The 114696-nt window shown below is 44.0% G+C and carries 120 protein-coding genes, 4 pseudogenes and 3 riboswitches (2 of these 127 cut by a window edge); of the genes and pseudogenes, 85 read left to right on the top strand and 39 right to left on the bottom strand.

The features are described from left to right. From AXI57_RS03690 to AXI57_RS03700, 3 genes are all read left to right on the top strand, one after another. Positions 1 to 1367: the 3' portion of an assimilatory sulfite reductase (NADPH) flavoprotein subunit gene (locus tag AXI57_RS03690; protein ID WP_061669267.1), read on the top strand. It extends 451 nt beyond the left edge of the window; the window shows 1367 of its 1818 coding nt (coding positions 452-1818); the start codon falls outside the window, past its left edge; the stop codon is at positions 1365 to 1367. 27 nt (positions 1368 to 1394) lie between these two features. Beyond that, positions 1395 to 3116 (top strand): assimilatory sulfite reductase (NADPH) hemoprotein subunit, encoded by a 1722-nt coding sequence (gene cysI, locus AXI57_RS03695; protein WP_061669268.1) that lies wholly within the window; start codon positions 1395 to 1397, stop codon positions 3114 to 3116. A 329-nt stretch (positions 3117 to 3445) separates the two neighbouring features. Next, positions 3446 to 5461, top strand: coding sequence for a Na+/H+ antiporter (locus AXI57_RS03700; protein WP_003326933.1), 2016 nt, complete (start codon positions 3446 to 3448; stop codon positions 5459 to 5461). A gap of 66 nt (positions 5462 to 5527) precedes the next feature. Here the strand turns inward: AXI57_RS03700 and yvgO are convergent, their stop codons facing one another. Next, the gene (gene yvgO / locus AXI57_RS03705; RefSeq protein WP_003326934.1) at positions 5528 to 6013 is read right to left on the bottom strand and encodes a stress response protein YvgO; all 486 of its coding nucleotides are present in this window, start codon (positions 6011 to 6013) and stop codon (positions 5528 to 5530) included. A gap of 370 nt (positions 6014 to 6383) precedes the next feature. Here yvgO and AXI57_RS03710 point away from each other — a divergent pair, with 370 nt between their 5' ends. After that, positions 6384 to 7214: an aldo/keto reductase gene (locus tag AXI57_RS03710; protein ID WP_141292158.1), complete on the top strand. Its 831-nt coding sequence runs from the start codon at positions 6384 to 6386 to the stop codon at positions 7212 to 7214. 58 nt (positions 7215 to 7272) lie between these two features. Here AXI57_RS03710 and AXI57_RS03715 read toward each other — a convergent pair whose 3' ends face one another. From AXI57_RS03715 to modA, 3 genes are all read right to left on the bottom strand, one after another. Beyond that, complete coding sequence (locus AXI57_RS03715; RefSeq protein ID WP_061669269.1) at positions 7273 to 7698, bottom strand: VOC family protein; 426 nt, start codon at positions 7696 to 7698, stop codon at positions 7273 to 7275. A 113-nt stretch (positions 7699 to 7811) separates the two neighbouring features. Then, positions 7812 to 8504 (bottom strand): molybdate ABC transporter permease subunit, encoded by a 693-nt coding sequence (gene modB / locus AXI57_RS03720; protein WP_141292159.1) that lies wholly within the window; start codon positions 8502 to 8504, stop codon positions 7812 to 7814. After that, complete coding sequence (gene modA / locus AXI57_RS03725; protein ID WP_061669271.1) at positions 8476 to 9267, bottom strand: molybdate ABC transporter substrate-binding protein; 792 nt, start codon at positions 9265 to 9267, stop codon at positions 8476 to 8478. The genes modB and modA overlap by 29 nt, the downstream gene beginning before the upstream one ends. Before the next feature lie 119 nt (positions 9268 to 9386). On the opposite strand from modA, the gene AXI57_RS03730 reads away from it, so the two are divergent. Beyond that, the gene (locus AXI57_RS03730; protein ID WP_061669272.1) at positions 9387 to 10313 is read left to right on the top strand and encodes a substrate-binding domain-containing protein; all 927 of its coding nucleotides are present in this window, start codon (positions 9387 to 9389) and stop codon (positions 10311 to 10313) included. Positions 10314 to 10345: 32 nt separating this feature from the next. Here the strand turns inward: AXI57_RS03730 and AXI57_RS03735 are convergent, their stop codons facing one another. Both AXI57_RS03735 and AXI57_RS03740 read right to left on the bottom strand, forming a co-directional pair. After that, a complete protein-coding gene (locus AXI57_RS03735; protein WP_061669273.1) occupies positions 10346 to 12202 on the bottom strand; it encodes an LTA synthase family protein in 1857 nt (618 codons plus the stop codon). A 46-nt stretch (positions 12203 to 12248) separates the two neighbouring features. Further along, positions 12249 to 12776, bottom strand: coding sequence for a metal-dependent hydrolase (locus AXI57_RS03740; protein WP_003326943.1), 528 nt, complete (start codon positions 12774 to 12776; stop codon positions 12249 to 12251). 177 nt (positions 12777 to 12953) lie between these two features. On the opposite strand from AXI57_RS03740, the gene AXI57_RS03745 reads away from it, so the two are divergent. The 3 genes from AXI57_RS03745 to AXI57_RS03755 all read left to right on the top strand — a co-directional run bounded on the left by AXI57_RS03745 (position 12954) and on the right by AXI57_RS03755 (position 15412). Further along, positions 12954 to 13385: a MarR family winged helix-turn-helix transcriptional regulator gene (locus tag AXI57_RS03745; protein ID WP_003326944.1), complete on the top strand. Its 432-nt coding sequence runs from the start codon at positions 12954 to 12956 to the stop codon at positions 13383 to 13385. 78 nt (positions 13386 to 13463) lie between these two features. After that, the gene (gene sspJ / locus AXI57_RS03750) at positions 13464 to 13604 is read left to right on the top strand and encodes a small acid-soluble spore protein SspJ (RefSeq protein WP_003326945.1); all 141 of its coding nucleotides are present in this window, start codon (positions 13464 to 13466) and stop codon (positions 13602 to 13604) included. Between the two features lie 116 nt (positions 13605 to 13720). Then, a riboswitch (Lysine riboswitch) is annotated at positions 13721 to 13901 on the top strand. 107 nt (positions 13902 to 14008) lie between these two features. Continuing rightward, positions 14009 to 15412: an amino acid permease gene (locus tag AXI57_RS03755; RefSeq protein ID WP_003326946.1), complete on the top strand. Its 1404-nt coding sequence runs from the start codon at positions 14009 to 14011 to the stop codon at positions 15410 to 15412. A gap of 47 nt (positions 15413 to 15459) precedes the next feature. On the opposite strand, the gene AXI57_RS03760 is transcribed toward AXI57_RS03755, so the two are convergent. Both AXI57_RS03760 and AXI57_RS03765 read right to left on the bottom strand, forming a co-directional pair. Then, on the bottom strand, positions 15460 to 15741 hold the full coding sequence (locus AXI57_RS03760; RefSeq protein WP_061669274.1) for a hypothetical protein: 282 nt from the start codon (positions 15739 to 15741) through the stop codon (positions 15460 to 15462). A gap of 55 nt (positions 15742 to 15796) precedes the next feature. Then, entirely contained in the window at positions 15797 to 16747 is a 951-nt protein-coding gene (locus tag AXI57_RS03765; RefSeq protein WP_061669275.1) for an iron-hydroxamate ABC transporter substrate-binding protein, read from the bottom strand. A gap of 211 nt (positions 16748 to 16958) precedes the next feature. Here AXI57_RS03765 and AXI57_RS03770 point away from each other — a divergent pair, with 211 nt between their 5' ends. The 6 genes from AXI57_RS03770 to AXI57_RS03795 all read left to right on the top strand — a co-directional run bounded on the left by AXI57_RS03770 (position 16959) and on the right by AXI57_RS03795 (position 23096). After that, positions 16959 to 18020, top strand: a complete 1062-nt coding sequence (locus AXI57_RS03770; RefSeq protein WP_061669276.1) for a FecCD family ABC transporter permease — start codon at positions 16959 to 16961, stop codon at positions 18018 to 18020. After that, the gene (locus AXI57_RS03775; protein ID WP_061669277.1) at positions 18020 to 19030 is read left to right on the top strand and encodes a FecCD family ABC transporter permease; all 1011 of its coding nucleotides are present in this window, start codon (positions 18020 to 18022) and stop codon (positions 19028 to 19030) included. Before AXI57_RS03770 ends, AXI57_RS03775 begins: the two co-directional genes overlap by 1 nt. Positions 19031 to 19049: 19 nt before the next feature. Continuing rightward, on the top strand, positions 19050 to 19859 hold the full coding sequence (locus AXI57_RS03780) for an ABC transporter ATP-binding protein (protein WP_061669278.1): 810 nt from the start codon (positions 19050 to 19052) through the stop codon (positions 19857 to 19859). Positions 19860 to 20010: 151 nt separating this feature from the next. Further along, positions 20011 to 21204 (top strand): efflux RND transporter periplasmic adaptor subunit, encoded by a 1194-nt coding sequence (locus tag AXI57_RS03785; RefSeq protein WP_061669279.1) that lies wholly within the window; start codon positions 20011 to 20013, stop codon positions 21202 to 21204. Next, positions 21188 to 21877, top strand: a complete 690-nt coding sequence (locus tag AXI57_RS03790; RefSeq protein ID WP_003326952.1) for an ABC transporter ATP-binding protein — start codon at positions 21188 to 21190, stop codon at positions 21875 to 21877. Before AXI57_RS03785 ends, AXI57_RS03790 begins: the two co-directional genes overlap by 17 nt. Next, positions 21870 to 23096 carry an ABC transporter permease gene (locus AXI57_RS03795; protein WP_061669280.1) on the top strand — a complete coding sequence of 409 codons (1227 nt, stop codon included), beginning with the start codon at positions 21870 to 21872 and terminating at the stop codon, positions 23094 to 23096. Before AXI57_RS03790 ends, AXI57_RS03795 begins: the two co-directional genes overlap by 8 nt. Before the next feature lie 86 nt (positions 23097 to 23182). Here the strand turns inward: AXI57_RS03795 and AXI57_RS03800 are convergent, their stop codons facing one another. The 3 genes from AXI57_RS03800 to AXI57_RS20630 all read right to left on the bottom strand — a co-directional run bounded on the left by AXI57_RS03800 (position 23183) and on the right by AXI57_RS20630 (position 25095). Then, positions 23183 to 23575: a YrvL family regulatory protein gene (locus AXI57_RS03800; RefSeq protein ID WP_061669428.1), complete on the bottom strand. Its 393-nt coding sequence runs from the start codon at positions 23573 to 23575 to the stop codon at positions 23183 to 23185. Positions 23576 to 23658: 83 nt separating this feature from the next. Further along, on the bottom strand, positions 23659 to 24816 hold the full coding sequence (locus tag AXI57_RS03805) for an oxalate decarboxylase family bicupin (protein ID WP_061669281.1): 1158 nt from the start codon (positions 24814 to 24816) through the stop codon (positions 23659 to 23661). 123 nt (positions 24817 to 24939) lie between these two features. Continuing rightward, the gene (locus AXI57_RS20630) at positions 24940 to 25095 is read right to left on the bottom strand and encodes a YvrJ family protein (protein WP_003326957.1); all 156 of its coding nucleotides are present in this window, start codon (positions 25093 to 25095) and stop codon (positions 24940 to 24942) included. A gap of 207 nt (positions 25096 to 25302) precedes the next feature. Here AXI57_RS20630 and AXI57_RS03810 point away from each other — a divergent pair, with 207 nt between their 5' ends. The 5 genes from AXI57_RS03810 to AXI57_RS03830 all read left to right on the top strand — a co-directional run bounded on the left by AXI57_RS03810 (position 25303) and on the right by AXI57_RS03830 (position 29608). Continuing rightward, complete coding sequence (locus AXI57_RS03810; protein WP_106034019.1) at positions 25303 to 25833, top strand: sigma-70 family RNA polymerase sigma factor; 531 nt, start codon at positions 25303 to 25305, stop codon at positions 25831 to 25833. A gap of 3 nt (positions 25834 to 25836) precedes the next feature. Next, entirely contained in the window at positions 25837 to 26070 is a 234-nt protein-coding gene (gene rsoA / locus AXI57_RS03815; RefSeq protein WP_003326959.1) for a sigma-O factor regulator RsoA, read from the top strand. Positions 26071 to 26193: 123 nt separating this feature from the next. Continuing rightward, positions 26194 to 26913: a response regulator transcription factor gene (locus AXI57_RS03820; protein ID WP_061669283.1), complete on the top strand. Its 720-nt coding sequence runs from the start codon at positions 26194 to 26196 to the stop codon at positions 26911 to 26913. Then, positions 26910 to 28652 carry a HAMP domain-containing sensor histidine kinase gene (locus AXI57_RS03825; RefSeq protein WP_061669284.1) on the top strand — a complete coding sequence of 581 codons (1743 nt, stop codon included), beginning with the start codon at positions 26910 to 26912 and terminating at the stop codon, positions 28650 to 28652. The genes AXI57_RS03820 and AXI57_RS03825 overlap by 4 nt, the downstream gene beginning before the upstream one ends. A gap of 77 nt (positions 28653 to 28729) precedes the next feature. After that, a complete protein-coding gene (locus AXI57_RS03830) occupies positions 28730 to 29608 on the top strand; it encodes an SMP-30/gluconolactonase/LRE family protein (RefSeq protein ID WP_003326962.1) in 879 nt (292 codons plus the stop codon). Between the two features lie 39 nt (positions 29609 to 29647). Here AXI57_RS03830 and AXI57_RS03835 read toward each other — a convergent pair whose 3' ends face one another. Continuing rightward, positions 29648 to 30439, bottom strand: a complete 792-nt coding sequence (locus tag AXI57_RS03835; RefSeq protein WP_061669285.1) for an SDR family NAD(P)-dependent oxidoreductase — start codon at positions 30437 to 30439, stop codon at positions 29648 to 29650. Between the two features lie 155 nt (positions 30440 to 30594). Further along, positions 30595 to 30733, top strand: a riboswitch (cobalamin riboswitch). Positions 30734 to 30835: 102 nt separating this feature from the next. Here AXI57_RS03835 and AXI57_RS03840 point away from each other — a divergent pair. The 11 genes and pseudogenes from AXI57_RS03840 to liaR all read left to right on the top strand — a co-directional run bounded on the left by AXI57_RS03840 (position 30836) and on the right by liaR (position 40892). Continuing rightward, entirely contained in the window at positions 30836 to 31789 is a 954-nt protein-coding gene (locus tag AXI57_RS03840; RefSeq protein WP_003326966.1) for an ABC transporter substrate-binding protein, read from the top strand. Continuing rightward, positions 31752 to 32816: a FecCD family ABC transporter permease gene (locus tag AXI57_RS03845; protein ID WP_061669286.1), complete on the top strand. Its 1065-nt coding sequence runs from the start codon at positions 31752 to 31754 to the stop codon at positions 32814 to 32816. The genes AXI57_RS03840 and AXI57_RS03845 overlap by 38 nt, the downstream gene beginning before the upstream one ends. Then, positions 32809 to 34152, top strand: a complete 1344-nt coding sequence (locus AXI57_RS03850; protein WP_061669287.1) for an ABC transporter ATP-binding protein — start codon at positions 32809 to 32811, stop codon at positions 34150 to 34152. The genes AXI57_RS03845 and AXI57_RS03850 overlap by 8 nt, the downstream gene beginning before the upstream one ends. A 27-nt stretch (positions 34153 to 34179) precedes the next feature. Beyond that, the gene (locus tag AXI57_RS03855) at positions 34180 to 34761 is read left to right on the top strand and encodes a cob(I)yrinic acid a,c-diamide adenosyltransferase (protein ID WP_061669288.1); all 582 of its coding nucleotides are present in this window, start codon (positions 34180 to 34182) and stop codon (positions 34759 to 34761) included. Between the two features lie 184 nt (positions 34762 to 34945). Then, positions 34946 to 36217 carry an MFS transporter gene (locus tag AXI57_RS03860; RefSeq protein ID WP_061669289.1) on the top strand — a complete coding sequence of 424 codons (1272 nt, stop codon included), beginning with the start codon at positions 34946 to 34948 and terminating at the stop codon, positions 36215 to 36217. Positions 36218 to 36373: 156 nt separating this feature from the next. Next, entirely contained in the window at positions 36374 to 36754 is a 381-nt protein-coding gene (locus tag AXI57_RS03865; RefSeq protein WP_003326971.1) for a hypothetical protein, read from the top strand. 19 nt (positions 36755 to 36773) lie between these two features. Beyond that, positions 36774 to 37451: a stress responsive protein LiaH gene (gene liaH, locus AXI57_RS03870; protein ID WP_061669290.1), complete on the top strand. Its 678-nt coding sequence runs from the start codon at positions 36774 to 36776 to the stop codon at positions 37449 to 37451. A gap of 110 nt (positions 37452 to 37561) precedes the next feature. Next, positions 37562 to 38431, top strand: coding sequence for a LiaG family protein (gene liaG, locus AXI57_RS03875; protein WP_003326973.1), 870 nt, complete (start codon positions 37562 to 37564; stop codon positions 38429 to 38431). Between the two features lie 36 nt (positions 38432 to 38467). Continuing rightward, positions 38468 to 39199, top strand: a complete 732-nt coding sequence (gene liaF, locus AXI57_RS03880; protein WP_061669291.1) for a cell wall-active antibiotics response protein LiaF — start codon at positions 38468 to 38470, stop codon at positions 39197 to 39199. Next, positions 39196 to 40279 (top strand): annotated as a pseudogene (gene liaS, locus AXI57_RS03885) (two-component system sensor histidine kinase LiaS). Before liaF ends, liaS begins: the two are co-directional and overlap by 4 nt. Further along, positions 40257 to 40892, top strand: a complete 636-nt coding sequence (gene liaR, locus AXI57_RS03890) for a two-component system response regulator LiaR (RefSeq protein ID WP_003326976.1) — start codon at positions 40257 to 40259, stop codon at positions 40890 to 40892. Before liaS ends, liaR begins: the two are co-directional and overlap by 23 nt. Before the next feature lie 34 nt (positions 40893 to 40926). On the opposite strand, the gene AXI57_RS03895 is transcribed toward liaR, so the two are convergent. From AXI57_RS03895 to AXI57_RS03905, 3 genes are read right to left on the bottom strand one after another with little or no spacing between them, the layout of a single operon-like run. Next, positions 40927 to 42045 (bottom strand): Ger(x)C family spore germination protein, encoded by a 1119-nt coding sequence (locus AXI57_RS03895; protein ID WP_061669292.1) that lies wholly within the window; start codon positions 42043 to 42045, stop codon positions 40927 to 40929. After that, positions 42042 to 43139, bottom strand: coding sequence for a spore germination protein (locus tag AXI57_RS03900; RefSeq protein WP_061669429.1), 1098 nt, complete (start codon positions 43137 to 43139; stop codon positions 42042 to 42044). Before AXI57_RS03900 ends, AXI57_RS03895 begins: the two co-directional genes overlap by 4 nt. Then, positions 43114 to 44556 (bottom strand): spore germination receptor protein GerAA, encoded by a 1443-nt coding sequence (locus tag AXI57_RS03905; RefSeq protein ID WP_061669293.1) that lies wholly within the window; start codon positions 44554 to 44556, stop codon positions 43114 to 43116. The genes AXI57_RS03900 and AXI57_RS03905 overlap by 26 nt, the downstream gene beginning before the upstream one ends. 118 nt (positions 44557 to 44674) lie before the next feature. On the opposite strand from AXI57_RS03905, the gene AXI57_RS03910 reads away from it, so the two are divergent. Both AXI57_RS03910 and fumC read left to right on the top strand, forming a co-directional pair. Continuing rightward, positions 44675 to 44860 carry a YvzF family protein gene (locus AXI57_RS03910; protein ID WP_003326981.1) on the top strand — a complete coding sequence of 62 codons (186 nt, stop codon included), beginning with the start codon at positions 44675 to 44677 and terminating at the stop codon, positions 44858 to 44860. 68 nt (positions 44861 to 44928) lie between these two features. Beyond that, positions 44929 to 46317 (top strand): class II fumarate hydratase, encoded by a 1389-nt coding sequence (fumC, locus tag AXI57_RS03915; RefSeq protein ID WP_003326982.1) that lies wholly within the window; start codon positions 44929 to 44931, stop codon positions 46315 to 46317. A gap of 39 nt (positions 46318 to 46356) precedes the next feature. Here fumC and AXI57_RS03920 read toward each other — a convergent pair whose 3' ends face one another. Further along, positions 46357 to 47232 carry a TetR/AcrR family transcriptional regulator gene (locus AXI57_RS03920; protein WP_061669294.1) on the bottom strand — a complete coding sequence of 292 codons (876 nt, stop codon included), beginning with the start codon at positions 47230 to 47232 and terminating at the stop codon, positions 46357 to 46359. Positions 47233 to 47420: 188 nt separating this feature from the next. Here AXI57_RS03920 and spxO point away from each other — a divergent pair, with 188 nt between their 5' ends. Then, complete coding sequence (gene spxO, locus AXI57_RS21240) at positions 47421 to 47585, top strand: anti-adapter protein SpxO (RefSeq protein WP_003326984.1); 165 nt, start codon at positions 47421 to 47423, stop codon at positions 47583 to 47585. 24 nt (positions 47586 to 47609) lie between these two features. Here the strand turns inward: spxO and cssS are convergent, their stop codons facing one another. After that, positions 47610 to 48968: a two-component system sensor histidine kinase CssS gene (gene cssS, locus AXI57_RS03925; RefSeq protein ID WP_061669295.1), complete on the bottom strand. Its 1359-nt coding sequence runs from the start codon at positions 48966 to 48968 to the stop codon at positions 47610 to 47612. After that, positions 48965 to 49642 carry a two-component system response regulator CssR gene (gene cssR / locus AXI57_RS03930; RefSeq protein WP_003326986.1) on the bottom strand — a complete coding sequence of 226 codons (678 nt, stop codon included), beginning with the start codon at positions 49640 to 49642 and terminating at the stop codon, positions 48965 to 48967. The genes cssS and cssR overlap by 4 nt, the downstream gene beginning before the upstream one ends. Positions 49643 to 49917: 275 nt before the next feature. On the opposite strand from cssR, the gene AXI57_RS03935 reads away from it, so the two are divergent. Continuing rightward, on the top strand, positions 49918 to 51285 hold the full coding sequence (locus tag AXI57_RS03935; protein ID WP_061669296.1) for a S1C family serine protease: 1368 nt from the start codon (positions 49918 to 49920) through the stop codon (positions 51283 to 51285). Positions 51286 to 51556: 271 nt separating this feature from the next. Here AXI57_RS03935 and AXI57_RS22355 read toward each other — a convergent pair whose 3' ends face one another. After that, a complete protein-coding gene (locus AXI57_RS22355; protein WP_326962637.1) occupies positions 51557 to 51913 on the bottom strand; it encodes a DUF4362 domain-containing protein in 357 nt (118 codons plus the stop codon). Positions 51914 to 52015: 102 nt separating this feature from the next. Here AXI57_RS22355 and AXI57_RS21685 point away from each other — a divergent pair, with 102 nt between their 5' ends. The 3 genes from AXI57_RS21685 (at position 52016) to AXI57_RS03950 (ending at position 55354) form a co-directional block, all read left to right on the top strand. Continuing rightward, a complete protein-coding gene (locus AXI57_RS21685; protein ID WP_169800259.1) occupies positions 52016 to 52177 on the top strand; it encodes a hypothetical protein in 162 nt (53 codons plus the stop codon). Between the two features lie 154 nt (positions 52178 to 52331). After that, positions 52332 to 53387: a Cfr family 23S rRNA (adenine(2503)-C(8))-methyltransferase gene (locus tag AXI57_RS03945; RefSeq protein ID WP_061669298.1), complete on the top strand. Its 1056-nt coding sequence runs from the start codon at positions 52332 to 52334 to the stop codon at positions 53385 to 53387. Positions 53388 to 53875: 488 nt separating this feature from the next. Then, positions 53876 to 55354, top strand: a complete 1479-nt coding sequence (locus tag AXI57_RS03950) for an Lsa family ABC-F type ribosomal protection protein (RefSeq protein ID WP_061669299.1) — start codon at positions 53876 to 53878, stop codon at positions 55352 to 55354. 532 nt (positions 55355 to 55886) lie between these two features. Here AXI57_RS03950 and AXI57_RS03955 read toward each other — a convergent pair. Further along, positions 55887 to 56348: a Dps family protein gene (locus AXI57_RS03955; protein WP_061669300.1), complete on the bottom strand. Its 462-nt coding sequence runs from the start codon at positions 56346 to 56348 to the stop codon at positions 55887 to 55889. A 90-nt stretch (positions 56349 to 56438) separates the two neighbouring features. After that, positions 56439 to 57281, bottom strand: a complete 843-nt coding sequence (locus AXI57_RS03960) for an oxidoreductase (RefSeq protein ID WP_061669301.1) — start codon at positions 57279 to 57281, stop codon at positions 56439 to 56441. Between the two features lie 160 nt (positions 57282 to 57441). Between AXI57_RS03960 and AXI57_RS03965 the strand changes: the two genes are divergently transcribed. The 4 genes from AXI57_RS03965 to AXI57_RS03980 all read left to right on the top strand — a co-directional run bounded on the left by AXI57_RS03965 (position 57442) and on the right by AXI57_RS03980 (position 61162). Beyond that, positions 57442 to 59226 (top strand): M3 family oligoendopeptidase, encoded by a 1785-nt coding sequence (locus AXI57_RS03965; protein WP_061669302.1) that lies wholly within the window; start codon positions 57442 to 57444, stop codon positions 59224 to 59226. Positions 59227 to 59365: 139 nt separating this feature from the next. Beyond that, positions 59366 to 59809 (top strand): YusW family protein, encoded by a 444-nt coding sequence (locus tag AXI57_RS03970; protein WP_061669303.1) that lies wholly within the window; start codon positions 59366 to 59368, stop codon positions 59807 to 59809. Positions 59810 to 60022: 213 nt separating this feature from the next. Further along, entirely contained in the window at positions 60023 to 60844 is an 822-nt protein-coding gene (locus AXI57_RS03975; RefSeq protein ID WP_010789882.1) for an ABC transporter ATP-binding protein, read from the top strand. A 75-nt stretch (positions 60845 to 60919) separates the two neighbouring features. Continuing rightward, complete coding sequence (locus AXI57_RS03980; RefSeq protein WP_003326994.1) at positions 60920 to 61162, top strand: YusU family protein; 243 nt, start codon at positions 60920 to 60922, stop codon at positions 61160 to 61162. A 134-nt stretch (positions 61163 to 61296) separates the two neighbouring features. Here AXI57_RS03980 and AXI57_RS03985 read toward each other — a convergent pair whose 3' ends face one another. The 4 genes from AXI57_RS03985 to AXI57_RS04000 all read right to left on the bottom strand — a co-directional run bounded on the left by AXI57_RS03985 (position 61297) and on the right by AXI57_RS04000 (position 64183). Continuing rightward, entirely contained in the window at positions 61297 to 62925 is a 1629-nt protein-coding gene (locus AXI57_RS03985) for an MDR family MFS transporter (protein ID WP_010789880.1), read from the bottom strand. Between the two features lie 22 nt (positions 62926 to 62947). Beyond that, the gene (locus AXI57_RS03990; RefSeq protein ID WP_034717770.1) at positions 62948 to 63394 is read right to left on the bottom strand and encodes a MarR family winged helix-turn-helix transcriptional regulator; all 447 of its coding nucleotides are present in this window, start codon (positions 63392 to 63394) and stop codon (positions 62948 to 62950) included. Between the two features lie 186 nt (positions 63395 to 63580). Further along, positions 63581 to 63913, bottom strand: a complete 333-nt coding sequence (locus AXI57_RS03995; RefSeq protein WP_003327001.1) for a spore coat protein — start codon at positions 63911 to 63913, stop codon at positions 63581 to 63583. Between the two features lie 12 nt (positions 63914 to 63925). Then, complete coding sequence (locus AXI57_RS04000; protein ID WP_010789878.1) at positions 63926 to 64183, bottom strand: hypothetical protein; 258 nt, start codon at positions 64181 to 64183, stop codon at positions 63926 to 63928. 97 nt (positions 64184 to 64280) lie between these two features. On the opposite strand from AXI57_RS04000, the gene AXI57_RS04005 reads away from it, so the two are divergent. Next, positions 64281 to 65189, top strand: coding sequence for a proline dehydrogenase family protein (locus AXI57_RS04005; protein ID WP_061669304.1), 909 nt, complete (start codon positions 64281 to 64283; stop codon positions 65187 to 65189). Positions 65190 to 65218: 29 nt separating this feature from the next. Here the strand turns inward: AXI57_RS04005 and AXI57_RS20635 are convergent, their stop codons facing one another. After that, on the bottom strand, positions 65219 to 65359 hold the full coding sequence (locus tag AXI57_RS20635) for a YuzL family protein (protein ID WP_003327004.1): 141 nt from the start codon (positions 65357 to 65359) through the stop codon (positions 65219 to 65221). Between the two features lie 197 nt (positions 65360 to 65556). Here AXI57_RS20635 and AXI57_RS04010 point away from each other — a divergent pair, with 197 nt between their 5' ends. The 26 genes from AXI57_RS04010 (at position 65557) to AXI57_RS04130 (ending at position 89524) form a co-directional block, all read left to right on the top strand. Beyond that, on the top strand, positions 65557 to 67935 hold the full coding sequence (locus tag AXI57_RS04010) for a 3-hydroxyacyl-CoA dehydrogenase/enoyl-CoA hydratase family protein (RefSeq protein WP_061669305.1): 2379 nt from the start codon (positions 65557 to 65559) through the stop codon (positions 67933 to 67935). A 10-nt stretch (positions 67936 to 67945) separates the two neighbouring features. Then, a complete protein-coding gene (locus AXI57_RS04015) occupies positions 67946 to 69121 on the top strand; it encodes an acetyl-CoA C-acetyltransferase (RefSeq protein WP_003327007.1) in 1176 nt (391 codons plus the stop codon). Between the two features lie 14 nt (positions 69122 to 69135). After that, entirely contained in the window at positions 69136 to 70920 is a 1785-nt protein-coding gene (locus AXI57_RS04020; protein ID WP_061669306.1) for an acyl-CoA dehydrogenase family protein, read from the top strand. A 112-nt stretch (positions 70921 to 71032) separates the two neighbouring features. Further along, positions 71033 to 71389 (top strand): arsenate reductase family protein, encoded by a 357-nt coding sequence (locus tag AXI57_RS04025; protein WP_003327009.1) that lies wholly within the window; start codon positions 71033 to 71035, stop codon positions 71387 to 71389. A 64-nt stretch (positions 71390 to 71453) separates the two neighbouring features. Further along, complete coding sequence (gcvH, locus tag AXI57_RS04030) at positions 71454 to 71837, top strand: glycine cleavage system protein GcvH (RefSeq protein WP_003327010.1); 384 nt, start codon at positions 71454 to 71456, stop codon at positions 71835 to 71837. A 61-nt stretch (positions 71838 to 71898) separates the two neighbouring features. Continuing rightward, positions 71899 to 72135, top strand: coding sequence for a YusG family protein (locus AXI57_RS04035; RefSeq protein WP_003327012.1), 237 nt, complete (start codon positions 71899 to 71901; stop codon positions 72133 to 72135). A 74-nt stretch (positions 72136 to 72209) separates the two neighbouring features. Then, on the top strand, positions 72210 to 72563 hold the full coding sequence (locus AXI57_RS04040; protein WP_003327013.1) for a toprim domain-containing protein: 354 nt from the start codon (positions 72210 to 72212) through the stop codon (positions 72561 to 72563). 20 nt (positions 72564 to 72583) lie between these two features. Then, a complete protein-coding gene (locus tag AXI57_RS04045) occupies positions 72584 to 72904 on the top strand; it encodes a thioredoxin family protein (RefSeq protein WP_003327014.1) in 321 nt (106 codons plus the stop codon). 107 nt (positions 72905 to 73011) lie between these two features. Beyond that, positions 73012 to 73356, top strand: a complete 345-nt coding sequence (locus AXI57_RS04050) for an SCP2 sterol-binding domain-containing protein (RefSeq protein WP_061669307.1) — start codon at positions 73012 to 73014, stop codon at positions 73354 to 73356. Between the two features lie 118 nt (positions 73357 to 73474). Continuing rightward, positions 73475 to 73581: riboswitch (SAM riboswitch) on the top strand. Between the two features lie 107 nt (positions 73582 to 73688). Further along, positions 73689 to 74714 (top strand): methionine ABC transporter ATP-binding protein MetN, encoded by a 1026-nt coding sequence (metN, locus tag AXI57_RS04055; protein ID WP_003327016.1) that lies wholly within the window; start codon positions 73689 to 73691, stop codon positions 74712 to 74714. After that, positions 74707 to 75375: a methionine ABC transporter permease MetP gene (gene metP / locus AXI57_RS04060; RefSeq protein WP_010789871.1), complete on the top strand. Its 669-nt coding sequence runs from the start codon at positions 74707 to 74709 to the stop codon at positions 75373 to 75375. The genes metN and metP overlap by 8 nt, the downstream gene beginning before the upstream one ends. Before the next feature lie 13 nt (positions 75376 to 75388). Beyond that, complete coding sequence (gene metQ / locus AXI57_RS04065; RefSeq protein ID WP_003327018.1) at positions 75389 to 76207, top strand: methionine ABC transporter substrate-binding lipoprotein MetQ; 819 nt, start codon at positions 75389 to 75391, stop codon at positions 76205 to 76207. 128 nt (positions 76208 to 76335) lie between these two features. Further along, positions 76336 to 76677: a carboxymuconolactone decarboxylase family protein gene (locus tag AXI57_RS04070; protein ID WP_370499861.1), complete on the top strand. Its 342-nt coding sequence runs from the start codon at positions 76336 to 76338 to the stop codon at positions 76675 to 76677. A gap of 191 nt (positions 76678 to 76868) precedes the next feature. Then, a complete protein-coding gene (locus AXI57_RS21245) occupies positions 76869 to 77021 on the top strand; it encodes a YuzK family famiily protein (protein ID WP_106034020.1) in 153 nt (50 codons plus the stop codon). Positions 77022 to 77201: 180 nt separating this feature from the next. Continuing rightward, a complete protein-coding gene (gene sufC, locus AXI57_RS04075; protein ID WP_003327022.1) occupies positions 77202 to 77987 on the top strand; it encodes a Fe-S cluster assembly ATPase SufC in 786 nt (261 codons plus the stop codon). Positions 77988 to 78004: 17 nt separating this feature from the next. Continuing rightward, positions 78005 to 79318, top strand: a complete 1314-nt coding sequence (sufD, locus tag AXI57_RS04080) for a Fe-S cluster assembly protein SufD (protein WP_003327023.1) — start codon at positions 78005 to 78007, stop codon at positions 79316 to 79318. Further along, on the top strand, positions 79318 to 80538 hold the full coding sequence (gene sufS, locus AXI57_RS04085) for a cysteine desulfurase SufS (protein WP_003327024.1): 1221 nt from the start codon (positions 79318 to 79320) through the stop codon (positions 80536 to 80538). The genes sufD and sufS overlap by 1 nt, the downstream gene beginning before the upstream one ends. Continuing rightward, positions 80528 to 80971, top strand: coding sequence for a Fe-S cluster assembly sulfur transfer protein SufU (gene sufU / locus AXI57_RS04090; RefSeq protein WP_003327025.1), 444 nt, complete (start codon positions 80528 to 80530; stop codon positions 80969 to 80971). The genes sufS and sufU overlap by 11 nt, the downstream gene beginning before the upstream one ends. A gap of 20 nt (positions 80972 to 80991) precedes the next feature. Next, positions 80992 to 82389 (top strand): Fe-S cluster assembly protein SufB, encoded by a 1398-nt coding sequence (gene sufB / locus AXI57_RS04095; RefSeq protein WP_003327026.1) that lies wholly within the window; start codon positions 80992 to 80994, stop codon positions 82387 to 82389. Between the two features lie 284 nt (positions 82390 to 82673). After that, positions 82674 to 83798: an NAD(P)/FAD-dependent oxidoreductase gene (locus tag AXI57_RS04100; protein ID WP_061669308.1), complete on the top strand. Its 1125-nt coding sequence runs from the start codon at positions 82674 to 82676 to the stop codon at positions 83796 to 83798. Positions 83799 to 83895: 97 nt separating this feature from the next. Continuing rightward, positions 83896 to 84270 carry a nucleotide excision repair endonuclease gene (locus AXI57_RS04105; protein WP_061669309.1) on the top strand — a complete coding sequence of 125 codons (375 nt, stop codon included), beginning with the start codon at positions 83896 to 83898 and terminating at the stop codon, positions 84268 to 84270. A 213-nt stretch (positions 84271 to 84483) separates the two neighbouring features. After that, positions 84484 to 85470, top strand: coding sequence for an SIS domain-containing protein (locus AXI57_RS04110; RefSeq protein WP_061669310.1), 987 nt, complete (start codon positions 84484 to 84486; stop codon positions 85468 to 85470). Between the two features lie 79 nt (positions 85471 to 85549). Continuing rightward, positions 85550 to 86818: an ABC transporter substrate-binding protein gene (locus AXI57_RS04115; RefSeq protein ID WP_061669311.1), complete on the top strand. Its 1269-nt coding sequence runs from the start codon at positions 85550 to 85552 to the stop codon at positions 86816 to 86818. Between the two features lie 59 nt (positions 86819 to 86877). Beyond that, on the top strand, positions 86878 to 87756 hold the full coding sequence (locus AXI57_RS04120) for a carbohydrate ABC transporter permease (protein WP_003327032.1): 879 nt from the start codon (positions 86878 to 86880) through the stop codon (positions 87754 to 87756). A 1-nt stretch (position 87757) separates the two neighbouring features. Continuing rightward, positions 87758 to 88657: a carbohydrate ABC transporter permease gene (locus AXI57_RS04125; protein WP_010789866.1), complete on the top strand. Its 900-nt coding sequence runs from the start codon at positions 87758 to 87760 to the stop codon at positions 88655 to 88657. 12 nt (positions 88658 to 88669) lie between these two features. After that, positions 88670 to 89524, top strand: a complete 855-nt coding sequence (locus AXI57_RS04130) for a fructoselysine 6-kinase (protein WP_061669312.1) — start codon at positions 88670 to 88672, stop codon at positions 89522 to 89524. Positions 89525 to 89552: 28 nt separating this feature from the next. Here AXI57_RS04130 and AXI57_RS04135 read toward each other — a convergent pair whose 3' ends face one another. After that, positions 89553 to 90281 (bottom strand): transcriptional regulator FrlR, encoded by a 729-nt coding sequence (locus tag AXI57_RS04135; RefSeq protein ID WP_061669313.1) that lies wholly within the window; start codon positions 90279 to 90281, stop codon positions 89553 to 89555. Positions 90282 to 90461: 180 nt separating this feature from the next. Between AXI57_RS04135 and AXI57_RS04140 the strand changes: the two genes are divergently transcribed. Continuing rightward, the gene (locus AXI57_RS04140) at positions 90462 to 91571 is read left to right on the top strand and encodes an ABC transporter ATP-binding protein (protein WP_061669314.1); all 1110 of its coding nucleotides are present in this window, start codon (positions 90462 to 90464) and stop codon (positions 91569 to 91571) included. 96 nt (positions 91572 to 91667) lie between these two features. On the opposite strand, the gene AXI57_RS04145 is transcribed toward AXI57_RS04140, so the two are convergent. The 3 genes from AXI57_RS04145 to AXI57_RS04155 all read right to left on the bottom strand — a co-directional run bounded on the left by AXI57_RS04145 (position 91668) and on the right by AXI57_RS04155 (position 94430). Then, positions 91668 to 92336, bottom strand: coding sequence for a Type 1 glutamine amidotransferase-like domain-containing protein (locus tag AXI57_RS04145; RefSeq protein ID WP_061669315.1), 669 nt, complete (start codon positions 92334 to 92336; stop codon positions 91668 to 91670). Between the two features lie 88 nt (positions 92337 to 92424). Beyond that, a complete protein-coding gene (locus tag AXI57_RS04150) occupies positions 92425 to 93297 on the bottom strand; it encodes an endonuclease I family protein (RefSeq protein ID WP_061669316.1) in 873 nt (290 codons plus the stop codon). 92 nt (positions 93298 to 93389) lie between these two features. Continuing rightward, positions 93390 to 94430 carry an anthranilate phosphoribosyltransferase gene (locus tag AXI57_RS04155; protein ID WP_061669317.1) on the bottom strand — a complete coding sequence of 347 codons (1041 nt, stop codon included), beginning with the start codon at positions 94428 to 94430 and terminating at the stop codon, positions 93390 to 93392. A 209-nt stretch (positions 94431 to 94639) separates the two neighbouring features. Between AXI57_RS04155 and allC the strand changes: the two genes are divergently transcribed. Together allC and AXI57_RS04165 are read left to right on the top strand one after the other, a co-directional pair. After that, complete coding sequence (allC, locus tag AXI57_RS04160; protein ID WP_061669318.1) at positions 94640 to 95881, top strand: allantoate deiminase; 1242 nt, start codon at positions 94640 to 94642, stop codon at positions 95879 to 95881. Positions 95882 to 95899: 18 nt separating this feature from the next. Further along, on the top strand, positions 95900 to 97150 hold the full coding sequence (locus AXI57_RS04165; protein WP_141292160.1) for a pyridoxal-phosphate-dependent aminotransferase family protein: 1251 nt from the start codon (positions 95900 to 95902) through the stop codon (positions 97148 to 97150). 231 nt (positions 97151 to 97381) lie between these two features. Here AXI57_RS04165 and AXI57_RS20640 read toward each other — a convergent pair. Next, positions 97382 to 97591 (bottom strand): annotated as a pseudogene (locus tag AXI57_RS20640) (LysR family transcriptional regulator); the annotation flags it as partial. Positions 97592 to 97831: 240 nt separating this feature from the next. On the opposite strand from AXI57_RS20640, the gene AXI57_RS04175 reads away from it, so the two are divergent. Further along, entirely contained in the window at positions 97832 to 99028 is a 1197-nt protein-coding gene (locus tag AXI57_RS04175; RefSeq protein WP_013390651.1) for an MFS transporter, read from the top strand. A 78-nt stretch (positions 99029 to 99106) separates the two neighbouring features. Then, positions 99107 to 99461 (top strand): annotated as a pseudogene (locus tag AXI57_RS04180) (2Fe-2S iron-sulfur cluster-binding protein); the annotation flags it as partial. A gap of 37 nt (positions 99462 to 99498) precedes the next feature. Here AXI57_RS04180 and AXI57_RS04185 read toward each other — a convergent pair. From AXI57_RS04185 to AXI57_RS04195, 3 genes are read right to left on the bottom strand one after another with little or no spacing between them, the layout of a single operon-like run. Continuing rightward, positions 99499 to 100251 (bottom strand): ABC transporter permease, encoded by a 753-nt coding sequence (locus AXI57_RS04185; RefSeq protein WP_061669322.1) that lies wholly within the window; start codon positions 100249 to 100251, stop codon positions 99499 to 99501. Continuing rightward, positions 100248 to 101189 (bottom strand): ABC transporter ATP-binding protein, encoded by a 942-nt coding sequence (locus AXI57_RS04190; RefSeq protein WP_061669323.1) that lies wholly within the window; start codon positions 101187 to 101189, stop codon positions 100248 to 100250. Before AXI57_RS04190 ends, AXI57_RS04185 begins: the two co-directional genes overlap by 4 nt. Before the next feature lie 19 nt (positions 101190 to 101208). Beyond that, positions 101209 to 101511, bottom strand: a complete 303-nt coding sequence (locus tag AXI57_RS04195; RefSeq protein ID WP_003327054.1) for a winged helix-turn-helix domain-containing protein — start codon at positions 101509 to 101511, stop codon at positions 101209 to 101211. A gap of 252 nt (positions 101512 to 101763) precedes the next feature. On the opposite strand from AXI57_RS04195, the gene AXI57_RS04200 reads away from it, so the two are divergent. From AXI57_RS04200 to AXI57_RS04230, 12 genes are all read left to right on the top strand, one after another. Further along, positions 101764 to 103074: a YcaO-like family protein gene (locus AXI57_RS04200; protein ID WP_061669324.1), complete on the top strand. Its 1311-nt coding sequence runs from the start codon at positions 101764 to 101766 to the stop codon at positions 103072 to 103074. A gap of 19 nt (positions 103075 to 103093) precedes the next feature. Next, complete coding sequence (locus tag AXI57_RS04205; protein WP_061669325.1) at positions 103094 to 103759, top strand: TOMM precursor leader peptide-binding protein; 666 nt, start codon at positions 103094 to 103096, stop codon at positions 103757 to 103759. Further along, the gene (locus AXI57_RS04210; protein WP_061669326.1) at positions 103756 to 105480 is read left to right on the top strand and encodes a SagB family peptide dehydrogenase; all 1725 of its coding nucleotides are present in this window, start codon (positions 103756 to 103758) and stop codon (positions 105478 to 105480) included. Before AXI57_RS04205 ends, AXI57_RS04210 begins: the two co-directional genes overlap by 4 nt. Then, on the top strand, positions 105480 to 106208 hold the full coding sequence (locus AXI57_RS04215) for a nitroreductase family protein (RefSeq protein WP_003327059.1): 729 nt from the start codon (positions 105480 to 105482) through the stop codon (positions 106206 to 106208). The genes AXI57_RS04210 and AXI57_RS04215 overlap by 1 nt, the downstream gene beginning before the upstream one ends. A gap of 43 nt (positions 106209 to 106251) precedes the next feature. Then, on the top strand, positions 106252 to 106422 hold the full coding sequence (locus tag AXI57_RS21250; RefSeq protein WP_003327060.1) for a thiocillin family RiPP: 171 nt from the start codon (positions 106252 to 106254) through the stop codon (positions 106420 to 106422). A gap of 42 nt (positions 106423 to 106464) precedes the next feature. Further along, on the top strand, positions 106465 to 106623 hold the full coding sequence (locus tag AXI57_RS21255; protein WP_003327061.1) for a thiocillin family RiPP: 159 nt from the start codon (positions 106465 to 106467) through the stop codon (positions 106621 to 106623). Between the two features lie 16 nt (positions 106624 to 106639). Then, positions 106640 to 106807: a thiocillin family RiPP gene (locus tag AXI57_RS21260; protein ID WP_003327063.1), complete on the top strand. Its 168-nt coding sequence runs from the start codon at positions 106640 to 106642 to the stop codon at positions 106805 to 106807. A 17-nt stretch (positions 106808 to 106824) separates the two neighbouring features. After that, a complete protein-coding gene (locus AXI57_RS21265) occupies positions 106825 to 106995 on the top strand; it encodes a thiocillin family RiPP (RefSeq protein ID WP_003327065.1) in 171 nt (56 codons plus the stop codon). Between the two features lie 41 nt (positions 106996 to 107036). Then, entirely contained in the window at positions 107037 to 107210 is a 174-nt protein-coding gene (locus AXI57_RS21270; protein WP_003327066.1) for a thiocillin family RiPP, read from the top strand. Between the two features lie 98 nt (positions 107211 to 107308). Continuing rightward, positions 107309 to 108439: a PqqD family peptide modification chaperone gene (locus AXI57_RS04220; RefSeq protein ID WP_010789848.1), complete on the top strand. Its 1131-nt coding sequence runs from the start codon at positions 107309 to 107311 to the stop codon at positions 108437 to 108439. 6 nt (positions 108440 to 108445) lie between these two features. Beyond that, the gene (locus AXI57_RS04225; RefSeq protein WP_061669327.1) at positions 108446 to 110983 is read left to right on the top strand and encodes a lantibiotic dehydratase; all 2538 of its coding nucleotides are present in this window, start codon (positions 108446 to 108448) and stop codon (positions 110981 to 110983) included. Further along, positions 110980 to 111867, top strand: a complete 888-nt coding sequence (locus tag AXI57_RS04230; RefSeq protein WP_003327070.1) for a thiopeptide-type bacteriocin biosynthesis protein — start codon at positions 110980 to 110982, stop codon at positions 111865 to 111867. The genes AXI57_RS04225 and AXI57_RS04230 overlap by 4 nt, the downstream gene beginning before the upstream one ends. 36 nt (positions 111868 to 111903) lie before the next feature. On the opposite strand, the gene AXI57_RS04235 is transcribed toward AXI57_RS04230, so the two are convergent. From AXI57_RS04235 to AXI57_RS04255, 5 genes and pseudogenes are all read right to left on the bottom strand, one after another. Further along, positions 111904 to 112539, bottom strand: coding sequence for a hypothetical protein (locus AXI57_RS04235; protein WP_061669328.1), 636 nt, complete (start codon positions 112537 to 112539; stop codon positions 111904 to 111906). Between the two features lie 4 nt (positions 112540 to 112543). Further along, complete coding sequence (locus tag AXI57_RS04240) at positions 112544 to 112834, bottom strand: hypothetical protein (RefSeq protein WP_013390649.1); 291 nt, start codon at positions 112832 to 112834, stop codon at positions 112544 to 112546. Beyond that, positions 112831 to 113379, bottom strand: a complete 549-nt coding sequence (locus AXI57_RS04245; protein WP_003327072.1) for an RNA polymerase sigma factor — start codon at positions 113377 to 113379, stop codon at positions 112831 to 112833. The genes AXI57_RS04240 and AXI57_RS04245 overlap by 4 nt, the downstream gene beginning before the upstream one ends. Positions 113380 to 113736: 357 nt before the next feature. Beyond that, positions 113737 to 113880, bottom strand: a pseudogene (locus AXI57_RS21910) (solute carrier family 23 protein); the annotation flags it as partial. Between the two features lie 143 nt (positions 113881 to 114023). Continuing rightward, positions 114024 to 114696: the end of a PucR family transcriptional regulator gene (locus AXI57_RS04255; RefSeq protein ID WP_061669329.1), read on the bottom strand. It continues 923 nt past the right edge of the window; only the last 673 of its 1596 coding nucleotides appear in the window; the start codon falls outside the window, past its right edge — the gene reads right to left on this strand; its stop codon occupies positions 114024 to 114026.

Below are 114696 nucleotides of genomic sequence, written 5' to 3' on the forward strand. Positions count from 1 at the left end.
GTTTTTCTGTATTGGCGCTTGGAGACAGCTCCTATGAGTTTTTCTGCCAAACGGGAAAAGAGTTTGATGCCCGTTTGGAAGAGCTCGGCGGCACACGGCTTTCTCCGCGTGTTGACTGTGATCTTGATTATGATGAGCCTGCGGCAGAATGGGTTGAAGAGGTCCTTGGCGGCTTGAGCGAAGCGCAAAGCGGTATTGCTGAGCCAACTCCGGCAGCGGCGCCTCAATCAGGTGAGTCGGCATATACCCGAACAAATCCGTTCAGAGCAGAAGTGCTCGAGAATATTAATTTGAACGGACGCGGTTCAAACAAAGAAACACGCCATCTTGAGCTGTCGCTTGAAGGATCAGGCCTCACATATGAACCGGGGGACAGCCTCGGCGTTTATCCGGAAAATGATCCGGCTCTTGTCGATATGCTTTTGGAGGAAATGAACTGGGATCCGGAAGAAGTGGTGACGGTCAATAAACAAGGAGACGTTCGTCCGCTCAAAGAAGCGCTTATTTCTCACTTTGAAATTACCGTTTTAACCAAACCGCTTCTCCAGCAGGCAGCGCAGCTTTCTGCTGACGAGGATTTGCGTGAACTGTTATCGCCGGGCAATGAAGAAAAAGCAAAGGCGTATCTTGAAGGGCGCGATGTGCTTGACCTGGTCCGCGATTTCGGTCCGTGGGGCGTATCGGCGCAAGAATTTATCGCAATCCTCCGGAAAATGCCGGCCCGCCTTTATTCAATTGCGAGCAGCTTATCGGCGAATCCGGATGAAGTGCATCTGACAATCGGCGCTGTCCGGTATGATGCACACGGCCGTGAAAGAAAAGGCGTTTGCTCGATTTTGTGTGCGGAACGTCTTCAGCCGGGAGATACATTGCCGATCTACATTCAGCATAACCAGAATTTTAAACTGCCGGATAACCCTGAAACACCGATCATTATGGTTGGCCCGGGGACAGGCATTGCGCCGTTCCGTTCTTTTATGCAGGAGCGTGAAGAAGCGGGAGCGGAAGGGAAATCATGGATGTTTTTCGGCGATCAGCATTTCGTAACGGATTTCCTTTACCAGACGGAATGGCAAAAGTGGCTGAAGGACGGCGTGCTGACGAAAATGGATGTTGCATTCTCGCGTGATACGGACGAAAAAGTATATGTGCAGCACCGCATGCTTGAACACAGCAAAGAAATGTTCGCGTGGATTCAAGAAGGAGCGGCTGTTTACATTTGCGGAGATGAGAAGCACATGGCGCATGACGTGCATCAGGCTCTGATTGATATTATCGAAAAAGAAGGCGGCATGAGCCGCGAAAAAGCGGAAGAATACTTAGCGGATATGCAGCAGCAAAAACGTTACCAGCGTGACGTATACTGATTTTGGTTTGAAAGGAGTTTTTTCAACATGGTGAACAACATTTTAAAAGCACCGGAAGGCTCTCCGAGTGATGTTGAGGACATTAAAGAAAAAAGCGACTATTTGCGCGGCACACTCAAAGAAGTGATGCTCGACCGGATCAGCGCCGGAATCCCAGATGACGACAACCGCTTGATGAAGCACCACGGAAGCTATTTGCAGGATGACCGGGATCTCCGCAATGAACGGCAAAAGCAAAAGCTTGAACCGGCGTATCAGTTCATGCTGCGCGTCCGTATGCCGGGCGGTGTTTCGACGCCGGCTCAATGGCTTGTCATGGACGACTTGTCCCAGAAATACGGCAATAATACCTTAAAGCTTACAACCCGTGAGACATTTCAAATGCACGGCATTTTAAAATGGAACATGAAAAAAACAATTCAAGAGATTAATGCGGCTTTGTTAGATACGATTGCGGCTTGCGGTGACGTGAACCGTAACGTCATGTGCGCTTCAAATCCATATCAGTCTGAGATCCATACAGAAGTGTATGAATGGTCCAAAAAGCTGAGTGATGATCTTCTGCCGCGCACTAGGGCATATCATGAGATTTGGCTGGATGAGGAAAGAGTGGCCGGGACTCCGGAAACCGAAGAAGTCGAGCCGATGTACGGTCCTCTTTACTTGCCGCGGAAATTTAAAATCGGTATCGCTGTTCCTCCATCCAATGATGTTGATGTTTTCTCACAAGACCTCGGCTTCATTGCGATTGTGGAGGAAGGCAAGCTTATCGGTTTTAACGTGGCAATCGGCGGGGGCATGGGTATGACGCATGGTGACCAAGCGACATACCCGCAGCTGGCGAAGGTCATCGGATTCTGCAAACCTGAGCAAATGTATGATGTAGCAGAGAAAGTGATTACGATTCAGCGTGATTACGGAAACCGTTCCGTCCGAAAAAACGCGAGATTTAAGTATACAGTTGACCGTCTTGGAGTGGAAACGGTCAAAGCGGAGCTGGAAAACCGGCTCGGCTGGAGCTTGGCGGAAGCAAAGGCTTTTCATTTTGACCATAACGGCGACCGCTACGGCTGGGTAAAAGGTGTAGAAGGCAAGTGGCATTTTACGCTCTTTGTTGAAGGCGGCCGTATTACCGATTATGATGATTACAAACTCATGACGGGATTACGTGAAATTGCAAAAGTCCATACCGGCGAATTCCGGCTGACATCAAATCAAAACTTGATTATTTCAAATGTCACAAGCCAGAATAAGGATGCCATCAGCAGCCTGATTGAAAAGTACGGGCTGACAGACGGAAGACAGCATTCAGCATTACGCCGCAGCTCTATGGCGTGTGTCGCACTGCCGACATGCGGACTGGCGATGGCGGAAGCGGAAAGATATTTGCCGGTTCTTATTGATAAAATAGAAGACATTGTGAATGAAAACGGCCTTCGTGATGAAGAAATCACGATTCGTATGACAGGGTGCCCGAACGGCTGTGCGCGCCATGCACTCGGCGAAATCGGGTTTATCGGGAAAGCGCCTGGCAAATACAACATGTATCTGGGCGCGGCCTTTGACGGCAGCCGCCTAAGCAAAATGTACCGCGAAAATATCGGTGAAGAAGAGATTTTAAGCGAACTGAGTGTGCTTCTTTCCCGCTACGCGAAAGAACGGAATGAAGGGGAGCACTTTGGTGACTTTGTCATCCGCGCCGGTGTCATCAAAGCAACGACAGACGGAACGAATTTCCATCATGAATAAAGTGTATCAGAGACAGGATGGCATGCCTGTCTCTTTTTTTATCATTTAAAAGGCAGAATCAGGCCATTCTAATAAGGAACGGGTAAAGGCAGACGAAAAAAGGATTTTTTTACTAAAGGCAAAAAATTTCCCAGTAAGCATAATATGAGAAATTTTCTGCAAAAAAGGGTAACATATATATAGAGACTAGTGTGGACGAAACTCATATCGTATGGATTTATGATGAAAAACAAAGCCTTCATCTTCTCCTGCAAAGCACATCAAGACACAGGAAAACCATCATTTGTAATGAATGATTTAAACATGCAGAGATTGAGGAGGTCGTGCATTTGGAAATATTTTTAGTTGTCCTTGTTCTACTAACCATTATTGCGATCTCAAATATCGTGAATCGGTTTATCCCTTTTATTCCGGTGCCGTTAATTCAGGTGGCGCTTGGAATCTTAGCAGCTGCATATCCGCGGGGGCTCCATTTTGATTTAAATCCGGAATTATTTTTTGTCCTGTTTATCGCACCGCTGTTATTCAACGACGGAAAGAGAACGCCGCGGGCGGAGCTTTGGAATTTAAGAGCGCCGATCTTACTTCTGGCTCTCGGCCTCGTGTTCGCTACCGTAATTGTCGGAGGGTATACGATTAATTGGATGATTCCGAGCATTCCGCTTCCTGCCGCATTTGGGCTTGCGGCCATTCTGTCGCCTACAGATGTGGTGGCGGTAAGTGCTTTATCAAGCAGAGTGAAGATGCCAAAAGGAATTCTCCGCCTGCTTGAAGGAGAAGGGCTGATGAATGATGCATCGGGACTTGTCGCCTTTAAATTTGCGATTGCGGCAGCCGTTACGGGAACTTTTTCATTAGCGGAAGCTGCCTTCAGCTTTGTGCTCATCGCTGCCGGTGGTTTATTGAGCGGTGTGATCATCTCCTTTTTGATCATACGCTTTCGGCTTTTCCTTCGCCGTCTCGGGATGCAGGACGTCACCATGCATATGCTGATTCAGATCTTGACTCCCTTTGTCATTTATCTGGCAGCTGAAGAAATCGGTGTTTCCGGCATTTTAGCAGTCGTGGCAGGCGGAATTACCCATGCGGTGGAACAAGACCGTCTGGAATCTTCAATGGTGAAACTGCAAATTGTATCATCAAGTACATGGAGTATTATTCTATTTATTTTAAACGGGCTGGTCTTTGTTATCCTTGGAACGCAGATTCCTGATGTTATATCTGTTATTTTTAACGATACGGCATTTAATAATATGATGGTGATCGGTTATATTCTTGTCATCACCTTTACATTGATGCTTCTCAGGTTTCTTTGGGTGCTGTTCTTCTGGAACGGCAAGTGGTTCTTTAATAAAGACCAAAATATTTATAAACCGGGCCTTCGTTCAACGTTATTAATCTCTATTTCAGGCGTACGGGGAGCGGTTACGCTTGCGGGTTCGTTTTCGATTCCTTACTTTCTGGCGGACGGTACGTCGTTTCCTGAGCGAAACTTAATTATCTTTTTAGCGGCCGGCGTCATTTTGTGCACACTTGTCATTGCCAGTATCGTGCTGCCTATGCTGTCTGATAAAGAAGAGGAGAACGTGAAAGAGGAGAATGAAAAGCTGATGACAGCGAGACGCAAGCTGATTAAAACAGCCATTCATACGATAAAAGAAGACTTGAACGATACAAACAAAACAGCGTCCTTAGCGGTCATTGCCGAATACAATGAGAAAATGAAAAATCTTCGTTTTCAGCAATACACGACCAAAAGCCGTGTGAAAAAATATGAACGCAAACTCCGCGCTTACGGAGTGAAGGCTGAACAAGCAGAACTGATGCGGCTGCTTGACCGCGGAGAGATCCCTGAAGAAACGGCGAACAGCCTTCAGGAGAGATTCAATGAATTAGAAATGCTTTATGCCAATCCGTTTAAGGTAGGTTTATCAAAAACAAAGCTGAAACGCCTTCTGTATTGGATCTTTTTCGGACAGCTTAAAAAACCGGAAATGTCGATTCTGAATGAAGAGGGCTTGATCCGGTCAACCAGAGTGAAAACAGCTAAAGCAGCAATAGAAAACCTGAAAAAACATACGACAGATGAAAATAAAGAAGTGACGTACTCTGTGATCGCGTTTTACAATCACTTGATTTTCAGATTGGAACAGGGCCATCATGAGCAGAAATCGAATTCCCATTTCGAAAATCAAAAGCTTGAAGTGAAATTGAAGGCTGTGCAGGCCATACGAAATGAAATCCAAACACTCTTTGAGGAACGGGAAATTTCCCGCGATATCACCCATCAGCTCCGTCAGTATATTAATGATGTGGAAGCTGCGATGCTGGAGGGCGGAGATTAATTTTTACACACAAAAAAGCTGGCGGATAAGACCGATGAGTCTTAACCGCCAGCTTTTTTGTGTATGTTAAGGGCGATGGAATTCGACAGTATTGTCATTCCGGTCAAACCAGCCTCGGAAGGCCCAGTTAATCCAGCCGCCGTCCCCTTTGTTAGTAAAGCTTCCGTCTTCAAATACCCAGATTCCGTAAGTAATGCCGTCATAAACAGCTGATCCGTAAAATTTGACGCCATTAAAGTGATCCTCATATTCTTGGCTTAGATTAAACACCATGACATTATACTTTTGGCCTGACGCATAGAAAGAGGATTCCATTAAGTTTTTCACAAATCCGTCCCGGTTCTGAGCTGATTTAATGGAGTCAGCAATTTGGTTGGCGATTCCTAATACATCAACATTCACATTTAAACCGACTTCGGCAGCCGTTGTACCGGCCGTCGATTGTTGTGAAGCCTTAGGCGCGGGGTTTTCCTCAGCAGAAGCAAAAGACATAGGAGCGAGTGACAAAGCGGCACCAAGCATAAGGGTCATAGGGATACGAGAACGTTTCATGTGTTTCCTCCTTTAAAATTTTTGGGTACAGTTTGCATTTACCCCTTATGCTGTTTTATATTCATATTTCTATAAAAATAAGAAAATATTAGTAGATTTATTGCTGGCTTAATAACCTTTTACTAGAAAATGTACGTTTATATTATGAAAAAAGGAGGGGATACGCCATTTTTTTGCATGAAAGCAAAAGTGGCTGTTTCCTCCGTAGTGCTATTGCATCAGAAGAAGGTTAACCGTTTTGCTTCATTCAAGGGAAAATCTATTTTTTAGGCAGACCAAAGCAGCAAAGCTTATTATTGGTTTCCGTTGGTAAGAATATGAGATAATACAGGGGATAATTAGAATTCGAGAGAAAAGGTGGTTGTTCAAAGTGGTTGCAAGTTTAAAGGATACTGTAAAGTTGCATAATGGAGTGGAAATGCCGCGATTTGGTCTTGGTGTTTTCAAAGTGGAAAACGGAAGTGAAGCGACGGAGTCCGTAAAAGCGGCAATCAAAAACGGATACCGCAGTATTGATACGGCTGCTATTTACAAAAACGAAGAAGGTGTCGGAGCGGGCATTAAAGAATCCGGCGTTGCCAGAGACGAGCTGTTCATCACATCTAAAGTGTGGAACGAAGATCAAGGGTATGAAACGACACTTGCTGCTTTTGAAAAAAGCCTTGAAAGGTTAGAACTTGATTACTTGGATTTATATTTGATCCATTGGCCTGGCAAGGATAAATATAAAGATACTTGGCGCGCACTGGAAAAGCTGTACAAAGACGGCAAGGTCCGCGCGATCGGCGTAAGCAACTTCCAAGTTCATCATTTGGAAGAACTGCTTAAAGATGCGGAAATCAAACCGATGGTGAACCAGGTTGAATTCCACCCGTGTCTTACACAGGTTGAACTAAGAGAGTATTGCAAAAAGCAAGGCATTCAGGTTGAAGCGTGGTCTCCGCTTATGCAGGGCCAGCTGTTAGATAATGAAGTGCTGAAACAAATTGCTGAGAAACATAATAAGTCCGTTGCCCAAGTTATTTTACGCTGGGATTTACAACAAGACGTTATTACAATTCCAAAATCAATTAAGGAACACCGCATTATAGAAAATGCAGATATCTTTGATTTTGTATTATCTCAAGAAGATATTGAAAAGATCAATGCGCTGAATAAAGATGAACGTGTCGGACCGAATCCGGACGAGCTTCTTTTCTAAGCAACAAAAATCCCCGCCGGCAGGCAGGGGATTTTTTAGTTCAATACAAACTTGATAGCTAATTGTTGATTTGTTCTGTTATTTCTTCCATCGTTTTGTTCTTATCGATTTGCATGGAAAGTGTGATGAGATATCCGTCAGGGTCTTGTAACACAAGCTCGCGTGCGTTCCATGGGCGGTCAATAGGGCCTTCTATCATTTTTGCTTCTGCGCTTTTTGCTTTCTCAAAAAACGAATCGACATCTTCTGTCGTCACGTTTAACTTAACTCCTTTTCCATTGATGTCTGTATTCATTTGTGCAGATTCCAATAAGATGTCTTGATACTTTTTGCCGCGAATATGTGCCATCACTTTTTTCCCGTCATTACCCGTCAATTCAAAAACCGATTCAAAGTGAAGCACAGCTTTATACCAGCTAAGCGAACGTTCTATATCACTTACTGACAATTTGACAAACAAAGGCATTGGATAAAATTCTGTCATGATTACACCCCTTTTTTGAAGTTACATATAAGATAAATGATCACGTAACGGGAGGGTCAAGCAAAAACAGAAAAAGACCGGAGCAATGTTACGGCCCTGGTCTTTATGACAATTTAAGCTGATTTTTTTAATTGAATCAAAAATAACATAATGAAAGAAATGACGATAATGCAGATGACCCAAGCCCAGGCGAGAGAGTTGCTGCCTGAGTCCATGGCTACGTAAATCGCAGTCGGCAGAGTTTGGGTGACACCGGGAATGTTTCCGGCAAACATCAGCGTGGCGCCGAATTCACCAAGTGCCCGGGCCAGACTGAGAATGCTCCCGGACAGCAGTGATTTAAATGCGAGCGGAACAGAAATGTACATGAAGACCTGCCACCTGCCGGCTCCGTCTATTTTTGCGGCGCCTTGAATGTCAGGGTCGATGTCAGCAAAGCCGGTCTTCGCTGATTGGTACATAAGCGGAAAGGCGACAATTGCCGAAGCGATGACTGCGGCCCACCATGTGAAAATAACGGGACGGTCAAACACCCATTCTATCGCTTGTCCTGCTATGCTGTGTTTTCCGAAGATCACAATCAAAATAAAACCGACGACTGTTGGCGGAAGAACAAGCGGCAGCATAAAGATTGTTTCGACGACGGTTTTGCCAAAAAAACGCGCCCTTGCCATCCATGCGCCTGCCAGTGTGCCAAGAATGATAACGGCGATCCCTGCCGCCGCGGCGACCTGAAACGACAGAAGAACAGGCGTGAAAAACTCGGAAGCCGTGATGTTATTCGGCAGTAAATCCATATTTCTCAAACACTTTCATCGCTTCATCCGTTTGCAGATATTCGTAAAATTCCTTTGCTTCTTTCCGATGCTTTGTATCTTTTACAATGCCCAGCGGATAGACAATCGGGCTGTGAGTGTCGGCATCTGCTTCATCGGCAATCTCCGCTTTTTTGGAGACGAGCGCATCTGTTTTATAGACAATGCCTGCGTCGACATTTCCGGTCTCCACATAGGAGAGCACTTGCCGCACATCTTTTCCGTATACGATTTTGTCTTTTACTTTATCCCATAATGACAGCTTTGTCAGTGACTCCTTCGCGTAGGCTCCAGCGGGAACAGACTCAGGTGTTCCGAGAGCGATTTTTTCTGTGTCTGACTTTGTGAGATCTTCGAAATGCTTCACAGAAGAATCGCCGTTTTTGGGCACAACAAGAACAATTTCGTTCCCGACTAGGTCCGTGCTGTCCTTTTTGGCGATATCACCGTCGTCTACAAGCTTTTGAAATTTATCCTCAGCCGCCGAGAAGAATAAGTCGGCTTCTGCGCCTTGGGAAATTTGTTTTTGCAAGGCCCCTGAAGAGCCGTAATTGTCTTGAATGGTAATGTTTGAGTGTGTCTTTTCATAATTGTTTTGGATTTCCTCTAACGCATCCTGAGCACTGGCAGCCGCTGAAATAGTCAAGGTGACGTCTTTGTCGGCATCCTTTGACGTTTGATTGGATGAACACCCTGCGGCAAGTAAACAGACGGTCATGGCTGTTGCTGTTAAGATCAAGTTCTTTCTTCTCATAACTGCACTCCTTATCATTATATATATCTAATTATCATTAATTATAACGTATTGAGGTCTTCTTATGTGGTTTTTTTCAAACATGTAAAAAGGTATAATAACAGTGGAGTGTGATAACGATGAGCGAAGTCTCTTCCTATACAATCGAAGAAGTCGCGGGCCTGCTGAAGGTTTCAAAGCTTACCGTATATGATCTGATAAAAAAAGGCATGATCCCCGCTTATCGGGTCGGAAGGCAAATGCGGGTTGATGAAGAAGATTTGAAGCTGTATAAATCAAAAATGAGGATGCCGCAACAGGCGCCCCGTCATGAAAAACCAAAAACGTCAGATACACTGCAATCGGGCGAGAAAGAAACAGTCATTATCAGCGGGCAGGATGTGTCCATGGATTTGCTCAGCAAACATTTGGAGAAGGCTATTAAAGAGACGCCGCTTCGCAAATACAGCGGGAGCTTAAACAGCCTCATCGAAATGTATCGGGGACAATGTGATATTGTCAGCTTGCATTTATACGATGCGGAAACCGGGCAATACAATATTCCTTATGTGAAACGCATTCTGTCAGGCGAACCATTCTGCTTGATCAATGCCGTCATTCGCCAGGCAGGGATATATGTTCAAAAGGGAAATCCGCAAAACATTCAAGGCTGGGAAGACCTGAAAAGAACCGATATCCGGATCGTCAACAGAGAAAAGGGCTCAGGCGCAAGAGTGCTGCTTGATGAACAGCTTGGCGTGCTTGGTATAAAGCCGTCTGGCGTAAAGGGATACAACGATATTGTGACTGATCATTTTTCGGTTGCCTCTCAAGTCTCAAGGGGGCAGGCGGATGCGGGCGTAGGCGCACAGCATGCCGCCCATATAGGGAACGCCGACTTTATACCGCTTATCGAGGAACAGTACGACATCGTCATCCTGAAAAAAAATCAAAAGCTGCTCGACACTGTAACAGACATCCTGAGTTCAAAAGAATATAAATCGCATCTTTCACAACTAAACGGATATGATACGAAAATGAGCGGCAGAATAGTATATGAAACCTAAAAAATCCCCCTTTATCAAAAGAGGGATTTTTCTTATTGCTCATAAAACCGCAGCAGGTCGCCGTTTAAAATTTTATCTGAAAGCGACAGCTCTTGATTTGCTTTTTCGCCAAAGGGCTTACATTCGTTTTGGTCTTCAGCAGGTTCTCCGGTTTTCTGGCGATAGCACGTGTTTTTTGTATAAATATAATCATTTGTGATAAAGCTGCCGTTTCTCAACACGGCGAATGGAGTTCTGTCATTTGAGAATAGATCGTTTCCGAACTGAATGTCTCCTTTGGTTTCAATGCCAAGGAGGTGCAGAAGCGTCGGTCTGACATCAATCTGTCCCCCTACATCAGAGACGGTTTCAGGCTGTTGATCCGTCACGCCGGGAATGTGAATAATGAAAGGAACACGCTGCAGCTGGACCGTGTCGTACGGTGTGATCTCATCTTTCCCTAAAAACTCGCCAAGCGCCTTGTTATGTGCTTCAGAAATTCCGTAGTGGTCACCCATAAACACGATCATTGAATTTTCATACTGACCTTCTTTTTTCAGCTTGCTGATAAAATGCTTTAACGCCTCATCCTCATAACGGACTGTCGTCACATAACGGTTTAACAAGTCGCTGCTTGAATCATACTCGTCAATCAGTTTGTCCTTGTCATCAATTTCAAACGGAAAATGATTGGTCAATGTAATGAAATTGCTGTAATAGGGCTGCGGCAGGTTTTTTAATTTACTTGCGGATTGCTCTAAAAATTCCTTGTCCTTCAATCCCCAATTGGTTGATGTTTCAGGTGCGACTGTAAATTCATCCACATCAAAAAAACGGTCAATTCCAAATGATTTGTACATCACATCTCTGTTCCAAAATCTCTTATGGTTAGCGTGAAAGACGGAAGTATAATAATGGTGCTGTTTTAATGATTTGTACATGGTTTGGAACGTATTATCGCTTTTCGTGAAAAAAACAGCTCCGCTTAAAGAAGGGTACAATGAGTTGCCGACAATAAATTCTGAATCGGACGTCTTGCCCTGCTCGGTTTGCTGGTAAAAATGATCAAAGTTGTAACTTTTCTTGACCAGGTTATTGAGGAAAGGGGTAATCTCTTTTCCATTTACTTTTTCATGTAAAACAAAGCTTTGTGTTGATTCGAGTGTCACAAAAATGACATTGCGGCCTTTCGCCAGCCCGAATTTGTTTTTGTCAGGTTTGCTGTAATCTGCTTTCGTGTAATTTTCAATCGTTGACAGGCTGTCTTCATCAGCAAATGCTTTCGCGCTGACATTTACCGTCTGTGATATCGTGTCATACACATGAAATTGAAACAGCCCGATGCTTTTCACAAGCACTTCCCTGTCAAAGGAATGCGTCAATAGCTTCGGCTGTTCGGCTTCAGCAATAGCCAGATTGAACAGAATCATTCCGGCCGAAACCGCGTAATACTTTTTGATCGTCCCGGAGGCGGTTTTTTCGGCTGGTCCTTTATGGGTTCTTGCAAGCCACGCCAGCACCGCCAAATCCAAGAGCAGGGCGATAAACAATGGATTGAACAGCTCTTTCACACTGCTGCCCATATCTCCCATATTGCTGGCTTGGAAAAGAACCGGTATGGTGATGAAATCAATATAAAACCCATAAAAGATGGTATTTGATATTAAAATAATTGTTAGGACCAAATTGGCAATGAGCAAAAAGAGCCGCTGTTTGTTCCCTTTCAGCAACAAGCCGATCCCAAACAATGGGAGTATAAAGCTGAGCGGGTTCATCAGCAAAATGATCTCCTGCAAAAAGGAGTCAATCTGCAAATCAAAGCCAAGCTTATAAATCAAATAGGTTTTTATCCACATAAACAAGACGGATAAACATAAAAACCACTGATTTTTAAAAAAGGTTCCTTTCATATGTATGGCTCCTCACGTTCAAGCATTGGCACGAAAATAAGTGTCCTTATGTAAAGCTACTAAAAAAAGTTGCGCCGGGCAATGAAAAAGCGGCTCCCATGTGCCCGTGGAACAGCTCATAGAAGTAATAGCACGAAATAATCGTCAAGCCCGCTAATACAAGCTGCTCTGAAAAGCTGCCTGTTCTCATATAAAAGGGAAGCCGAATGCGGATGGTTGACGGAAACAACAGCTTAATGCCGTTAACCGTCCACGCATCAAGCAGCAGGTGGCTCGCCATTCCGACCATTAACCCGGCCTGAATACTTTGGTTCGGAATATATGTAGTGATGATAAAAAACATAATCAGCATAAACAGCAGGCTGTGTGTAAACGTGCGGTGCCCGAATACTGAGCTGATGATCTTTGATAATAAAGGAAATTTTCTCCCGATTTTGCTTCTTGTATGGCATATGTCCGGCACCAATGCCCCAAATGCTCCGGAGGCTGCCATAAGAACAGGATCATAACCGTAATAATAAGCAATAGCCGTACAAGAAGCGATGCCTCCCATGATGTGTGTTTTCCCTGTCATTTCTCGCTTCTCCTTTTTATCTTTTGCCAAAAATCTCTGAATTACAAATATATCAAGAGAATGCCTGTTTGAGCAACAGAACTTTGTCACGATAAAAGCATATCATTTGCTTCAATGGAAAAAATCACCCTATAATTGCTTTATGGTAAAGATACGACACAACAAAGGTGCTAAGACATGGATAAAGGTAAACAAGGCATTATGAAAGACATCATTCATACACAATTTGAAGTGAATCGGGCAGTAAGAAAAAAACTGTTTCAGACAGAGCGGACGATTACGCCCACTCAAATGTATATGTTAAGTCTGCTCGATAAAGGGGAAGCATCGACCGTTTCTGAACTGCGAAAGCGGCTTGATTTAACTTCAGGAGCGGCAACGATAGCGATAAACCGTTTAATCGAAGGGCAATATATCAAACGGGAACGGGATCAAGGGGACCGCCGTGTTGTCCGTTTATCTATGACTGATAAAGGGATGGAGATTTATCAAAAATTAAATGACCAATTTCAAGTGACATACAGTCAATTGTTTAAGGACTTTTCAGCTGAAGAATTGGAACAGTTCCTTGTTTTTTTCAACAGAATGAAGGAACAGACGATGCTGTAAATGCAAGACAATTTGTATATTATTTAAGAAAAAAGCCACATTAAAAGTGTACCCATTTTTCTTAAAGAGGTGATACTTTTGGCTTTCTTTAATAAAGATAAAGGCAAACGTGACGACAAAGAAAAAAACGTCATCCAAGGCGCGCTTGACGATGCCGGTTCTGCCCTTAAAGATGATCCGCTTCAAGAAGCGGTACAAAAAAAGAAAAACAACCGATAATCAAAAAGCGGATAGGGCTTGGCTCTATCCGTTTTTTCCATCTGTTCCCTTTGACAGATCTTCCTTTCTCTGATAACCTTCTTGAGTAAATGAATATATAAATCCTCACTCTTTCTCAGTGAGGTAGAGGTTGCGCGGATGATAAGTCACACATGCCAGGCTGACAGGGAGCTGTTAAACATGTGTAAAAGGCATCAGCGCCGAAGTGTGAAGAAAGCCGATCCTTCTTCATGCTGGGACTGTATCTGAATAAGTGCAGGACTGCCGCGTGCTTTTTCGCGGAGGGCTATCCGGAGATCAAGGGTGTGTGTTTCTTTAAGCATGGACTTTTGTTCAGGCTTTTTTTGTATTTTAAAATGATCTCGGGTTCTGTCCGTATTTACAAGAATGTTGGAGGTACTGGAATGGAACAGACAAAAAAATGGGGTTTTTGGTTATTAACGGCGTTTGTCGTTGGAAATATGGTCGGATCAGGCATCTTTTCTTTGCCAAGCACGCTCGCGGAAATTGCGAGTCCGCTCGGTGCGATATCAGCGTGGCTGTTAACGGGAGCCGGCGTTCTTATGATCGCTCTCGTCTTCGGCCACTTATCGATTCGCAAGCCTGAGCTGAAAGCAGGACCGCAAAGCTATGCGAGAGCGCTGTTTCAGGACCGAAAGAAAGGCAATGCCGCCGGATTCACAATGGTGTGGGGTTACTGGGTGGCAAGCTGGATCAGCAATGTGGCGATCATTACGAGCCTTGCCGGTTATTTAACATCGTTTTTCCCGATATTAGTGGATAAACGCGTGCTGTTTGCGCTGGGCAGCCAGGAGGTTACCCTCGGGCAGATTTTGACGTTTGGCGTGTGCACGGTACTTCTTTGGGGAACACATGCGATTCTTGTATCAAGCATAAACGGAGCAAGCAAACTGAATTTTATCACGACGTTTTCAAAAGTTTTAGGATTTGTCTTTTTTATTGTTGCAGGATTATTCGTGTTTCAAACGGCGTTGTTTGGTCACTTTTATTTTCCGATTCAAGGCGAGAACGGCACAAGCATCGGGCTTGGCGGCCAGGTTCATAACGCGGCCATATCTACTTTATGGGCCTTTGTCGGCATTGAATCTGCCGTCATTCTGTCAGGCCGCGCATCCTCGCAGCGGGATGTAAAGCGGGCGACAATTACCGGATTGCTTATTGCACTGGGCATTTATATTATTGTGACGATGATTACGATGGGTGTGCTTCCGCATGAGAAGCTCGTCGGGTCAGAAAAACCGTTTGTCGATGTGCTTTACGCGATCGTCGGAAACGCGGGAAGCGTCATTATGGCGCTGCTTGCGATACTTTGCTTGTTCGGTACGATGCTCGGTTGGATTTTGCTCGGCTCAGAGGTGCCGTACCAAGCGGCAAAAGCAGGAGACTTCCCGGCGTTTTTTGCTAAAACAAATAAAAAGGGAAGCCCGGTAAATGCTTTGATTATCACAAATGTCATGTCACAGGTCTTTATTTTTTCCGTCATATCACGGACGATCAGCGACGCATTTACCTTTTTAACAACGGCGGCCACTTTGGCGTACTTAATTCCGTACCTCGTTTCGGCGATCTACAGCTTTAAGCTCGTATGGAAAGGCGAAACGTATAATGAGCTGAAGGGCTCCAGAGTGAGAGACGGAGTTATTGCGCTTCTTGCTTGCGTGTATTCCCTGTTTGTTATTGTGACCGGAACAGCGGATTTAACCACATTTATTCTCGGAATCGGACTATTCTTTGTCGGTCTCGTGATTTATCCGTTTGTTTCTAAGAAATTCAAGAAGGAAAAATAAGTATAATAAAAGACGCCTGACATTCGTGTCAGGCGTCTTTTTGATGATTAAAAAATGACCTCTCTTGTTAATAATCCTATCAAAAGGGAAGCCGCCATAATGGCCGCTAACGTAATAAAAATCTTATTCACGAAACGAATCGGCCTGCAACGCTTATTTAACCGATTCATCAGGCTGAACATAAGCACCATGATAAAAGCAGCCAGTATAATTGCTTTTATTTGAACGTTAGTAAACGGTCCCCTCAAATATGGACCGCCGAAATAACTGACAGCAATGAGTGTGCTGATGAACATAAATTGGGATATAAAAGAGGTTATGTAATTCAAAAATGTTTCGCTCCATTCAATAGAAAAGGGCCGCGGTTCACGCGGCCCTGCTGTGTTATTTCGTTAAGCTTTCTGTAATAAATGCCAGCTGTCCTTCTAATGAAATCGGATCAGAAAAATAAAAACCGATCGGATCAATTTTGTAGACATGATCTTTTTTGACGGCATCAAGGTTCTTCCAAAGTGCGCTGTCAAACACGCCGCCGTCATCCCCGCCTGATTGCCATGGGCCCATAAAAATATAATCTCCTGCAAAGTCAGGTATTTTTTCTAAAGAAATACTGGTATAACCGGGGCCTTCATCAATCGCTTTTTCTTTTGTCAGCTTTGTGGCGTTCAGCCCAAGCTCATCGTAAACAATGCTGCCGCCTCGGCCGAATTTATCACCGAATACATAGATCGCTTTTCCGTTCGTTTGCATTATGGACACGGTTTTATCGCCAACTGCTTTTTGTACCTTTGTTTTTGCCGCTGCAACTTTTTTATCCCATTTCGCGAGCCACTTATCCGCCTTATCTTCAGTGCCGGTCATCTTGGCGAAATCTTTCAGACGTTCTTTATTGTTTAGTGAATCATATTTGAGGGCGACAGTCGGCGCGATTTTTTCAAGCTTTTCGATGTCGGCGCCTTGTGTAGTCCATACGATAATCAAGTCAGGGTCTAAATCGACGACTTTTTCAACTGAGGTTCCGTCGCCAATGTTTGTTACACCGTCGGTTTTCCCTTTGTAATACGGGTTTTTGAAAACATTTTCAGGAGCTCCGACCACATTAATGCCAAGTGTTTTAAAATAGCCATAATAGCCGTCCGCCATTACGACAACCCTTTTTGGATGTTTCGGAATCTTAATATTTCCGTTTTCTGCTTTGTATGTAATGGTTTCTTCCTTTTTAGAGCTGGAAGATGAGGAACCTTTACTGTCTGATGCATTTCCGCAGGCTGCCAAAGCCGTAATAAGAAACAGAGCAAAAAACGCAGCTCCGATTTTTTTGCATGTATAGGTCATAACGTATTCCTTCTTTCGTACGTTTTTTGAATGATAAAGAGAATCATTATCAACGTGATTATACCACCGCTTTTGCCGATAAGCACGATTTTTTTGAAATTCATTATTTCATATAGAAAAGACTCTATTACCTATGAAGAAAAAAATGATATACTGATACAGTTATTGATAATAATTCTCATTATCATGAATAAGAAAGGAAGAACGGACGTTGGGTGTAATAAAAAATAAACAGACTATAAGCACGCATGATTCCTCAGAAGAAATCGAATGGAAGTCCCGGCCGTTTGGGGCGTTCCTTCTATTAATAGCGGGAATCATTCTTTTATTGTTCGGCGCCGCTTTATCAATATCAGTCGGCGCAGCAAATATACACCTGGGAACAGTGTGGGACGCGGTCTTTCATTTTCAGCCTGACAATACGTCTCATCAGATCATACAGGAACTAAGGCTGCCAAGGACAGCTGCGGCCGCGCTGGTTGGCGCTTTTTTGGCTGTATCCGGGGCCATTATGCAGGGGATGACAAGAAACCCCTTGGCGGAGCCTTCAATCATGGGCGTTACATCAGGTTCTGCCTTTGCGGTTTCAATCGCGTTCGCCTTTTTTCCCGGTATTTCAGCGATGGGCCTCATCATTTGGTCCTTTGCGGGAGCCGGTTTGGGAGCTTCCACGGTATTTGGCATAGGCATGTTTTCCAAGGGCGGGCTGACGCCGGTAAAGCTTGCGCTCGCCGGTACGGCTGTCACCTATTTTTTCACTGGTATTTCAACAGCGCTTGCGATTCGCTTTGATGTGGCTCAGGATATAAGTTTTTGGTATGCAGGAGGGGTAGCGGGAGTTAAATGGCAGGGGGTTCAGCTGCTGCTCATTGCGGGGGCTGTCGGGCTGACGTTCGCCTTAATCATTGCCCGTTCCGTCACGGTATTAAGCCTCGGTGAGGATCTTGCGAAAGGGCTTGGACAGTATACTTCAGCGGTGAAGCTGATTGGAATGCTTGTCGTCGTACTCTTGACGGGGGCGGCTGTTTCTATTTCCGGGACCATCGCGTTTATCGGACTTATCATTCCCCATGTCACACGGTTTTTGGTCGGTGTTGATTATCGATGGATCATTCCCTGCTCGGCTGTCCTGGGGGCAATTTTGCTAGTGTATGGAGATATTGCCGCGAGACTTGTAAATGCTCCTTTTGAAACACCGGTCGGGGCGCTGACAGCGCTCATCGGAGTTCCCTTTTTCTTTTATTTGGCACGACGTGAAAGGAGAGGGCTGTGATGGAAAACAAAACGAAAAAGCCGTTCATTGTCATGGCGGTTACGTTCCTTCTTATATTAGTGATCTTTTTTATCAGTCTGAATCTGGGTGTAATCAGGATAGCCCCTCTGGAAACACTGCAAGTATTTTTTGGACAAGGCACTGCCCGTGACGGGCTCGTGCTGTTTGAATTCAGACTGCCAAGGATTATTCTTTCCTTGCTTGTCGGCGCCGGGATAGCGGTGTCTGGAGCCATTTTGCAAAGTGTGTCCCAAAATAATTTGGCGGAACCCGGCATTCTTGGCATTAATGCGGGCGCCGCGCTTGCCGTCGTTCTCTTTATTTATTTTTTTCAAGGGTCAACGGCAGATTTAAGCTTTTTAGGCACGTTAATTTTACCGTTCAGTGCGCTGGCCGGTTCACTTCTCGCCGCTTTTCTCATCTACGCTTTGGCATGGAAGAAAGGCGTGACTCCGATTCGGCTGATTTTAGTCGGAATTGGAGTGAATGCGGGTTTTAATGCGATTCTGCTTATTTTTCAGCTTAAAATGGACCCGCAAGATTTCATGCAGGCAACCATTTGGATTTCCGGCTCTATTTGGGGGGCGAATTGGAAAATGATTTGGGCTGTCTTGCCATGGATATTCATTCTCTTACCCTTTACTTTATATAAAGCCCGGTACTTGAACATTTTACATTTAGGCGATCAATTGGCGACAGGTCTGGGAACAGCGGTGGAAAAGGAACGGCGCATCCTGCTTGTGGCGGCGGTGGCGCTTGCAGGTTCATGTGTTGCGGCTGCCGGCGGCATTGCATTTCTCGGGCTGATTGCGCCGCATGTGGCCAGACGGCTTACCGGCCCGCGCCATCAGACGCTCATCCCGGTTTCCGCCCTTATCGGCGCATTGCTGTTTCTTTTCGCTGACACATTGGCGAGAAATGTATTAGCTCCTTCGGAAATTCCAGTCGGGCTTGTTATTTCTATTTTAGGCGCTCCGTATTTTATTTATTTGCTGATGAAAACGAATTAGAGAAGGGGGATACTAAGAGATGGATTCACTATCAACAGAACAGCTCGGAATCGGTTATGGCGACCGGCTGATTGTAGAAGATTTGAATATATCAATTCCTAAAGGGAAAATTACCACCTTGATCGGTCCGAACGGCTGCGGCAAGTCAACCATATTAAAAACGATGTCGAGAATCCTGCGTTCAAAAACAGGTGCTGTTTATTTAAACGGGAACGGCATACATCAGATGTCGACAAAGGATATAGCGAAGGATATGGCGATTCTTCCGCAGACACCGGAAGCGCCGAGCGGTTTAACCGTATATGAATTGGTTTCATACGGAAGATTTCCGCACCAATCAGGATTTGGGCGAATACAAGCCGAAGACCGCCGCATTATCAAGCAGGCGCTTGAGGAGACGGGAATGGCTGAATATCATGAGCGGCCGATTGAAGCTCTGTCAGGCGGGCAGCGCCAGCGCGTGTGGATCGCCATGGCGCTTGCCCAAGGAACCGAACTGCTTTTGCTTGACGAACCTACGACATATTTGGATCTCGCCCATCAGCTGGAGATCTTGCAGCTTCTTGAAAAGCTGAACAAACAGCAGGGCCGGACGATCTTAATGGTCATTCATGATCTCAACCATGCCGCGCGCTTTTCCCACTATATGATTGCCCTTAAAAAAGGAAAGGTCATAAAGGAAGGAACGGCAGAAGAGGTTATGACCCCGGACGTTTTGAAACAGGTGTTTCAGATAGACGCGGAAATTGTGAATGACCCGCGCACGAACAAACCGATTTGTTTGACGTATGATTTGATCCAACATGATAAAGTGATTGAACATGTATAAAGAAAATCCCGGTCCATGACCGGGATTTTTGTATTTTCATGCAGAAAAATACGATTTTTAGAAAAAGATTGCAAGCTATATAGAAATAATAGATAATATTGGTTAGAATGTTTCAAAAATATTACAGAGTGAACGGAAAGAGGAGATAAGAGTGTCCAAAAAGAAAAAATGGCTGATATTCAGTCTGATATTTGCGGGTGTGTTGGTGCTGGCGGGTGTCGGCTTCGGAGCGGTTTACTTCTTTACACATGCAAAATCAGTGGGAGGGGCTGAAGAACCGTACGCTCAATCAGTTTCCATTTTCATGGGTGAAGAAACGGCTTCGGCTAATTCGTTTTCTGGAAAAGTTGAACCGGAAAAACAGCAGAAAGTATACATAGACTCAGAGAAAGGCAGCATTAAAAAAACATATGTAAAAGAAGGCGACAAAGTAAAAAAAGGTGACAAGCTGTTTGAATATGACACAGCGGACAATTCAGACGAGGTCGAGCAAAGCAATCTGGACATAGAAATGGCCAATCTCCAAATTAACCGTTTAGAAAAAACAATTGCCGATACAGAGAAAAAATTAAAAAAAGCTGGCAAAGAAGAAAAATCACAGCTGGAAGATGAGCTTGATCAAGCAAGATTTGATCTGAAGACAAGCAATCTTGAACTGAAGCAGCATCAAAAAGAGCTTGCGAATCTGACAAAAAGCAAAGGAGCAAACGTCATCACGAGTAAACATGACGGAATCGTGCAAACCGTTAATCAGGACATAGCTGACGGAGCGAGCGGCGATCAGGCATCAGGGCCGTATATTCAAATAGTGTCTACAGGCGCCTATCTCGTTAAAAGCCAAGTCAACGAGCTGTTAATGGACACGATCAAAAAAGGCAGCAAAGTAAAAATTACGCTGAAAACAGGCGGGGAAGGCGAATGGACAGGCAAAATCACTGACATTGGCAAACTCCCGGCAGGCACTGAAGAGGACGGACAGGCGGAAAGCTATGGCGAAGAGGAAATGAATCCTCAGTCTTCAAACTATCCATTTACGATATTGCTTGACAGTCATAAGGGGCTTGAGGTCGGCTACCATGTCAACATTGATGTACTCGGAGACGACACGAATTCAGACAGCGTTAAGCTCCCTTCCGATATGATCGTGCAGGACGATGGCGAGCCGTATGTCTGGAAGACTGATGAAGAGCAGAAGGCTGTGAAACAAACCGTGGAAATCGGGGAGCCGGACGAGAATGACATGGTTGAAATTAAGAGCGGCCTGACACCGGAAGATTATGTGATCTACCCGGATCTTCCAATTAGGGAAGGGGAGCAGGTTACAGTCGATGCTGACACTGAATAATATTTATAAATCGTACAAGCTGGGAAAAGAAGAGGTCCCGATCTTAAAAAATATTAATCTGACAGTCGAAGCCGGGGAATTTATCGCGATCATGGGACCTTCTGGTTCGGGGAAATCAACTTTAATGAATATCTTAGGCTGTTTGGACAGGCCGACATCCGGCAGCTATAAGCTTGAACAGATGGATGTGCTGAGGGGAAAAGATGGCGCCTTAGCCGACATCCGCAACCAATCAATCGGTTTTGTATTTCAGACCTTCCATCTTCTGCCCCGGCTGACGGCGCTGCAAAATGTCGAACTTCCTATGATTTATAACAAGATAAAGAAAAAAGAAAGAAGACAAAGAGCGTATGACGCGCTGGAAAAGGTCGGTTTAAAAGACAGAGTAGCTTATAAGCCGACGAAGCTGTCAGGCGGTCAAAAGCAGCGTGTGGCCATTGCCAGGGCTCTTGTCAATCAGCCGCGTTTTATCTTGGCGGATGAACCGACCGGAGCGCTTGATACCAAATCGAGCGAGCAAATTCTGTCCTTATTTTCACAATTAAATGAAGAAGGCACGACGATTATTATGATCACACACGATCCGGATGTTGCCAGAAAAGCGGACAGAACGGTCTTTATCAGGGACGGCGAGCTGGTTTTAGATGAGAAAGGGGATGTGAACCATGCTTGAAAATATACGTATCTCCTTTCAATCCATTCTCTCACATAAACTGCGGTCAATTTTAACGATGCTTGGGGTCATTATCGGAATCGCGGCGATTATCGCGATAGTTTCTATGATTAAAGGGCAAAGTGAGCAGCTCAAGCAAAGCATGATCGGGATGGGAAACAACTCGATTAATGTGGTGTATCAGCAGAACGGCGGAGAAGAGGAAGGCTTTCATGAGCTTTCTTACACAACGGCTCCCCCGATATCTGATGAAACCATTGAGTCTATTACATCAGATCCGATGGTAAAAGGAGTTTCATTGTATCACTTGGCAGAAGGCGTCACAGCCTTTCATTTAACGAATTCCGCTTACCCGCAGGTGTATGGTGTGGATCAGGACTATTTCAATATGTTTCCGATCCGTATCACAGAAGGAAAAGCACTGACTGACAAGGAGCTTGGGAGCAAGCATCAGGTTGTCATGATCAATGAAGATGCAAGAGACGAGCTGTTTCCCGACGGAGACGCGATTAATAAAAAAGTGGAGATTAATGGTATGCCATTCCGCGTCGCCGCAATCTTTACTGAAAAAAAGCAGGACGAAAGCGTGTATTACGGGGAGTACGGAAATCCGATTTTTTATCTCCCTAAAGGAGTATGGCCGCTCATTGAAGGTTTTGACGCTCCGACGCAGATTGCCGTACAGGCTGATTCATCTGACCATATTCAAGAAGCCGGTATGATGGCTGCCGATTTGCTTAATGCAAGCCTGCCGGAAGCTGAATTGGAAAAAGCAGAATACAGCGTGACAAATTTACAGGAGATTGCAGAGGAAATGGAATCTTTCAATCAGGCCTTTGCTCTATTGCTTGGCGGCATCGCCAGCATCTCTCTATTGGTCGGCGGCATCGGCGTGATGAATATTATGCTTGTTTCTGTGACAGAACGCACACGTGAAATCGGCATTAAAAAAGCCCTCGGAGCGAAACGCCGTGTCATTTTATTTCAATTTTTAACCGAAGCGGTAGTGCTGACCAGCCTTGGCGGAATTCTCGGCGTTCTTGCTGGATGCGGCATTGCCAAACTGATAACGGTATTTTACCCAATGCCTTTTATCGTTTCAGTTCCTGCCGTGGCCGGCGCGCTCATTTTCTCGATGGCGGTCGGCATCATATTCGGACTGCTGCCGTCTATCAAGGCCTCAAAGCTTCAGCCTGTAGACGCACTCCGGTATGAATAGGAAAGTGACATGTCTTAGAAGCGATTGTTTGTAAAATAATGAAAAGACCTTCGTCCCCGAAGGTCTTTTTTTACTTAAAGCCCCATTCACGCAAAAGCTTTCTTTTTGTAAAAGCATGCATCAAAAGCAAAAAACACCCCGGCGATGATAAACTCCTCTGTTGTGGACAGCCAGATCCCCTTAATGAATTCATCTGCTGTGTAGACGGTCATCCATAAAAATAACACCTGAACACAGCCGGCTAAAAAAAACAAATGATTTTTATGCAGTTTGAAGCTTTTGAAGCTATGTATCATTAAGAGCTCAAATGGCTCAATGCATAGGCTGAGTCCCAAAAATATGGCGGCAAACAGAAGCACATAAAAGATCGATTCATAATTTGCGTCGGTCAGATGAAAGACAATAAAAATACCTAAAAAATAGCCTGTAAATACAGCGGCCGCCGCCACTGCATATTGGATGAAATGTGTCAGTTTCATCATTGGTTTCCCCCTCTCCAACAGAAAAAACTTGCAGAGAAACGCTGCTGATTTCTCTGCAAGCCTCAGGCTCTTGTGACCCTTTATTTGTTTTGGTCTATTTTGATAACCGGATGCTTCTCTTTTTGGAGTGCATCTGTAAACTCTTTTCCTAAATTGACATGATTCTGAACAAATGTCTCAGGCAGCATGGCAAGCCATTGGTTTAAAGAAACATCTGCATAATGATCATCTTTGAAAATTTCTAAAAAGACCAAAGGCTCGTCCCCTGTATTTTGCACGTAATGTCCCATGGCAAAAGGAACATAACCGACGTCGCCTGCTTGATAGTTAAAGGTTCTGGCATGACCGTCCGAAGCGAATACCGTCATTTTTGCCTGGCCTGAGATGAAATACTGCCATTCGTCTGTGTTTGGGTGCCAATGCATTTCCCGCATTCCGCCCGGCTCTACTTCAACAAGGGCAGAGGCAATGGTTTTAGAAACTGTAAAGTTTGAAGAATCGGCAATCCACACTTTTCCTCCATCAGTGGTAATCGGTTCCTGCTCAAGAAGACGGTAGCTGAATGGGTGAGGAACCTCGCCATTCGGACCTTCAACCTGGTCATTCTCAAGGGAGCCGGGTAAGGCTGTCTCAAAAATATATTTTTCTTTAGACGGAAGGTTGGCAATATTCTTTTCCGTAAGGCCGAAATTCGCTGCCACGACATCTTGCGGTGTGTGCGCGAGCCAATCTGTCAGCTGGAATGTACTGTTCTCAGAGAACCCGCCGTTATCGAAGACTAACAAAAACTCGCAGCCTTCATCCAATGCTTGAATAGAATGCGGCAGGCCTGATGGGAAGTACCATAAATCTCCTTCGCCCACATCATCAATAAAGCTGCGGCCTTTTTCATCAACAAGCGTAATACGGGCTGATCCATAGATGACATAAGCCCACTCGGCTTCTTTATGCCAGTGAAGTTCGCGAATGGCCCCCGGCTTCAGCCGCATATTAACAGAAGCGATGTTATCGGAGACCGGAAGTTCCCGAACTGTTACTTCACGCGCATAACCGCCTTTTTCTAAACGGTTATGTGTATCTGAGAAAGAGAATTTCAGGTTTTCAACTGTTCCGTGATCCGTTTCCGGCGGTACAAGCATATCCGGATTTTGGCGGTCACGCTCTATGTTGCGCGGAATTTTTACTGTTGCCCCTTTTTCTCCTCTGATTGGCTGCGGGATGTTTTTTTCGTTTTTCATGTTTTGTTCTCCTCTCAAATGTGATTTGATATTTGTCGTTACAAAGAGAATGTGAAAGGCCCTTCGTTTTCCCTCTGTTATGTTAAGTGAAAAAAACGGACGGTACGTCAACCTGATGAATCATTATTTTTTAAATTGTTGTTCTTTCAGGTCTGTCATCAATTCAAGAAGCTGATCGAATTTCTTCTCAAAACGGGTGAGGAGATAGATGGCGATTAATGCCGGAAAGCCGACATTGCCGATCTGCCTCACCGCCTCTTCTGCAAAAACCTGATCCATTTTTAAACACCTCCCTGCTTTTTATGCAGTCATTTATATAAGTGAAAAAAACAATTGAAATCGTAAACCCTATTAAAAATTTTCAGCGGGTGATGCCCTTAGGCTGATAGTAGTAGTTTACTTTTTTTTGCTTTCTTTCATTTAATTTAAATAGGAGGCGGTTTTATGGACTATCAAATTCTGTTACGGTCAAAATGTAAGGAAATCATGAAACACCCCATTGTAAAGCATTTTTTGAGCAATCCACAGCATTATCGCTTGTTTAAAAATGTAATGGAAAATTCCAATGAGAAGGATGCGGAATCGCTCGACGCAAAGTTCAAGCAATTTTACAAAGAAATTCGTATTATCAAATATATGAATTCTATGATCCGCATCTTTTCGATCGACTTTGACAAACGCATTCGAAAAAATCAAAACCGTTATCCGCTGACTGTCGACCATCCTGAGGCTGGGGAGCGGCTGCCAGTACAAGGGGGAAATGATGCCTATGAGGAATTTTTGAATCTTGAAGAGGATTTAGGCCAGCATATTCAAGATCAAAATCTTTATCAGGCCATTCAGGGGCTGACTGAAAAACAAAAAAGCGTATTAACAAAAATTTATGTTCATGGGGCTGCCATGCAAGAAATCGCCGACTCATTGGGAGAATCCCGCCAAAACATCTCGAATATTCATAAGAAAGGGCTGGAGAATATCAGAAAACAGATGGCGGCGCTAGAAAAGGGGGAGAAATAAGCTGTGAGCCGGTTGCATGAGAACCATAACAACAAAACAGATGCAGAAGAAATAGAAAGACTGATCGCAGGATTTTCACCGATGATTAAAAAGAAATTGAGGAATACATCCTTTCAGGAAAGAGAAGATTTGGAACAGGAGCTGAAAATCAAAATATTTGAAAAGGCGGACATGCTGCTTTGTCAGGAGGTCCCGGGGTTTTGGGAATTTATTATAGAATATATGGAAGAAAACTGATTTCAACTGATTTTTTCTCGTTTTCGGAAAAACTTGGCTGATGCGCGGTTCTCGTTTTTCTTTCCAATTCTCCACCATATAATGATATGATGAAAAAAAGACAGAAAGAGAGGAAAGTGGGAAGTGGAAAAAGCTTCAATTTTGATCGTAGATGATGAGAATGCCATTGTAGATATGGTCAAACGCGTTCTCGATAAAGAAGGATTTCAAAACGTGATGACAGCGGGAAGCGCCGAAGAAGCCATCCCAATCGTCAAGAAGGAAAAAATAGACCTTCTGGTGCTGGACGTCATGATGGATGGAATGTCCGGTTTTGAGGCATGCGCCGCGATCCGTGAGTATTCCGAGGCGCCGATTTTCTTCCTGACAGCCAAGACCTCCGACACGGATAAGCTGTCAGGCTTTGCCTCAGGAGCCGATGATTATATTACAAAACCCTTTAATCCGCTTGAATTAGTGGCGCGGATCAGGGCGCATTTGAAACGGACGTATAAACAGGAAGACGGGCGCTCAAGCACGCCGTATGCATATGAGCATTTTACATTTTACCCTCAATTTGCCGAGTTAATTGTAGGCGGGAAAGTCGTCAGCTGCTCCGCTCAGCTTTTGCAGCTTCTCCAGTATTTTTGCGACCATCCCAATGTTGTGTTGTCAAAGGATCAAATCTATGAAAAAGTATGGGGCTATCCTTCATATGGAGATAACAATACGGTCATGGTCCATGTCCGCAAGCTGAGAGAAAAAATAGAACGCGACGCCAGTGATCCGGAATATATTGTGACAGTCCGCGGCCTTGGCTACCGATTCATTCCGAATCCGGAAGAAAACGGCAAACAATCATGAGAATGAGAGGGAAATTTCTGCTGCATTTTTTCGGACAAATGCTGCTTATTCTTCTTCTTGTAACAGTGATGGCCGTGTCTTCCTTTTTTTATTTGGATTGGCGTTTCAGCGAAGCGGAATCCAATTCGGGACTTACGAAAGCAACGCCTGATACCTTCGAGTCATGGCTGGATAAAACGTCAGACGGTTCATGGGATGTAGATGATTTCCTGAAAAAGTCGGTGAAAAAGCAGCGGGGCTGGCTGCAGATTATCAATGATGATGAAAAAACGGATTACGCCTACCGCGTGCCTAAAGACGTTCCAAGCAGTTACAGCAAAAAAGAGCTCTTATCCATATATGAAAACAGGAAATTTGGGAACTACAAGCTGAATTACTGGACGGTCACGATTGAAGACGATACGTATCTCATTTTATTTGGCTGGAAATCAGAAAGTGAACAGCTGCTGACCTATATAGAAAATCAGGAAAAACCGATCGATTCGCTCAAGGACTATAAAGACAGCACGAAAGACTGCATCAAGCAGGAAAAAGGGGCTGTCTATCTCTTGAATGATGACGGCAAGCTCATTGACAGCTTAAACAGCACAAAAAGTGAAAGGGACAGCCTGAATGAGCTGGAACTGTTGAAATACAACTCTGCGCCCTGGAACTACAAGCGGGAAATCTCATTTAAGAGAATTGACGAATCAAGATGGATGGTAGCTTCTGTACCGAATCCTGTTTACATTCCCGATCACGAATTTAATAAGTCATTTTTAAAATTTGCGTTGAAAGCCCTGTTCCTCATTATGGGTGCATTGGTGTTCATGCTATGTTTAATGACGATTTATTATTCCTTCAGATTCGGCCTGCCGATCCTGCACACGATCAAATGGCTTGTGAATCTATCAAAAGGACGGCTGGAAGAACCAAGAAACCGAAAAGGGCGGCCTGTCAGCAAAAATAAAAAGGGTAAAACAAAACAGCCGTACCGTTTCTTCGGGGAGATTTTCGAATCAATGGACCAGCTGACAGAAACTTTGAAAAGAGACAAGAAAAACAGGGAAAAAATTCAGACTACAAGAGAAGAATGGATTGCGGGCCTCTCTCACGATTTAAAAACACCGCTCAGCACAATTTACGGCTATAGTATGATGCTCGAATCAAAACAATACGACTGGTCGGCTGAAGAGGTGAAAGAAATCGGGCATGTCGTCAGGGAAAAATCAGAATACATGTCAAAGCTGATCGAGGACCTAAATTTAACCTATCGTCTGAAAAATGCCGCTCTGCCGATGAATAGACAGTTGATCAATGTGGTTCCATTCTTCCGAAATGTCATTGAGGATTTTAAGAAAAATCCGTTTTCAGAAGGTTATGATGTCTCTTTTGTTTCAGGGGAGCAGAATATCCGTTTTCCGATTGATGAAGGCTGGTTTCGGCGTATTTTAGAGAACCTTCTTGCAAATGCGGTGAAGCATAATGATAAAGGTACGGCGATTCAAGTGATATTGGAGGATTCTAAGGAACATCTCTCATTGAAAGTAAAAGATAATGGCAAAGGGATGGACGAAGAGACCATTACCAACTTGTTTAACCGTTATTACAGAGGAACGAATACAAAAGATTCAACAGCCGGAACCGGGCTGGGTCTCGCGATTGCCAAGGAGCTGGTGCATCTTCATAACGGAACCATTCATGTGAACAGCAGAATGAGGATCGGCACTGTCATCACGCTCTTATTCCAAAAAGAGTAAAGCAGGGATCTGTTTCAGGCGCCTCTTTGCAGGGAATAACAAAAGCACAACAAACCAGCAGAGAGGTGTTTTTTATAATGGAAGCTGTTTTAGAAGCTGACACAAGGGCTGTAATTGGAGAAGGCCCATTATGGGACGAGGAGAAAAAGTGCTTGTACTGGGTGGATATTTTGGGAAGCCGGCTCCATGTGTTCGATCCCGCAGAAAAAGAAAATCATACTGTATCATTCAAATCTTTTGTAACATCGCTTGCTAAGTATTCAAGTGATGAGCTGATCATGACAATGAAAGACGGTTTTTACCTTTATCACCTTCGGGAGAATAAACTCACTCCGATCAAGCAGCCGGAAGATATGGACAAAAGCCTTCGTTTTAATGATGGAAAGTGTGATCCGTCAGGAAGGCTGTGGGCAGGAACGACAAGCATGGAAGGAAAACAGGAAGCAGCTTCGTTTTACCGTTTGGAGGCAGACGGCGGGCTTGTAAAGATTAAAGACAATGTATCAACATCAAACGGTCTGGATTGGGACCGAAAACGTCAGCTGATGTATTATATTGACACACCGACACAGGAGATTGTTTGTTATCAATACGATCCTGACAGCGGTGATGTGTCAAATCCGGAAACAGTTTATCGCTTCCAAGAATCTGACGGCTCGCCGGATGGGATGACGATCGACCGTGATGGTATGCTTTGGGTTGCATTGTTTGGCGGGGGCAGGGTCGCTAAAATTGATCCGTTCCAAAAAAAGTGGATTGATTCGATCATGGTTCCCGCCAAATATGTGACATGCTGCGCGTTCGGCGGTGAAGATTTAAAAACCCTCTATATTACGACGGCGACAGAGCAGATGACGGAAACCGAAAGATACAATCAGCCTCATGCGGGCGGCCTGTTTTCCGTTCGGCTTACAACTGGCGGATATGTCCCGGCGCCATTCTCAGGTACACTATAAGTAAAAAACGCACCCCGAGCAGGGTGCGTTTTTTATCGTTTAAATGGACCGGATAATCCCGCCCTCTACGCGCTGGGACGTTCCGTTGATTGCTGAAGCTGCATCCGAAGCCAAAAAGACAATCGTATTGGCGACTTCTTCGGCAGTCGCATAGCGCTGGATAAGTGATGTCGGTTCATTCACTTTAAAATAATCTTTTACAAATGTATTGGTGTCCTGTCCTTCAGCCTTTGCTGCCCCTTCCATGTAGGAGGCCACGCCTTCTGTCCAAGTAGGGCCCGGAAGCACTGAATTAACGGTCACATTTGTGCCTTTTGTCATTTCAGCCATCCCTCTGGACAAGCTGATTAACGCTGTTTTGGTCATGGAATACGGAATCATTTGCGGAAGCGGTTTGACCCCCGCTTCACTCGCGATATTCAGGATACGCCCGCTGTTTGCAGCAAGCATCTTTGGAAGGAAATGCCGGTTCAAACGGACCGCGCTCATCACATTCACCTCAAAATATTGATGCCACTCCTCATCCGTCACCTCTGCAAAATCCTTCACTTCAAAAAATCCGAGGTTATTGACAAGAATATCAACTTCGCCGATTTGATTGACTTGTTCAATGAAGTCTTTTGCTTCAGCAGGATTGGACAAATCGGCGGCGATTCCGTAAACCGTTCCGTATGAAACAAGCTCTTCTGCCGCACGCTTAGCTGTTTCTTCTTTTCGCCCGTTCACGATCACCGCCGCACCTTCTTGCAAAAAGCTTTTCGCTGCGGCTTTGCCGATGCCGGATGTCGAGCCTGTTACGACAACAAGCTTATTGTTTAATTGTAAATCCATCAAATCATTCCTTTTTCACAATAATGGTACTTAGTATACAGGATGAATTTTAGTGTTTACGAGAATTTTGCTTTCATACATACAAGGAGCTTGAAAAGCCAATGATATCACGTATACAAGCCTCACAGACTTATAGTATAATTACTCCGAAAAAAGGATACGAATGTCAAATGGGTGCCGGTACGTGAAAATAGCCGGCTTAATAGGGAAACCGGTCGAAGCCGGTGCGGTCCCGCCACTGTAATTGGCCTTTGCGCCAAAAGCCAGGATACCTGCCTGTTTGATCAACACGTAGTCTGCGAGGACAGATGATGTGTAAACAATGCTTATTTGTTGTTTACTGCATCTTTACCGTCGTAGAGATGCTTTTTTAATACATCCACAGGAGGAAGTTATATGAAAAAGTTCGCGGGGATATGGACAGCGCTTGTCTTGACAGCCGTTTTGATGACGGGTTGCAGCGGAGCTGACAGCCAAAGCGGCTCCAAGGCAAAACAGGAGCCAGGATCTTCTGAAGCGTTCCCGGTTAAAATTGATGATGCCTCAAAACAAGACGTCACCATCAAAACAGAACCGAAAAAAATTGTCTCTCTTATGCCGAGCAACACAGAAATTACATATGCCCTCGGGCTGGGTGACAAGGTAATCGGCGTTACGAAAAACGATACCTATCCGAAAGAAGTCAAAAAGGTTGAAAAGGTCGGAGATATGAACGTTAATGTCGAGAAAGTCATTTCTCTCAAGCCAGACCTTGTCCTTGCCCATGAATCGGCGATATCAAGCTCTGCGGACGCTATGAAACAGTTGAAAGACGCGGGTATCACCGTCTTGACCGTAAATGACGCACAATCGTTTCAAGAGGTATACCAATCAATTGAAATGATAGGGGAAGCAACCGGTGCTGAAGATAAGGCTGAAAAACTAATCAGCAGTATGAAGTCAGACTTGCAGGAGATTAAAGACAAAGCGAAAACCATTTCTGAAAAGGATGAAAAAACGGTATTTGTCGAGGTGTCTCCTGCCCCAGAAATCTATACCACGGGAAAAGACACGTTTATGAATGAAATGCTGAATGTCATCCACGCGAAAAATGCAGCATCTGGCCAAACCGGCTGGGTGCAAATGACAGATGAAGCGATCGTTAAGCTGAACCCTGACGCGATCGTCACAGCTGACGGAGAAAAAGCGGCAGATGTGGAAAAACGCGATGGCTGGAATGTGATAAATGCAGTGAAGCATCATAACGTTTATAATGTTGATCCTGATCTGGTTACACGTTCCGGCCCCCGCTTAATTGAAGGGGTCGAAGAACTTGCGGAAAGCATTTACCCTGACACGTTTACAAAATAATCGCTTCGCAGCGTATATGATCAGCCTGCTGTTTCTGGCCGGCAGTATATTGATGGGAATCTCTATCGGCAGTTTAGAGATTCCCGTTTCTGTCATTCTTCGTATTTTTTGGCATGAAGGGTTGGGGGGTGCGGCAGGTTCATATGATCCGATGTATACCAATATTATGATGAACATCCGTCTGCCGAGAGTCGTGCTGGCAGCGCTTGTCGGTGCTGCTCTTTCATTAGCCGGCGCAGCTTTTCAAGGGCTTCTGAAAAATCCCCTTGCTGATCCCTACACATTGGGCGTCTCATCAGGAGCTTCCGCCGGTGCGGTGATGACATTGTTTTTCGGTTTGCAGCTTCCTATGATCGGCGGCTTTACACTGCCGGTTATAAGTGTCGCGGCTGCATTGGCGACCATGTTAACCGTTCTCTCCTTCAGCCGGCTTATCCATGATTCCATGTCCGTTTCAACTCTCATTCTGACCGGGATCATCACAAACTCATTTCTGGGCGCTCTGATCTCGCTTGTGATTGCTCTGACGGGGGATGACCTGCTTCCGATTGTCCATTGGCTGCTTGGAAGTGTGTCGATGCGGGGCTGGCGCTATGTGATCTTATTCCTGCCTTTTTTTCTGACAGGAGCGGTGTTATTGATCCTTAATGGAAGAGAGCTGAATGTCATGACATATGGAGAGGATAAGGCCAGAATGCTCGGTGTCAGCGTTCAGCGGAGAAAAATCATCATATTGATTGCCGGCTCCCTTCTGACGGGGAGCGCTGTCGCTGTATCGGGGACGATCGGCTTTGTCGGCCTGGTTATTCCGCATATTACAAGGCTGATCTGGGGAACTGACCACCGGCATTTGCTTCCGCTGTCTGCTTTGATCGGCGCGGGTTTTCTCGTTCTTGCTGATGTGGTCTCACGGACTTTAATTGAGCCAGTTGAGCTGCCTATCGGAATTATGACAGCTTTGGCCGGGGCTCCGGTCTTCGCACTCATTCTTTTACGCCAGCATCGCGGAGGAAAAACGCATGATTAAAGTATGTAACCTGTCGGGAGGATATGGAAGCCAGCGTATCATAAAGAATATAAGTTTCTCTGTTGAAAAAGGCGAATTTCTCGGCATTCTTGGTCCTAATGGCAGCGGAAAAACAACACTTTTAAATGCAATGGCAGGCACTCTGCCGGCGGCGGAAGGGTCCGTTCATCTGGCCGGAAAGCCTGTTGCGCGGTACAAACCGAAAGAGCTCGCGCAAATCATGGCGGTTTTGCCGCAAAAAACGAGCCAAACCTTTACCTTCACCGTAAAAGAAACCGTTTCGTTCGGCAGATACCCCTTTCAAAAAGGGTTATTCAGACAGATGGACGAAAAAGATGAAGCGATTGTTCAAGAAGTGATGGAGCAGACGGGGGTGGCCTTATTCGCGCAGAAGTCCATCCGTGATCTGAGCGGGGGAGAGCAGCAGCGGGTTTACTTGGCTCAGGCCTTGGCCCAACAGCCGGATGTTTTGTTGTTAGACGAACCGACCAATTTTCTTGATATGTCGTATCAAAAGGAATTGCTCGATTTAGTAAAGCGGCTTACGAGAGAAAAAGGGCTGGCTGCTGTCGGTATTTTTCACGATGTGAATGCGGCCAGTCTGTACTGTGACTGGTTGTTGTTTATGAAAAAAGGAACGGCGGGCCAAAAGCGAAAACCAGAGCACGCCATGACTGAACGGCAAATTAAAACGGTTTATGATACGGAAGTAAATACATTAGTCCATCATGAATCACCTAAACCGTTCATTGCCATAAAACCCGAGCAGCCAGTACTTAAGAGGCCTGAAATCATACCCTTTGCATCTTTATTGAAATCGGAACGGGACTGCCTCCTCTTACAAACAGAGACGCCGCTCCGCGTGCTGTCCGCTTCCGGCATTGGGTCGGGTTTTTCATGGAGCCGGACATTTATACAAAAGCAGATGCCGGCCCATACGAAAGAAGAGTTAGCCGCTCTGCTGACGGCTGAGGGCTTTACTCTCCAAGAAACATGCGCGATGGCTTCTGCTGACAAGCCTGGCCAGCCCGTATGCCGGACATTTGAAGATGGAGACCTGTCCGTTTGTATTTCCGTATCGTCCCATTTCACGATTTGGATGTTCATAAATGGTTATCTTTCAGACGAAGCCTTTGTGCGTGCTGTAATGACAGCGGGAGAAGCCAGAGGAAAAGCCCTCGGCGCTGGTGAGCAAGCAGCGGATGGAGGCGTACTCATAGCGGCCTCTCAGGAAAACGGGCTTGCATCGAAAACAGCCGGCGAAGAGCGGCTCATGCAGTTGATCCGCTTTGGAGCAAACGAGTGTGTGAAAGAGGCGGTAAACAGGTTGAAATAAAAAAACGCTGAAAAGGTGGAATGCGTGTTGAAACTTTATACAAGAACAGGTGACAAGGGGCAAACAAGCTTGATTGGCGGAAGAGCGGATAAAGACAGTCTGAGAGTGGAGAGCTATGGAACAGTTGACGAGCTGAACAGCTTTGTCGGACTTGCGTTGGCTGAGCTTTCAGAACATCAGGGCTTTGATGATTTAAAGGCAGAGCTTCTTACGATTCAGCACGAACTGTTTGATTGCGGCGGGGACTTGGCGGCAGTTATGGAAAATAAAGAGTGCAAGCTAAAGGCAGAAGCGGTGGCCTTTTTGGAAACGCGTATCGACGCTTATACAGCAGAAGCCCCCGCCCTTGAGAAGTTTATCCTTCCCGGAGGCTCCAAAGCGTCCGCCCTCCTTCACACAGCGCGTACGATTACGAGAAGAGCGGAACGGCAGGTCGTTGCGCTGATGAAAAAAGAAGACATCCATGAAGTGACCCTCCGATATCTCAACCGTTTATCTGACTACTTCTTCGCTGCTGCACGAATCGCAAATGCGAGGCTCGGCATTGCCGATGTGGAATATGAAAGAAGCGCCATCGTTTTTGGAAAAAGAAACAGCGCCGAATTATAAGCTTCAAAAAAAAGCCGGTATACCGGCTTTTTTCTATGTGTGGCATATCCGTCTCTCTCTACCTTTGTCAATTCTCTCCCTTTTATGACAATAAAATGAACCTTATGAATTATTGACTGAAAAGTGGGAAAATGAGATATTGTAAGGAGTTGTAAAATATAGGCAATCGAGGGGGCTCTGATAGATGGTGAAATTCATTGATGGGGAAAGCATCTGGAAGAGAAATTTCAACTATCTTTTTTACTCCAGACTGGTAAAGATATCCGCAGACAGCTTTGCGTTTAATTCAATTTTATGGTTGTTGATTTATGATGGGGAAGGTGCGATCGGCACGGCCCTTCTTATCGCCGTCACCTTTTTGCCAGAAGCATTTTTAGCCCCGATCACAGGGCCTTTTATGAAAAAAAACACGCTTAAATTCTGGATGTACTTTTCAGATATAACGAGAGCGGCAGTTGTACTTATAATTCCTATATGTTATTTCAATGGTTTTTCTCCTTTATGGTTCGTTATGGCACTTATGATCTTACATTCAGCGACAGGCGCTGCCTACAACCCGGCATCCGTTGCCATTATTCCGCAAATCGTAAACGAGCAGGGGATTCAAAAAGCGAATGCATTGCTGCAGTCTTCCGCCCAAATTGTTAGGCTCGGCGCTTTTACGATATGCGGAGCTATCCTGACTTTTATCGGCCCTGCGTATACGATGCTCTTTGCCCTCATCCTTTACCTGATTTCAGGCTTTTTAGTTCTCTTTATTAAATATAAAGCGGTTCAGACAAAAACGATGGATCTGCCGGCAGCCACGCAAAGAGGTACATATTTTGGCAGATTAAAAAGAGGCTTTGTTCTTGTAAGAAAACATCAAATTCTATATCCGTTGGCGATTTATTGTATCTTCATGAACTTAGCAGCCGCTCCGTGGGAGGCGTTAAGCGCGGTGTATGTGGCAGAGGAGTTAAACAGTCTGCCGATCACGTTTTCTCTTTTAAAGGCAGTCACATCCGGCGGTGCGTTTTTAATGGGATTCCTCCTTGCGAAAGTGAAAGTGAACAAATACGGGCTGCTTTTTGTAACAGCCGGTATCATAGAAGGAATCGCCTTCTTTATCACAGGAATGAACACGTTTTTGCCGCTTGTATTCCTCGCCGCATTTGCATTCGGGGCTGCGGTAAGCGCGATCAATGTTCCGGAATACACCATTATCCAAACGTCCGTGGATGAAGAAGATCAGCCTCAGGTATACGCGGTCATCCATATGATCTCGAATCTATCGCTTCCCGCCGGCGCCATTGCCTGCGGATATGCTGCAAATGCCTTTGGTTCCGGGAAGGTTATTGCCGTCGGGGGCGCGATTGAAATTCTCGCGGGAATCGGAATTCTGCTGTTCACCAAGCTTGCCAAAGCCCAACGCTCTGATTTAATAAGAGAAAGAGAAGCAAGCGTACATATATAAATATTCAAGGCGCCCATGCAAAAGCATGGGCGTTTTTTGTTTAGGGTCCTGCACAGAATACGACTCTGGTCTTATGACAAAATCAATCTCTGACTCGTTTTGCCGCTTCTGCAATTTGTTTATAGTAAAGACATGGAATACGAAAGGAGGATCAGCATGAACATAAACGTAAAAACAGCAGGCGGATTTCTATTAATCGTATTTGGGATTTCTGTCTTTTTCGGAGGAGGCAATTTTGCCTTTATCATCCCGCTCGCGATCGGCGGTTTGTTGTTATATGCAGGAATAAAAAGATTCGCCAAAGGCAAAACCGTCACAGGGATCATCTTCGGCGGAATCGGCGCCATGATGCTTGTCAGTTCATTGCCGTTTTTGGTCGGAATCGCTCTGGCGGCGGTAATGGTCTACTTCGGCTGGAAGATGATGAAAAACGGTTCAGACGAAAGCCGTACAGCATCCTTTGACCCAGAGCCTGCTTCAGCAGCTTATGAATCTAATTTTGACGCCGAATGGGAAGAATTTTTGAAAAAAAAGTAACCAAATAGGAGGAAATATAATGGTTTTAAAAAGAATAAGAAACATGTTTGTCGCATCTGTTAATGAAGGTCTGGATAAGCTGGAGAATCCGAAGGTTATGCTGAATCAGTATGTCCGTGACATGGAAAGTGATATCGCAAAAGCAAAGCAAACGATTGTCAAACAGCATACGATTGCCCATCAATTTAAGAAAAAATATGAGGAAGCAAGCCAAACGGCTGGTAAACGTAAAAATCAAGCACAGCTGGCTTTTGATGCAGGCGAAGAAGAGCTGGCGAAAAAGGCGCTTACAGAAATGAAATACTTGGAGGGCAAGGCGGCCGAACATAAAGCATCCTATGAGCATGCCGAGCAACAATTGGCAGAACTGAAAGAACAGCTCAGCACGCTTGAAGTCAGACTTCAGGACGTGAAAGACAAAAAGCAGGCGCTTATCGCCCGCGCTAACGCGGCAAATGCCAAAGAGCATATGAATGCGTCATTCGACAAAATTGACAACGAAAGCGCGTACCGCGAATTTTTGAGAATGGAAAATCGAATAGAAGAAATGGAAGTGCGCGCGAATTATTCTCAGTCAGCTGAAGCGGGAACAGAATACAGCCGGACTGAATTCGCCGGAGAAGTTGAAGCGGAACTTGAGAAAATGCGTTCTCTCTCATTAAAAAAAGCGGAACAAACATCAGCAGTAAATGAATAATGGTACACAGCGGGGAAGGGTTTTGAAAAAAGTCCTTCCCCAGATGTACGTATCAATTACAGGCCTTTTCCCTTATAATAGAATGAATGAATAAAAAGGATGAAAAATAAATGAAAAAAATGTTTGGCAAACTGCTGATTGTTGCGGGCGTTTTTATTTTTGCAGCTATTATGATGAAAGACGTGCTTGCTGAACGATTTTCTCCATTAGAAGGAACAGAAGCAGAATCAGCGAGCGCGTCGCCGCATGAGATTAACAGCATGACGATTTCCGCAGAAAACATTCATGTACATGTCATTGCGGAAGAGCGTAACGACATTTCGGCAAGCATAACAGGAAAATCCGGGAAACTTTATGTAACGGAAAACGGAAAAACACTGGGGCTGACAGCAAAGGAAAAGGGATTTCAATTTCTGAATTTCTTTCATCAGTCCTCTCTTGTTGTCCGGGTTCCGTATGCCTATAAAGATGAAATTCTCGTTCGCTCATCCAGCGGCGATATAGATCTTGATGGAAACGGAAGCTTGGCTCTCCGGGATTTGAGCGCAAAGTCATCGAGCGGAAATATGACGTTTAAGAATGCAAAAATCAATGACCTTGAAGTGAAAGGCTCTTCAGGAAATACGGTTTTGTCAGAGCTTGAGACCAAAACGGCAAGCATACGCTCTGCATCCGGCAATGCCAGCCTGGCCAATGTGACAGGATCTCTTGATGTGCAGATGTCATCAGGAAATCTCAATGCCTCGTTTCAGGAAATCAACTCCCCCGCATCTCTCAAGCTGGCGAGCGGCAATGTTAAAATGTCGCTTCCTGAAAAAGGTGATTTTACAGTGAATGCCGCAACTACAAGCGGGAATATTAATCCATCGTATTCGTTTGATGATAAAAATCTTGATCAAAACAAACTGACAGGAAAACGGGGCAGCGGAAAACAGCAGATTGAGATTAAAGTGACAAGCGGGAATGTTACAATCCGGTAGCAATCTGGCAGTAGAAAGGAGGCGGAACAGCTGAGAATGACAAAAAAACAGCTTCTTGGACTTATTATTGCTCTATTTGGCATCAGTATGTTTTTACAAATTATCGGCATCGGAGATTTACTCTTTTGGCCGCTCTTTTTTCTGATTGCCGGTTATTTTCTGAAAAAATATTCCCGCCACTGGCTTGGATCTGTCATGTATATCTTTGCCGCTTTTCTTTTTTTGAAAAACCTGTTCAGCATTACGTTTAACCTATTCGGCTATGCCTTCGCCGCTTTTTTAATTTATGCCGGCTACAGGCTTGTCAAAGGAAAAGCCGTGTTTGAGCAGGATAAGAAAATCAATTTGGACAAAAAGGAGAAACAGCCTGAGTCCTCCGGCCAAGCCGATTATAAACAGACGGAACTGAAAAGCTTTTTTATCGGTGAGCTGAGACTGATGAAAAATCCGTTTGACCTGAATGACTTAAATGTTTCTGGTTTTATCGGCGATGTGAAAATTGATTTATCGAAAGCCATTATTCCGGAAGGTGAAAGCACTGTCGTCATCAGCGGAGTGATCGGGAATGTCGATATTTATGTACCGGCTGATCTTGAGGTATCTGTCAGTTCTTCTGCCTTTATCGGAGACATTGATCTTATCGGATCGAAAACAAGCGGCATGAGCACAAAGCTGTATGCGGCTTCACCTGATTACAGCCAAGCAAAACGGCGGGTCAAAATATCGATTTCCTTATTTATCGGTGATGTGGATGTGAAATATTTATGAGGAAAAAAATACTCGCCAATATTCAATGGCGTGCAATCCGCATGACAACAGGAATCAGCCTGCTCTTATGTGCCGCCTTAATCGGGCTTCTTCTGTTTTATTATCAGCTTGATCCCGTACTGTTATTATCATCCGGCTGGTTCGGCATTCCGTTTATTTTGATTTTGCTGCTTATCAGCCTTGCTGTCGGCTTCGCATCGGGGTACATGTACGGCAACCATTTGAAAACGAGAATTGATAAGCTGATAGAATCAATTTTAAAGTTTGAAAACGGCAATTTCTCGTATCGGGTGCCGCCGCTTGGAGAAGACGAAATCGGCCTTGCCGCTGATCAGCTGAATGAAATGGCGAAACGGGTGGAGCTGCAAGTCGCTTCTTTGCAAAAATTGTCAAATGAACGGGCCGAGTGGCAGGTGCAAATGAAGAAGTCCGTTATTTCAGAAGAACGGCAGCGGCTAGCAAGAGATCTCCACGATGCCGTGAGCCAGCAGCTCTTTGCCATTTCGATGATGACGTCCGCTGTTTTGGAAAATCTAAAGGAAGCGGATGATAAAACAGTCAAACGGATCAGAATGGTAGAGAACATGGCGGGAGAGGCCCAAAATGAAATGAGGGCGCTGCTTCTCCACTTACGACCGGTCACCTTAGAAGGAAAAGGATTAAAGCAAGGCTTAATCGAACTGTTAAACGAATTTCAAGCAAAGCAGCCGATGGATATAGAATGGGATATTCAGGACACGGGAGTTTCAAAGGGTGTGGAAGACCATTTATTCAGAATTGTCCAAGAGGCGCTTTCTAACGTGTTCAGGCATTCAAAAGCCTCTAAAGTCTCAGTGCGCCTCGGATCAAAAAATCGGCAGCTTCAGTTGAAGGTCATTGATAATGGCGCGGGTTTTACGATGGATAAGGTGAAAACATCCTCGTACGGCTTACATTCAATCAAGGAACGGGCAAGTGAAGTCGGCGGAGTCGCGGAAATCATATCAGTAGAAGGGAAAGGAACACAAATCGACGTAAAAGTCCCGATTTTCCCAGAAGAAAAAGGAGAGAACCGACAGTGATTCGAGTGTTGTTGATTGATGATCATGAAATGGTCAGAATGGGTCTTGCGGCTTTTTTAGAAGCGCAGGCGGATATTGAAGTGATAGGCGAAGCCTCAGACGGAAGCCAGGGCGTACAGCTTGCCGTGCAATTGAAGCCGGACGTCATTTTGATGGATCTTGTGATGGAGGGAATGGACGGAATCGAAGCCACAAAACAAATTTGCGGCGTGCTCGATGATCCGAAAATTATTGTGCTGACAAGCTTTATCGACGATGACAAAGTGTATCCTGTCATCGAAGCGGGAGCGCTCAGCTATTTGTTAAAAACATCAAAAGCGGGAGAAATCGCCGACGCCATTCGGGCAGCAAGCAAAGGAGAGCCCAAGCTTGAATCGAAAGTGGCGGGAAAGGTTTTATCCAGACTGCGCCATTCAAATGACAGCGCACTCCCGCATGAAACATTAACGAAAAGAGAGCTGGAAATACTCTGTCTCGTGGCAGAAGGCAAAACGAATAAAGAAATTGGTGAAGAGCTGTTTATCACAATAAAGACCGTAAAAACCCATGTCACCAATATTTTATCAAAGCTAGAAGTCGCCGACCGGACTCAAGCGGCTGTCTATGCCCATCGGAATAAACTCGTCAAGTAGACAGGCCGCGCTTTCAAGCCATGCGGCGCTTCATTTATTGCGTGACACCTTTTGTCCCGAAGTCTCTGACAATCACCTTCACATGGTACTCAATATCTGATTCGCTGAATACTTGATCCCATTTTTTTGAGATTTTTCGCCACTGTTGAGGATAATGAATTCGCACTTGGTCTCCTAAACCGGTTATATCGGTTTTAATATCATCTTGCAGCAGAGTGATAAACTCTGTCACTTGAGCTTGGATTTGTTTCTTTGTCGCTTCCTCAATCTCTTTTATATACGAATCCTGAAACGAGTTTTCTTTCGGGTTCCAGTCCTCTGACAAGCGCCCTTCCACTTCTCTGTTCACGACGAATTTAAATTTTCCGTCCCGATATGAGGTTTTAATGCTTTTGTGGCTGGAATAGACTTCGTAGGAAAAAAGCTCCCCATCATGTTGGGCGTCAATTACACCGCCTTTCACTTCTCCAGTAAACAAATTCATGGCTTGCACCTGTCCGGGGGACAAATCAGCATGCCAGTACTTGTTTTTAATAACAGAGGCTCCATCAACTTCAATTTTGCCAGCTTGGACACCCACGCGAGGAATAACAAATGAATCTCCTGCCGTCATTTTCTTTGAAACATCCCCTAATGTGACAGCCTCCATCATTCTGATAGTCACCTTATTATTGTCTGTTAATTCGTAGATAACGTTAGAAGCAGGATCGCCCTCATCGCTGATTTTTAAGATGTCTTTTGCTTTGTCAGCTACGACAAATACATGGGAGCTTCGCCTTGTTCCGTTATCTCTTACAAACTGATTAAGAAGCGCATCCATTTGAATATCATTGGAGAGCAGCTTCTTAGACATCAAGATCACGCGCAAATGCTGAGAGAAGGAAGGGCGATTTTTTAAAGCTGCCGTCCTGAAAACTTGATGGACGGTTTCCCCTTGGGTCGTGGAGATTTTCGTCGGATCTCCTGAAGAGGATTGCTGAGCGCTTATTTTTCTAGGAATTAATATTTGCTGTGAAATTTCCAGATTCTTGCCGTTTTCCGGTTTATCAAGCCCCAGCCCGATAATTAGGCTTAAATCCTCAATGTTGCGGCTGTCCCAGCAGCCGGTTAACAGAATTGTGCACAAGATGAATAAGAGGATGGGTTTTCTCATTGCGCTTTCAGCCTCCTTTTCAATGCGACCAATAGAAATGTAACAAAGGGCATTACAAACAACCCTAAGAAAACATAGCCCAGATAATCACTAAACGCCATAACTTGATTCGCATCTTTGGGCCATAGAGAAATGAAAAAAGTGACAACGGAGATGATGAAGATTCCCGTTTTATTAGAAGATCTGAACACTTTTTTCAGACCGGATGCTGCAAAAAACGTGTACATCACATAAGTGGTGAAAAATTGAATGATCCAAACGATAAGCAAAAATGACTCAAATCGTTCAACAAACAGCCCCTTTGTTTCAAAGGATTGAAATAGGGTGATCGTCGGCCAAATAATGGATACGACCTCAGGGACGGACAACGAGCCGACCACAATGACATAAGTGATGATGTATAAGAAAATCGGAATGGAAAATCCAATTGCCGATGACTTAAACATCTGTTTTCTTTTTTTCATATACTTAGGCAAAAACAGCATAACCTCCACACCTAAGAAAGAAACGGAGACGATAGTAAGGGAATTAACAACAGAGCTCATTCCCTGTCCAAGCACAGGCCGCATATTATTAATGTCGAATATTTGTAAGCTGAATGCAAACACAATCAGCAGTATGATAATTGTCACTGTTAAAAAGAAAGGAAAAAGTCTTGATATATCACTCATTCCGCCAATCATTAAATAGATGCCGCAAAAGATAAAGCTTAACAGGATGACCTGAATGGGCGTGTTTTCAAGCAGAAAGAATTTCACCATTTCAGCCATTGCCCTTGCTTCAAAACTGGCGACGCCAATAAAGTAACCCGTAATTCCCAGATTCAGCAAACTGCCCAAAAAACGGCCGAATCCTTCTTGGACATAATCAAAGTAGGATTCATATTGATGTTTTTGTATGATTTTTGTGTTTAAGAAAATGAGAAATATAAAAATCAGACCTTCCAGCATTAAGACAATCCAGCCGTCCGGGGAGTTTGCTTTTGCCGTAAGCGTTCTTGGCAGTGACAGGAGCCCCGCGCCGAGCATGGTGTTTGAAATAATGGCTGTTGCTTCATAACTGTTGATTTTAGTTGGAGTCTTCTTGTGGCTCATTTGCATCATTCGCCTCTTTTGGTTCATTTTTTGTAGGAAGCCGGAAAATGGAATCATTGGCGTTTTTTAAACTGAAAAATCCATTAGGTGAAAAATAGGGTGAGCCAAAGCTTCTTTGCCTTGTTAAATGTGTATAAATAACCAGCATAAACAAAATGATGCCGTACAGGCCGAGAGTAGCCGCGGTAATCATAGAAATAAACCGGAGCACACGGAAGGAGAGCCCCATTCCGTATTGCGGAACTGTAAAAGAAGCAAGCGCGATGATACTTACTACAATCACCATGATGGAGCTGACCAGGTTTGCTTCAACCGCGGCTTGGCCGATGACGACTCCCCCGACAAGGCCGATGGTCTGGCCGAGCGGATTAGGAAGCCGAAGTCCCGCTTCCCGCAAAAGCTCAATTGTGATCTCCATCAGCATGGCTTCAATGATAGGCGGAAACGGAACATTTTCTCTGTTAGCTGAAATTGTGACAGCAAGAGAAGTCGGCAGCAGCCCTTGCTGAAACGAAACGAGAGCGATATAAATCGATGATAAAAACAAGGTGAGAAAAATAGAAACAAATCGCAGTGTTCTGATGAGAGACGCGGAGATCCACCGTTCATAATAATCATCAGGTGACTGCATCAGAACGCCGAGAGACGCCGGCACAAGCAGCGCAAACGGAGAGTTGTCTACAAAAATCGCCACACGACCATTAAAAAGGGCGGAGGAGACCTTATCCGGCCTTTCCGTATTTTGAATTTGCGGAAACGGTGAATATTTATTGTCTTCAATCAGCTCTTCTAATGTGCCGGAATCCTGAATATCATCTAATTTCACTTCTTTGAGCCGGCTTTTTACATCCTCGATGACGGACTTCTTCGCTTTGCCTTCAATGTACATAATGGTGGCGTATTTGAGCTTGTTTTTTCCTATGAGCATTTTTTTGACAACAAGCTTAGGGTGATTCGTCCTTTGTCTGATCAGAGCGACGTTTGTGTCTGTATCTTCTACAAAGGCAACCTTTGGGCCCCTGACCACCTTTTCAGATGTAGGCTCCGTCAAACTCCTGACCTTTTTTTTGCTTGCTGATAAAACATAAACTTCATTCAATCCGTTCACAAATATAACGCAATTGCCTCTGAGCACGGAATTCACCGTATCCTTAACCGTCATTACGGGGCGGGCATCGATTTGGTCGAGGCGGTTTTTTAACTGATCCAAAGTGAGTGTGTCTTCATCCTTTGTCAGTGTCTTGACTGCGTCCTGCACTTTGCTTTGATCAATGAGTTCGCTAAAATACATATAGTAAAATACAAGCCCGCTGGCGAGCATTTTTTTATTTTGAATCAGATCGTCATTTTGATTTAAATCAGGAAGCACCAATGCTAAATTGTCGTGAATATATTCTTTAAACTCAGAGTGTTTCAACGCGCTCACCTCTTGTCGCAAATCCTTATTAGAGGTTATCTTTTCCTGTTAAAAAAATGCTATACTGTGTTACAGTATTTCTTGATACAAGTTTTTTAGAGGAATGAGAGGATACAAGGTGGCACAGGTAAGACTGGCGGGGAAAAAAGAAGAAATCGAACAAATCATCAAATCGTTTGAAGAAAATTATGAAGTGGCATACACGTCAAAGGAGTATGGGAAAACGAATCCGAGATATAAATACTCTAAGGACTTGCGTGTGTATCTGGACTTGAAATTAAAATCAGCAAAGATTGAAAAATAAAAAGGATTTCAAGGACAGCCGGCGAATTATTTTCTATTGAAGCAACAGTTATGGAGGGATACATAAAAATGGAATACAGAATTGAAAAAGACACCATGGGAGAAGTAAAAGTTCCTGCTGATAAATTTTGGGGCGCCCAAACACAGCGAAGCAAGGAGAACTTCAAAATCGGTTCTGAGAAAATGCCGAAGCAAGTTGTGAAGGCGTTTGCAATTTTGAAACGAAGCACTGCTATCGCCAATGAACGACTCGGCAATTTGGATTCTGAAAAAGCGGAAGCAATCGCAGCGGTATGTGATGAAGTGCTCAAAGGCAAGTACGATGACAACTTCCCGCTTGTCGTATGGCAGACAGGAAGCGGCACGCAAAGCAATATGAACATGAATGAAGTGGTGGCAAACCGGGCGACTGCTTTATTAAAAGAAAAGAACTCCGATAAAACGATTCATCCAAACGATGACGTCAACCGCAGCCAGAGCTCAAATGACACATTCCCGACTGCCATGCACGTGGCGGGAGTCCTTGCCATTTATGAGCAGCTTGTGCCTGCGCTTGATCAGCTCCGCAATACGCTGGATGAAAAAGCAAAAGCATATCAGGATATCGTGAAAATCGGCCGTACGCATCTTCAGGACGCAACGCCGTTAACACTCGGCCAGGAGATCAGCGGCTGGGTTTATATGCTGGACCGCTCAAAGGAAATGATTTTGGAAGCAACGGAAAAAATCCGTGAACTTGCGATTGGCGGCACGGCTGTCGGAACGGGAATCAACGCCCATCCGGAGTTTGGGGAACTCGTATCAGAAGAGATTACGAAACTGACCGGGCAAACGTTCAATAGCTCACCGAATAAATTCCATGCGCTTACAAGCCATGATGAAATCACTTATGTACACGGCGCATTAAAAGCTCTTGCGGCTGACTTAATGAAAATCGCCAATGATGTCAGATGGCTGGCGAGCGGACCGCGTTGCGGAATCGGAGAAATCGTTATCCCTGAAAATGAGCCTGGAAGTTCTATTATGCCGGGTAAAGTCAATCCGACACAAAGCGAAGCACTTACGATGATTGCTGCGCAAATTATGGGGAACGATGCAACAATCGGTTTTGCCGCGAGTCAGGGGAACTTCGAACTGAACGTATTTAAGCCGGTTATCATTTATAACTTCCTTCAATCAGTACAGCTTCTCAGTGACGGAATGAATTCTTTCCATGACAAGTGTGCTGTCGGTATTGAGCCAGATAAAGAAACCATTCAGGAAAACCTGTCAAACTCTCTTATGCTTGTGACAGCGCTGAACCCGCATATCGGCTACGAAAATGCGGCGAAGATCGCGAAGCTTGCCCATAAAGAGGGATTGACCTTAAAAGAAGCGGCTCTCAAGCTTGAATTGCTGACAGAAGAGCAATTTAACGAGATGGTCAAACCTGAGGATATGGTGAAACCAAAAGCGTAATAGAAAAAAGACGGCTGCTTGAATAAGCAGCCGTTCCTTCTAAATAAATTGCTGTTTTAATAAGTAACGGAGCTGTTCTGCCTCTTTGGCAATTGCTTCCGATTCCTTCAGGTTAAGAATCATCCCCTTGATGATTGCTTGTTTCGGTGTTTTTTTCTTCATCTCCGCTTCAAGAATATCGAGGCTTTCAGTTAATTCCGGCGCAGAGATTGTGTTCATCTTGCCGATCTTTATGCGAATCTCTTTGATAATAGACTCACTAAGAGGGTCCGGCCTTCCGTGATACAGGGGCCCAAACAGCGAGCTCGCTTCATCAAGCGAGATGAAAGGATCTTCATTTCTTTCTGCCATCCCATTCACCATGTCATCAATTCTCTTAATGACCGTTTCCGCTAATTGCTCAGGCTTCAGAGTTTGCCCTGTTACAATAATTAATTCCAGATAAATCTGACTGATTCCTTCGATCAAAAAACAAAGCTCGGCTGTATAAGGCTCTGCTTTTGCTCCGTACATATTCAATAGACTGTCAATGTGAAACTGAAGAACAGCCTGACGGATTTTTTTCGCGCATTGCTCGACTTCTTCCGTATAAGGAAGAGATCCTTCTCTCATCTGCATAGTAATAAAGTCTTTATGTTCAAGAATATTTTCAAAAAAAACAGCAAGCTGCTCCTTATAGGCTGACCTTGGATTGCCGCTCTTTGTTTGAATATGATGGATTCGGGTAAACATTTTATCATAATAGTAGTTCAGCATAGATAAGAGCAGCGCTTCCTTGGAAGGAAAGTAAATATAAAAAGCGCCTTTAGACATTTTGCATTCATCGGCAATTTCTTGTACCGAAGTTGATTTATACCCTTTTTGAGCAAACAGTTTAATTGCAGCTTCAATAATCAGTTTCTCTTTTTCCTTCAATGGTTCCACCCTTTCGGAGCCCGGAGGCTGACGGTTACGACAAAAAAAGATATGAGGATATGACTATAGGGTCATATCTGTATATTATAAATTTAACCTTATTGTAACTTGTTTTTTTATCCTGTATTATTTATATTATAAAGTGAGATGACCAAATGGTCAAAATTCACGTGAAAGGGTGAATCTACATGAAAGAATTGGACGAAATGATCAGCCGCTTACGAAACAGAGGGATTAAAGTTGAAAAAGTCACTTATCCTAAGCAAACCTTGTCTGAGAAGAAATGGGTTCATCAATGCAAACAGCCGATAAAAACGAACTACAGAGATTTTAACGGTTATTCCTTCACATAAAAAAAGACTGCAAAAAATCACAGTCTATTTCTTTGGCACTGCTATACGGTAGGTTACTCCTGTTTTGTCATTTTCAATTGCGATTGACGCCTTATGAAGAGTTAAAATACGTTTTACGATGCTGAGACCAATGCCGAATTCGCCTTTCTTCCCTTTATTAAAAGGCTCGTACAGGCTGGTAAGCATCTCATCTTCAATATGGGGCCCGTCATTTTTAATCGTGATGAAGATGTTCTGAACATCCTTTTTAATGCTGACTTCAATCTTTGTTTCAGCGTACCGGATTTGATTTTCCAGTATGTTTTCGAGCAGCTTGCTCCATTGTTCAGGATCACCGGGCATTACGGTGTCTACTTCTACATCAATGACCCACGACAATTCTTTTCGAGACCATTTCAGCCTCTCGATCACTTCTTCAGTCACTTCTGCAATGCTGAATGTTTCATGATGCACATTTTGCTTTAATAAATAATCCAGCTTGGTTAAATATAATAAATCCTTAATTTTCTTCTCTAATTTTTCCGCTTCGCCTTCAATGACATCTATCGTATTTTCGAGGTCCCCTTTAGGAAAAATCCCATCTTTAATGGACTGCGTATAACCTCTGATGACCATCACCGGGGTTTTTAAATCATGAGAAATATTTTGCAAAAGCGTTCGCTCTGTTTCATCTTTTTGAACCAGCTTTTGGCGCATGTCCTCAATCGTATGGCCCAGCTTCCCGATTTCATCTTGGCGGTCAACGATAACCGGATCATCCCAATCTTGTTCCGAAATGCGTTTGACGTGCTTTTCAAAGCTGACAAGCGGACGTGATAAGTACTTTGCAAGCCAAATCGCGGGAATCCAGCTTAACAAGATGACGCCTGTGAGAATAAACAGCAGCTGTTTGAATAAAGTAAACGCCAGATCATCCCGGTAGGAATCAAGAGCATAGGAGAGCATCATCGCAGATTGGCCATTTACCGAAAGCCCCTTTTTAATAACAAAAAACACCTTTTCTCCGTTTACATCCTCGCTATAGCGTTTCATTTTTACATCCTGCTTGTTCGCCAGCTTGTACACCTTATGAATAAATGATGACGACAGCGTTGTTAAATTCCTGTCGCTGGCAGCATCTTCACTTTCAGGCAAGAGCACGTGCTGCACAGATCGCACAGTCGTCGGAGCTGTTGCTTCCTCACTGTAATAGCGCCTTTCGATTGAACCGGGAAGACGGTACTCGGTCAGTACATGCTGCTCATTTTCGATCGTTGTATACGTCTCATTAGTAAAGAAATCTCTTAATGTATTAGAAAAAAGCACGAGTAATAAAATGGATATAGCCAGCAGAATCCCTGATATGACAACCCAAATCTGAAAAGCGAGCGGCCTGTTTTTCATGATGTCATCATCCTGTAGCCGAACCCGTAAATAGTTTCCACTTTTAATTCAGGCATCTTCTTGCGCAGCCGCCGTACGAGATCATCGACGACTCTGTCGGTTCCGAAATAATCATGTCCCCACACTTTTAATAGAATATCTTCTCTGGAATAGGGGTGTCCTTTATGATGAATAAATAAGAGCAGCAGATCAAACTCCTTCGATGTCAGGTTGATTAAATTCCCCTTCTCATCATAAACCTCCCGGGCTTCCTCGGCGACTTTATAGGAAGACACGATCGTTTCAGTCCTTTGCGCCGCAGGCCCCTCCTTATATACAAGCTGCAAAAGCTTTTGAACACGAATGATCAGCTCTCTCGGCAAAAAGGGCTTTGCGATATAATCATTGCTCCCAAGCTCTAAGCCAAGTACTCTGTCAATATCAGCGTCACGTGCGGAGATAAAGATGACCGGCACATAAGGGTCTATTTCTTTTATTTCTTTTATTAAAGTGTAGCCGTCCGTATCAGGCAGCATAATATCGAGAATCCATAGATGGGGTGACGGCTGCATCTGTTTTCTGGCATCCTCCCCTTTTGTGAAAGATGTAATGTTCCAGCCCTCGTTCTCTAAATATTTTGTAAGCAATTCATTCAGATTATCCTCATCTTCAACTAGATAAATGGTATATGACAAGGCAATTCACATCCTTTCAACGTCATTATAACTAGTTTTAACACAACTCAGGCGGATTTTCATAATTTCACATATTCTTTTCATTTTTATCCCACAATGTTTGTTTATGATGTGTATAAGGGAAGAAAGGAATGAAAAAAGCGAGGAAAATGTTATATGATAAAACATACACTATTTTGGTGCTTTGCTTTTCTCCTCATTATAGGGACAATTGAACTTGTATATGCGATAAATATGTAATGATAAATGGAAAACCGTAAAAGGAGCGTGCGAAAATGGATTATAAACGTGATGACAAAAATGATCCCCTTCATTCAAATGATGAATCGTCACATACAGACAAGCCAGAGCTGATTGAGCATCAGGAACAAAAATTGCTTGATCAGCCTGTTTTTCAGGAAGCCGGACGCAAAGAAACAGCATCGGCTTTAGAAATGGAACAGAAAGAAACGGCCGTAAAAAAAGAAAAAAAACGGAGAGCTGCATGGCTGAGTCCGATTTTAGGCGGAATTATCGGCGGAGGTTTGATGCTCGGCATCGCGCCTCATCTGCCGTCTAACCATAATCAGACAGCAGAGACCGTTTCAGCGAATAAGCAGGTGCAGTCAGACAACTTTACAACAACGCCGGTGACGAACGCCACAAACGTAGCTGACATGGTAGAAGACTTGGAGCCGGCAATTGTCGGAATCTCCAACCTTCAAAGCTCTCAAAATAATACATTCGGCACAGAAAGCAGTTCGAGTTCTGAGAGTGAGAGCGGAACAGGATCGGGTGTTATTTTTAAGAAGGACAATAAGAAAGCCTATATCATTACGAATAATCATGTCGTAGAGGGCGCTAATAAACTCACGGTTACGTTATATAATGGGAAAACGGAAACCGCCAGGCTCGTAGGAAGCGATGCAATAACCGATTTGGCTGTTTTGGAAATCAGCTCAGACAATGTTGATAAAGTAGCGAGCTTCGGAGACTCTTCACAGCTTCGCACCGGAGAAAAAGTGATCGCCATCGGAAACCCGCTCGGACAGCAGTTTTCCGGTACGGTGACGCAAGGGATTATCAGCGGCCTTGACCGGACGATTGATGTGGATACAACCCAAGGAACGGTTGAGATGAATGTGCTGCAAACAGACGCTGCGATCAACCCGGGGAACAGCGGAGGCCCGTTAATCAATTCCAGCGGGCAAGTCATCGGAATCAACAGCCTAAAGGTCAGTGAAAACGGCGTAGAGTCTCTCGGATTCGCCATCCCAAGTAACGACGTGGAACCGGTCGTTGACGAGCTGCTGGCAAACGGAAAGGTAGAGAGACCGTTCTTGGGAGTTCAAATGGTCGATATGTCACAAGTCCCGCAAACCTATCAAGAAAATACGCTGGGCCTATTCGGAAATCAGCTGAGCAAAGGGGCTTATGTAAAAGAAGTCCAATCCAATTCCCCTGCGGCAAAAGCCGGTATTCGCTCTGAAGACATCATCGTCAAACTAAACGGCCAAGACGTGGAGAGCAGTGCGGATATTCGGGAAATCCTTTATAAGGATTTAAAAGTGGGCGACAAAACAACGATTCAAGTTATTCGAAACGGAAAAACAAAAACACTCAATGTTTCACTGACGAAACAAACAGAAAGCAGTTCCCGCTGATTGGCCGGATATGAAAAAAAGCTGAACCCCTGGGTTTTATTAAAAGTCAAAATGTTTTATAAAAGACTTGATAACAGTGAAGTTGTATATAATGTTGCACATTATATACGGGAAAAGAGAAGGATAGATAAAGCAGATCAAACTTGCTTTATCTATCCTTTTTTGTACTACATATGGCCTCACTTACTACTACATTAATCAAGTTTTACCGCAACATAATTATCCTGTACTCTTCAATTAACGCACCCGTTAGCTGTAGATAATATACACACTACTTGTTGCTTCTAACAGTTGCTAACTCCACATCACCAAGACCATCTGCACACTGCTTTAGCATATAAATAGTTTCTGATTCACCTGTTTGTTTTTCTATAGTTTCACACTGATACTCTTCAATAAATTCTTTATCAATACTTCGAAAAACATGAAGGGATTTTCTATCATAGGAGTGTTTCTCCACTCTGTTCTGTCCCTCTACACCATAATGAATGTAATTAATCTCGGCTTTTTTATGGATTTGAACCTTTTTAATAAAGTTTTCAAGCCCTATATTTAAAATAAAGATTGATAATTTACAATAAAGTTTAATTAAAAATTCTATTTTTTGAAGAATTTTTTCTTTAACTATATAGGTAGGTTAGTTTTACAATAATTCTCGAAAAAACTTTACATTTACTAACTTTTATGTTAGATTACTCTATAATAAATTTGACAAAGGGAGGTGCAAGCAATGTTAACTGTTTTTAGAATTCTGTTTGGTAAAAATGTAAAAATTGGTAATGGTTTAGCGGAAGAAGGGAGCAGTCTGTCCTTTTTTATGCTATACAACCATACAAAAACAGTTATCGGAGCTTTACCTCTATGGCAAATAAATTACAAAGCAGTGACTTAGAGTCCTTGTTTATTTATTTGTGCATATTTTATTTAGAGTTCAGCACCGATAATTCTACCGGTGCTTTTTTGTGTTTATTTTTAACTTAAGGGATAGACAACTCCTTTCTATTTACTCCTATCAAACTAGAGAGTCTTATGGAAGGATGAGAAAGATGCAATTAAAACTAAACAATAAGTATAGAAGAATAAAAGAATTCTTAAGGGAACATAATTACCCTAGTTTTAGAATGAAACAAATATTGAATGCCATTTTTAAAGAAAGAATAAATACATTCAACGAAATTAACGTACTTCCAAAATCGTTAAGAAAAATTTTAGTTAAGGAATTTGGAGAGTCTATTTTAGATGTTGTTCCTTTAAAGGAACAACATTCTGAGCAAGTCACTAAAGTCTTATTTGAAATTTCAGGAAACGAAAAAATAGAAACGGTAAATATGAAATATAAAGCTGGATGGGAATCATTTTGTATATCTTCTCAGTGTGGATGTAATTTTGAGTGTAAATTTTGTGCAACAGGTGACATTGGATTAAAAAGAAATTTAACCTCAGATGAAATAACTGACCAAATCCTCCATTTTTACTTACAAGGTCATTCAATTGATAGTATTTCTTTTATGGGGATGGGAGAAGCGTTAGCCAATGTCCAAGTTTTTGATGCCTTAGATGTACTCACTGATCCTACGCTGTTTGCTTTAAGCCCTCGTAGGATATCTATTTCAACTATTGGTATTATACCAAGTATAAAAAAAATGACTCTGAATTATCCGCAAGTCAATTTGACGTTTTCGTTACATTCTCCTTTTAATGAACAACGAAGTAAGTTGATGCCGATTAATGATAGGTATCCATTATTAGATGTACTGGCCACATTAGATGAGCATATACGAATAACATCAAGAAAAGTATATATTGCTTATATTATGTTACCTGGTGAGAATGATTCTATTGACCATGCTAAAGAAGTAGTAAGTCTATTAAAAGGTCGATATAAAGAAGGACGTTTATATCATGTAAATTTAATCAGATATAACCCAACCGTCAGTTCTCCTTTAAGATTCGGAGAAGTTGATGAAGGTCATGTTGCTAATTTTTACAAAAAATTAAAATCATCAGGTATTAATGTGACCATTAGAAGTCAATTTGGAATTGATATAGATGCTGCTTGTGGTCAATTGTATGGAAATTATCAAAAGAGTAACAAGCAGTAATTTGAGGTAAAGATGATGCTGAATTGTATTCCATAACAAAATTTGTTAATATAAAAATACAATTATGAGAGGACTGATGGGTGGACAATGATTAACTAATCTATATTTTTATTTGAAATGAATAACTTCAAACTACAAAATATAGGGTTAGTCTATCCATTTTTATAAATCAGTTTACACTTTATTTGTCATGATTCCAATGGCAAAAAAGAACTTATTTAATATAAGTGAAAGACTAATCCTTCCAATAGCAAATTGGGAGGATTTTTTATTCTCTCATAGTTAAGATTGTTATTTTTTTAATCTGTAACTTTAATCTAATAAATAAAGGAGAGAGAAATGAGCAATTCAGACATTATTGTTACGCATGTAATACTCCGTATAAGTCGTGAATATCCATCGAACTTATACGGAGAAATTTAGAATAGATGGATGTGCCGACTTTGTATAAAAAGTAAATAGTGTTGATATACAAAGGAGGAATTATCATGTCAATGATACAAGTTCAAGACTTAACTTTTTCTTATCCAGGTAGCTTTGACAATATTTTTGAAAGTGTAAACTTTCAAATAGATACGGATTGGAAACTTGGATTTATCGGAAGAAATGGACGAGGTAAAACAACATTCTTTAATTTATTATTAGGGAATTATGAGTATAGTGGGAAAATCATTTCTTCGGTAGAATTTAATTATTTCCCTTATCCAGTTTCGGATAAAAACAAGTATACTCATGAAATCTTTGAAGATATTTGCCCCAAAGCAGAAGATTGGGAATTTCTTCGCGAAATATCCTATCTAAATGTTGATGCCGAGGTCATGTACCGACCATTTAAAACATTATCAAATGGAGAACAAACAAAGGTGTTGCTTGCTGCACTTTTTTTGACTGAGGGTCAATTTCTATTAATTGATGAGCCAACCAATCATCTAGACACTGATGCACGAAAGATGGTCTCTGATTATCTCAGGAAGAAAAAAGGGTTTATTTTAATTTCACATGACAGAATCTTTTTAGATGGATGCGTTGACCATATCTTATCTATAAATAGGGCAAATATTGAAGTTCAAAGTGGTAACTATTCTTCTTGGAAGTTAAATTTTGATAGACAGCAGGAACACGAAGAGGCAACAAATCAGCGTCTACAAACAGACATTGGGAGATTAAAACAGTCTTCAAAGCGTTCAGCAGGTTGGTCTAATCAAGTGGAAGCTTCCAAAAATGGGACAACGAATTCGGGTTCTAAGTTGGACAAGGGTTTTGTAGGACATAAAGCGGCAAAGATGATGAAGAGAGCAAAGAACCTTGAATCAAGGCAACAAAAAGCTATAGAGGAAAAGTCAAAACTGCTAAAAAATGTGGAAAATACTGAGTCATTAAAATTAGAACCATTGGAATTTCAGTCAAGTGAATTGATTGTTTTGGCTGATGTGTCTGTTAAGTACGATGACCAAATAGTGAATAAGCCAATTAGCTTTAAAGTTGAACAAGGTGACCGAATTGTACTTGATGGAAAGAATGGAAGCGGAAAAAGTAGTATCCTAAAACTAATTCTAGGAAATCCGATACAGCATACAGGCTCAATGAATTTAGGTTCAGGGCTCATTATTTCCTATGTCCAACAAGATACTTCTCATTTGAAGGGACGGTTATCAGACTTTATTGAAGAGCATGAGATTGATGAAACGTTATTTAAATCCATCCTACGTAAGATGGATTTTGACCGAATTCAATTTGAGAAAGATATATCTCATTATTCTGGTGGACAAAAGAAAAAGCTGCTTATAGCTAAAAGTTTATGTGAAAAAGCTCATTTATATATTTGGGATGAACCGTTAAATTTTATTGATATTTATTCACGCATGCAGATTGAAGAGCTTATTCAAAGCTTTAATCCCACAATGGTTATTGTTGAACATGATCAGGCATTTCAACAAAAAGTTGCAACAAAAACTATATCTATGTAGTTAAATATGAAGAATTGAAGATATAATCAGTAAATCAGGTTATTAAACTATATGGTGCTTTAGTTGAAGAACGTAGCTAAAATAAACAAGCTTTTTTATAGCGCTCGTTTCTTTAATACTACTCAAAAAATTGTTTATAATTTTTAGCCAATTCTTTTCTCAAATAAAAACCAGATATTAAACGACTTCAGTGAAGTGTTTTTCATCAAAAATTAACAAACTTTATTTTAACCCTGTCCTAATTTTGGGACAGGGTTAGGTGTGTTTAAGGTTTTAAGATTAAATAACTTTATTGTTGTTACTAAATAAAGTTTGTTCAAACACCTCATAAACCATTAATTTACCAAATTTAACGTAATTTGTTGTGGTGGTAAGTGAGGTCATTTAGGTCTTACCTAACAAAAAAGTACACCACTATTATTAGTGATGTACCATTTTTTTTATAATGTGCAACCATTATAGATAAGATACTGATATTAAAAGCTTCATGTAACATCGCTTGCTTTTAATATTACAGAGTAGTTTAGCTTTTTTAGTCTAAGAAAGAGGACAGCATCCACACTTGTTTTTCAATGTCTTCTATCAATCCGACAAACAGGTCAGCCGTTGCATGATCATTGTTTTCTTCGGCAAGTCCGATGACGAATTTTGATTCGCTGCTGATTTGTTTATAATCATCGACCAATGTCTTGACCATTTCTGATGCGGCTGTTTCGCTGCCTCCATCAGAGATGGATGCCTGCTTAAGGTACTCACTCAGCGTAGCCGCAGGATGGCCGCCGATGGCAAGCAGACGTTCCGCAATGGTATCGGCTGTTTCAGCCGCTTGGTTATATAGCTCTTCGAATTTTTCGTGAAGTGTAAAGAAATGCGGTCCCTTTACATACCAGTGAAAACGGTGGAGCTTAGAGTAAAGCAAAAACCAGTTAGATAATTGGGTGTTTATTGAATTCTCAATTACTGTGCTCTCTTTTTTTACATCTTGTACATTCATATTATAACGTCCTCCTTGTGATCTGTTACATTAATTATACCACATCTCAAATAGAAATCAATACTAAATTATAATTATTATAAATAACGATCATTTGAACAGTTTTTTCTTGAGGATATACTCCCAGAAAGACCAAGGAAAAAGGGCGCGGAACAGCAGTGTCAGCTTAACGCCTTTTCCGACCGGGTAACGTAATTTTCTGATGCGTTTTTTCAATGCTAATTGATAAATGAGATCGGCGACTTCTTGAGGGTTCCCGCTTTCGATTTCATTTTTTTCTACATATGACAGAATCGTTTTGTAGTAGTGGTGATAGGCTGATCCGGGTGCGGATGCTGTCATATTACCTGACATTGATTTCCGCCAGATCGAGGTTTGGTAGGAGCCGGGTTCTACCACCGCTGTTTCTATGCCGAAGGGAAGCATCTCAAGGCGCAGGCTTTCCGAAAACCCTTCCAGCGCATGCTTGGAAGATGCATAAGGGGATAAAGCGGGAAATCCGGTCAAACCGCTTATGCTGCTGACATTTATAATTTTGGCGCCGCCGTGTTTTCTCAAAAAAGGCAGAACAGTTTTTGTGACGCTGATCAAACCGAACACATTGGTTTCAAACTGTTTTCTGTAATGATCCATTGTCAATTCTTCAATAAATCCGCCATAGGCCGTTCCGGCGTTGTTTACGAGCAAATCGACCGGACCGTATGCCCGCAGCGTTTCCCCGAAGTCTGAAATGGACCGCTCATCGGTTACATCCAACGCTGTGATATGAATGAACGCTTCCACATTGTGCAGTGCGGCCGTCTCCCTTAGTGCACTCGCTTGTTCCGGTTGTCTCGCCGTTGCGATAACGGTGTAGGTCTGCGCGAGCTTTACAGCAGTCAAAAGGCCGAAACCGCTGGTGGCTCCAGTCACAATCGCAATTTTTCGATTCAAAATAATTCCCCCGTTCTATATTCATAAAGGTATTGTACTATCATCAGGCCCATTCATCTATAAAGGCCGTTAGAAAAGATTTCCTGAAAGGGAAAATACTTTTATACAATAATTCAGAATTGTTTTATAATGAAAGAAAGTGAGAAAGGGGTTTTGGGTCATGACATTGCAAGGCGTAAACGAAACGTGGGATCTTGAGACATTTTTTAAAGGGGGAAGCGGGTCTCCGGAGTTTACAGCGTATATCGGAAAGCTATCCAAAAGTCTGCATGTTTTCAAAGAAATGACAGATGCATTTCAGCTGCCAAAGACTGACGAAGATGAAGAAGAGCTGGTAAGAATACTCAGCAAGTTTGAAGAGATCGTCGTCAAAATTCAGCAGGCGGGCGCCTTTGTCATTTGTCTTCAGTCTCAAAATACCAATGATCAAAAGGCCAATGAACACAAAGCGCGCATCAGCCGGCTGAATGCGGATTTCAAGTCTGCTCTCGTCACATTCGATCATAAGCTTGCCCGCATTGATGATGCTGTATGGAAAAAGCTGCTTAACAGGCAGGATCTTCAAGAAATCGCATACATATTACAAGAAAGAAGAGAACGTATCGCTGAAAAGCTCAGTGCAGATCAAGAAACACTTATCGAGGGATTGGCCGTTGACGGCTATCATGCGTGGGGGGATTTGTACAACACGATTGTCGGGAAAATCACGATTCCGTATGAAGATAAACAATTATCCGTCGGGCAGGCGGAGAATCTGCTGTCTTCCCAAAACCGTTCTGTCAGAAAAACAGTGTGGGAGCGCCTGAATAAAGCTTGGGAGCGGGAAGAGGACATTTTCAGCAGCACATTAAACCATCTGGCGGGATTCCGTCTGCAAACCTATAAAGCGCGGGGCTGGGACAATGCGCTTAAAGAGCCGCTTGCCATTAATCGAATGAAAAAAGAAACGCTGGACGTCATGTGGCAGGTCATCACCGATCATAAGCAGCCGTTTGTTAATTATCTTCATAGAAAAGCGTCACTCCTTGGCGTCGACCAGCTAAATTGGTATGACGTTGAAACGCCCGTCGGAGAAGACGTGAAGGAATATTCGTATGATGAAGCGGCGAATTTGATTGTCAGTCAGTTTGCGACGTTCGGCCAAAAGCTTTCAGCATTTACCGAAAAAGCGTTCCGAGACCGCTGGATTGAAGCGGAAGACCGCAGCGGAAAAAGGGTCGGAGGCTTCTGTACAAGTTTTCCGGAAAGCGGGGAGTCGCGCATATTTATGACCTATTCGGGCAGTGCCTCAAACGTTGCCACACTAGCCCATGAACTCGGCCACGCGTTTCATCAGGAAGCCATGCTGAATGTGCGCCCGTTAAACAGAGGCTACGCAATGAACGTAGCTGAAACGGCTTCTACCTTTGCGGAAATGATCGTTGCTGATGCAACAGTAAAACAGGCGGAAACCAAGGAACAAAAACTTGTTTTGCTTGAAGATAAAGTCCAGAGAAGCGTCGCGTTTTTCATGAATATCCATGCCAGATTTTTATTCGAAACGGCATTTTATGAAGAGCGAAAACAGGGAATCGTACCGGCTGACAGATTAAATGAGCTGATGATTGAGGCTCAACAGGAAGCTTTCTGCGGCGCTTTAGGAGAGTATCATCCGCATTTTTGGGCGTCAAAGCTTCATTTTCATATTACAAGAGTGCCGTTTTATCATTTTCCGTATACATTCGGCTATCTGTTTTCACTTGGCATTTACGCTTCGGCTTTACAGGAAAAAGCCGGGTTTGAAGAAAAATACATGGCTCTCTTGCATGATACGGCTTCAATGACAGTGGAAGACTTGGCGATGAAGCACTTAGGCGCTGATTTAACCAAACGGGATTTTTGGGAACACGCCATAAGTCTGGCGGTACAGGATGCTGAGGAGTTTTTGCAACTGACCGAATCTTAAGCTATACAATAGCCGGGGTCTTTTTAGGCTCCGGCTTTTTTGTGTGAAAAAGCATAAAGGCTGCGGTTTTTTCTTCATGAATGAGGAATCCTCCCCTTGGACATAGCTAAAAAGAATGGAAACTATAGGAGTGAATAAAATGAGCTTGATCAGGATGACGGGAGCCTTTTGTCTCGTGGTGATAATGATAGCGGGCTGCCGGCTGAATGAAGAACAACAGCAAGGAAATTCCGCGGTTGAAAACGCGCCTGTTTCAAATATGAAGCCTGTGCCTTATGATCATTTCTCGCTCCAGGTGAACTATGGAAACGGGGAGCATAACCGCTATGAAGGCATGTACCAAAAGAACGGGGATAATGAAAAAGCTGAAATTGAAGATAAGCTGTCAGGCATTCACCAGGAAGGTGAAGAAGCGCTGGATGAAATGAAAATGATCCTGAGCGAGCTTGCGGTCAATCAGCATATGACAGATCAAGAAACGATTCGGAATGTACTGGAATCCTTTAATTTAGACAGCCATTACGACCATCTTCGTTTGAACATAAAGCTTCACGACGGAACTGTAAGAGAAATAAAAAAATAGCATCATCCGGAAGAGCCCGCATTCGTTCCAAAAACTAATTGAAAATGATTTTCAAAGTCATTGTTATCTGCTACAATGAAGGATATATGGCCTTATAGTGAAGTGATTATTTTATCACTTGTATAGATGATAATATTTGAGAAACATACATTCAGTATAAAAAGCGCAATACATAAGTGTTGCTAAAGTCAGCGAAAAGGAGCGGTTACGGGTATGAGTGCAATTTCTACAGAAACGTTGAGCTTAGGGTACGGGGATGCTGTTATTATTGATGAGTTGAATTTAACGATTCCAAAAGGTGAAATAACCGTATTTATCGGCAGCAACGGCTGCGGAAAATCGACACTTTTACGTTCTTTGGCGCGGCTGATGAAGCCGCAGGGCGGATCTGTGCTCCTCGAAGGAAAAGCAATCGCCAAACTGCCGACAAAAGAGGTCGCGAAGGAGCTTGCGATTCTGCCGCAGGGGCCCGCTGCTCCCGAGGGATTAACCGTGCATCAGCTGGTCAAGCAAGGAAGGTATCCGTATCAAAACTGGCTGAAACAATGGTCAAAAGCTGATGAGGATGCCGTGAATAGAGCGCTCAAAGCGACAAAGCTGGAAGAGATGGCTGACCGTGCCGTTGATTCGTTGTCAGGCGGACAGCGGCAGCGGGCTTGGATTGCAATGACACTCGCACAAGAAACGGATATTATTCTTCTTGATGAACCGACAACCTATCTGGACATGACCCATCAGATCGAAATCCTGGATTTGCTGTTTGAGCTGAACGAAAAGGAACAACGGACGATTGTGATGGTTCTGCATGATTTGAATTTAGCCTGCCGCTATGCCCATCATTTGGTTGCGATTAAAGACAAACAAATTTACGCTGAGGGCCGGCCGGAAGAAGTCATAAACTGTGATCTCGTGCAAAATGTGTTTTCTATGAACTGTCAGGTGACACAAGACCCGCTGTTTGGAACGCCTCTTTGTATTCCGCACGGACGGGGCAGATGTATTGTTCAGGAAACGGCTCTTTCATCTCACGGATAAGTACCGCAGCAAAGGAGATTCTGCCAGAGAACGGCTGCTCCTTTTTTGTTTTTACGCAGAGAGGAAGGTGTGAAAATGGAGCAAAAACTACAAGAACAGCTCGACGGATTACTGGAAAAATACACAGAACTTCTTCTTGGTGAAACAGACGCTGAATTAAAAGAAGACGTGAAGCAATGGATATTGTACACGCACATGGCCAAAAGTATGCCTCCGCTTGTGAGGCATTGGAACGAATCGTATCCTGACGCCAAACAGGGAATTAAAGAAGTCATTCAGCATATTAAAGAGTTAAATGAAGAGCATCGAAAAAAATAGTGACCTATAAAAAAGCAGTTTGCCGCGCAGCATCACACGGCAAACTGTTTTTTTGTTCTGACTGATAAACTGCATTTTTTAACAGCAAAAAACCCGCGGAATAATAAAATTCTGCGGGTTTCTCATCATACAAACTAGTGGGAAGGAGATCCGACTGCTTTTGCCTTCTCCTCTTTTTCTTGCTCCTCCCCAGCCTTTTTATTAGAAAGCTTAATCGGTTTGACGAACAAAGTGAGTACGGCTCCGATCACAATAAAGGCGAGGCCTGCGTAAAACACACTGTGAAGCGAATCCATCAAAGATGTTTTTAAAATCGGCACGATGTGTGAAGAAAACGCCGCCGGAATTTGTTTTACTGCTTCCGGACTGAACAGAGACTGAAGCAGCCCTTGCGGATCTTTGTCTATCATGCCTTTAAACTGGTCGGCAAAGGAACTGGCCTGTGCCGGAAGCGAATTTAAGTAAGGAACGAGTTTGTCGGTTAAAAGGGTGCCTGATCTGGCGTTCATTACGGCCCCCAGCACTGTAATTCCAAATGTTCCTCCAATGGAGCGGAAGAACTGGCTTGAGGAGGTGACAACTCCAAGCTCCTCTTTTGAAAAGCTCTCTTGCAGCGCTAATGTGAGAATCGGCATGACCAGACCCATGCCAAGCCCTATGATCGCCATGTAGCTTGTCGCCACAAGCTTACTCGTATCAAGGTCCAATGTTGTTAACAGAAGGAACCCGCCTGCCATAATCACCATACCTGTGATAATTTGCGGCTTAATTCCCACTTTATACACAAGCTGACCGCCGATAATACTCGTAATAATCATAGAGACCATCATCGGCGTCATAATGGTGCCTGATTCAGACGCGCTGACACCCACAATCCCCTGCATAAAGAAAGGAACAAACGTGACTGCGCCGAACATCCCGATACTCATAAAGAAGCCGATCAGATTCAGGAATGTAAACGTTCTGTTTTTAAATAGATACATAGGAAGAATCGGTTCTTTTGCTTTTGTTTCCGCTATGATAAAACCTATAATGCCGATAAGGGCGAGCGCGAACAATCCGAGAATCTGCCAAGAACCCCACGCGTAATCTTTACCTCCGAAACTAAGAGCAAGAAGCAAGCTCACGACACCGACAACCATGGTGAAAATGCCGGCAATATCGAAATTGATCGGCCCTGTTTGTTTGCGGCCCTGTAATCCTCTGGCAATGAAAATAACGGCAACAATCCCGACAGGAAGGTTAATATAAAAGACCCATTTCCAATTTAAAGTATCGACAATCCAGCCGCCGATCTGCGGTCCGATGACGGATGCAAGACCGTAAATCGCCCCAAAGACCCCTTGAAATTTGGCACGCTGTTTACCTGTAAATAAATCCCCGACTACAATCATAGCCATTGGCATCATGATACCGCCGCCTATTCCTTGTAATCCGCGGAATATAATCAATTCAGTCATATTGTTGGCCATTCCGCACAGTGCTGACGCGGCCATAAAGATGATCAAACCTGAAACATAGACAACGCGGCGCCCTAATAAGTCGGCTAATTTACCGGCAATCGGGACAACAGTCGTTGAGGTTAAAAGATACGCCGTAGTCAACCAGGTCATCATACTTAAACCGCCAAGATCGCCTACAATTTTCGGCATGGCTGTTCCTACAATCGTACCGTCAAGCGCTGAAAAAAACATGGCTATAATTAAGCCGGTTAATAATAAAGTGCGTTTAGGATTTTTGCTTTCTGTACTCATTTCTACCATTTCCTCTTTTCTTTAAAAATGTTTATGTTTCCGTTGTTTCAGCAGCCGCTTGAGCAAGTTTTTGAGTAATCTGTGCTGCCTGTAACAGTTCTTCTTCTGTCAGAAACGAAAGGTATCGTGCCAATATTGCTTTTCTTCCCGTCAAAATGTCTTCAAACTTTTTATCTCCTTCAGCAGTAAGGCTGATATTGATGACTCTTCTGTCTTCTGTATCATGTTTTCTGACGACAAGATTCTTTTGTTCAAGGCGGTCCACCATTAAAGTCACCGCACTTGGCTTGACCTCCATGCGCTCTGCAATTTCAGAAATTTTGCAGCTTCCGTGTTTCTTTAAGCTGGCCAAAACGAACAATTGTGCAGGTGTGACACCCTGTTTTTCCATACTTTCTACCATTTCAGGCTGTATTTTTTGGAAAAGTGTCTGAAGTGACAATTGAATATCAGACATTACTTGATCCGCATTCATCATAATTTCTCCTCTGTTATAAATAATATGAATTTATATTTAACCCACTAAAATAATTAATGCCTATTAAATATAAATAAGGATTAAGTATAAGTCAACTCTTTTCTTAAGGGATTAAAAACAAAACAAAAAAGGATAGATGCTCATTGAACATCGTATCCTTTCGCCGGTCTGGTTTTACCGTATGACTTACTGATAAGGCGATTGCTGTTGAAGGGTTTGCTGGAATTTTTGATGGGACTGCTGCAGCTTTTGCGCATCCTCCGCCTCTATAGAGTACCACCCATACTGGAACATGAGATCATAAAGTTTTCTTTGCGCTTTTTGTGACTCATCAAAAATGGATTGAATATCCTGATAGAGAGACTCATGGCTGAATTCGTGCAAGGCTGTGCAATAAGAAGAAGTGATATATTTTTCTGTTGTCAGCAGCTCATTGACGAAATCTCTGTCATTCATTTGAGAAGTCGCCGGCACTGGCGTTTCCGGGTTGCTGATTTTTTGCTGATTTTGCTGATTCATGATTTGAGCCTCCTATTGCATGTAGCCAGATGGCTGCTGCCCTTGATTTGGATTCAAGTGGTTTAAAATTCTCTGGTAGTGATCATGATGCATTTGTCCAACGCGGTCAAGCTCTTGCTTTAAGGCTTGATCCTGACATTGCTGCGCCATAAAATGGGCTTTTTTCATCGCGATTAAATTCCAGTTCAGCATGTCGTTCAGATACAAATGGTCCTTTGTCGAAATGACAGCAGGCGGTGTCATACCTGAGTTTTGCTGCTGATTATCCATAAAAACGCCTCCTATAGTTCTGTTCTTTTTATGTTTCCTTAAGCCGGCGAATGTATACAGATAAAATGCTGATTCATTAAGAAACGGAGGGAATCACATGTTGCGAAGCCTGTTTTTGTTTTTATCTAAAAACAGAACCCTGACCAAGCTTGCCAAGACATACGGCATTCGTTTAGGAGCTGGAAGATTTGTTGCGGGCGACACAATTGCTTCTGCGGTGAAAACGGTCAAGAGGCTGAATCGGGCGGGTCTTTCCGCTACAATTGATTATCTGGGCGAATATGCGCGCACCGAACAAGAAGCAAAAAAAACCGCGGCGCAATGTAAGCAGGTGATCGGGGCAATCGCGGAACATCAGCTGGACTCTGAGCTGTCTCTAAAGCTTACTTCAATCGGACTGGACATCTCGGAAGAACTTGCCGTATCCCATTTGAAGGCGATTTTAAAAGAAGCCAAACACCATGAAGTCGCCGTAACAATTGATATGGAAGATTACTCACGCTATGAGCGGACGCTTCAGATTTACAAACGGCTGAAGCCGGAGTTTGAAAAGCTGGGAACCGTCATCCAGGCATACCTGTACCGCGCCGCAGAGGATATTAGGAACTTGCATCCCCTTAAGCCGAACCTCAGGCTGGTGAAAGGAGCGTATAAAGAATCTGCCGCGGTGGCGTTTCCGGATAAGAAAGGAACCGACCTTCATCTGCAAAACTTGATTAAGCTTCAACTGTTAAGCGGAAACTATACCGCCGTTGCGACCCATGACGATGCCATCATTGAATTTACGAAAAAGCTCGTTTCAAAGCACCGCATTCCGAACAGCCAATTTGAGTTTCAAATGCTGTACGGAATCAGACCGGAGCGGCAGAAGGAGCTTGCGAAGGAAGGATACCGCTTGCGGGTATACGTCCCGTACGGTACGGATTGGTACAGCTATTTTATGAGAAGGATTGCAGAAAGACCGGCCAATGCGGCTTTTGTGTTAAAGGGAATCATCAAAAAATAAAAAACAGCCGCGAAAGCAGCTGCAATCTGTTACTCCATGTTATGTTTTTTATATTGCTGGTTTTGGCTTGTCCGTTTTCCGCCTTCATACTTTTGAGACGGACCCGCATTTCCTTTTACGCTTGCAGCGCTCACCGCGGCTGAGGACGGATCTTTTCTTTCTCGTACCATTCCCTTCACCTCCGGCTTTAAGTTGCCCTTATGGTGAATGGTTCATACGCAGCGCTAAAACAGACAGAAATGAAAAATTTACAATTTAGCTATTGAACTCAGTACCGAAATCTTTTAAGATGAAAGAAGAAAAGGGTTTCATTTTTTTTAGCTCAAAAATGAATGATTATTCATTCAAAGTTCAAGGGGGATGTTTCATGCACAAACAAATTAAGAAAGCAGCCGTTTTGGGATCAGGGGTCATGGGTTCTGGAATCGCGGCGCATTTAGCTAACATCGGAATCCCAGTTCTGCTGCTTGATATTGTGCCGAACGAATTGACGAAGGATGATATGAAAAAGGGCAGGACATTAGACAGCCCCGAAGTTCGCAGCAGACTGAGTCAAACAGCGGTCAAAAAACTGCTTAAACAAAAGCCCGCTCCATTGACTTCTGCCAAAAACCTCAGCTATATTACGCCCGGCAACCTAGAAGATGATGCCGAAAAGCTCAACGAAGCTGACTGGATCATTGAAGTCGTTGTCGAAAATCTTGAGGTAAAAAAACAAATTTTCTCTCTGGTTGATGAACATCGCAAACCCGGCAGTATTATTTCCAGTAATACATCCGGGATTTCAGTGCAGGACATGGCTGAAGGCAGATCAGATGATTTTAAGGCGCATTTCTTAGGCACACATTTCTTTAATCCGGCCCGATATTTAAAGCTTCTGGAGATTATTCCAATTCAAGAAACCGCACCGGACGTTGTGTCATTTATGAAGTCGTTTGGAGAAAACGTCCTTGGCAAAGGCGTCGTGGCTGCAAAAGATACGCCAAACTTTATCGCCAACCGCATCGGGACTTACGGCCTTTTAGTGACAGTCCAAGAAATGCTGAAAGGCGGCTATCAAATCGGAGAAGTTGATTCCGTCACAGGCCCGCTGATCGGCAGGCCGAAGAGCGCCACCTTCAGAACTCTGGATGTCGTCGGCCTTGATACATTTGCCCATGTCGCTAGGAATGTGTACGACAAAGCTGAAGGAGAAGAAAAAGACGTTTTTCGGCTGCCTGATTTCATGAATAAAATGCTTGAAAATGGCTGGATTGGAAGCAAGGCCGGACAAGGGTTTTATAAAAAAGAGGGGAAAGCGATATATGAGCTTGACCCGCTGACCCTCACATACGGCGAGCGTACAAAAATGCGAACAGCCGGTCTCGAAGCGGTGAAGCAGGTTAAGGGAATTAAATCGAAAATGAAAGCGCTTATATATTCAGAGGACCGGGCGGGTCAACTGTTATGGAATATCACGTCGCCAACACTTCTATATTCAGCTCAGCTGACCGGGGAGATTGCCGATCATATTCTTGCTATCGACCAGGCGATGAAATGGGGCTTTGGATGGGAACTCGGACCGTTTGAAATGTGGGACGCCATCGGGGTCAGACAGTCAGCCGAAAAGCTGGAGCAGGAAGGTGCGGCGATACCCGGCTGGATAAAAGAAATGCTGGATAAAGGACATGAAACCTTCTATATCAAAGAAAACGGCTCACTATTTTATTATGACCGCGGTGAATACAGAGCGGTGAAAGAAAACAAAAAACGCCTGCACCTCGCATCTCTTAAAGAATCTAAGGGTGTTATTGCTAAAAACAGCGGAGCCAGCCTGATCGACATTGGGGATGATGTGGCGCTGCTTGAATTTCATTCAAAAAGCAACGCGATTGGTTTGGATATCATTCAAATGATCAACAAAGCTTTAGAGGAAACAGACCGTCATTATAAAGGGCTTGTCATCGGAAATCAGGGAAAAAATTTCTGTGTGGGCGCGAATCTCGCCATGATTTTGATGGAAGCGCAGGATGACAATTACGCTGAAGTAGACCTTGTGATACGGCGTTTCCAAGAGACAATGATGAATATTAAATACAGCTCTAAACCCGTCGTCGCAGCTCCTTTCGGAATGACGCTCGGCGGAGGCACGGAGGTATGTCTGCCTGCGGCGCGGATTCAAGCGGCAAGTGAATCGTATATGGGGCTTGTTGAATCCGGCGTGGGACTGATTCCTGGCGGAGGAGGAAACAAAGAGCTTTACTGCCGCCATTTGAGAGGCCTTCAAGACGGAGCCGATATCATGCCGGCCGCAATCAAAACATTTGAAACCATTGCAATGGCAAAAGTTTCTAGTTCCGCTCAAGAAGCTCGGGAAATGAACATATTGTCAGAAGTTGACCATATCAGCATCAATCAGGATCATCTGCTGTATGATGCGAAAAAACTTGCGGCTTCATTATATGACAATGGCTACCGTCCGCCTGCGAGACAAAAAATCAAGGTGACCGGAGCAACAGGATATGCGGCACTCCTATTAGGTGCAGAACAAATGAAGCTGTCAGGCTATCTGTCAGAACACGATATGAAAATTGCGAAAAAACTCGCCAATGTGATTGCCGGAGGAAAAGTTCCATTCGGCACAGAGGTTGAAGAAGACTATTTATTGGAGATAGAAAGAGAAGCATTTCTGAGCCTTGCAGGCGAAGCGAAATCTCAAGCGAGAATGCAGCATATGCTTGTAAAAGGAAAACCTTTACGGAATTAGGAGGGTGTTTATGAGAGAGGCAGTCATTGTGGCAGGAGCGAGAACTCCGGTCGGCAAAGCGAAAAAGGGATCATTGGCAACAGTCCGTCCGGATGATTTGGGAGCTATTTGTGTGAAAGAAACATTAAGAAGAGCAGGCGGTTATGAAGGCAATATTGATGACCTCATTATTGGATGCGCCATGCCGGAAGCCGAACAGGGATTAAATATGGCAAGAAACATCGGCGCGCTTGCGGGTCTTCCGCATACGGTGCCGGCAATTACAGTCAACCGCTACTGCTCTTCGGGCTTGCAATCTATCGCCTATGGGGCTGAAAAAATTATGCTCGGCGCATATGATACGGCAATCGCCGGCGGCGCGGAGTCAATGTCATTGGTTCCGATGATGGGGCATGTAACACGCCCGAACATTACGCTGGCTGAAAATGCGCCGGAGTATTACATGAGCATGGGACATACCGCCGAGCAGGTAGCGAAAACATACGGCGTTTCCCGCGATGATCAGGATGCATTTGCTGCACGCAGTCACCAAAAAGCGGCAAAAGCCATTTCGGAAGGCAAATTCCAAGATGAAATTGTGCCTGTCGAAGTGAAAGTGACACAAATCGGGCCTGACCATAAGCCAAGTGAAAAAAGCTTTACGTTTTCCCAAGATGAAGGCGTGCGTCCGCAAACGAACACGGACATTTTATCATCGTTGCGTCCGGCGTTTGCTATGGACGGAACCGTCACGGCGGGAAACTCGTCACAAACAAGTGACGGCGCGGCGGCTGTGATGCTGATGGACAGGGAAAAAGCAGATGCTTTGGGGCTTTCTCCGCTGGTGAAGTTCCGTTCATTTGCAGTAGGCGGCGTTCCGCCGGAGGTTATGGGAATCGGGCCTGTGGAAGCCATTCCGCGCGCACTCAAGCTTGCCGGACTGGAATTGAGCGACATCGGTTTGTTTGAATTGAACGAAGCCTTTGCCTCACAGTCCATTCAAGTCATGAGGCAACTCGGAATAGACGAAGAAAAAGTAAACGTTAATGGAGGCGCGATTGCGCTTGGACACCCGCTAGGCTGTACAGGCACAAAGCTGACCCTGTCACTCATTCACGAAATGAAACGAAGAAATGAACAATTCGGCGTGGTCACAATGTGTATCGGCGGCGGTATGGGAGCAGCAGGCGTATTTGAATTACTTTAAAAGGGGGATCAACAATGAAACATGAAGCGGTGAAAGTGCAAAAGGGCGGAAGTTTTTTAATAGAGGATGTCACATATGATCAAATTTACACACCGGAGGATTTCACAGACGAACATAAAATGATTGCGAAAACAACGGAGGACTATATCATCAATGATGTGCTTCCGTTTGTAGACGAAATTGAAAATCATCAGTTTGAGCACTCTGTCAGGCTTTTGAAAAAAGCGGGCGATCTGGGGTTGCTCGGAGCGGATGTACCGGAAGAATTCGGCGGGATCGGACTTGATAAAATCAGCTCAGCGCTTATTACGGAAAAATTCTCACGGGCGGGCAGCTTTTCACTTTCATATGGCGCCCATGTCGGAATCGGTTCATTGCCGATCGTCTTTTTCGGAACTCAAAAACAGAAGGAAACCTATTTGCCTGATTTGGCTTCCGGCAATAAATTCGCGGCGTATGCACTGACTGAGCCCAGCTCCGGTTCTGATGCACGCGGCGCCAAAACAACCGCCGTCTTGAATGAAGCGGGAACTCACTATATTCTCAATGGAGAGAAGCAGTGGATCACCAACTCAGCATTTGCCGATGTGTTTGTCGTTTATGCCAAAATAGACGGTGACAAGTTTTCCGCGTTTATTGTGGAAAAAGATTATCCGGGCGTGTCCACTGGCCCTGAAGAAAAGAAGATGGGGATTAAAGGGTCCTCGACCAGAACGCTTATTTTAGATCAGGCAGAGGTGCCGAAGGAAAATCTTCTTGGAGAAATCGGCAAAGGCCACATCATCGCATTTAATATTTTAAATATCGGACGCTATAAGCTTGCGGTCGGGACGATCGGCGCTTCCAAACGAATCATCGAGCTGTCGGCAGCTTACGCGAATCAGCGCCGCCAATTCAATACGCCAATTTCAAGTTTCGCGCTCACACAGGAGAAAATCGCCACTATGGCCTCAAAGCTATACGCAATGGAAAGCTCAGTATACAGAACCGTCGGATTGTTTGAAGAAAACATGAGCGTTCTGACAGAGGAAGATCAAAAGGATGGAAGGCAAGTAGCAAAATCAATCGCCGAATATGCCATCGAGTGTTCTCTTAACAAAGTTTTCGGTTCTGAAACGCTTGATTATATTGTGGATGAAGGCGTTCAAATCCACGGCGGCTACGGATTTATGCAGGAATATGAAGTGGAAAGGGCATATCGTGATTCAAGGATCAACCGGATCTTTGAAGGAACAAATGAAATCAACCGCATGATTGTGCCTAGCACCTTTTTGAAAAAAGCAATAAAAGGAGAATTGCCTCTGTTCGAAAAAGCCCAGGCGCTTCAAGGAGAGCTGATGATGCTCATGCCGGAAGAACCGGGAAGCGGTGCGTTGGAACAGGAAAAATATATCGTGAGACAGGCGAAAAAAATTGCCCTGCTTACCGCCGGGCTTGCCGCGCAAAAATACGGCAAATCCATTGATCAGGAACAAGAAGTGCTTGTCAACATCGCAGACATTGTCAGCCTTGTGTATGCAATAGAATCAGCGGTGCTCAGAACTGAAAAAGCCATCGCGGCGCATGGGGAAGAAAAAGCCGCGCAAAAGCTGATGTATACGGAAATTTTCACACAAGAAGCCTTAAATGAAATTGAAGCACACGCGAAAGAATCACTGATTGCAATGGAAGAAGGAGACGCACTCCGCATGATGCTTTCCGCGCTGCGCAAATTAACGCGTATCACGCCGAAAAATGTCATCCGGAAGAAACGCGAAGCAGCGTCAGGCATTTTCCAAGCGGAAAAATATATCGTGTAACTCACAAAGTGCTCCGGTTTTTCGGAGCACTTTTCATGTAAGCAACGTTTTAGGTTTTTAAAACAATTTATGTTAAAATAACCTCGATCATTTACTGGGGGTGAAGAAGAAGATGTCATTGAATTTTTACTGGTACCCTAAATGCGGAACGTGCCGCAAAGCGAAAAAATGGCTTGAAGAGCACGGCAAAGAAATAAACGAGATACATATTGCAGAACAGACTCCAAGCAAAGAAGAAATCAAGGCGCTTTATGAAAAAAGCGGACTGGAGCTAAAGAAGTTTTTTAATACGAGCGGCTTGAAATACCGTGAACTGAATTTGAAGGAAAAACTGTATCACATGTCGGAAGATGAGCAGCTTGAGCTTCTCGCTTCAGACGGTATGCTGTTGAAACGCCCGATTACATCAGACGGAGAAAAAGTGACGGTTGGTTTTAAAGAAGATCAATTCGAAAAGAACTGGATGTAATGTAAGTTTTTAAAGAATTATGGTATCTTCTTATTATATGCAGTAAAAAAATGGAGGGATTTACATGAGCACACCTAAAGATTTGCGTTACTCAGAAGAACACGAGTGGGTAAAAGTTGAAGGAGAAAAAGTCAGAATCGGAATTACGCATTTTGCCCAATCCGAGCTTGGCGACATCGTATTTGTCGAGCTGCCAGAAGTCGGCGCTGAAATTAAAGCGGACGAGCCTTTCGGAAGTGTAGAATCTGTTAAAACGGTATCAGAACTTTACGCGCCGATTAACGGAAAAGTGGTAGAAGTAAACGAAGACCTTGACGACAGCCCTGAGTTTGTAAACGAATCTCCTTACGAAAAGGCATGGATGATCGTCGTAGAACCTTCTGATGCGTCTGAAATTGAAAGCCTAATGACATCAGAGCAATACGATGAAATGACACAGGAAGACTAATCGCTACATCGGATAACCGTGCAGTCAATTGGATACTCTAACTTTATGGGAGGTGTCCAATATGGCTATCGGCAAACAAAGGTTTGATGTGACAGATCATGTAACAGGCCGCTTTCAAAACGGCCGGCTGTCGTTATACCATGAGGATGAAATGATTGGCCAAATGACAGGCATGAATGAATACGAACTTAAACCCGGTTTTTCATTTGAAAATGAAAAATTTTATAAGACAGCCGATGCAGTTTCAGGAAGCGACGCGAAGTACGTGGATTGCGACTATGAAAACGGCTGGTGTTAATGTGTTGGCGGTGATATTCACTGCCTTCTTTTACAATCTGAGCGCTTCAAAATTGATGTGACAGGTGATGACAAATGATATTGGACGATTTACAAAAAGTCATTATAGTTGAAGGGAAATCCGATAAGCAAAAAATCAAAAGCGTCCTCAATGAATCTGCGTGTATTGTGTGTACAAACGGAACGCTCGGCCAGACGAAGCTGGAAGAACTTGCTGATCAGCTCTATGATAAAGATGTGTATATTTTGGTTGATGCAGATGAATCCGGAGAGAAATTGAGAAAACAGCTGAAGAGAGAATTGCCCGACGCCTGCCATTTATATATCGACAGAACGTTCAAAGAGGTGGCGGCAGCGCCGAGCCGTCATATTGCTTCCGTATTACTTCGCGCAAATATCAATGTTCATACAAATTTTCTTGATGGATAAACCCGAGGTGTTTGAATCAAATGAAAGAACTTCAAGAGCAAGAGCTCGAATTGATAAAAGAAGACGTCTATCTCCTATATTTATATACTCCTTTTTGCGGCACTTGCCAGCTTGCGGGCAAAATGCTGTCTGTTGTTGAAGAAATGCTGCCGCAAGTCGCCTATTATAAAAACAATGTAAACTATTCTCCGACATTCGCAAAAGCCTACAAGATTGAAAGTGTTCCTTGTTTTCTTCTTTTCAAAGATGGAAAAGTGGTTGAAAGAGGTTATGCTTTTCACTCTGTTTCCTACCTATACGATATGATTAAACAAAAAGCCTCTAATACATCCCGTTTATGACATATTTCTCGGGAAATAACTATGGAAAATGTCGTTCGTTTTATAGAGGGTTCTAGCTGCCCGCAGAGAAATGTGTATGTATGACCAATGAATAGGAGGTTGTACAAGTGGAAAAAACGGAAGTGTTAGAGGAAGAGTATCAGCGTCTGTTTTTAAAACCCCTATTGAATGCTTCAACCCTGCTTATCACCTTTCAAGGTGAGACAGAAGCTTTTACCTTCTCGATAAACGAACGGGGAGAAATGAAAAAAATTTCTCAGCCCAAAACGTCCAACCTGACCTTTTATGGAAATCAAGCGGAGATCATTCATCTGCTGCATGGAGATATTTCCCTTCAAAATTTAATTCAAAGCGGGAGCCTGAAAGTGAAGGGATCTTTTAGAGCGCTGCTCAAGCTTGAAGCCATCCTCTGGCTGACAAACGGTTTTTTCCAGAGGGTTCAAAAAGTATAAAAATAGAATATTCATAATTTTATAGAAAAAGATGGCATCATTTATTTTATTGACATCATATGATTTGCCATGCTATTCTACATTAAGAATTTCCGGACGTAAAAAGAACTATATATTTCTCTTATCAAGAGAGGTGGAGGGAAGTGCCCTATGAAGCCCGGCAACCATCAACATTGTTGAAATGGTGCCAATTCACACAAAGCGATTCGCTTTGGAAGATGAGAGAAAGGCGATGAAAAGAAGCCTTTCTGCTCATGTGTGCAGAAAGGCTTTTCTTTTGCCGAATAATCGCCGGAAGATTTCTTAGAATAGTGTTAAGGCAGGTGATTGCTTTGATCAATCTTCAGAATGTTTCAAAAGTGTATAAATCGAAACATGGGGATGTCAACGCTGTCCAAGATGTTACCCTCTCAATAAATAAGGGTGAGATTTTTGGAATTATTGGATATAGCGGAGCGGGTAAAAGCTCCTTGATCCGTCTGCTTAACGGTCTTGAGAAACCAACCTCAGGCATCGTGGAAGTAGCGGGCAGCAAAATAAATGAAGTAAACGGCCGCGGCTTGCGAAAAGCCCGCCAAGAAATCAGCATGATCTTTCAGCATTTTAATTTGCTTTGGTCTCGTACGGTGAGAGATAACATTATGTTTCCGTTAGAAATCGCCGGCGTGAAAAAAAGCGATCGAATCAAGCGTGCCGATGAACTTATTAAACTGGTAGGATTAGAAGGAAAAGAAAAATCGTATCCATCACAGTTGAGCGGCGGACAAAAGCAGCGTGTCGGGATTGCAAGAGCGCTCGCCAACAATCCGAAGGTTCTCCTTTGCGATGAAGCGACATCCGCACTTGATCCGCAAACGACAGATTCAATTTTGGCTCTATTATCCGATATAAATGAAAGACTCGGTCTGACCATTGTGCTGATTACGCATGAAATGCATGTAATCCGCAAAATCTGCAACCGGGTGGCTGTTATGGAAAACGGTATAGTTGTGGAAGAAGGCGATGTACTCGATGTCTTCAGAAATCCGAAGGAACAAATGACGAAACGTTTCGTACAGCAAGTGACAGAACCGGAAGAAACAAAGGAAACGATCCAGCATTTCCTTGATGAAAATACGTCAGGGAAAACTGTTCAGCTCACCTTTGTCGGAGAAGCTGCTGAACAGCCTCTCATTACAGAGATGATCAGGAATTTCAATGTAGACGTTAATATTCTGCAAGGGAAAATCTCGCAAACGAAGGATGGGGCTTACGGCTCTCTCTTTATCCATATTGATGGAGAAAACGAAGAAGTACAAAACGTGATCCGGTTTATTAAAGACAAACAGGTGGAAGCAGAGGTGATCACGAATGTTTGAAAAATGGTTTCCGAACGTTGATTTGACAGAACTATGGAGCGCAACGTATGAAACGCTGTACATGACGCTGATTTCCTTGTTCTTCGCTTTTATTATCGGTATCATTCTCGGGTTGCTGCTCTTTCTTACAGCTAAAGGAAGCTTGTGGCAAAATAAAGCGATTAACAGTGTGATTGCGGCAGTTGTCAATGTTTTCAGATCCATTCCATTCCTTATCTTAATTATTTTATTACTGGGCTTTACTAAGATTTTAGTAGGAACGATTTTAGGTCCGAATGCGGCTCTGCCGGCACTGGTGATCGGATCGGCGCCATTTTATGCCCGTCTTGTCGAAATTGCCTTGCGCGAGGTGGATAAAGGTGTGATTGAAGCAGCCAAATCCATGGGCGCAAAAACATCAACCATTATCTTTAAGGTGCTGCTGCCGGAATCAATGCCGGCGCTTATCTCAGGTATTACAGTCACTGCCATCGCATTGATCGGCTCTACAGCAATAGCCGGCGCAATCGGTTCGGGAGGACTTGGAAACCTGGCGTATGTTGAAGGCTATCAATCAAATAATGGTGATGTCACACTAGTTGCAACTGTGTTTATTCTGATCATCGTCTTTATTCTTCAGATTATCGGTGATTTGATAACGAATATAATAGATAAACGATAAGGGAGGATTTACATTGAAAAAGTTATTTTTAGGCGCACTACTTATTGTTTTTGCAGGGGTTATGGCTGCTTGCGGATCAAATAATGCAAGTGATTCAAAAGAAATTGTCGTTGCTGCGACAAAAACACCGCACGCGGAAATTCTCGAAGAAGCAGAGCCGCTGCTAAAAGAAAAAGGCTACACGCTAAAAGTAAAAGTGCTGAGCGATTATAAAATGTACAATAAATCGTTGGCAGAAAAAGAAATTGATGCAAACTTCTTCCAGCATGTTCCTTATCTTGACCAAGAAAACAAAGAAAATAAAGATTACAACCTTGTGAATGCCGGCGCGGTTCACCTTGAGCCATTCGGTATTTACTCTAAAAAGTATAAATCATTAAAAGATCTTCCTGACGGCGCGACGATTATTTTAACAAATAACGTGGCTGAGCAGGGACGTATGCTTGCAATGCTTCAAAACGCCGGATTAATTACGCTGGATTCAAAAGTAGAAGCAGTGGATGCGACACAGAAAAACATCACAAAAAATCCGAAAAATCTTAAGTTCAAGAAAATCGCACCTGAATTAACTGCAAAAGCATATGAAAACAAAGAAGGAGACGCAGCCTTCATTAACGTGAACTATGCGATTCAAAATAAATTAAACCCTAAAAAAGATGCGATTGAAGTTGAGTCTACAAAGAACAATCCGTATGCCAACATCATTGCAGTCCGTAAAGGTGAAGAAGATTCTAAAAAAATTAAAGCTTTAATGGAAGTTCTTCATTCTAAAGAAATTAAAAACTTCATTGATAAAAAATACGATGGATCTGTGCTTCCAGTAGCTGAATAAGAATCAAACCCCCGGATGATGAAAATCCGGGGTTTTTTGTGTAATTTCCTAAAAGCGGTTCATAATAAAAAGGAATTTTAATCGAGCTGGAGGGATATTTGTTGACTCAATATAATGAAAGTGGAAACATGCAGAACGCCTTAAAACAATATAAAGAAGGTTTAGGCACTTTTGAACAAAAAATGCCGATGATGGGAAGAAAATTTAATGAATTCACTGAGCAGTGTTTTGAGGCCAATTCACTGACTGAAAAGGAAAAACAGCTGATCGCTCTCGGAATCAGCATTCATGCCCAAGATGAATACTGCATGATCTACCATACGAAAGGCTGCATTGATCAAGGAGCGACTGAGGAAAACATTCTCGAAACAGTCAGCGTCGCGGCCGCTTTCGGAGGCGGCGCCGCATTAAGCCAAGGCGTAACGGTTGTGCAGCAATGTATTCAGGAATTTGGCAGCACAACGCATTAATAGGAGGAATATTCCGATAATCCTTTCTCATTTAACCTGACGGGATGTATATGGTTTATGTGACTTCATATCAAGTCTCAGCCTCTTTGAAGAGATGCTGTATCATTGATAAAATAGAAGCAAATACTTGAAGGGATTGATTCATTATTTGCAGCAGCCAGGATAAACTTGATTTGGACTATACGGCGGAAATGGAAAAAGCGATGCACAAAACATACGGCATCGGATACGGAGAATACAGCCGCCGGCTGGACGCAAGGATGGAAGTTGAACGGCAGCGCGAGCTTGATTATGAGAAAAGCAAACACTTTTCTGAGCAGCTTAATGAGAAAATCAATCTTTAACAAAAGGGTGGGATTCCACTCTTTTTCTATTTAAGCGGCTTTAATAAAGCGCTGATCTTTGTTACACTTGAGACCGTTCAATCAAATCAATTTTTAAAGTTGTATTTACTTTTCATTTGCTATAAAATTAGAATGAGAATAAAATGAGAATAATGATTATATATTTCTGGAGGTATAGATATGGCTGCTTCAACATTAACGATAAAAGATCTTCACGTTGAAATCGAAGGAAAAGAGATCTTAAAAGGGGTAAACCTTGAAATAAAAGGCGGAGAGTTCCACGCTGTAATGGGACCGAATGGTACAGGTAAATCCACATTGTCAGCTGCAATTATGGGCCATCCGAAGTACGAGGTAACGAAGGGCAGCATTACGCTTGACGGCAAAGATGTACTGGAAATGGAAGTGGACGAGCGTGCTCAAGCAGGCCTTTTCTTGGCAATGCAATATCCTAGTGAAATCAGCGGTGTGACAAACGCCGACTTCCTTCGTTCTGCGATCAATGCGCGCAGAGAAGAAGGCGATGAAATTTCTCTTATGAAGTTCATCCGCAAAATGGACGAAAATATGGAATTCCTTGAGATGGATCCGGAAATGGCACAGCGTTATCTTAACGAAGGTTTCTCCGGCGGTGAGAAAAAACGCAATGAAATCCTTCAGCTTATGATGATTGAGCCGAAAATCGCAATTCTTGATGAAATCGATTCAGGTCTTGATATTGACGCTCTTAAAGTCGTATCAAAAGGCATCAACAGAATGCGCAGTGAAAACTTCGGCTGCCTGATGATTACCCACTATCAGCGTCTGTTAAACTACATCACGCCTGATGTCGTTCACGTAATGATGCAGGGCCGCGTTGTCAAATCAGGCGGTGCAGAGCTTGCACAGCGCCTTGAAGCAGAAGGTTATGACTGGATTAAACAAGAACTTGGCATTGAAGACGAAACTGTTGGCCAAGAAGCGTAAGCGTTAGGGGGATTAACATGACATTAGAAACAAAACTATCCGTAGATCAGGAATATGTCAAAAGCTTTTCTGAAAAGCAGCAAGAACCTGCCTGGCTGAAAAACCTGCGCTTACAGGCTCTTGAACAAGCTGAGGATCTGCCGATGCCAAAGCCTGACAAAACAAAAATCACAAACTGGAACTTTACGCAGTTTGACAAACATACAGTAGACAATGCACCTTTATCTTCATTAGAAGACTTGACCGATGAAGTAAAAGCGCTGATTGACGTTGAAAATGCTGATAAAACGTTATATGTTCAGCGTGATCAGACGCCGGCTTATCTTTCTTTATCACAAGAGCTGAAAGACAAAGGCGTTATTTTCACAGATATTCTGACAGCTGCGCGCGAGCACAGCGATTTAGTTGAAAAATACTTTATGAAGGACGGCGTGAAAGTAGATGAGCATAAATTAACAGCTCTTCACGCGGCACTCGTTAACGGAGGCGCATTCCTTTATGTTCCGAAAAATGTTCAGGTGGAGACGCCGGTTCAAGCTGTTTATGTGCACGAAAGCAATGACACGACACTATTTAACCACGTGCTGATTGTGGCTGAAGATCATAGCTCAGTGACTTATGTGGAAAACTACATCAGTACGGTAAACCCTAAAGAAGCTGTATTCAACATTATTAGTGAAGTCATCACGGGTGATAATGCCAACGTGACATACGGTGCGGTTGATAACTTATCTGCGGGTGTGACAACATACGTGAACCGCCGCGGCACTGCACGCGGACGCGACAGCAAAATTGAGTGGGCGCTCGGCTTGATGAATGACGGCGACACCATTTCTGAAAATACCACAAACCTCTACGGGGACGGCACATACGGCGATACGAAAACCGTTGTTGTCGGAAGAGGAGAACAAACACAAAACTTTACGACGCAAATCATTCATTTCGGTAAGGCTTCAGAAGGTTATATCTTGAAGCACGGCGTGATGAAGGATGCCGCTTCTTCGATTTTTAACGGAATCGGCAAAATCGAACACGGCGCATCAAAAGCAAATGCGGAACAGGAATCCCGTGTGCTTATGCTCAGCGAAAAAGCGCGCGGAGACGCAAACCCTATTCTTTTGATTGACGAAGACGATGTAACTGCAGGACATGCGGCATCTGTCGGCCGTGTGGATCCGATTCAGCTTTATTACTTGATGAGCCGCGGAATCGCTAAAGAAGAAGCAGAACGCTTAGTCATTTACGGATTCCTTGCGCCGGTAGTAAAAGAACTTCCGATTGAAGGCGTTAAGAAACAGCTTGTTTCTGTTATCGAAAGGAAAGTGAAGTAATGAATATCACAGATATTCGGGAACAGTTCCCGATCCTTCATCAGCAAGTGAACGGACATGATCTCGTCTATTTGGACAGCGCTGCGACTTCCCAGAAGCCGCGCGCTGTTATTGAAGCAGTGGACCAGTATTATAACCATTACAATTCCAACGTCCACCGTGGTGTTCATACACTTGGAACAAAAGCGACAGACGGTTATGAAGGAGCGCGTGAAAAAGTCCGGAAGTTTATTAATGCATCATCCATGCAGGAGATCATTTTTACGAAAGGGACCACGACTTCACTCAATATGGTCGCACTCAGCTATGCCCGCGCCAACTTGAAACAAGGCGATGAAATTGTGATTACCTATATGGAACATCATGCGAATATCATTCCTTGGCAGCAGGCGGCTAAAGCAACAGGCGCAACCTTGAAATATATACCGCTTCAAGAAGACGGCACGCTTTCTTTGGAGGACGTCAAACAGACAGTGACAAGCAACACAAAAATTGTCGCCGTTTCGCATGTGTCCAACGTGCTCGGCACGATTAATCCAATTAAAGAAATTGCCAAAATCGCTCACGATAACGGGGCTATTATCGTAGTCGACGGGGCGCAAAGCACGCCTCACATCAAAATTGACGTGCAGGATCTCGATTGCGACTTCTTTGCACTGTCTTCCCATAAAATGTGCGGTCCTACCGGTATCGGTGTGCTGTACGGAAAGAAAGCCCTGCTTGAAAACATGGAACCTGCTGAATTCGGCGGCGAAATGATTGACTTTGTAGGGTTATACGAATCGACTTGGAAAGAGCTTCCCTGGAAATTCGAAGCGGGCACTCCGATTATCGCGGGCGCGATCGGTTTAGGCGCTGCGATTGATTTTCTTGAAGAGATCGGGCTCGATGAGATTTCCCGCCATGAGCATAAGCTTGCATCCTATGCGCTTGAACGCTTCCGTCAGCTTGACGGCGTAACGGTTTACGGGCCGGAAGAACGTGCGGGATTGGTCACATTTAATCTTGAAGACGTTCATCCGCACGACGTTGCGACTGTTCTTGATTCAGAGGGCATAGCAGTCAGAGCCGGGCATCACTGTGCGCAGCCACTGATGAAATGGCTGGATGTATCAGCTACTGCGAGAGCGAGCTTTTATCTGTATAATACAGAAGAAGAAATTGATAAACTGGCGGAAGCACTTCAAAAGACAAAGGAGTATTTTACAAATGTCTTTTAATGCAAACCTAGATACATTGTACAGACAGGTAATCATGGATCATTACAAGAACCCGCGAAACAAGGGCGTTTTGGATGACAGCATTGTCGTGGATATGAACAACCCGACATGCGGCGACCGAATCAGACTGACAATGAAACTTGACGGAGACATCGTGGAAGAGGCGAAGTTTGAAGGGGAAGGCTGTTCCATTTCCATGGCATCCGCTTCCATGATGACGCAGGCCATCAAAGGTAAAGATATTGAAACAGCCGTGCGGATGTCGAAGATTTTTTCTGACATGATGCAGGGCAAAGAGTATGATGAATCTATAGATCTCGGGGACATTGAAGCCCTTCAAGGCGTTTCAAAATTCCCTGCCCGTATAAAATGTGCCACCCTCTCATGGAAAGCACTTGAAAAAGGAGTCGCTGGGGAAGAAGGCGGCAATTAAAAGGATTGGAGTGAAAATGGATGGCTAAAAAAATGCCTGATATTGGTGAATACAAATACGGTTTTCACGACAAAGACGTTTCCATTTTCCGTTCAGAGCGCGGATTGACAAAAGAAATCGTAGAAGAAATTTCTCGCATGAAGGATGAGCCGCAGTGGATGCTTGACTTCCGTCTGAAATCTCTTGAGCATTTCTACAACATGCCGATGCCTCAATGGGGCGGAGATTTGAACGCCCTTAACTTTGACGAAATTACGTACTACGTGAAACCGTCTGAGCGTTCAGAACGTTCTTGGGATGAAGTGCCGGAAGAAATTAAGCAAACGTTCGACAAGCTTGGAATTCCTGAAGCTGAGCAAAAATACCTTGCGGGTGTTTCTGCGCAGTACGAATCTGAAGTGGTTTACCACAACATGAAAGAAGACCTTGAAGCTCAAGGAATCGTGTTCAAAGACACAGACAGCGCGCTTAAAGAAAATGAAGATATTTTCCGCGAGCACTGGGCGAAAGTGATTCCGCCGACTGATAACAAGTTTGCGGCGCTTAACTCAGCTGTATGGTCAGGCGGATCTTTCATCTACGTGCCTAAGGGCGTGAAAGTGGATACACCGCTTCAAGCGTATTTCCGCATCAACTCTGAGAATATGGGTCAGTTTGAACGTACGTTAATCATCGTGGATGAAGAAGCGAGTGTTCATTACGTAGAAGGCTGTACAGCGCCTGTTTACACAACAAACTCACTTCACAGTGCGGTTGTTGAAATCATCGTCAAAAAAGGCGGCTACTGCCGTTATACGACGATTCAAAACTGGGCGAACAACGTCTTCAACCTTGTGACGAAGCGTACGGTTTGCGAAGCGAACGCAACGATGGAATGGGTGGACGGAAACATCGGTTCTAAATTGACGATGAAATACCCTGCTGTCATCCTTAAAGGAGAAGGCGCGCGCGGTATGACACTATCTATCGCTCTTGCCGGTAAAGGGCAGCACCAGGATGCAGGGGCGAAAATGATTCACCTTGCACCGAATACGTCATCTACGATCGTGTCAAAATCCATTTCGAAACAAGGCGGAAAAGTGACTTACCGCGGTATCGTTCATTTCGGACGGAAAGCGGAAGGCGCACGCTCAAACATCGAATGTGACACACTTATCATGGATAACAAATCAACATCAGATACGATCCCTTACAATGAAATCTTAAATGACAACATTTCATTGGAGCACGAAGCGAAGGTTTCAAAAGTATCTGAAGAACAGCTCTTCTACTTGATGAGCCGAGGCATTTCTGAAGAAGAAGCAACAGAAATGATCGTTATGGGCTTCATCGAGCCATTCACAAAAGAGCTTCCGATGGAATACGCAGTTGAAATGAACCGCTTGATTAAGTTCGAGATGGAAGGCTCAATCGGTTAATCAGCCTGTAATCAAAAAGGACGTGACTGGGAAAACCAGTTCATGTCCTTTTTTATATGAACCGCTTTACGAGATTGGAGCCGCACAATGGATTGTCAGACAAACAAGCGGAGTCACCACGTATAACGCGGCCTTCCTGGCTGGATCATTGTGCTGTTTGTTTTTTTATTACTTTACATCAGGAGCGGGCGTACCCATCCACTTGCGATGTGAATCCGCGCGTATGTTTTGTTAAAATAAAATAAGGCTATAAAAAAGATTCAACATAGAAAAGGTGTTAAAAGATGAAAACGTATATTGTAGTCGGCGCCGGCATTCTCGGTGCATCAACAGCCTATCATCTTGCTAAAGCGGGTGCGTGTGTAACGTTAGTTGATCGAAAAGAGCCCGGACAAGCCACTGCCGCAGCGGCTGGGATTGTCTGTCCTTGGCTTTCGCAGCGCCGCAATCAGGACTGGTACAGGCTCGCCAAAGGCGGCGCCCGGTACTATGCTGATTTAATCAAACAATTAGAAGAGGATGGAGAGACGGATACGGGGTATAAACGAGTTGGAGCGATCAGTATCCATACAGATGCCGCGAAGCTTGATAAGATGGAAGAACGGGCGTATAAGCGGCGTGAGGATGCACCGGAAATCGGTGAGATTACCCGCTTGTCTAGGGATGAAACAAAGAAGCTGTTTCCGCTTTTATCAGAGGAGTATGAATCGGTTCATATCAGCGGTGCGGCCCGTGTAAACGGAAGAGCGCTATGCCGGTCTCTTGTAAGCGCGGCGAGAAAACATGGCGCCGTTATTTTATACGATAATGCCAAATTGTTGTATGAAGGCAATCACGTTCGCGGAATAGAAACGGAAAAGGAGACGCTGCTTGCAGATCAGGTGATTGTAACAGCGGGTGCTTGGGCAAGTGAGATCTTGAAGCCCCTTGGCATGGATTTTCAAGTAACATACCAAAAAGCGCAAATCGTCCATTTCGAAATGCCTGATAATGATACAGGCGAATGGCCGGTGGTCATGCCGCCAAGTGACCAATACCTTCTCGCATTCGCTAACGGCCGGATCGTAGCGGGAGCGACACATGAAAATGAGGCAGTACTTGGTGACTGCCGGGTGACAGCGGGAGGAGTCTCCGATATTTTAAACAAAGCGCTGACAATCGCGCCCGGACTTTCAGAATGCACGATACTTGAGGAAAGAGTGGGATTCCGACCGTTTACGCCTGGTTTTCTGCCTGTAATCGGTGCACTGCCGAATGTGAAAGGCTTGCTGATCGCCAATGGACTCGGGGCTTCAGGGCTGACGAGCGGGCCTTTTCTGGGGGCAGAACTTGCAAAGCTTGCGCTCGGAAAGCAGACGGAATTGGACCTTAGTCATTATGATCCTGCCGGCGCCTTGCATAATAATTAGAAACATAACAAACAAATATAAAAGCAAGCCGTTGTAGCTTTTCTTTTCTACCTGTGTTAGCATTTACCTTTAATGAAAAAGAGGACGTGAACTGATTTTGATAAAAATTGATATACCTGCTCCAAATGTAACCATTACCGAACGGCAGCAGTCAGCGAATGAAAACGAACCGAAAATAAAGCCGATCCACGGTTTCATTGACTTTCATCAGATTCCAAGAGATAAAGGCGGCATCTTCATGTTTTATAACATTAATGATGAGCTGCTTTTTGTCGGCAAAGCAAGAAAGTTAAGACAGCGAATCAAAAAGCATTTCGAAGACAATGTATCACCAATCAAACAGCACAGAGACGAAGTGTATAAGATTGAAGTATGTTTAGTTGAAGATCCAATGGATCGAGAAATTTACGAAACATATACGATCAACACACTTCAATCGAAATACAACATAGACAAAGTATTCTATAAATAAGCCATCAGTCTGCGGATTGATAACAAAGCCAGAGCTTTTTTTAAGCTCTGGCTTTTGCGTGAGAAAGAATTGAAGATTCTTCTTCATTGAAAACATAACATAAACTTTTGAGAAATTTCAGAAAATAATATTGACAACGATCACCTCTGCCTATTAATATAACAATATATAATGTTATATAACGTTATATAATAAAAAAGGGGAGTGAAGGATTTGAGTCAGGCCACAGCAAAAGTAAATCGTGAGGTTCAAGCTTTTTTGCAGGATTTGAAAGGGAAGACAATTGACCATGTATTCTTCGTCGCATGCGGAGGGTCTTCGGCTATCATGTACCCGAGTAAATATGTGTTTGACAGAGAGGCAAAAGCCATCAGCTCCGATCTGTACAGCTCGAATGAGTTTATCCGCCGCAACCCGGTTCAGCTTGGAGAGAAATCACTCGTCATATTGTGTTCTCATTCAGGGAATACGCCGGAAACAGTAAAGGCCGCAGCTTTTGCCAGATCAAAAGGCGCGCTTACGATCGCAATGACCTTTAAACCGGATTCTCCATTGGCGCAGGAGGCCCAATATGTGGCCCAATATGATTGGGGAGATGAGGCACAGGCGATCAACACCAACTATGGGGTGCTTTATCAAATCGTCTTCGGCGCCTTGCAAGTGTTAGAACAGCATACGAAATTTGAACAAGCGATAGATGGGTTAGATAAGCTGCAAGCCGTGTATGACGAAGCGCTGAAGCAGGAGTCAGACAACGCGCAGCAATTTGCTAAGACACACGAAAAAGAAAACATCATTTATACAATGGCGAGCGGTGCAAACTACGGTGTCGCCTACTCCTACAGCATCTGCATTCTCATGGAAATGCAATGGATTCATTCCCACGCCATTCATGCCGGAGAATATTTTCACGGACCGTTTGAAATTATTGATGAATCCGTTCCTTTTATCATCCTGCTCGGCTTAGACGAAACAAGACCACTTGAAGAGCGGGCGCTTTCCTTCTCGAAAAAATATGGCAAAAAGCTGACGGTTCTGGATGCTGCCGCTTATGACTTCTCCGCAATTGACGATTCAGTTAAGGGTTATCTTGCTCCGCTTGTGCTGAATCGTGTGTTGAGAAGCTATGCAGATTCATTGGCTGAAGCGAGAAATCATCCTTTATCTCATAGAAGATACATGTGGAAGGTAGAGTATTGATCTAAAAAATGGATAGATTATGCGTCAGACTATAATGTTATATAACATTATAGTCTGATATCCACAGGAGGCCAATTCTTTGAAAAAATTTGTTTTCTTCCTAGTTATTGCGTCCGTATGTATGCTTGCCATCTCCGGCTGTTCAAGCCAAAGCAGCTCTTCAGACGGAAAGGTCACATTAAAGTTTTTCCACAGATGGCCGAAAGAGCCCGAAAGACGCTATTTTGAAGAAGTCGTGAAGGAATTTGAAAAAGAGCATCCGGATATCCATATTCAAACTGAAGCGGTTCTGAATGATTCGTATAAGGATAAAATCAAGGTTATGCTGGGAACAAGCAGTCCGCCGGATGTTTTCTTCTCTTGGAGTGACGAGTTTGCTGCTAAGTTCATCAGAGGAAACAAGGCGCTGGATCTCTCTTCCTACTACAAAAATGATACGGAATGGTCGTCCCAGCTAGTGGGGACACAAATTAAGCCGTTTACTTATGAAGAAAAAGAATATGGCGTACCTTGGCAAATGGATGCCAAATCGTTTTTTTACAATAAGGACATTTTTGAAAAGCTTAATTTGAAGCCGCCTTCCACATGGGAAGAATTGATCAAAGTGTCAAAAAAGCTGAAAGCAAACGGCTATACACCGATCAGTTTCGGCACAAAGGCGCCTTGGACGATCTCCCATTATATCGGCACGCTGAATCAGCGGATGGTGGACGAAAAAACGAGAGAACGGGATTACGACGCAAAAACAGGAGAATTTACGGATGAAGGTTATGTAAAGGCTCTCGAGAAGCTGAAAGAGCTAATGCCTTACTTTAACGAGCATGTAAATTCCATTGATCATGAGTATGCAAGACAGCAGTTTAAAAGCGGTAAATCGGCGATGATGTATGCTGAAACAGCAGAAATCAAGCTGGTTGAGCCTGTTAATTTAGGCTTATTTTCATTCCCTGACATAACAGGACAAAAAGGATCGTCCAATTCGCTGACCGGCGCTCCAGAAGGATTTATGATCTCCTCCAAAACGAAGCATCCGAAAGAAGCAATGGAATTTTTACAATTTTTGACCTCGAAAAAAATGGGTGAAAAGCTGGTCAAGGATGTCGGCAAATACAGCGCAGTGCAAGGAACGGCAACAGAGGGAAATTCCACAGCGACGCAGCGCGAAGCCGTCCAGCAAATCATTGATGCCGACTCAATGGTGTCTTGGTTTGATATGGATGTTGATGTGGAAATCGCGGATGTGTACTTGAGCAGTGTCCAGCAAATGCTCGGAGGCGATATGACGCCGGCTGAGGTGATGAAGTCCGTACAAAAAGCAGCCAAACAAGTGAGAGCGGCTGCTGAATAAACCGAAGAAAAGGTGGGACACTCGCGCCTTTTCTTTTTATAAAGGAGATGAGTTTAGCCTTGGTCAACCAAAATAGAATAATCCCCTATTTGTTTTTACTGCCCGCTCTTGTTTTTTTATTATTCGTTTACATTCCGATCTTTGAAAATATCTTCCTCAGTTTGTTTCAATGGAGTTCTTTTTCTCCAGAAAAAACGTTTATCGGCCTAAAAAATTATAGTGATTTGTTTCATGACCCTGTCTTTTACAAGGCGCTCACCAATAATGTCCTTTATGCCGTTATATCTATCGTCTGCCAAGTGTTTGGCGGTTTGATATTGGCGGCGGTGCTGGAAGACAGGCTGGTAAGAAAATGGTCGCCTTTTTTTCGTACGGTGTTTTTCCTTCCCGTTGTCATCTCTATGACGGTCATCGCCCTGTTGTTTGACTTCATTTATAATCCTGAGATCGGGCTTTTAAACCAGCTGTTGGAGGCTGTCGGGCTTGACCAGTTTACGAGGGCGTGGCTTGGGGATGACAGCACCGCTATGATGTCCGTTATTTTTGTTTCCCAATGGCAGTCTGTCGGTTATATCGCTATGCTTTACATCGTGTCCATTCAAAAAATTCCTGATGAATTGTACGAGGCGGCACGGCTTGACGGCGCGGGCAAACTCCAGCAATTTTTTCATATTACAGTGCCCCAGACAAAGGAGATGTCGTTTGTTGCAGTGGTCATGACGCTGACGGGCGCCTTTACGGTGTTTAACGAGCCGTATATTTTGACAGGCGGCGGCCCGGGGAACGCATCCGAAGTGTTAAGCACCTTTTTATATAAAAGCGCCTTTACAAAGGATATGATGGGCTATGCGTCCGCGATTGCCACGGTTGTTTTACTCATCACGCTCACATTGTCGCTCATGCAGATGAAATTCTTTAACACAGGAAAGGAGGATTAATATGCTGCCTCAGAAGACAGATTCGTTCCAATTAGATCCCGTGCCGGACCGGCAGACAGAAGGAAAAAGAACGGCCAAACGAAAATGGTACGCCGGAGAAACATCAGTGTGGATTTTTTTGTTTATTTATCTGATTGCGATTGCGTATCCGCTTCTTTGGATGGTCATGAGCTCATTTAAAAGCTCTGAAGATATCTTTGCGAACAGCTGGTCTTTGCCATCAGAATGGCACTTTGAAAACTATGCATCCGCCTGGAATCAGGGCATTTCCTCATACTTTATGAACAGTGTCATCGTAACGGTGCTGACTTGTCTTATCACCGTGTTTGTCAGCGCATGGGCGGCGTATGGACTTTCGAGATTCCAATTCAAAGGCAAGGGGTTCTTTTTAGTGATTTGTCTCGGCGGTTTGATGCTGACGCCGCAGGTCAGCCTTGTGCCGCTCTATTCGATTATTCAGTCGCTGGGGCTTTACAATACGTATTGGGCGCTGATATTGCCGTATGCCGCCTATCGGATTCCATTTACTATCATCCTGATCCGCTCATATTTTCTTTCCATTTCTAAAGAACTGGAGGAAGCGGCTTATTTGGATGGGTGTACAAGTATTGGAGTTTTTTTCAGAATATTCTTACCGATGAGTGTGCCGATTTTGGTCACTTCCGGAATATTGACCGCTTATCATACGTGGAATGAATTTATGTTTGCGATTATTTTCATTGACGATGAGAATTTACGGACGATTCCGGCCGGGCTGATGCAGTTCAGGGATGCGCTTCAGACGGATTGGGGCGTCTTGTTAGCTGGTTTAACCATTTCGGCCGCTCCGATTATTATCTTATTTTTATTGATGCAGAAGTATTTTGTCCGCGGTATTGCAAACGGAAGTGTAAAAGGATAAAGGAGGAACACAATGAAACTCATTGCTGTAGGAGATAATGTGGTGGATTATTATCAGGATCAGGAGACGTTTTATCCCGGAGGAAATGCTTTGAATGTGGCGGTGCTGGCTAAGCGTTTGGGGCACGCCGCTTCTTATATCGGTATTGTCGGAAACGATGAAGCCGCTTCGCACATTGTGAAGGTGCTGAAGAAAGAAAAAGTGAATACAGATCACCTTCGGCAGGCTTTCGGTGAAAACGGGATGGCGGTTGTCACCCTTGATGAGAGAGGAGACAGAGTATTCGTCAAATCAAATAAAGGCGGCATACAATCTCGTCTAAAGATTGTTTTTCAGGAGCATGATTTGTCGTTTGCGGCAGAGCACGATTTGCTGCATACAAGTGTCTACAGCCGTATCGAGAATGATCTCCCCCAACTGTGCCTGCTGCTTCCGGTCTCCTTTGATTTTTCCACAAATCGCGAGGAGGAGTATATGAAGAAGGTTTGTCCTTACGTGACATACGCGTTTTTTTCAGGAAGCGATCTGAGCGAAGCAGAGTGCCGTCAGCTTGCGGAGAAGGCTCATCAGTACGGGGCGAAAATGGTTTGCATGACCAGAGGGGAGCATGGCGCCGTTTTATATGCGGACGGGCGCTTTCATTATCAGCCCATTGTTGAAACTGATATAATAGATACACTTGGAGCGGGAGATTCATTTATTGCAGGGTTTTTGACGTCCTTTTATGAAAAACAGGACATCTCTTGCGCTTTACATGAAGCGGCGCAGACGGCTGCGAAGACGTGCGGCGTTTACGGGGCTTTCGGTTACGGCCATCCTTATAAACTGGATGGCGGAAAAGGCAGTGAAAAAACGAGAATACTATAATATCAGCAGTGTCTCGTTTTTATGCACGTTATGTGTAAGGGCTGTCGATGGTAAATGTCACCCTGTTTGTATGCATCATAAACAGTGAGCAGTAAATCGGCTGATCTTTTGACATAAAAGCCGTTTTGTCGATTTCAAACAGTGCGTCTCCGATATCGCAGGCCAGATACCGGCTTTCCTCTTGTTTGGCATATACCACGTTTAAGAGCTTTGTATTATGAGTGGGGACGACTTGGTACTGCTGCTTTAAAATATCATGCATGGAAACACCGTCACTGATGAATCGGCCGATATCGGGAAACAAAGCTAGCGGATAATGGGTGATTTCAAAGGATAGCGGCTGATCTTCATTGTATAAAATACGTTTTAACTCGATGACCGGGCTTTCCGGTTCAATTTGAAGCTTTGCGGCAATGGGTTTAGGCGCTGATATGACCTCATGGGAAAGGACTTGATGTTTTGGTTTTTTTCCGGTTGACTCCATAAATTCGGAATAGCCGTTGACAGCGATCAGCTCTCTTTTTAATTTAGGGCTTTTGACAAACGTTCCTTTTCCCTGCTGTCTGACAAGATAGCCTTCATCGACAAGATCGAGAATGGCTTTTCTGACGGTGATGCGGCTGACATTGTATTTGCTGCAAAGTTCACTTTCAGTCGGCAGCTTAATGGAAGGGGAATATATGCCTTTCTTAATGTCATCTGTGATGATTTGTTTTAACTGGATGTATAAAGGTTTAGAACTTCCGTTATTTAACAAGGGGTGAACCTCCTTTAAGCGATTATCATCATTATAATGTATTATGATGTTATAATACAAATTTGCGTTTCATCTAGAAATATGGAAATGGAACACTATAAAAATAACAGAAAGAGCAAAGTGTTTCCAGTGGCGAAATAGTGTCGGCATCAGTTGAAAAAGACGGGGGAGTGTTTTCAGATGGCTTCATTAACATTTGAACATATAAAAAAGACGTACGGTTCCCAGAGAAATTTAACGGTGAAGGATTTTGATCTGGAAGTAAGGGATAAGGAACTGTTGGTGCTGGTCGGACCGTCGGGCTGCGGAAAATCAACGACACTAAGGATGGTGGCCGGTTTAGAAAGCATTTCTGAAGGAAGCCTCTATATCGGCGGACAATTGGTCAATGATATGCCGCCGAAAGAAAGAGATATCGCAATGGTTTTTCAAAACTATGCGCTTTATCCGCATATGACGGTATTTGATAATATGGCGTTTGGTTTAAAGCTTAGAAAAATGCGAAAAAAAGAAATCGCGGAGCGGGTGCACGCCGCAGCAAACATTTTGGAGATTGAGCATCTGCTGAAACGAAAACCGAAGGCTCTTTCAGGGGGACAGCGGCAGCGAGTGGCGCTCGGCCGGTCAATCGTACGCGAGCCGAAGGTGTTTTTAATGGACGAGCCGCTGTCCAATTTGGACGCAAAGCTTCGGGTGACGATGCGGACGGAGATCAGCAAGCTTCATCAGCGCTTGGAAGCGACTATTATTTATGTGACACACGACCAGACGGAGGCGATGACGATGGGCGACCGGATCGTTGTCATGAATGAAGGCGACATTCAGCAGGTGGCGAGCCCTCATGATATTTATCATTATCCGGCAAACTTATTTGTAGCGGGATTTATCGGCTCACCCGGCATGAATTTTCTGAAGGGTGTCATTGAAGAGCAGCATGGAGAGCTGTTTTTTTCAAATCCAGCCGTCCGCCTGCTCATTCCCAAAATGAAAGGCAAGCTGTTGAAGGAAAAGGGATATGTCGGAGAAGAAATGATAGCCGGAGTGCGGCCGGAGCATATAACCCATGTGACGGAGCAGAAAAAGCCGTTTGCCTCATCTTTTAAAGCAAGGGTTGAAGTGAATGAAAATCTGGGTTCAGAGCTGATTGTGCATGTTTCCGCAGGGGACGAGCGGCTGACAGTGCGGCTTGACGGCAGTACCAGCCTTGCAGCGGGCGATTCGATTCAGCTTGCCGTGAAAATGGACAAAGCGGTCTTCTTTGACGCTGATACAGAACAGGCTGTTTATTAAAAAAAGGGTGCCGCTTTTGAGCTAAGCAGTTCGATAATGTGGAGAAAATAAATTCGCACATAAAAACGCTTGGATGATTGGTCCAAGCGTTTTCCCTTACTTTATAAAATGATCGTGATAGATAACGGTCTTACGTTCTCCCTGATATACATGGGCAGGCTTGGTTCCAATGACTTGTATACCCATATCATTGACTAAAATACCTGTTTCTTCAGGTAAAGATATAACAGGAGCTTTATATTCTTTAACATACTTTTTTATCAATGGGTCATTTTCATGTTTGTAGTGACACCAAATAGAGTATTCTTTTACAAGTTCTAAGCCATTAAACTTGTTTAATCCAACATGGTTAGGATCGATATGTGAACATGTCATTATATGTTTACCAAGAATGATGGCACCGGCACTTCCGCCATAGACTATGCCATCATTTTCTGTATAGCCTTTTAAAACCTCGATGAAAGCAGTATCAATGAATTTTTTTAGTAAACTAAAGGTATTTCCTCCTCCGATGTATACTGCCGAAAAATCATCCAGATCTTGAATGCTCTTGTCTTTAACGTTAGTCCACATGGTGATGTCTCTTATACCTAACGGATTAAAAAAGCTGTCTATCCACTCAAAACAATCATCAAATTGGGAAGTATCCATTGCGATAGGGATATACAATAAAGGCTTATCTTTATCTAATTCTTTTACAAAACGTTTATCTATTGTTTGAGTTTGGCCAGCATCTCCGCCTCCTGAAAGAAATAATGTCCCCATAAAACCCTCATTCAATTAAACTTATAACGATTTCAAATTGATAAAAGGGATTAGTTGGCTTGAATTTTGAGCAGGCACCCTTTTTGTTTTACGGCCAAATCTCGTCCGCCCATTCAGGGTGGTCGATGAAAGGATTGCGATTATGTTGAAATTCATCGTAAATGATATCATTTCTTCTTCGTTCTGAGTCGTCAACAGGGTCTTGCTTGTTCCATTCGAGAAGAACGGATTGTTTGCCATGATAGGGTGAAGAACCGTTTCCTGTTTTATCATTCAGTTCAAGGTCCGGGTACCCGTCATCTCCCTCATAGCGGACAGCCATGTAAAAAAGCATGCGCGCCACATCGCCTTTCACCTCATCGCGAGGCTCCCATGAGTCTCCGTCATAATAATTTCCCGGTGCTTTTGGGTGTTCGCTTCCTCCGTTGTCGAAATCCATATTTCCTCTGGCGCTGTTGACTTGCACGTCAGCAGGACGCAAATGATGGATGTCTGTGCCAGGGCCTTTGCTTGTACCGAAGCCGCCATGGGATTTGGCCCATACATGCTCCCGGTTCCAGTCGCCGACACTGCCGCCGTTCAGGCTTTTCGCACGAGATTCATTTGTATAGAGCAAGATGACATTGTTTGGATTTGCGGGATCTTCATCCGTTTCTTTCAATGCTGTCCACACCTCGCTGTATGACAGCATCGTATGTCCGCTGATGATGCGGTGCAGGGCACTTTTTAATACTTCACCGCTTTTCCCCTCAGCCGTTTCATAATAAGTGTCCGTATCAGCAGACGGAGCAGCGGGGGCTGGAGCAGCTGATAAAAAGATGTTTTTAAAACCGGCCGAAGCAGAGACCAATCGGCTGTTCAGGCTGTTGTCAGCTTGAACGCTTGCTGATGCTGACGGCGCAAATCCTCCGAAAATAAGCAATGTACAGACGAACGGCAAAAACCATAATTTTTTAGTCATCACTTGCCCTCCTTTTCTCTATTATCTAAAAGATACTGGGAGGAAGAAAGTTAAGTTTTGTGTATTTTTATATAAAAATGTAAATTAGTTCCTTAGTATGAACCGGAAATCCATCTTTCCAGAGTCCTTAGTCCTCGTTTTTGGCGGAGCTGAGATTTTGCCAGTTCCGCTCCTTCTTCAATCGAAGCGGTATGGCCGAATAAATAATAACGGAGGGCGGCATTCATTAAGACTTGCTTTCTTTCATAGTCCAATGAAGGATCCTCGTTTCCGCTTAAAAGTGCTGTTATTTTTTTAGCCTGGCTCTCGGCAGTCAGTGTTTTATCAAAAGCTGATTCATCTGCTTTCAGTCCGTAATCTTCCGGCTTCAGAATAAAGGATGACATGTCGCTTCCAGTTATGGTGAAAACAAAACTGTTGCGATGAACCGGAACATCCTCTGAGCCTTCCGCTCCTTGGACGATAAACGCCTGTTCATAGCGGAGCTTTTCAAAAACGGGATATATATTTTGGATGGCTGTCCGATGGAACGCGCCCATCATGATATTGGCCGCTCCGGCGTAATTCAGTAATTTTTCCGCAGTGTTTAATACGGTGCGGACGCCGATGTCATCCCGGATGGTTCTGAAACGGCTGAACGGCTGCCAAAATATTTCGGCGGAAGCAAAGCCGATGTTCAGTTCCCTGACCGTTTTTGCTGTTTGTTCCGGTGAAGAATCTGTCTTCACGCCAAGTTTATCTAAGACAGCTTTAATACTGATTGCGTATTTTGGCGGAAGGGTGTCGCTGCTGTGGAGAAATGCTGGGATTCCGCTTTCCGCAAGTAAAATAGATACGGGGATGGTTGCCAAAAAAGACTGTCTCCCGGTATAAGGGCCTGCAAAGTCTATGACACTGTTTCGAACATCAGATGGCAGTTGAAGTACGGCAGCGCCGGCTCTCATTGCTTCCGTAATAGCAAGCAGTTCGTCAGGCGTTTCCGTTTTGATCCGTTCGGCAATAAGAAATGCGGCAATTTGCACATCAGTCGCTTCTTTTGAAAACAATGTTTCTGCCGCAAGCTTAGCCTGTTCGTATGATAAATCTTTTGCTCCTCTTTTTCCTCTTGCCACTTCTTTTATCCATTGCTGCATGTATAATTCTCTCCCTTATTAAAACGATTAACTTGACTGTACATGAAAATGGCGGACATCGGTAGAGAAGGATTTTGATTTTTTACAAGAGTCAGCTATTTTGACTAAAAATTAAAAAATTTTTTGGTTTATTTGTCAATGAACAACGGCCGTTCTCCTTCTATAATGAAGGCACGATACGCGTTTTTTCAAACAAGAGGGGGGATTTTATGGATCATCGGCCGCAGCTTTCAGTCAAAAACGGCATCGCCGATTATATAGAATGGCTGTCTCAATACGGCGCCTCCGCAGAAGGAGGCGTAACGAGGCTTTTGTATACAAAGGCTTGGATGGACGCACAGCTGGCAGTAAAAAGTGAAATGTCTTCATTAGGCTTTGAAACAAGTTTCGACGATGTCGGTAATGTATATGGGAAGCTATCGGGCTCGCAATCTTCCGCTGATATTATTATGACAGGCTCCCACATTGACACAGTGGTGAATGGAGGGAAATATGACGGCGCATACGGCGTGCTCGCTGGAATGCTTGCTTTGAAACAGCTCAAGGACACATACGGAACACCGAAAAAAACACTTGAAGTTGTTTCATTATGCGAGGAGGAGGGAAGCCGTTTCCCCCTGACGTATTGGGGATCAGGCAATGTGACGGGTACTTTTGCCCTCGGTGATGCAGCAGAGCCAAGCGATGAGGCCGGTGTTTCCTTGCAAGATGCGATGCTGGAAAACGGATTCGGAAAAGGAGCTTACAGGCCGGCGCGCCGCACTGATATCAGCGCATTTATTGAGATTCATATTGAACAGGGGCTGACGCTTGAAAGGTCAGGGGCTGATATTGGGGTGGTCACGAGTATAGCCGGACAAAAGCGTTACCTGGTGACTCTTGAAGGTGAATGCAACCATGCCGGAACGACTTCTATGAAATGGCGCAAAGATCCTCTCGTCACAAGCAGCCGCATCATTCAGGAGCTGGTCATGCGGGCTGGCAGGCAGCCGGAAGAACTTCGATTGACTTGCGGGAAAATGAATGTAGAGCCTAATATGCCGAATGTTATACCGGGCTGGGTTCAGTTTTCTATTGACATTCGGCATCAAGAGCAAGAAGTGCTGAAGGAATTCCATGACGAGCTTGTTTCTGTTATCCGCGGAATAAGCGATGAAAAAGGAATCCGGGCCGTTATTGATGAATACATGAGCATTGAGCCGGTGCCGATGGATCAGACACTGAAGGCGGCCGCTTTGCAAACGGCAGCGGAGAACCGGATCAGCTGTGAAGAAATCGTCAGCGGAGCGGGACATGATGCGCAAATGATCGGCAGGCGATTCCCTGCTTGTATGCTGTTTGTGCCCAGCCAAGGCGGCATCAGCCATTCACCGCGAGAGTTTACATCCGCCAAGCAGCTTGACATCGGAGTCCGCGTCTTAACCGATTTATTGTATAAACTGGCTTACTGAAAAAAAGGAGGAATGGCTGTGTCAGTCAGAAGGGAATTACATACACCATCGAGAACCATTATGACGCCGGGACCGGTTGAGGTCGATCCGCGAGTGCTAAGAGTGATGGGCACTCCTGTCGTCGGCCAATTTGATCCGGCTTTTACAAATATCATGAACGAAACAATGGCAATGCTTCGTGAATTGTTTCAAACGGAAAACCGCTGGGCTTATCCGATTGACGGCACATCAAGAGCGGGGATTGAAGCTGTTTTGGCCAGTGTGATTGAACCGGGCGACAGTGTGCTCATCCCGATTTACGGCCGTTTCGGTTTATTACTGACTGAAATCGCGGAACGTTACGGCGCAAAAGTCCTCACAATGGAATGTGAGTGGGGAAAGGTTTTTGACCCGGAAGACATTATTCAGGAGATACAGCAGGCCAGACCGAAGATTGTCGCAATGGTGCATGGAGAAACCTCAACAGGCAGAATCCATCCGCTGCGTGAAATCGGGGAAGCGTGCCGGGCTTATGATGCGCTCTTTATCGTTGATGCAGTCGCAACTGTCGGAGGCTGTGAAATAAAGGTGGACGATTGGAAAATTGATGCCGCGATCGGAGGCACGCAAAAGTGTTTATCCGTTCCATCGGGCATGGCCCCGATCACATATAATGATCGTGTGGCGGATATCATTGCAAAGCGAAAGAAGGTAGAACGCGGAATCGCTACTCAGGCTGACAGCACTCGGCTTTCAGGAAATCGCCCGATTATCAGCAATTACTTTGATTTGAGCCAGCTTGAGGACTATTGGAGCGAGAGAAGGCTGAATCATCATACAGAGGCGACGTCGATGCTGTATGCATTAAGAGAAGGCGTACGCCTGGTGCTTGAAGAAGGACTGGAAGAACGCTTCGAGCGGCACCGTGTGCATGAGCAGGCATTGCAGACCGGGATTAAAGGCATGGGACTTGAATTATTCGGAGACGAAAGCTGCAAGATGCCTGTCGTCACATGTGTTCAAATCCCGGAAGGCATTGACGGTGAGTCTGTCCGAAATATGCTGCTGACTCAATTTGGGATTGAAATCGCCAGCTCCTTTGGCCCGCTTGCCGGGAAGATTTGGCGAATCGGAACAATGGGATACAGCTGCAGGAAGGAAAATGTGCTGTTTGTGCTTGCCGGTTTGGAAGCTGTATTACTGAGGCATGGAGCAGCCATTGAAGCGGGGAAGGCTCTTCAGGAGGCACTTCATTTTTATGAAGAAACTGAAACTAAGGCTGTTTTATAGGAAAGGAAGCGTGCGGAGAAAGGACCGCACGCTTTGTACGTCTGAAGTAAATGAATCACATGACAGTCAGAGTGGAGAAGCCTTTTTAGTAATGAAGCAACCCATCAGCTGAAAATAAATCAAATGGATGGCAAATACCCAAAACTTTAACCCGTTTTGGGTATTTGTATGAGCACATGGCGACTGCCCGTCTCTTTTTCTGTATTTCTTAGACGCAAAGGGAGGAGGAAATCAAAAAGATTCTTGGCGCTTATGAAAAAGATTGATAATCCGATTGATCAAATCTTTTGTGGCACTGTCAAAATACTCTTCTCTTTGGTTTGTCAGAATCCCTATAGGCGGTGAGATTGTTAAGTTATTAATTGGGATGACCTTCGTGCCTTTAAGCGGTTCTGAATGTGCCGTGCTGGTGAAGATTGAAATACCGACATTTTCTCGAACGATTTACCCGCTAATCAAAAGTTTCTATCTGAACAAAAGTCTTTCTTGTGCTCATGCACAGAAGCAGAAGACTGGTTTAAAAAGTTTAGCCCTGCCTGTCCTATAGAAAGTTAAAAAGAAGTAAAGAATTGAAAAAATCTGGACTTTATTCCCTTTTCACCGTTATACTGTTGATAGAAAATTGATGACAATTTTGGAATAAACACATGTTTTTTCCAAGGGGAGAAGGTATAACGAGCCATGACTTATATGGGACGACTATCTATTTTGATGCTGAATATGTTTATTGCCATGCTGGGGATCGGGCTGATCATCCCGATTATGCCTACATATATAACTGAATTCGGCGCTACAGGAAGCACAATGGGACTTCTTGTCGCAGCTGCGGGGCTTACTCAGCTTTTGTTCGCGCCGATTGCCGGGGAAATAACCGATAAATACGGACGGCGGAAGCTGATTATTTTTGGAATTGCCTCGTTTGCGGTTTCTCAAATCATTTTTGCCTTTGCCGGCAGTCTGTGGCAGCTGTTTGCGTCACGCCTGCTAGGCGGAATTGGCGCTGCTTTCTTAATGCCGTCCATGTTCGCTTATATTGCGGATATTACAACGGAAAAAGAACGCGGCAAAGGCATGGGGCTGTTTAGCGCGGCGATGACGCTCGGCGTCGTTATTGGGCCGGGAGTCGGAGGATACTTGATTCATTACGGCATCGCGGTTCCTTTTATTGTATCCGCAAGCCTTGCCTGCTTTTCAGCAATACTGTCGTTTTTCTTTTTGCCGGAAACGCTTGAGAAGGAAAAGCAACTTGAAGCGCGGGCAAAGAAGGAAAAACGTGAAAATTTGTTTCAGCAAATGTCACGCGCCCTCAAATCACCTTACGCATTTATGTTGATTTTAGTATTCGTGCTCAACTTCGGTATTATGAATTTTGAATCTATCTTTGGACTGTATGTTGACCGTAAGCATGGTTTTACCGCTTCGGACATTGCTTTAATCATAACAGCCGCAGGCCTTGTCGGCGTTTTTGTGCAGGCGGTTGCGGTAAGTTTCTTAGTCGGCAAGTTCGGCGAGAAAAAAGTGATCAATGGGACACTTATCGGCGCGGCGGCCGGCCTTGTTTTTTGCAGCCTGGCCCAATCCTATTGGACTGTTTTCGCCGCGGCCATCTTTTTTATGATGCTAACATCATTGCTCCGGCCGGCGGTGAACACACAGCTGTCAAAACTGGCCGGCGATCAGCAAGGATTTGCGGGCGGTATGAATACGGCATTTATCAGCTTAGCCAATATTGCCGGTCCGTCGGCTGCCGGTTTTTTATTTGATGTAAATATTGAATTTCCTTATATACTCGGAACCGTCATTCTTCTGATCAGCTTTTTCGCTGCTTTGAATGGGGGCAGGAAAGAACAGCCGAGACAATTATCGCAAGAAGGATAAAGGGAAGTCCCGGTTAACGCCGGGGCTTTTTTTCTTTTTTCTCCAATATGTTTTTCTCCGTTTGGCTTTTCATACTACGGCCGTTGCGGAGCTTGTACCGTTTTGCTCAATGGCAAGCTGTTCAATGCGTGTATGACTATGGTCTTATCAGGCTGACGGACAGTCACGGCCAGTGAGGCTCTGCAACAGGATGAACTTGATATCTGCCAAACCGCTTTTTTACCAAGGAGTCGGCTTCCAATGCGGCTGCTGCACTCCGGAGATGACGATCGCCCTCAAGGCGCTGTTTCGGAAAATTCCTAATCCCGCAGATGAAGAAATCGCAGAAAGGCTGTTGGGAAACATATGCCGCTGCACAGGATATGGCGGGATCATGAGAGCGGCACACAGAATCAGAAAAGAGATGAATCGCCGTAACACAGAAGAAGTATAGCAAAAGGCCGGAATCTCCATTCCGGCCTTTTTGCCTTTTAAGCGCGAATATGATCCCATCGAAACAAACGGATGGCTGCAAAAGCGAGCAGTATAGTAGAAATGATTAAAATGAGATAACTGAATAGGACACCGAGAGAGGGAGCATCTCCGTTCAAATAATAACGCAGCAATTCTCCAAAGTAGGTAAGCGGAATAAACTTTGATACAGTTTCAAGCCAAGAAGGAAGCAGGTTCATCGGCATTATTAAGCCGCACACGATTAGCAGAGGGGCGAGCATTCCGCCTGAAAGACCGTTTACAGCTTCCATAGATAGACGCATACTTCCAACGGTATAACCAAGTGCAAACAACATGAGAAGCCCGATGAGAGAGACCAGCATAATTTGGGGAATGTTCTGCGCTTGTAACATGCCGTTAAAATAAGCGACACTCAGCAGCACAAGCAGCTGAAAAGCGGCTAATACAAAACGTGCGCATATTTGTGAAAGGACAAATGTCAGCTTAGAAGCTTCAGTCAATCCGATTAAGCGCAGTGTTCCTTGATCCCTCATCTGAATAATAGGAGTGGAAGTGCCGTTTATAGCGAGTGTAAAGAACGCCATGACGATAATACCGGGTACGATAAACTCGAATAAATCTGTACCGACGCCGGTTGAACTCGATAAAACGCCGAACATGATCAAAAACAGAAAAGGAAACGCTAAAACCATAAAAAAGGTCAGGGGATTTCGTATCAATTCTTTTATATTCATCCCTAAAAGTGCAGAAAAAGCGTGTTTATTGATCACACCAAGACACCCTCTCTTATTTTTTTGCCGGTTAATTTCAGAAATACATCCTCCAGCGTTCCTTGTTCAATACGAATACTGGACCAATCGGCATCAATCTGTTTCATGACGGAGGAGATAACATTTTTCGTAATAGGCTCAGCTACAATTTCAAGCTCATAGCCGGCCGGAAGCGTTTTGATAGAAGATTCCTTTATTTCGGGAATGCTTTTTATTTGTTCGACTCTTTTTTGGCCGGCGTATTTTAGGAATAAGCGCTGCTGAGGGCAATAGGTTTGGATTAAATCTGTAGGGGTTCCGAGTGCAGCAAATTTTCCATTATATAAAATGGCGGTGCGGTCGCATTGAGTATAAGCTTCTTCCATTGAATGCGTCGTTAAAAATACGCTTTTCCCCTTTTCTTTGAGCGATTGGATAATGTCCCAAATTTGCCGGCGGGAATGGGGGTCCAAAGACGCCGTCGGTTCATCCAAAAATAATATATCAGGATCGGATATGAGAGAAATGCTGATCAGAAGCCTTTTTCTTTGTCCGCCTGATAGTTTGCGGGTGGGTTTATTCATCATGTCTTCAAGCCCGACCAGCCTTAATATTTCCTCAGGCGGCCGTGATTTCTTATATAAAGAAGAAAATAATTTCAGTGTTTCCCCTACTTTTAAATAAGGGAAAAGATTTGTTTCTTGAGGCTGTACTCCGATAAAAGATCTGATTTTTTCCGGCTGCTTCAAGGGATTGCAGCCCATAACCGAAATCTCGCCGCTGCTCGGCTCTCGTAAACCGATAATAGATTCCAAGATCGTTGTCTTCCCCGCTCCATTGGGACCAAGAAGCCCAAAAACCTCCCCTTTTTTCAAATCAAAAGAAATGCCCTTTATAACCTGATGATCGTCGTAAGACTTAAACAAATGTTGGACAGTGATCGGCACGCTGTTTTTCATATGCTTCTTTCACGCTCCTTTAATGTTTTGGATAAAGAATGTAGCCTTCTTTTCGCAGGCATAAGATATGTTTAGGCCGCTTCACGTCCTTTTCTACTAACTGTCTCAGCCGGTTGATATATACATATAATGCGTTTTTTGTAGCGAAACCTTCCTCTCCCCACGCATATTTAATGAGGTTGGCTTTGGATACAGGCCTGCCGTTATGGACGGCTAAACAATGCAGTAAACGAAACTGAATTCTGGAAAGCGGTATAGTAGATGTTTCATTTACCAACATTTCGCGTTCAGAGTCTAAAAACCAATCGCCAATAAGAAGCATATCTTTTTGCCGTTGAATAATCTGAATCTCCCCCTTTAGTTACGATAACTGAGACGTATGATTTCATTACCATATACGACGGGATTGGCCGTTCAGTTCAGATGAAAATGACAATTAAGATAAAAATAGGAAAATAGTTTCAGTAATCTTAACGTATATTAAGTTTTTCGACATAGATCATGGACGATTTATTTAATATAATGAACTCATAACCCAATATTTACGTTTTTTTGAAAAAATGGAGGTGTGTTCATGGCTCATTCGTTGGAAAAATTAGTACAGCCTTTAGGAGGATTTATTAACCGGGTATCCTCCCTCCCGACCTATCCGGGTGAACCTGATTTCCCAATTCAAGTTGCTTCAACAGGAGATATTTCTCAATCACTTCCCCATATTGCTTATTTGAATCCGGGAAGATCAATGTCGGGCGATATGGATGGGGCTGGAGGCTCACTTCATGAAAAAGATAGTCGAATAAAAGCGATTGCTGAAGCATTAGAACGTTATTCAAGCTGCGTGTACAGCGAAGACCAGTTTATTTGGGCAACGGCTGAGGAACTGGGATCAAAAGCTCTTGATTTGACAAAGATTCCCGTATGCTCGGAAGCTGAACTCTCGCATCCGCGCTGTCCTGTCAATAAACCTTTATTCAATTCTCCGCTGAGGTGGGTAAAGGGCATGTCCCTCCATACGCAAGAAGAGACATGGATCCCGGCGATTATGACCTATTTGCATCTGCCGGCCATGAGCCAAGGCGAGCGCTTCTGGCTTCCTATATCAACCGGCTGCGCTGCACATACCTCTTATGAACAAGCGCTTATCAACGCCATTTGTGAAGTGATTGAAAGAGATGCGATCTCTTTAACATGGTATCAGGAACTTCCTCTGCCTCACATCGTATTTGATGAAACACCAGATCAAGAAATGACTGAATTTTTAAACAGAACATATAAAAACGGGAATATCAAGCAGTATTTATTTAACGGAACGACAGATCTCGGCATTCCGACCATTTATTCTTTGCAGCTGACGCCTTACAATAAAAAACTGGCAGCCTTGATTATGTGCGCGACAGATTTGAACCCCCAAAAAGCAATAAACAAAGTCATGAGGGAGGCCGCCTCTTCACGTATCGCCATGATGGCAGAGCGTCCCGCCCCAAATGATATAGACGATTTCTTTAACGTGTTCCACGGTGCGACATACATGGGGAAACCTGAACGGCTGCGTGCATACGATTTCTTAGTACAATCACCAAACCGCTCAAATCTTTCAGAATTTAAAAATCTTGAACAAGAAAATGCAGGAGAGAATTTGGCATTTCTTTTAGATCGGCTCGAAGAAAAAGGGCTGGAGGCATTTGCGGTTGATCTCACAACCGATGAAGCCATTCGTGCCGATATGCGTGTGGTCCGGGTGGTTATTCCGGGGCTTCAGCCATTGTCTTTCAGCTATCGCTGCCGTTTTCTGGGGCATCCCCGATTATATGAAGGAACAAAAGCGATGGGTTATCCAGTAAAACCTGAGAGTGAAATCAATTCTTGGCCTCAGCCTTTTGCTTAATAAGGAAGGAGATTTTAAAATGAAACCCATTCATATTATGTCGTCAGGAGCTTTTGGGGAAGAAGTGGCAGAGCAATTCTCCAAGAGGTATCAAAACACTGCTGTTACGGCATTACCCGAGCCTATGTATCTACTGCCGTCAGATCGCTTCCCATCTGCACGTTTACATATTTTTGCTTCTTGGAAATCATCTTCATACATTTCGAAACAATTAGATCAGCTTTTCTTTAAATGGAGAGAACCGTGGCTGCCGATTACCATGGACCATCCTTATGTCAGAATAGGCCCTCTTGTCATTCCGGGTGAAGGACCGTGCTTTCACTGCTTTGAATCGAGGTCTTTACAGCACTCGCCGGTTCCTCAGTATGTCAGAAAGATGGATGATTATTATCACAGGCATCCAGATGCGGGGCCGAAAGGGTATTTACGAAGCTTTGCAGGCTGGTCAGCCGTCTTTGCCTCGACAATTATAAAATCAATCGATAAAGATGCGCCGTCATCAGCCGGTTCAATCTGGCAGATGAATATGCTGACAAGAGAGTCTTTCCGCTCCAAAACGGTAGGCATCCACGGCTGTCCCAGATGCGGGTTAAAACGGCCTGAGGAAAATCGGAGTGTGGCGCAGTTATCTGAAAGCCTTCAATCGTTGTTAGGCGAAAGAAGAGGGGAGGCGCTCACAAAATGAAAAACACTTCAGTCATGTCTGCGGAACAAGTCGGTCATGCGGCATATTTCGATCCGAATTTTAATTTGCCGAAAAAACCGCGTTTAATGGCAAGCCTTCAAATGATTCCTGACCAAGATTCTCTGTTGTTCCATGGAACGGAAAATTTACAGGTGCTGAAGGGAAATGCCGTGACACGGTTTTTGCCGAAACTGATACCTTTTCTAAATGGTGCATATTCTCTAGAGGAAATCATAAAAGAATTTGACCAATATTCTCCGAGGGATGTCAGTAACATTCTCTCACTATTGTTCATGCGCGGTCTGCTTGATGACGCGGAGGGAGATGAGGGGGTAGATATCAGCCATTTCGATGCTGACGTGCTGCATTTTTTCCAGCGGAGCACGGACTCCACCAGGGTAAACAGAAGCGCGGCTGAAGGCCTGAATAGATTAAAAACCGCCAAGATCCTGCTGCTGACAGATTCAGATCACGGAAAAATCCTTCAAGATGAACTTCTGTTTATGGGGGCAGACCATGTCAGAGCAGAACTGCTTTCAGATGAAGTGAAGCTTGGTCAAGCAACAAACGTCATTGTCTTTTGCACAAACCCTTTGAATCACGAGCGTCTGCTTTCGTTAGACTATCTTTGCCGTGAGAAAAATATTCCCTGGCTTCTCACACGGGTTACAGAGGAATGCGGTGTAGTCGGTCCTTATTTTGAAAAAAATGAAACAGCGGCCTATCATGATTATAAAAAAACGGTTGAATCAGAAGAAAACAATGGTGCGTCCGACTTGGATCATATTGAAATGTGGGAATACTATTCTGCGATTGAAATTGCTTATTTCATTACAAGACTCGCACCTTCGGCAACGGGGTCGGAATATTTAACCTTTCAATTTAATGATTGGACAAGCACAAGCAAAAAAGTACATCCAAAACCGGATGGCATATGCGCTTCCGGCAGCTCCGAGAATGAACTTCACCCGGCATTGCAATTTGAGAATGCCATCGCCTTTCCATCGAAACATTTAATTAACCCTAAAAGTCATCAAGTCCATTACAATCCGAAGAATCTCTTATTAACAAATGAAGCAAAAAACTATCCGAGCGCGGCTTTAACTGGGCTGCCGAAAGAAGAATCCCTTCCGCATCCAAAGGGCAGTTTTTTGAAAAATAGATATGAGCCAATTCCTGTGAAGGAAGAATTGAATCTCGAATCATTGACCCGTCTGTTTCTCACAAGCGGAGGCTTAAGAGATGCCGGCAGCGGCCAGGTCTCCGACAAAGTGCAAAGATGGGCGCCGACGGGCGGTAATTTAGGATCATGCCAGATTTATATTCTTGCGCTGTCTGTAAAAGGACTGGTCCCTAATTGTTACTATTATCAGCATTTAGACCACTCCTTGGCGAAAATCGGCCCTTCTTTAACTGAGGAAGAGATAAAGAAACAAATGACTGATATAACCGGTCTGACAGAGGAGCAGCTTCCAAAGGCTCTTGTGGTCTTTACCGGCGCTTATGAAAGGGTGGCCAGCAAATATAACGGATTCGCATATAAAGTGATCCATTTGGATGCCGGTGTCGCTTTATCTCAAATGCATGCTGTATCAACCGGACTTGGAATCACGTTAAGTGCAGTTGATCAGTGGAACGAGCAAGAGCTTATAACCTGCTTGGGATTAGATCCTAAAAAAGAACCGGTTACCGCGGTAGCCGGAATAGATGACGGGCGGTGATGGCAGTGGCTTCTTTTGAACCATTTCAGCTGATAGACCAATTAATCGAGGAAACAAAAGATTTTCATATTGATAGCGGCACGTCACAGCAACTGCATGAGACTGATCATCACAAAAACGGCAGCCGGTCTGTGCTCCTTCCCGATCAGCGCATTGAAGGAGAAGAGCTTTTTCAGGTATTTAAGGAGCGTACGGCCACTCGTTTTTATGATCGGGCTCCCGTTGATTTAAGCGATGTAGGAACGATTTTATCTGCAGCAAAAGAAGAGGATGCGAGACATTGGCCGCGGCAAATCAGCAAGGGAATTGACATTACGTTATCCGTAATCGCGTGGCGTATTGAAAATCTCCAATGTCCTTTCTTTTACGATTATTGTCCAGAAACCCATTCCTTAGTGCCTGCAGGCGAAATTCCCGAACAAGCAGAAGCGGAAAATTGGTTCTTACAGAAGGAATTCATGTTTGCTCCCGCCATTATCATTGTACACGGGACGATGAACCAAGCCGTACAGCATTATGGAGGCCATGGATACCGGCATTTGATGGTGCGCGGCGGAGCAGCGGCTCATAATGCCTGGCTTTCGGCTTTAACGCTTGGGCTTACAGGGACTGTTTTTGCCGGCGCTCTTCCAAGGCCTCTCAGGGAATGCACTCATATTGACGGACGGCACCGCACCCAATTGTGTGCATTCTCATTTGGAAAACCAATAACCTTTGCCGAAAGCTAAAAACCTTCTTTTACAACGTGTAACTTGAAAGGAGGTGATAAATATGGAAGAGAAAAAAGCTGAATTGGAATTATTCGCAGAAGAGCTTGAAAACCAGATGGACTTTACCGTTGGTCCGTTAGCAACGTGGGCTTCTGCCACGACTCTTGGATCTGCTTCATGTCCGGGAAGCACAGCGGGCACAGCAGGCACGGCATCTTCATTTTCTGGGTAAAGAAAGTGCATTTCTACAATTTTATTTTAGGAGGCTTATCATATGGAAGAGAAAAAAGAATTTGAGTTGGAGCTGTATGCTGAGGAAATGACGGAAATTCAATCGTTGTCAGGATTCACGACGGCAGCGTCCTTCGGAACAGTTGCATCAGCAGGATCATCGGCATCTACTGCCGGCACAATTTCGTCTTATGGCGGTTAATAAGGGGGATTACAAAATGGAAAAAGATAAAATGCATGAATTAGAACTTTTTGCTGAAGAACTGCCGGAGCAAGTTGATTTAGCAACCATTGCCGCTTCTTTCAGCTCTACATCATCAGTCAGCACGGCATCATGTCCGGGAACGACAGCGGCATCCGCCGGAACTGTCAGCTGCTACGGATAATTTGATAGGTGGGGGACATGTTGAAGAACGATAACAATCATTTGCAAAACCTTGAACTATATGCGGAAGAGCTGCCTGCGCAAGTAGACCTGTCATCTGTCATCTCGACGATGTCGACAGGGGCATCATATGCATGCTGGACAACTTTCGTGTCAACGATAGCAACCATTTCTACAGTAGATGTATAGGTCTGTTTTGAAACACAAAATCATGATTAGGCGGTGACAATATGTCAGAAAAAGATACATCCATTAAAACATTGGAATTATACGCCGAAGAGCTGCCGGCTCAAGTGGATTTGGCGACTGTTGCGGGAACAGCGAGCACTGCTTCCTCCTTTACAACAGCTTCATGTCCGGCAACTACAGCGTCTACAGCCGGAAGTGCAAGCAGCTACGGGTGATCAATTGAAGTAAGACAAGTGCCTGTTGGGAGCAGGCGCATGTCTTACTTTCCTTACTATTATATCGTATTTGAATGTCATTTAAAGGAGTTTAATGTATGCTCATAAACAACGCTCAGGTTCAGTCTCACTGCGATGAAGAGCTTTTGGTGAATCCCCTTTACTTGGAAGAAGGGGTGGAGTTGTTAATAGGCGCGAATGAAGAACCCATGTTGTTTGACCAACATAATGGAAAATATATCAGGCTTTCCAAAGTCGGTCTGGAAATCTTCAACTTGATGGACGGTGCTAATACCGGTCACGATATTATTAAAAAATTAGAACGTGATTATGCGAAATACTCTAACTTCCCGGAAATTGTGCATGTGTTTTTTTCATCTTTAAGAAAAGCTGATGTGCTGAATATTAAACCTTTGCCTGAACATCAGGTGAAGCGGGTGATGCGCCGGGCTGCTGACAAACCGATGCTTCGCTTACCTTTGGCTAAATCGTTAAATAAGACAACTGACGCTTTATTGCATATATACCATTCTATTCCCGCTATGCTTCAAAAAATAACTTTATATGTCCTGTTTTTTTGTGCGCTATCCTCTTTTATTCTGCTTAACGTGACAGCCGGTTGGCAAATCGTGTGGACGTCTGTTAATTGGATATTGCTGGCGTGTGTCATTATTTTTCATTTAATTGTGCATGAAATGGCTCATGCCCTCGTAACGAAGGCGTACGGCGTCAACATTCGTGAAGCGGGCGTCGCGCTGTTATATTATTTTATCCCTGTTGCTTATGTGGATAGGACAGACACATACCGTTTAAAAAGCAAGAAAAGCCGTATTCATATCGCACTGGCCGGTCCGTATTCAGACCTATTGGCCAGCGGTTTGTGGGCGGGGATTGCTATGTTGGCACCTCAGGGAACAGTGAGCGAAACAGCCCAACTCATTTCATTTATGCAAATATGCTTTGTCCTCAGCAACCTGAATTTGCTGCTGCCGACAGATGGGTATCATGCTGTAGAAGCCGCAGCCGGCGAATTATCACTAAGAAAAAGAGCCTTAACTTATTTACTGCATGTGATGACGTTTAAAAAGCTTCCGGCTTATTTAAATAATATGGCGAAAAAACGGAAAGCAGTTTATGTAACGTACTCCTTAGTTTCACTCACTTATTTCTTTTGTCTATTGTCAGCTTTTCTCTTTCTCATAAGAAATGTATTCGGAAATATGGGGTGATTTGTAATGGCGGAAAATGTGGCGCCGTTTGTTATGCTGCGGGCTGCAGGCGGCAGCATCGACAGTTTGAAAAGTATGGATATAGCAGAATCGGCAAAAAATGTTGACAAGATTCTTGATCTTGAACAAGCCCTTGAAAACTTGAAAGAACCTTTAAGCGACATTTTTTATGAACTGATTTCCCGACTGCAGGATGAGGAAACGACGATCCTCCGTTTTCTGCTAAAAATCAAACGGGATATTTTTAATAGCCGTGCTGTCAAGATTTCAGAAGAAAATAGAACGGAATTAAAAAAACGAATGTCAGAAGCCGATTTTGGTTTATTTGATCAATGGTATACGGCGATTCACGACAGACAGACATATATGGAAGACACAAAGCAGCTTTTTGAGGAAGAAATTAAGCAGGCTGGTAAACGGTTAGCGTATGAAATGGAAAATAAAGAATGGCAAAAAGGAATGGCGCTGGCCAATCCAAAATATTTAACCGCCTATAAGAAAAGCAAGCCGAAATTGTGGCAGCCTCATAAACAATACGCACGCTCCAGTATGGCTTATTTAGGAAGAATCACTGCAAAAACCAGCCCGTTCAGCACCTTTACAAAAATCGGATTGACCTCTTTTTCAGCTGATGATGCGCCGGCCCCCAGCACTCAGAAAACAAACTTTTGCAGCATATCCAAATCGATTTGCAGCGAACTCATTTTTGAAATGGCACAGCATCCTGAATTTTCCCGGTACTTGCAATATGAAAAAAACCAATCTCTTCAACCAGCAGAAAAAAACACTATACAGCTGATGAAAAGCTCTTATACGATTTTGAACGGATTTGCATGGCGGGAGGATAAAATGGTTTCAGAAAACGTATCAGATGAACAGATGAGTGTGATTGAGTCACTCTGTTCAGGAAGTTTCGAGGAAGTAACGGAACTGCTGAAAAACACGTCTTTAACCATACCTTGTTTGTCAGCTGAACAATGGATCAAACCGGTTCTCCCCTTTTCAAGAAAATCCGAGCAGCCTTTGCTAAGTTTATACGATTTCCTTCAGCCGATACCTTCCCGAAAAGCAAGGCGGCTGGCGCGCATTGTGAAATGGATGGATGGCTGCATAGAGGCGCTTGCGGCCAGTGAAGCAAAGCGAAGACTTAAGTATCACCAGCTGATTCACAGACTCGCCAAACGCGCATTCAGTGAGCTGACACATAAGGCTCCAAAAAGCTTATTGAATGAAAAACTCGTTTATGAAAATGTGAAATTTGCCGGAGATCATCCGCCATTAGGTGAGTATGTAAAACGTGATATGGAAAAGCTGTCTCATCAGCTCAGAAACTATCAATTCCGCACACACCTGTACGATTTACTATGTGAGCATTTCGTAGAAACGTATGGGAGGGGAGGCTTGTGCAGCGACATTCAAGCATTTTTGTATCAGTTTGAAAAGAGAAAAGACCGGCCGCGATTAATCAAAAACGCCTTGCGGAAAGATAAGAAGACCGCTTTGAAACTGGAGGAGTCAAGAGTCTTTGCCCCTTATGGCGCCAGTTCTGCGCCGCCAAGCGCAACCGTTTTTTATCAGTTGGCCGCAAATAACGGCAGAGACAGCATTGCGGCTGGAGACTACCAGTTGGTTATCAATCAAATCAGCTCCGGGCTGGGGCTGCTGCTTCGATTCCAATCTATGTTTCAAGAGGACGGGCGGAATTTAAGCACTCTCATGAAGCAATGGGTGAATGCTATGAACCCCAGCTCAGACATCGTTCATTTTCCGATGATTTCAGATTTCAGCAATTTACAGACTGATCCCGGCATTACATCACAATCCTTAAGATGGCTTGGCGAAAATCCTACATCAGACCAGAATGATATTCTATTAAAAGATCTGCTTTTGGTTCATGAGGATTCCGGCACGCTGGCTCTTGTAAATAAAGAAGGACGTCCTGTCGCCCCCATGTATTTCGGTGCCGTCCCTCAGCATATGATGCACGGGCCTGTATCCTATCTGTTTACCATTATGATGCCCTGGATCAATGCTTATCAGGCGGATTGGGTGTCTTCTCCGTTATTTTCAAAAGCGCCTCCGCCGGAGAAAGTGGAATTTCATTCCCGCGTGCAAGAGGGAAGAATCGTTCAAAGACGTTCCAGATGGCGGATTCCGGCTTTCTTATTCCCGCTAAAAGAACATCGTGAAAGTGAGTATGCCTATTTTACAAGAATGAAAGCATTTCAAAAGAATTACGGACTTCCTGATGAGGGCTTTCTTTCCGGGGAGAGGACAAGCGTCATGCTGAATCCGAAGCAAAGAAAACCGATGTACATGAATTTTAATAGCTATCATTCAATAGAAGCGGCTGTGAACACGGTTGCAGCAGAAGACGATCTTTTGTCGATTACGTTTACTGAAGCGCTGCCTGACCGGAATCAGCATTGGCTCAAGAGTGAGGAAGGGCATGTGATTGCGTCTGAATATATGTCCTTGTTCCAATGGCCTGGTGTGAAGCATGAAGAATCAGTTATAGCCAATCAGAAAGGGGTTTTTATATGAAAGAATGGGTGTTTTACAGCATTTATGTGCCGAGGGCCGAGTATTTAGAAAAGATTATCGTCAACATTGTGACACCTGCTGTTCAGCAAATCAAAAACAGTGTTCAAGTACATAAGTGGTTTTTTATCCGTTATATTGATATGCAAGGCCCTCATATCCGTTTGAGATTTTTGGTGGATGAGGCTGAGATGGAAGCCGCTGAAGAGCTCCTTGAAGAGCGTTTCAGCCAATGCCTTTCGGCGGTCATAGCCGAACCGGTTCCAGACTTAAGCCGTTTGCTGCCTGTCAAAGCAGAGACAGCGGATTTTGAATCTGGATTTCAGCAGGAAGAATATGAACAGGAGTACGAAAAATACGGCGGCCTTCAAGGAGTGGATGTTGCTGAAAATATCTTTCAGTCGTCGAGTGAACTTGCTCTTTTATTTGTGAATCATGATTATTTTTCCGATAAAGACCGCTTTGATCTGGCACTGTTATTGATGAAAATAACTGCTGAAAAAGCCTCTCTGTCAGAAGCGGAAACGCGGCAGCTTTGGGAAAGCATGCTGCATTACTGGAGCGGAGCTGATTACACGGAAGGGATTTCCTATAAAACAAAACTGGAAGAGGCTGCGAAAAAAAGGGTCGATGTCATCAATCAAGTGATGGAAAGGATGGCCGCCGATCCGCGTGTCAAGGAATTAACGGACGGTTATGGACAAGTGCTTGAACATGCCTTTTCTGAGATAAAAGAGTCTGAGAAAATCAGAACCCCGGTTTCCCACTTGGCTTTCCACTATATTCATATGATGAATAATCGTTTAGGAGTCTGGCCGATAGAAGAGGCATATCTTGGCGCTTTGCTGGCGCATACGTCAGGATACGTTCCAGAGGCAAAATCATAAAAAAAGAACTTCAGCTTTATAGCAGCTGAAGTTTTCTTATTGGCGCTTGCTTCTATGATAAAGGGAATTAAATATCAACATAAACAATAAGTAGCATGCCGCTAAAATAATGAAAACGACAGGGAATTTGAGAAGCAAAAGACCTCCCGCTATAAAAAGGATGGTCGCTGCTGTTACGACAGTCCAATAGACTGTATGCTTCCTTTTCGTCTGTGTTTCTTTTGGCGGAGCTGCGGTCGTGTCTTCCTCACTGATAGGCTGAACACCATACTTATACACATGCACCAATTGGACAAATCTGCCAAGCATCAAGACGGATGACACGGTAATCCAGCTGAGAGAATTAACTAAAAAAGCAAGCTGGAGCGTATCTTGAAACGGGGTGCCGCCCGCTTCAAATCGAATTATCACTAAAGCGCCGGCTCCGGCAAGGAAAAGAATCCCTAATAAGAAAACGAACACATTATAACTGTCAAATCGGTTCCATTCTCCCAAAAATCTGCAATGCTTCGCAATTAGCGCATATTTTCTTTTTGGATCCTGCGGAAGCGAGTCGACACCGATTGTATTCAAAATCTGCCGGTTAAACGCCGACCCCACTAAAGCCCCGATTGACCCTACGGCAAGCGCCGCCGCACCGCTTATGATTCCGATCATTGTACCGATTGTCATTTCATCACCTTCCTAAGAATAAGAAAAAGAGTATTTGTGCCGCAAAGCTTCCGGATAAAATCGGGAAAATCGCAAACGTATGAGAGAAAGAACGCAGCGATAATAGATCAGGCAGCTGCCAGCTTGGATATGTCAGCCAATGGCTCAGGCGGTCAAACCAAGTTTTCGGCGGAAGAGGCGATTGGGCTGCATCTTCTGGAAGGGGGACGCTGTTCAGGCGCAACAGATTATTAAGTTCAGGCATTTGCTCGTGCAAGCCTTCAATCATGCGTTTGACTTCATCGTGTTCCTTCATTCGTCATTCATCTCCTTTTTCAGCTGTTTGTTCAATTTTTTAAGTGAATAATGAAGCTTTGATTTGACGGTTCCTTCCGGGATGTTAAGAATATGGGAGATTTCTCTGCCGGAAAATCCTTGGTAATAAGCAAGAATCAGAATGGAACGCTCTTTGTCAGGCAGCTGTCCCACATACTGCTGAATCAGCATTTTATTCTGTACATGATATTCCACAGATCCGGACTCCGCGTCTTCATGTTCATTTGGCTCGATCTGCTGCCATTTAAACTTAGAGTGCTTCCGATAGTGGTCAATGCACAATCTGTGCGCGATTTGATGAAGCCAAGTGCGAAAGCTTGCTTTTTCACTTTTGTAAGTGCGGCTTTTTACATACACGCGGATAAAGGTTTCTTGCAGGAGATCTTCAGCCGCCTGTTTTTGGCGGATGTATAGAAAAATAAATTGATATGTCTTTTGAGCGTGACGGGTATATAGGCTGTTGTAGGCCTCCATATCCTTTTGTTTTACTTTTTCCATCAATTCTTCATCTGAAAGAATGTCCATACCCCACCTCGAAACTTGGTTTCGTTACTATATACGAATGCCGGCTGTAAAGAGTTCAAAGAAAATGAAAAGAAGCAGATGGAGATGATCCGGGGTCTATGGGTGTAGGGGAGCTGCGGTTTTAAGAGGATCTCTGCCTTTTTATTATAACAGGGTGAAAACCGCGGTGAACATTAAATAAAAAAGCCTGACCGTAAAGGCCGGGCTTTACAATTAACTCCCCCTATACACCTGATATCCAAAAGGCGAAAAAGCGCGGGATTTGATAGTCTGTTTTCTGATCGGAAGGGCTGCTCAGATGAGGCGGCTTAACGCGCAATCCAAGGAGAATGCTCATAAATGACTCCGAGTAAGCTGCAATCCGCACGTCAGAATGTCGATCGCTAATAGATATGTCAGATGTTCTGATGCCGAATGTAACGATCTGCCCACAAGCAGAGGCACTAATATCACCTCCGCATCCATGGCTGATACATGCTCGAAACCAAGCGTCAGGACCATAACCGATTTTTGTTTCTGTTTCACTGCCCCTCCTTCATTATGTTCATTTTAGAACATGATATCGTTCGGGAGTGTCATTGGAAAAACAGTGCATAGCTGCTGGAATAACCAAAATACTGAATATTAGTGAGAAAATATAACAATCAGCCGATCAGCCGCTGTATTCTTAGCGCGAGGCGTAATCGCATGGTCGTCTCCGGATCTTTTAAACTTTTGCCAAGCAGCTCCTCACATTTTTCCAAACGGTAGATGACCGTATTGCGATGTACATATAATCGTTTGGCTGTTTCGGAAATCTGGCAGTGTGTTTCCAAATAAACGGATAAAGTATAGAGCAGGCTTTGATCCTCCTGCTGCCGGTCAGCGAGGCTTTGAAGGGTGGCGCTGTAAAATTTCTTCAAGTCCTCTGCCGGAAGGAGCCGGAGCAGTTCGGGAACATCTTTGACGTGGTACACTTGAATGAATTCAGTACTCCTTGACAAATGTCCGGAATGGAGAGCGTCGGAAGCCTCTGTAAACGCGTCGGGAACCTCGATCAGTTTTTGGCAGATGTTGCTGATGCCAAAGGAGAGCGTTCGCTTAAATTGGGCCCGCACCTGTGTTTGAAACTGTTCCAAAAAACGGATGACCGCTGTATGTATTTCACTCCAGCTGTCCGTCGCTTCAATTAAAAGAATACCGACGTTCCCTTTGATAAAAAGGTGGGGAGGGAATGGAAACGAAGACAGCTCTCCCTCGAGGAATTCAAATACACTGTCAGAAGCCAGCTGATTTTCTGTAAAGCTGATCGCTTTGTCGTTACGATCAAGCTTGCCC

Source organism: Bacillus atrophaeus (assembly GCF_001584335.1).
Taxonomy (GTDB): Bacteria; Bacillota; Bacilli; order Bacillales; family Bacillaceae; genus Bacillus; species Bacillus atrophaeus.

What these genes read in the sequence shown, in the direction of transcription:
- cysI (WP_061669268.1), top strand. Translation starts at nt 1,395, where the DNA reads ATGGTGAACAACATTTTAAAAGCACCGGAAGGCTCTCCGAGTGATGTT.
- yvgO (WP_003326934.1), bottom strand. Translation starts at nt 6,013, where the DNA reads ATGAAACGTTCTCGTATCCCTATGACCCTTATGCTTGGTGCCGCTTTG.
- AXI57_RS03715 (WP_061669269.1), bottom strand. Translation starts at nt 7,698, where the DNA reads ATGACAGAATTTTATCCAATGCCTTTGTTTGTCAAATTGTCAGTAAGT.
- modA (WP_061669271.1), bottom strand. Translation starts at nt 9,267, where the DNA reads ATGAGAAGAAAGAACTTGATCTTAACAGCAACAGCCATGACCGTCTGT.
- AXI57_RS03730 (WP_061669272.1), top strand. Translation starts at nt 9,387, where the DNA reads ATGAGCGAAGTCTCTTCCTATACAATCGAAGAAGTCGCGGGCCTGCTG.
- AXI57_RS03735 (WP_061669273.1), bottom strand. Translation starts at nt 12,202, where the DNA reads ATGAAAGGAACCTTTTTTAAAAATCAGTGGTTTTTATGTTTATCCGTC.
- AXI57_RS03740 (WP_003326943.1), bottom strand. Translation starts at nt 12,776, where the DNA reads ATGACAGGGAAAACACACATCATGGGAGGCATCGCTTCTTGTACGGCT.
- AXI57_RS03745 (WP_003326944.1), top strand. Translation starts at nt 12,954, where the DNA reads ATGGATAAAGGTAAACAAGGCATTATGAAAGACATCATTCATACACAA.
- AXI57_RS03755 (WP_003326946.1), top strand. Translation starts at nt 14,009, where the DNA reads ATGGAACAGACAAAAAAATGGGGTTTTTGGTTATTAACGGCGTTTGTC.
- AXI57_RS03765 (WP_061669275.1), bottom strand. Translation starts at nt 16,747, where the DNA reads ATGACCTATACATGCAAAAAAATCGGAGCTGCGTTTTTTGCTCTGTTT.
- AXI57_RS03775 (WP_061669277.1), top strand. Translation starts at nt 18,020, where the DNA reads ATGGAAAACAAAACGAAAAAGCCGTTCATTGTCATGGCGGTTACGTTC.
- AXI57_RS03780 (WP_061669278.1), top strand. Translation starts at nt 19,050, where the DNA reads ATGGATTCACTATCAACAGAACAGCTCGGAATCGGTTATGGCGACCGG.
- AXI57_RS03790 (WP_003326952.1), top strand. Translation starts at nt 21,188, where the DNA reads ATGCTGACACTGAATAATATTTATAAATCGTACAAGCTGGGAAAAGAA.
- AXI57_RS03795 (WP_061669280.1), top strand. Translation starts at nt 21,870, where the DNA reads ATGCTTGAAAATATACGTATCTCCTTTCAATCCATTCTCTCACATAAA.
- AXI57_RS03800 (WP_061669428.1), bottom strand. Translation starts at nt 23,575, where the DNA reads ATGAAACTGACACATTTCATCCAATATGCAGTGGCGGCGGCCGCTGTA.
- AXI57_RS03805 (WP_061669281.1), bottom strand. Translation starts at nt 24,816, where the DNA reads ATGAAAAACGAAAAAAACATCCCGCAGCCAATCAGAGGAGAAAAAGGG.
- AXI57_RS20630 (WP_003326957.1), bottom strand. Translation starts at nt 25,095, where the DNA reads ATGGATCAGGTTTTTGCAGAAGAGGCGGTGAGGCAGATCGGCAATGTC.
- AXI57_RS03810 (WP_106034019.1), top strand. Translation starts at nt 25,303, where the DNA reads ATGAAACACCCCATTGTAAAGCATTTTTTGAGCAATCCACAGCATTAT.
- AXI57_RS03825 (WP_061669284.1), top strand. Translation starts at nt 26,910, where the DNA reads ATGAGAATGAGAGGGAAATTTCTGCTGCATTTTTTCGGACAAATGCTG.
- AXI57_RS03830 (WP_003326962.1), top strand. Translation starts at nt 28,730, where the DNA reads ATGGAAGCTGTTTTAGAAGCTGACACAAGGGCTGTAATTGGAGAAGGC.
- AXI57_RS03835 (WP_061669285.1), bottom strand. Translation starts at nt 30,439, where the DNA reads ATGGATTTACAATTAAACAATAAGCTTGTTGTCGTAACAGGCTCGACA.
- AXI57_RS03840 (WP_003326966.1), top strand. Translation starts at nt 30,836, where the DNA reads ATGAAAAAGTTCGCGGGGATATGGACAGCGCTTGTCTTGACAGCCGTT.
- AXI57_RS03850 (WP_061669287.1), top strand. Translation starts at nt 32,809, where the DNA reads ATGATTAAAGTATGTAACCTGTCGGGAGGATATGGAAGCCAGCGTATC.
- AXI57_RS03860 (WP_061669289.1), top strand. Translation starts at nt 34,946, where the DNA reads ATGGTGAAATTCATTGATGGGGAAAGCATCTGGAAGAGAAATTTCAAC.
- AXI57_RS03865 (WP_003326971.1), top strand. Translation starts at nt 36,374, where the DNA reads ATGAACATAAACGTAAAAACAGCAGGCGGATTTCTATTAATCGTATTT.
- liaH (WP_061669290.1), top strand. Translation starts at nt 36,774, where the DNA reads ATGGTTTTAAAAAGAATAAGAAACATGTTTGTCGCATCTGTTAATGAA.
- liaG (WP_003326973.1), top strand. Translation starts at nt 37,562, where the DNA reads ATGAAAAAAATGTTTGGCAAACTGCTGATTGTTGCGGGCGTTTTTATT.
- liaF (WP_061669291.1), top strand. Translation starts at nt 38,468, where the DNA reads ATGACAAAAAAACAGCTTCTTGGACTTATTATTGCTCTATTTGGCATC.
- AXI57_RS03895 (WP_061669292.1), bottom strand. Translation starts at nt 42,045, where the DNA reads ATGAGAAAACCCATCCTCTTATTCATCTTGTGCACAATTCTGTTAACC.
- AXI57_RS03900 (WP_061669429.1), bottom strand. Translation starts at nt 43,139, where the DNA reads ATGAGCCACAAGAAGACTCCAACTAAAATCAACAGTTATGAAGCAACA.
- fumC (WP_003326982.1), top strand. Translation starts at nt 44,929, where the DNA reads ATGGAATACAGAATTGAAAAAGACACCATGGGAGAAGTAAAAGTTCCT.
- spxO (WP_003326984.1), top strand. Translation starts at nt 47,421, where the DNA reads ATGAAAGAATTGGACGAAATGATCAGCCGCTTACGAAACAGAGGGATT.
- cssS (WP_061669295.1), bottom strand. Translation starts at nt 48,968, where the DNA reads ATGAAAAACAGGCCGCTCGCTTTTCAGATTTGGGTTGTCATATCAGGG.
- AXI57_RS03935 (WP_061669296.1), top strand. Translation starts at nt 49,918, where the DNA reads ATGGATTATAAACGTGATGACAAAAATGATCCCCTTCATTCAAATGAT.
- AXI57_RS21685 (WP_169800259.1), top strand. Translation starts at nt 52,016, where the DNA reads ATGTTAACTGTTTTTAGAATTCTGTTTGGTAAAAATGTAAAAATTGGT.
- AXI57_RS03945 (WP_061669298.1), top strand. Translation starts at nt 52,332, where the DNA reads ATGCAATTAAAACTAAACAATAAGTATAGAAGAATAAAAGAATTCTTA.
- AXI57_RS03950 (WP_061669299.1), top strand. Translation starts at nt 53,876, where the DNA reads ATGTCAATGATACAAGTTCAAGACTTAACTTTTTCTTATCCAGGTAGC.
- AXI57_RS03955 (WP_061669300.1), bottom strand. Translation starts at nt 56,348, where the DNA reads ATGAATGTACAAGATGTAAAAAAAGAGAGCACAGTAATTGAGAATTCA.
- AXI57_RS03965 (WP_061669302.1), top strand. Translation starts at nt 57,442, where the DNA reads ATGACATTGCAAGGCGTAAACGAAACGTGGGATCTTGAGACATTTTTT.
- AXI57_RS03970 (WP_061669303.1), top strand. Translation starts at nt 59,366, where the DNA reads ATGAGCTTGATCAGGATGACGGGAGCCTTTTGTCTCGTGGTGATAATG.
- AXI57_RS03975 (WP_010789882.1), top strand. Translation starts at nt 60,023, where the DNA reads ATGAGTGCAATTTCTACAGAAACGTTGAGCTTAGGGTACGGGGATGCT.
- AXI57_RS03980 (WP_003326994.1), top strand. Translation starts at nt 60,920, where the DNA reads ATGGAGCAAAAACTACAAGAACAGCTCGACGGATTACTGGAAAAATAC.
- AXI57_RS03985 (WP_010789880.1), bottom strand. Translation starts at nt 62,925, where the DNA reads ATGGTAGAAATGAGTACAGAAAGCAAAAATCCTAAACGCACTTTATTA.
- AXI57_RS03990 (WP_034717770.1), bottom strand. Translation starts at nt 63,394, where the DNA reads ATGATGAATGCGGATCAAGTAATGTCTGATATTCAATTGTCACTTCAG.
- AXI57_RS03995 (WP_003327001.1), bottom strand. Translation starts at nt 63,913, where the DNA reads ATGAATCAGCAAAATCAGCAAAAAATCAGCAACCCGGAAACGCCAGTG.
- AXI57_RS04000 (WP_010789878.1), bottom strand. Translation starts at nt 64,183, where the DNA reads ATGGATAATCAGCAGCAAAACTCAGGTATGACACCGCCTGCTGTCATT.
- AXI57_RS04005 (WP_061669304.1), top strand. Translation starts at nt 64,281, where the DNA reads ATGTTGCGAAGCCTGTTTTTGTTTTTATCTAAAAACAGAACCCTGACC.
- AXI57_RS20635 (WP_003327004.1), bottom strand. Translation starts at nt 65,359, where the DNA reads ATGGTACGAGAAAGAAAAGATCCGTCCTCAGCCGCGGTGAGCGCTGCA.
- AXI57_RS04010 (WP_061669305.1), top strand. Translation starts at nt 65,557, where the DNA reads ATGCACAAACAAATTAAGAAAGCAGCCGTTTTGGGATCAGGGGTCATG.
- AXI57_RS04015 (WP_003327007.1), top strand. Translation starts at nt 67,946, where the DNA reads ATGAGAGAGGCAGTCATTGTGGCAGGAGCGAGAACTCCGGTCGGCAAA.
- AXI57_RS04020 (WP_061669306.1), top strand. Translation starts at nt 69,136, where the DNA reads ATGAAACATGAAGCGGTGAAAGTGCAAAAGGGCGGAAGTTTTTTAATA.
- AXI57_RS04025 (WP_003327009.1), top strand. Translation starts at nt 71,033, where the DNA reads ATGTCATTGAATTTTTACTGGTACCCTAAATGCGGAACGTGCCGCAAA.
- gcvH (WP_003327010.1), top strand. Translation starts at nt 71,454, where the DNA reads ATGAGCACACCTAAAGATTTGCGTTACTCAGAAGAACACGAGTGGGTA.
- AXI57_RS04035 (WP_003327012.1), top strand. Translation starts at nt 71,899, where the DNA reads ATGGCTATCGGCAAACAAAGGTTTGATGTGACAGATCATGTAACAGGC.
- AXI57_RS04040 (WP_003327013.1), top strand. Translation starts at nt 72,210, where the DNA reads ATGATATTGGACGATTTACAAAAAGTCATTATAGTTGAAGGGAAATCC.
- AXI57_RS04045 (WP_003327014.1), top strand. Translation starts at nt 72,584, where the DNA reads ATGAAAGAACTTCAAGAGCAAGAGCTCGAATTGATAAAAGAAGACGTC.
- metP (WP_010789871.1), top strand. Translation starts at nt 74,707, where the DNA reads ATGTTTGAAAAATGGTTTCCGAACGTTGATTTGACAGAACTATGGAGC.
- AXI57_RS04070 (WP_370499861.1), top strand. Translation starts at nt 76,336, where the DNA reads ATGCAGAACGCCTTAAAACAATATAAAGAAGGTTTAGGCACTTTTGAA.
- AXI57_RS21245 (WP_106034020.1), top strand. Translation starts at nt 76,869, where the DNA reads ATGGAAAAAGCGATGCACAAAACATACGGCATCGGATACGGAGAATAC.
- sufC (WP_003327022.1), top strand. Translation starts at nt 77,202, where the DNA reads ATGGCTGCTTCAACATTAACGATAAAAGATCTTCACGTTGAAATCGAA.
- sufD (WP_003327023.1), top strand. Translation starts at nt 78,005, where the DNA reads ATGACATTAGAAACAAAACTATCCGTAGATCAGGAATATGTCAAAAGC.
- sufS (WP_003327024.1), top strand. Translation starts at nt 79,318, where the DNA reads ATGAATATCACAGATATTCGGGAACAGTTCCCGATCCTTCATCAGCAA.
- sufU (WP_003327025.1), top strand. Translation starts at nt 80,528, where the DNA reads ATGTCTTTTAATGCAAACCTAGATACATTGTACAGACAGGTAATCATG.
- sufB (WP_003327026.1), top strand. Translation starts at nt 80,992, where the DNA reads ATGGCTAAAAAAATGCCTGATATTGGTGAATACAAATACGGTTTTCAC.
- AXI57_RS04100 (WP_061669308.1), top strand. Translation starts at nt 82,674, where the DNA reads ATGAAAACGTATATTGTAGTCGGCGCCGGCATTCTCGGTGCATCAACA.
- AXI57_RS04125 (WP_010789866.1), top strand. Translation starts at nt 87,758, where the DNA reads ATGCTGCCTCAGAAGACAGATTCGTTCCAATTAGATCCCGTGCCGGAC.
- AXI57_RS04130 (WP_061669312.1), top strand. Translation starts at nt 88,670, where the DNA reads ATGAAACTCATTGCTGTAGGAGATAATGTGGTGGATTATTATCAGGAT.
- AXI57_RS04140 (WP_061669314.1), top strand. Translation starts at nt 90,462, where the DNA reads ATGGCTTCATTAACATTTGAACATATAAAAAAGACGTACGGTTCCCAG.
- AXI57_RS04145 (WP_061669315.1), bottom strand. Translation starts at nt 92,336, where the DNA reads ATGGGGACATTATTTCTTTCAGGAGGCGGAGATGCTGGCCAAACTCAA.
- AXI57_RS04150 (WP_061669316.1), bottom strand. Translation starts at nt 93,297, where the DNA reads ATGACTAAAAAATTATGGTTTTTGCCGTTCGTCTGTACATTGCTTATT.
- AXI57_RS04155 (WP_061669317.1), bottom strand. Translation starts at nt 94,430, where the DNA reads ATGCAGCAATGGATAAAAGAAGTGGCAAGAGGAAAAAGAGGAGCAAAA.
- allC (WP_061669318.1), top strand. Translation starts at nt 94,640, where the DNA reads ATGGATCATCGGCCGCAGCTTTCAGTCAAAAACGGCATCGCCGATTAT.
- AXI57_RS04175 (WP_013390651.1), top strand. Translation starts at nt 97,832, where the DNA reads ATGACTTATATGGGACGACTATCTATTTTGATGCTGAATATGTTTATT.
- AXI57_RS04190 (WP_061669323.1), bottom strand. Translation starts at nt 101,189, where the DNA reads ATGAAAAACAGCGTGCCGATCACTGTCCAACATTTGTTTAAGTCTTAC.
- AXI57_RS04195 (WP_003327054.1), bottom strand. Translation starts at nt 101,511, where the DNA reads ATGCTTCTTATTGGCGATTGGTTTTTAGACTCTGAACGCGAAATGTTG.
- AXI57_RS04200 (WP_061669324.1), top strand. Translation starts at nt 101,764, where the DNA reads ATGGCTCATTCGTTGGAAAAATTAGTACAGCCTTTAGGAGGATTTATT.
- AXI57_RS04205 (WP_061669325.1), top strand. Translation starts at nt 103,094, where the DNA reads ATGAAACCCATTCATATTATGTCGTCAGGAGCTTTTGGGGAAGAAGTG.
- AXI57_RS04210 (WP_061669326.1), top strand. Translation starts at nt 103,756, where the DNA reads ATGAAAAACACTTCAGTCATGTCTGCGGAACAAGTCGGTCATGCGGCA.
- AXI57_RS04215 (WP_003327059.1), top strand. Translation starts at nt 105,480, where the DNA reads ATGGCAGTGGCTTCTTTTGAACCATTTCAGCTGATAGACCAATTAATC.
- AXI57_RS21250 (WP_003327060.1), top strand. Translation starts at nt 106,252, where the DNA reads ATGGAAGAGAAAAAAGCTGAATTGGAATTATTCGCAGAAGAGCTTGAA.
- AXI57_RS21255 (WP_003327061.1), top strand. Translation starts at nt 106,465, where the DNA reads ATGGAAGAGAAAAAAGAATTTGAGTTGGAGCTGTATGCTGAGGAAATG.
- AXI57_RS21260 (WP_003327063.1), top strand. Translation starts at nt 106,640, where the DNA reads ATGGAAAAAGATAAAATGCATGAATTAGAACTTTTTGCTGAAGAACTG.
- AXI57_RS21265 (WP_003327065.1), top strand. Translation starts at nt 106,825, where the DNA reads ATGTTGAAGAACGATAACAATCATTTGCAAAACCTTGAACTATATGCG.
- AXI57_RS21270 (WP_003327066.1), top strand. Translation starts at nt 107,037, where the DNA reads ATGTCAGAAAAAGATACATCCATTAAAACATTGGAATTATACGCCGAA.
- AXI57_RS04220 (WP_010789848.1), top strand. Translation starts at nt 107,309, where the DNA reads ATGCTCATAAACAACGCTCAGGTTCAGTCTCACTGCGATGAAGAGCTT.
- AXI57_RS04225 (WP_061669327.1), top strand. Translation starts at nt 108,446, where the DNA reads ATGGCGGAAAATGTGGCGCCGTTTGTTATGCTGCGGGCTGCAGGCGGC.
- AXI57_RS04230 (WP_003327070.1), top strand. Translation starts at nt 110,980, where the DNA reads ATGAAAGAATGGGTGTTTTACAGCATTTATGTGCCGAGGGCCGAGTAT.
- AXI57_RS04235 (WP_061669328.1), bottom strand. Translation starts at nt 112,539, where the DNA reads ATGACAATCGGTACAATGATCGGAATCATAAGCGGTGCGGCGGCGCTT.
- AXI57_RS04240 (WP_013390649.1), bottom strand. Translation starts at nt 112,834, where the DNA reads ATGAAGGAACACGATGAAGTCAAACGCATGATTGAAGGCTTGCACGAG.
- AXI57_RS04245 (WP_003327072.1), bottom strand. Translation starts at nt 113,379, where the DNA reads ATGGACATTCTTTCAGATGAAGAATTGATGGAAAAAGTAAAACAAAAG.